Origin of the sequence: Actinomadura meridiana (assembly GCF_039537545.1) — a bacterium.
Lineage (GTDB): Bacteria > Actinomycetota > Actinomycetes > Streptosporangiales > Streptosporangiaceae > Spirillospora > Spirillospora meridiana.
This window is the reverse complement of the sequence record NZ_BAABAS010000011.1, coordinates 1-107729: the sequence shown is the minus strand read 5'-3', so window position 1 is coordinate 107729 and position 107729 is coordinate 1. Positions and strand designations below refer to the sequence as shown.

The window sequence follows — 107729 nt, the reverse complement described above, 5'->3', positions numbered from 1 at the left end:
GGGTGAGGCGATCGCGGCCGCCGCCCGTCCGCCCGGGGTCTGGTTGCAGATGAGCACCGCGACGATCTACGCGCACCGGTTCGACGCGCCCAACGACGAGGCGACCGGCGTGATCGGCGGCGACGAGACCGGCGTCCCGCGCTACTGGTCCTACAGCGTGGAGATCGCCAAGGCGTGGGAAAGGGCGCAACGGCGGGCCGAGACCCCGTCCACCCGAAAGGTCGCCCTGCGTTCCGCCATGGTGATGAGCCCCGATCGCGGCGGCGTCTTCGACGTCATGCTGTGGCTGGCGCGACTCGGCCTCGGCGGCCCGGTCGCGGGCGGTGCGCAATACGTCTCGTGGATCCACGACCACGATTTCGTCCGCGCCGTCGAATTCCTGATAGGTCGCGACGACCTCGACGGCCCGGTCAATCTCGCCGCACCCGGCCCGCTGCCGCAACGTGAATTCATGCGCGCGCTGCGTTCCGCGTGGGGTGTCCCGGTGGGGCTCCCCGCGACGAAATGGATGGCTGAAATAGGAGCCCTGGCCCTGCGCACGGACACCGAACTCCTTCTCAAAAGCCGCCGCGTCGTCCCCGGCCGTTTGCTGGACGCCGGATTCTCCTTCGACCACGCCCAATGGCCGGAGGCCGTGAACGACCTCGTCCACCGTGTCCGTCAGGCGCGCCCGAAGCGAGCCGCCCATTCCTGAACATAGGCGCGCAGCTCGGGCGGTTTCACGATGTGGAAGTCGGCGCCGACCATGCCCAGCGCCGATGTCGGCCATTCCAGACCGTCGGCCGTCATGTGCACGCGGCAGTGGTCGGCGTCGATCTCCTCGATCGTGCTCCACCGGCCGATCCGTTTCCTGGCGACCCCGGCGGGCGCGTCCACGATCACCTCCACCTGGCAGGAGCGGGTTCCCCGTTCGTCCACGTTGACGCGGACGAACTCCGCCGCGTCCACCGCCGGCAACTCGCGTGGACGGAACCGCGCCCCGGTCGTCTCCGGCCCGGAAAGCCGGTCGACGCGGAAACTGCGCCAGTCCTGCCGGACGAGGTCGTACGCCGCCAGATACCAGCGCCGCCCCAGCCGGACGAGCCGGTGCGGCTCGACCTCGCGTTCCGTCCGGTCGCCGCCCGCCGAGGTGTAGCCGAAGCGGATGCGCTCACTGTCCCGGCAGGCCAGCGCGATCGTGGTGAGGACGGACGCGTCGACGCTCGTCCCGGACGCCGCGCCCCACCCGGTCGGCACGGTCATCGCCCGCAGCGCCTCGACCCGGCGCCGCAGCCGCACCGGCATCACCTGCACGACCTTGGCCAGCACCCGCACCGACGACTCGGCGATGCCCTCCACCGCGCCCTGCGCCGCTGTCTGGAGGCCCACGGCCAGCGCGACGGCCTCCTCGTCGTCGATCACCAGCGGGGGCAGCACCGCGCCCGCCGCCAGCTGGTATCCGCCGTCCGCGCCGCGCCGTGCCTCGACCGGATAGCCCAGCTCCCGCAGCCGTTCGACGTCGCGGCGCAGGGTGCGGACGGACACGTCGAGCCGCTCGGCCAGCTCCGTCCCCGGCCAGAACCGGTGGGTCTGGAGCAGGGACAGCAGCCGCAACGTTCGGGTGCTGGTGTTCGCCATACCGCTAAGTCTGTCCGCTTTTAGGACAAAAAGTGGCCGCTATGGCTCCTAGCGTGGTGGTTGTTGGAGCGAAACGGACAAGACCGAAGGCGGAGACATGACCATGACGATCAACGAGCCGACCACCCAGGAGCGCGCCGACCTGCTGGTGATGCTGGCCAAGCACCGCCACTTCCTGCGCTTCACGACCCGTGACCTCACCGACGAGCAGGCCGGGCAGCGGACGACGGCCAGCGAGCTGTGCCTGGGCGGCCTCATCAAGCACGTCACCGCGGTCGAGCGGAACTGGGTGAACACCATCGTGGACGGCCCGTCCGCCATGCCCGACTTCACCGAGCTGACCGAGGAGGACTACGCCCGGCGCGCCGACGAGTTCCGGATGCTGCCCGGCGAGACCCTCGAAGGGGTGCTGGCCGCCTACGACGAGGTCGCCCGCCGGACCGACGGACTGGTCGACACCCTGCCCGACCTGGACGCCCTCCTGCCCCTCCCGAAGGCCCCGTGGTTCCAGGAGACGCACTGGTCGGTCCGCCGGGTCTTCCTGCACATCATCGCCGAGACGTCCCAGCACGCCGGGCACGCCGACATCATCCGCGAGGCCCTGGACGGCTCCAAGACCATGGGCTGACCGGCGATCCCGCCGCTAGCGGTTGGCGTTGAGGCCGTATCGTTCCTGGTCGGAGGGACGGGGGCCCTCCGGACCGTCCCGCCCCAGCCGCATGAACCGCGACACGCGAACCGTGCGGAACCGTCGTCCCAACGCACTGAACTCGGGGCCGGGGGACGACTCGATCTGCTCCGCCGCCTCGCCCCACTCGGCGAGTTCCTCCTTGGAGGCCGGGTCACCTTGGTACTTGCGCAGCAGCGGCAGGATCTCGGTGAAGTACGCCGCCAGGTTGTGCCGCGCGGAGTGGGGCCCGTCCCCGCCGGAGAACGGCTGCCAGGAGTCGCCGTCGATCTCCACCACCGTGAACGTCGGCGGGAGCAGAACGACCCCCGGATGGGTCTGGATGGCGTGCCGGGCCTCGGCCTCGACCTGCTCCGGGGCGGTCCCGGGGATCGGCAGATATCCGGCCAGATTCAGCTTCAGCTGGGTCTGCCACTGCCCGGTCGGCGCGAGCGGGTCGATCGGATGACCGGCCAGCAGCCGGGACTCGTCCGGCGGGTCGGTGTCGGTGGCCCTCGGCGGCTCCATCACGCCCCCGCCGATCAGCGTGTACTTCTCGATCCGGATCACCCGGTAGCGGCAGTCGCCGATCTCCCACTCGTCCTTGACGAGCTGCTCGCCCTCCGGCGGGTCGAGCCGGTCGGCGGCGGCCAGCATCGCGCGTCGCGGCGCCTCGTCGGGTTCCTTGCGGGACGTCAGCCGGAAATGGACCGCCATCGAGCGCCGCGACCCCTCCGGGTCGGACCCGCCGCTCGACCCGATGCGCCAGCCCCGGCCGTCCTGGATCGCGAAACCGAAGTCGGGCGAGCCGGCGGGGAACAGCTTGGGATGAGCCCGCATCCGCTCGCCCAGCTCGGCGTCACGCGCCGCCGGGGCCGGGTCCAGGTCGGCCACCACGTTGATCCGGTCATAGTTGCGCATCAGCGGGAACGACATGGCGACATCTTCACCCACCGGCAATGATCACGCAGGGGAATCACTCGGTTTCGCATGGTCCCGTTCCGATATGCCCGAAAGAATGGCGAAGTGGCTCGGGCCCGATGCGCGCTGGGCCACCGGGCAGAACATCCGGGCGACCGGCGGCCCGATCCTCTAGCGGCGGGACGAGGTCTCCTCCTCGCGGGGCCGCTTCTCGCGCGGCGTGCGGATGGAGCCCGCCTGCGCCCTCTCCTCCGGATGGTGGTGGACGCGGACCAGGCTCGCCGCCGTGGTGAACAGCAGGATCACCAGAATCACGCCGAGCGACAAAGGCGTCGGGATCTCGGGCACCGACTCCGTCACGTCCTCATGCAGGAACTGCAAGATGAGCTTCACCCCGATGAACCCGAGGATGGTCGACAACCCGATCGACAGGTACACGAGCCGTTCCAGCAGCCCCTCGATAAGGAAGTACAAGGCGCGCAGCCCGAGGAGCGCGAAGGCGTTGGCGCAGAAGACGAGGTAGGCGTCCTTCGTCACGCCGAACACGGCGGGGATGGAGTCGAGCGCGAACAGAACGTCCGTGCTGCCGATCGCGATGAACACGAGGACCAGCGGTGTCACCACGCGGTGGCCGTCCTCGTGCGCGAGCATCCGTCCGCCATGGAAACCGGTGCCCACGGGGAAGAACCGGCGCGCGCTGCGGACGATGAACGTGTCCTCCACGTCCGGCTGTTCGTTGCGGTGCCGGACGAGCTGCACCGCCGTCCAGATCAGGATCAACCCGAAGATCAGGAACGTGAACGAGAACAGATTGATCGCGGCGGCGCCGATCGCGATGAGCACGGCCCGCAGGATGAGCGCCGCCGCGATCCCGAACAGCAGCGTCTTCTGCTGGTACTCCTCGGGGACGGCGAACCGCGCCATGATGATCACGAAGACGAACAGGTTGTCGACCGACAGGCTCTTCTCGACCACCCAGCCGGAGAAGTACTCGGTGCCCGCGGTCGGCCCGACGGCGGCCCACACGACGAAGCCGAACACGATCGCGACGGTGATGTAGAACGCCGACCAGAACGCGGCCTCCCGCAGCCCGACCCGATGCGGCCGCCGGACGGCGACGAGCAGGTCGAACACGAACAGCGCGATGATCACGGCGATCGTCGCGCCCCAGGCCCAGGCGGGGATGTCGACCATGCGGCTCCACTCGGTCGGGCGTCGGCTGTTCCGGATGATCTATAACCGTTCTACGCCACTTGTACCTTCCGCGTCGCACCCGGGTTGTCCTGAGTACCTGTGACCGAAATCTGAGTATCCGCGCCCATGCGGAAGCGCCCGGCGGACCGTCACGCTGCGGTCATGAGCAATCCCCGATGGCGTCCCCCCGCCCTCCTCGCCAAGGCGTCCCTCGCCGCACTCCTGGCCCTCGCCGTCGCCTTCCCCGAATGGGACCGGTTCGCCGACAAGGCCATGGGCGCCCGCGCGGTCGCCTACCCCGCCGCCGCCCTCCTCGTCACCCTGGTCTGGGCCCTGCGCGGACGCGGAAAACCCTTCCCGTGGGACATCGACCTCCTGGTGACCGCACCGTTCCTCATCGACGTCGCGGGCAACGCGGCCGACCTCTACGACACCGTCGGATGGTTCGACGACGCCTGCCACTTCGGCAACTGGGCGCTCCTCTGCGCCGCCGCCGGAATCGCGCTGCGCCGCTGGGGCGGCCTCAACTCCTGGACGCTCGCCCTCTGCTGTGCAGGGATCGGCGCGGTCGCGGCCATCTGCTGGGAGGTCGCCGAGTACGGACTGTTCATCCTCGACACGCCCGAGGCCACCACCGCCTACCGCGACACCATCGGTGACCTGGTCCTCGGCCTCACGGGCGCCGTCACGGCGGGCGTGGTCATCGCGCTCACGGCCCGCCGAAGGTCAGTAGATGAGCGCCTGGACGTCGTCCCGGGTGACCTCTTCGACGAACGTCGGCGCCCCCGCGATGCGGATGCCGGGCACGACGTCGTCCGGCCCGATGTCCCGGCGGGCCGCGCACTGCGTGCAGAGGGTGACGCCTCCCGTGGTGAGGATCACGGTCAGCAGGTCGTCCAGGGGAGTGGCGTGCGGCAGTGAGAACTCCGCCGCCTTCCCCGGCAGCGCGAACCACGCGGACTCGCCGGTGAGCCACAGCGACACCGGCACCCCGCTCGCGGCGGCCGCGGCGGCCACCGTGAACGCCTGATTGCAGCGCTCGGGGGCGTCCGCGCCCGCCGTCACCTTGATCACCAGCGGTCTGGCCATGGGACGCACTCTAGTCGGCGTACGCGCGCCGACCGCGGGACGCGCGTAGCATCGTCCGGTATGGGTGGGGTTGTGAACGCGGCGATCCTGATCGCCGTCCTCGGGGTCGCGGCGGTGTCGGCCGTCCTGCTGGTGGTCCGGCTCGGACGTCTCAGATAGGACGCGGCACTACTACCCTCGATGCTCATGGATCCTGAGCTGCACGCGGACCTTGAGCCGCTGAAGTTCCTCCTCGGCACCTGGGAGGGCGCCGGTGTCGGCGGCTATCCCACGATCGAGTCGTTCAACTTCGGGCAGGAGCTGTCCTTCACCCATATCGGCAAGCCCTTCCTGGTCTACGCCAGCCGCACCTGGCTGATCGAGGAGGACGGCACGCTCGGGCGCCCGCTCGCGGTGGAGACGGGCTACTGGCGGCCGCGTCCGAACAACGAGGTCGAGGTCACGCTGGCTCACCCGACGGGCATCGTGGAGCTCTACGTCGGCAACGTCGCGTTCAGCCGCGTCGAGCTGCGCACGGACGTCGTCGCCCGCACCGAGTCGGCCAAGGAGGTCACCGGCGGGCACCGCCTGTACGGCATGATCGGCGAGGACCTCGGCTGGGCCTACGACATGGCCGCCATGGGCCAGGACCTCCAGTCCCACCTGTCCGCCCAGCTCAAGAGGGTCGCCTGACGAGGGCCGCTGGAAATGAACGATCCCCGGACCTCCCCGCCATGGGGGCGGGCGATGGACAGGACTGGTCCATCGGTCCGGGGACCGGGTAACTGCCTGGGATTCGCCGGTCACCGTCGCGACCGGTTGCCTCCGCCCGGGGGGCGGCGGCGCCGAGGCGGAACGGCGACTAGCGGACAGCCACCTCGCGAGTCCTGAAATCAACCATTTCTTGGACCACCTCCTTTCGCGCGTACCTCGCACGTTATGTGAGCCGCGCGCGGTGAGGCAAGCAAGTTTTCCGCCGAGCGGACGCCGGGCGGTTCGGGTCCTTCGACCTGGATCTAGACTCGTTACATGGTCGAATCGTGGCAGGAGGAGCTGCGGGCGAAGGGGTACCGGGTCACCCCCCAACGCCAGCTGGTCCTTGAGGCTGTCACCAATCTGGAGCACGCGACCCCCGAGGAGATCTGCGCGGAGGTACAGCGCACCGCCCAGGGCGTGAACATCTCCACCGTGTACCGGACGCTTGAGCTGCTCGAAGAACTCGGGCTCGTCAAGCACGCCCATCTCGGACATGGCCCACCGAACTACCACTTGGCGGCCGAGGCGGAGCACATCCACCTCGTGTGCCGGGGGTGCCACATCGTCCAGGACGTCGATCCGGCCACGGCGGGCGGGCTCGCGGACGTCCTCGAACGCGACTTCGGTTTCCAGACGGACGTGCATCACCTCACTGTCTACGGGCGGTGCAAGGACTGCCGCGCGACATAACCTGGTTCCATGGAGAGCCCGTTGCTGGAGTCGCCCGGAGCCGTCGCCGCCGATGCGCCCGACCAGGAGGTCGCCGCGCACTACGGAGAACCCGCCCAGGAGCAACGCGCCCTGGAAGAAGGGGCGGCCTACGTCGACCGCGGCAACCGGGGCGTCATCAAGGTTTCCGGTCAGGACAGGTTGAGCTGGCTGCACAGCCTTCTCAGCCAGCACCTGGACGGGTTGAAGCCGTTCGAGCCGACCGAGGCGCTGCTGCTCAGCCCGAACGGGCACATCGAGAACCATCTGTTCCTGATCGACGACGGCGAGGCCGTCTGGGTGCACGTCGAGCCCGGCGCCGGGGCCGCGCTGGTGGACTTCCTTGACCGGATGCGGTTCATGCTCCGCGTGGAGGTCGCCGACGTGTCGGACGAGTACGCCGTGATCACCGTCCCCGGCCCCGCCGAACAGGGCGACCTGGCCTGGCCGGACGTCGCCGGGACCGTCACCAAGATCGTCCCGCGCGGCGCGTTTCCCGACCTGCGTCCGGCGGGCATCTGGGCGTACGAGGCGCTCCGCATCGCCGAGCACCGCCCCCGCTTCAACCTCGACACCGACCACCGGACGATCCCGCACGAGGCGGGATATGTGGAGACGGCCGTCCACCTCACCAAGGGCTGCTACCGGGGGCAGGAGACGGTCGCCCGCGTCCACAACCTCGGACGCCCCCCGCGCCGCCTCGTCTTCCTGCACCTGGACGGCAGCGTCGACCGGCTGCCCGCGCGCGGCGCCCCCGTCGAGATCCCGGGCGGCCGCGCGGTCGGTGTCGTCGGCTCGTCGGCCCGCCACCACGAGCTGGGCCCGATCGCGTTGGCGCTGGTCAAACGGAACGTCCCGGTCGACGCCGAGCTTCTCGCGGACGGCGTCGCCGCCGCGCAGGAGGTCGTCGTGTCACCGGAGACCGGCGCGAACGCGCAGATCAATCTCCGGCGACGACCCGCGTAATACGGGTAGATCATCCGCTCCCTGGGCAATATCGTGAAATAGACGATTTCTCACCGGCCGAGGCCCGGGGAAGGTGGATTCCTACCAATGGTCGCGAACCTGGGGCAAGAGGAGCCGCCCGCGTCACGGAAGGGCTCCCGGCGCCTCCCCCGCAGGGAGCCCCCGGCGGCCTGGTGGGCCCTGTTCGCCGCCGTCGGCCTGGTCGCCCTGTGGGCGGGGTCGTGGCGCGTCGCGCTGCTCGGACTCCTGATGTGGTGCCTGTACGAGTTCATCCTGGTCCCGGGCCAGTGCCGGGTGGTGTCGCATCAGGGCCACCCCTGCGCGGAGCGCGTCCGGGGCCGCCTGTTCGCCTGTGGCCCGGATCACCAGCAGTTGAAGAACGACTCCCTGTGGCGGCTGGTCGGGTTGCGCAACCCGTTCCAGAAGGACGACCCGGATTCCGGCGCCGTCGTCCACTCCCCATACGCGCGCGGACGCCTTCCACAGACCGACCGCGCCCTCATCGCCCTCGCCGCCCTGGGCACCGTCGCCACCCTGATCGGCATGGTCTACGGCTTCCGCTGATCAAACGTCGATGACCAGCGTGATCGGCCCATCGTTGACCAGCGCGACCTTCATGTCCGCACCGAACACCCCGGTCTCGACCGTCGCCCCAAGCTTCCGCAGCTCATCGACGACGGCGTCCACCAGAGGCTCAGCCACGGGCCCAGGCGCAGCGGCCGTCCAAGTAGGCCGACGTCCCTTCCGCGTATCGCCGTACAAGGTGAACTGGCTGACGACCAGCAGAGGCGCGCCGACATCCGAGCACGACTTCTCGCCGTCCAGGATGCGCAACCCCCACAACTTCGCCGCCAACCTGCGGGCCTTCCCGGCGTCGTCGTCATGGGTCACACCCACGAGGACGAGCAGCCCCGGCCCGTCGATCGCCCCGACGACCCGCCCGTCAACCGACACGCTGGACTGACTCACTCTCTGGACTACCGCACGCATGAGCATGCATTCTGCCGCCATGGGAGCAACAACGCTCATCACGGTGGCGCCCACGGGCGCGGAGTCCGCGAAGTCGGACGTTCCGGCCCTGCCCGTCACCCTCGATGAACTGGTTCAGACGGCCAAGGAGTGCGAGGCGGCCGGGGCGGCGGTCATCCACGTCCACATCCGCGACGCCGACGCGCGGCCCACGCTCGACCCGTCCCGCCTCCGAGACACGGTGCAGGCCCTGCGGGAGAGCACGAACCTGATAATCCAGCTCTCCACAGGCGGCGCGGTCACCGACCCATACAAGGATCGCCTAGCCGTCTTGGACGCCCAACCCGACATGTGCTCGCTCACCTGCGGGACGGTCAACTTCGGCGCCGACGTCTTCATGAACCCCTGGCCGTTCATGGTGGAGCTTTACGAGCGCACCCAGGCGATGGAGATCGTCCCGGAGTTCGAACTGTTCGACCTGGGCCACATAGCCGCCCTACACCGCCTCCTGGACAAATACGGACTGCCCTCCGGCGGCCACGTCCACTGCGACCTGGTGATGGGCGTCCCGGGCGGAATGCCAGGCGACACCCGAACCCTGACGACAGCCGTGGAGGTCCTCCCACCAGACTCAACCTGGTCAGCCACCGGCATTGGTCGCACATCCGTCCCCGTCCTGTTCGCGGCCCTCTCAGCAGGCGGCCACCTGAGAGTCGGCATGGAGGACACGATCACCTTCGCCAAGGGCCAACCGGCGACCTCGAACGCCCAACTTGTGGAACGTGCCACCCAGGCCGCCACCTTGGCTCAACGTCCACCTATGTCTTCCACCGACGCACGTCTCCTTCTCGGCATCGCGGGCTAGACGGGGCCAGCATCAGATACTCGACCTGCTGAAGGCTGTACCGGCGCCGCCCACCAGGCGTGCGGACGAAGACGAGCTTCCCTTCGTCCGCCCACCTGGTCACCGTGACCACGCTGACGCCGAACATCCGGGCCACCTCGGTGCCGATCAGAAGCTGGTCGGGCCCGAAGTCCCACCCATGCACAACCGTCGTGGTCACTTGGGCGCATCCCTCTCGCTGAACTCGACATGGCGGATCGTGAGGATGAGCCGGGCATGCCCAACACGCCCGGACGCACGCACACGCTCGTCACCCGGCACCAGATCGTCCTTGCGCAGCCACGGCCCATACACGCGGATGACGGCAAGCTGATACCAGTTGTCGACCGCCACCTCGTCGCAGGTCACGGGATCACCCACCCCGCGTAGACGACCTTCCCGCCCGTCTCGACGTGCCGCGCCCCCCACCCACACGCGATCGAGGCGACCATCAGTAGCCCACGCCCACCGTCCCTACTGCCCGAACAGCCCGGCGTGGGCAAAGTGTCATCGGCGTCCCACACTTCCACGAGATACAGACCCACAGGCCCCACTCGCGAGTAAGCGTCCGCCCGAAACGTCTCACTCTTGGCGTACCGAATCGCATTCGTCGCCAACTCCGAAACGATCAAGCGAACATCATCATTGTCGACCGGCCACCCTTCAGTGATCTCGCCGACATGATCACGGGCCCTCTTCGCGCTGGCCCGCACGCAAGGCAGAGTGATCATTAACCACACCCCCTCCCACCCACCTGCGGATTCGAGTTCCAAGCGTGGACGCATGGAGTTACGCTTGACGAGACGAAGCACGGCCACAGCAGAATGACAAGGCCTCAGCCCCCGGCGTATCGAGGTGTATCCCCGCATGGCCAACAACCGCATGACGCCGCGCACATTCCTTGCTAAGCAGATCCGGCGCCTGCGCGGCATGTCGGTTGATCCTGAAACCGGCAGGGAGATGACCCCGGCGGACCTGGCCAAACTGGTCTATAGGAGCGAATCCCTGGTCAAAGCGTGGGAGAGTGGACGCCGCGTCCCCCAACACGATGACCTGAGGCGCCTGGACGAAATCTTCGACACGAAAGGCCTGCTGGAGGAGATCGGGAAGGAGCTCGTCAAGAACGAGCGAGCCCCAGAGTGGATGGATCGGTGGCTGGAAATCGAGGAGAAATCCGATCAACTCCTTACCTATCAGCCGTTGCTTATCCCCGGATTGCTTCAGACCCCCGAGTATGCGTGCGCCGTCATCACCAAGTCGGGAAGGAAGGTTGATGACGTAGAAAAGCAGGTCGAACGACGAATTGATCGGCAAGAGGTGTTGTCCCCATACAATGACCTGATGCTCGTGGCCATCATAGACGAAGGGGCGCTCTACCGGCCTGTCGGTGATCAGACGACGATGCATGATCAGCTTGTCAAACTGCTGGAAATAGCCGAGTGTCCCGGTGTGAATGTACAGGTCGTCCCGCAAAATGTCGGAGCATACGCGGGGCTGGCCGGAGGGTTCGTCATCGCAAGCATGGAAGGCCATGACTTCGCTTATGTGGACGATGTCTTTAGTGGCGATGTCTTGGAGCACCCAGAGGAGGTTGCCATCATTAAGCGAATATGGGAAGATCTTCGCCTCGAAGCCTTGCCGGGAAAGCAATCGATCGAGCTAATCAGAAAGGCGCTGGACCAATGGAAAACCTGACGTGGCGGAAGTCGTCGCACAGTGGCAACGGTGGGGACACGTGCGTCGAAATGGCGCGCACCCCACATTCGGTTGCAGTGCGTGATTCGGAAGATCCTGATGGCCCGCGCCACTCCTACGCGCTGCCCGCAATAAAGTCGCTCTTTGCTGACATTCGGCATGGTCGTTATGACCTAATCTAACCAACTCCGGTGTTCGTGGGGGCGCCTTGAATATGGTGCCCCCGCGAACACCGGAAGCCGCGTCCTCTTGCAAGGTGGTGAGCAGTGGAGCAAGCGAATTGGCGTAAGAGCCGCAGATCGGGCGCCAACGGGGAGAACTGCGTCGAGGTCGCCAGCCTCTCGCGCGTGATTGGCGTGCGCGACAGTAAGGACCCGACCGGCGAGCAGCACGTGTTCAGCGTCGACGCGATGGCGGCGCTGTTCGAGGAGATCCGGCGCGGCCGTTACGACCTGCCCTGAGATCGACGCTTGCCTCGGGCATAGACCCGCACATTCCTCCCCGTCTTGTTCGCGGCCACCCTGGCCCAACGCGCCCTAATGCCCTCCACCTCCTCGGCATCGCACGCTGAAAGCAGGTGTTGACCAAGGACGGGGCCACCCAACCTGTGTAGACGACCTTCCCTCCGGTCGCGACGCGCCGTGCTCCCCACTGGCGGGCGAGAGCGCTGACCAGCAGAAGCCCTCGCCGACCGTCCCCAGCGCCTGCCCCGCCAGCTCGATGATCGGAGTCTCCCCGGGGCAGCCGCATCGAGAAGCGGGCCGGACCCGATGCTCCTGTTCGCCCCGCGTAGTGAACGGACGGACCGTCGACGTAATGGCGTCCGAGAACTGCCTGCCTGGGGGAAGGTGTCGCCAGGACGGACGGCTCCGGCGAGCACTTGCGCATTGGCCTCGACCGCCGCACCGCCAGTCCAATGTCGTAGACGCTTGAACATCACGGACCCGCCACGGTCACGCCGTTCCTTCCAGTCCGGGCCAGTGTGCGGTGCCGTGCACCTGCCGGACGTCCATGACGCGGCAACCCATGGCGCCGATCGCGGGCAGTAGCGCATCGCGCACTCGCGTGTCCTGCCCGGGTGGGTAGGCGACCCGGATCTGGTGGCCGTAGGCCGTCTCGTACATCAACCTCCACTCGTCGTCCGTCGCGGCGAAATGGTCCTGCCGGTCGCCGCCCGCGCCATTGAAACCGCCACGGGCGCTGGTCGGCGCCAGCCTCTGCCGCAGAATGCGGAGCCGCTCCTCATAGGGCGGCGCGCCTTCCACCTCCGTCAGCCGTAAGGATCAGTCGTAGGTCTTCCAATCGCCCGGGATTCTCCCCGGTCATCTCGTCCGGAGGGAGGCAGAAGAACTCGTCGCAGAACGTGCCGCGTCCGTAGCGGCGGGCGATCTCAATGAACTCGCGGGGAAAGGGTCAGCCCAAGGGCGTCCTCCACCCGCCTCCAGTCGGCGTGGGGCTCCACCGGCGCCACAGGCGGCGGCACGAGGGCCAACAGCCTTCCGATTTCTGTCATGGTCTCAGACCCTAACCACGGCATCGACGCTCGTCCGATCCCAGGGCCCAGGTGCGCGACGGGGCGTCGTGGGTCTGGAAAGGCGCCGGACACCACATCCGTAAAACGGCTAGTGGCGGACAGTGATGGTGGGACCCCTCCCGGCCAGCCGGGCCTAGCGTTCCGGGAATGAACGGCAGACGTCGATTTTCGTTCGATCAATGGGTGGCCTGGGTGATCAACCCGCTCGGGTTCGTGGCCGTCGTGTTCGCTTTCCTGATTCTCCCGTGTGCCTCGGTCACGGTCAAAGATTGGTCGCCCCTTACGACGAGCGACTTGTCTCCCTTCAAAGCCGCCACGGAAGGTTCCGCGACGGGTGCGAACATTCCGTTCGACCATGCGTTCTACCAGAACGACTTCAGTTGGCCGTGGGCGCTGCGCCTCGGGACGGCCGTAACGGTCCTCGTCATCGCGGCGGGTGCGGGAACCGGTCTGTTTCGTTCTGCCGAGAGGCGTCTACTACGTGCTGCCCAGGTGGCGGCGGTCGCCGAGGTTTTCCTGGTGCTGGCGGTGCTGTCGGTCGCGTCACGGATGGAGGAGACCACCTATGTCGTCCTCGCCAACCTGGTCCAGTTGGACGATGTTTCGCATTTCCAGATCACCGCGGGCCCCGAAGGCGGGTTCTGGCTCTCACTCATCGGCCTGGCACTGATTTTCGCGATCAATCTTCTCGCGCTGCGCATCATACGCCGACGCGACTGACGCCTGGAGGCGGCCGGTGAATGGCCCACCGGCCACCTTTCCGCCGGGCCGCGCCGCCGTCCTGGCGGCGCGCATGCCACCGTGTGTGGTGGTCGTGTTACGAGGATTGTTCGGGCTCTTGGGCTGGAGCGGTGGGGCTGAACACGGAGTGGCATCTTTGTTGGATGTAGTCGCTGTGGGTGGCGATGATCACGGCGCAGCCGTCGTCGCTCATTGTGCGTAGGGTGTCGACGACCATGGTGGCGTTGGCCTTGTCCAGGGCGCCTGTAGGTTCGTCGGCGAGGATCAGGGACGGTTGCTTGACCAGCAGGCGGGCGAGAGCGACCCGTTGCTGCTCGCCGCCACTGAGCTGGTGGATCCTGTCCTTTTCGCGCCCTGCCAGGCCCACCCGTTCGAGTGCGTCGTGGTGATTGCGGCGACTTGTGAGAACGACGCGGAGATTGTCGGCCACGGTCGCGTTCTCGATGAGTGCGTAACCCTCCATGGGTACTGGGCGAGCGCGGTGGCCTCCCGCTCGGACCACGACCGTGTCCGGGACGCGGCCACTGCCCGGGAGGCCCACGAGATCGGCGGCCGGTGTGCATTGCGGCCGGACTGGGCCGTGGTCCGGACTGCCGTGATGGCTGATCTGCTGCGCGCCAAGTTCACCCAGAACCCGGAAATGGCTGAGATCCTGCTGTCCACCGCAGACGCACGGATCAGCTACACCGGCATCTCCGAGTCCCCGTTCTGGATTGACCGGAGTTCTCGCGAAGGACGCAACTGGGTCGGACGCCTGCTGGAACTCGTCCGAGCTGAACTCCTCCAGTCAGCCAGTGGTTGAGGGCCGTCGCGGGGATGACGTCATGCCCATGAACCTCCGGGGCCGACGCATGGTCTGCGGAGGGAAGGGCGGCGTCAGTCCAGACCGGCGTAGATCCACTGGACAGTGGAGCGGCAGTTCAAGGTGTCAGTGCGCCGCGCTGTGAACTGAACAAAACGGGTCTCGCGTGGGGGAGTGCCGGTGACGCGCTGCTCGTCGCTCCCCGCTTTGACCGTGCCGTGCGCGAGGGGCTTGCCATCGGCAAGCAACGACCAGTCGACTACGGCTGCGCAATCCCGAACCTCGTCCTCGACCAACTTCGCCGCATCCAAGCGGAACGAGCCTCGAAACTTCGCCCCGTCCTGGATGTTCTCCCGCTTGAACTGGGTCTGTATGACGCCTGACGCAGGGATGCGCCACTTGAAGCCGGACGGCGGACAGGGACCGTAGTTATTGAAGCAGGCCGAGTTCTTCATTTCCTCGGGCTTGTCGCCGGATGCGTAGTCCAGTCCGTTCGTCGAATCCGAGTGGGCGTAGTTGTAGGCAAGGAAGGCGGCTGCCGCTATGACGACGACCACACACCCCGTCGCGGCCGTGCCCTCAGGCAGGCCAAAGGAGAGATATGAATCGCTACGCCCGGACACGCACCCTCCCAAGCCCGTGGACACCCTCTCACTCTGGGTAGCACAAGTTGACCACACGAAGTAGGCCTAACCAGCGTTCGTCCTGTAGCGCCGCGCCATTTGGAGGACGTGGTGAGGTCTTCGCTTTCTGGGTGGCTTAGCGGGCTCTCGCAGGGGCGCGGAGCTGTTCGGTCAGCCGCTCAAATTCGGCGGCCGTGGCGGGCGAGGGATGGTTGAGTCCGCTGTGGACGGCCGTCGGGCTCTTCAGAAAACGCCGGAGCATGGGCACGAGCAGACCTTGCGGCAGAGTCCGCAACGCGCCGAACGCGCGAGGTGCCGGTGGCGTCGCCATGGCGGCGAGGTTCTGCCGCATGAGGTGGAGCATGCCGCGGACCGCATCGGGATCGGCGGCCAGCTTTACCGGGCCGCCCGCCAGGTGCACCGCCTGCCCGAGCGGGACCTCGAACGCGGCGTGCGTCTTGAGCCAGGCGTCCATGCGCGGTTCGGCCTTGGCGTTGATCCCGGCGGCACGAAACGTCTCCACGATCCGTTCCAGCCGCGGAGTCGTGCGGCCGTCGGGCTCGCCGATCGGCATCGCGACCCGGCGTGTGATGAGTGTGGTCCTGCGGTAGCGGACCACGTCGCCGTCCATCGTCCCGGCGGACGTGGGGAAGCCGAGCAGCACCCGCTCGTGGCCGATCGCCGCGCCCAGCGGCTGCGCGCCCGCCGCCCAGTTGTGGAGGAACAGCACATCACCGTCGAGACCGGCGAGTGACTCCAGCACCGCGTCCACCTGATGGGTGCGGACGAAGACGGTGACCAGGCCGTACTCGCCGTCCGGACGCTCGACCACCGGTACCGGCACCCGCCTGACATCTGGGCTGTCTCCTTCGGCGAGCCGCACGCCGTCCCGGCGCAGAACGGCCAGGCGCCCACCCCGGGCGAGGAGCGAGACGTCGTGGCCTGCCTCATACATACGGGCGGCGAACAGGCTGCCGAGCACTCCGGCGCCGTACACGAGCAGCTTCATGTCAGACCTCTTTCAAACGACCGTTTCAATAATACGTTCGTTTGATTCGTATAATCGCTCATGTGGCGACCCCAGACACCCGCACCCAGATCCTCGACGCGGCCGAGCACCTCTTCGCCGAACACGGATACCGCGGCACCTCGGTACGGGCGATCACATTCCTGACGGCAGCGATGAACGCCCCACCAACCCGCCCCTAACAACCCAAGCCAACCCCCGGCGAACGCCGGTCGACGACGGCACTTTTGGAGCAGGAAACACAGATGAGTGACAGCGACGGCATCATCGAACAGCTGTCCAGCGAGATCGTCTACGAGAATCGCTGGATGAGCGTAACGGAAGACCAGGTCGAACGCCCGGACGGATCACGGGGAGTCTACGGTGTCGTCCACAAACCAGACTTCGCCCTGATCATTCCCGCCGAAGCCGATGGCTTCCACATGGTGGAGGAATACCGATACCCAATCAAGAAGCGCACATGGAGCTTCCCCCAAGGAACATTGCCCGATCGACAGCAAGCAGACCCCGAGGAGCTGGCACGCCTGGAACTAGCTCAGGAGACGGGCCTCCGCGCCCACACCCTCCGCCACCTCGGCTACCTGAATTGCTCACACGGAACAAGCAGCCAAGGCTTCAACATCTTTCACGCGACCGACCTGGAGCAAGGCGAACACGACAGGGAGGCAGAAGAGCAGGACATGCGGCAGAAGTGGGTCTCCCGTACCGACTTCGTAGCCATGGTGGGCGACGGCCGCATCACAGACGACTCCACCCTCGCCGCCTACGCCCTCCTCCTCATGAACCGCCTATAACTGCTACGGCCTGTCCAACCAAACATATTCGCCTTCGCCGGTGACGGTGAGCCCGAAGCGATCCCGGCCGGGGCTTCCTTGGCTGACCCACCCGAAATACGCCCCGACGGCCTCGTCCCACAGAGCGCGCTCTCCGGCCTGCCGAACGTCGAATGCCACACGGCCCGGCTCGTAAGTCGCCGTCGCCCAGGCGTCAGAAGCCCACAAGCGCAGGGTGTAATTGTCACCATCGCGGCGCCCACGCGCGACAACACCAGGCAATGCGGCCCCCATCGCCAGATCGGCCCCAGCAGGGGCGTAACCCAAGGTCCGAGGATCGACATCACTCGTGGACTCGCGGACATCGAGCGCCGCAGGATCCCATTCGGGATGACGCTGATTACGCATCAGCATGTAAGAGGCGTACCCAGTGAAGCGACCCACGGCAGTCCCGTCAGGCAAGACGACTAGCCGCAACTCATGGCTGGAAGCGAACCCCGGGGCATAGGGCGTAACGATCACCCCACCCGACCGCGTCTGCTCAACCCACGCATATGGCACCCGCGCCACTGCACACGTCGCATGGACGCGGTCGTACGGCGCGTTCTGAGCCCACCCTTTCGAGCCGTCTCCAACAACCACCGCAGGCTCGAACCGAACACCTGCCAGATTGGCCGACGCCCGCTCGGCGATCTGCGGGTCGACTTCGACACTGGTGACGTTGCCCGAGCCGACAATGCAAGCCAGCAACCCGGCCGTCCACCCGGTCCCGGTGCCAACGTCCAGGACGCGATGCCCGTCCTCAAGGTCGAGAAGTTCCAGCAACGACACAACCGTGCTCGGCGCCGACAACGAAGAGGTGTATCGCCCATCACCTATGGCCACGTCGGTGTCACCGTCGTCCAACTGGGTGATGATCGCCTCGTCGGAATACGCCACGTCAAGCCACGCTTGCGGGTCGCGAGCCTCACTGACGCGATCACCCTCGCCCATCCAGGCCAGCGCGGGTACGAAGCAGTGCCGAGGAACGTCATACAGCGCGCCCCGGACGGCGTCACTAGTAAGCCACCCGGCGGCGGTCAGCCGATCGACCATCGCCTCTAGACGCCGCATGACGTTCTCGGTCATGAGGTCATTTTCCTCGCTTGCCGTCGCCTTTGTTGCCCTTGTCGGGGGGCGGCGGAATCGGCTTGCCGGGCTTGTGTCCATTCATCTCGGCCGGGTCTTCGTGCCTGCCCACTGTGCGCTCCTTCCGCCAGGCGCAGCGATGTGCCGCGCTCACGGAGCCCCGTCCCACCGCGCCAGCATCGTGGCCAGGACAGGGCCGCCGACTTCGCACGCGCACGCACCCGAACGTGGCCGATACGTCGGCCACATGCGTGTTGGTCGGTGTGGTCGCGCCCGCAAACTATCACGACAAATAGTGATCGCCAGTGGACAATTAGTAATCGTCGCCGCGATGAACTCGTGTCGGTAGGGTCGGGCGGTGACCGGCAGGAAGGGCCGTTGGCCGAAGACTGGGCAGGACAGCGGCATCGAGTACGTGGCGCTGCTCATCCTGGAGTGGCTCGCCGATCGGGGCGTGAACGCGATGCTCAGGGTCGATGCCGAGCGGCGGGCGGAAGGCCGCCCCGCCTGGACTTTCGCCGAGAGCGGCGGGCCGTTGAAAGAGGCCATGCGTGCTGATGCCGCCACCGCAGGCGCTTGTCTTTCCCTCGCAGTGGCAAGGTTGCGCGAGCTCGGGCTGGACGTCCCGTTCTGATGCCGGGGTGCGGGTGGGGCTTGGTTGGTTGAGGTTGGCTGGTTTGGGGGCGACCCTGGGGTGGCGGGTCCATCTCGGGTGGGCGTGTTTTCGGTGCGGAACGATGAGTTGGGGGGGCTTGTGGGGGTTAATCCTGTTGTTGTTGAGGTGGAGCGGTCCGGGTTTGTTGAGTCGCGGCATCGGGGGGCCGCGGTCGGGCTTGGGGCCGATGGGGCTGTTGTCGTGCGGGTTGGCGAGCCTGGGGTGCCGATTTTTCCTCGGTCGGCCAACAAGCCGTTGCAGGCGGTTGCGATGGTGCGGGCTGGGCTTGAGGTGGACGGGGAGCTGCTAGCGCTGGCCGCTGGGAGTCATTCGGGGGAGGGGTTCCATGTTGAGGGGGTTGAGAAGATCCTTGCCGGGGTGGGGATGGGGGCCGGGGATTTGCGGTGTCCGGAGAGTTGGCCGCTTGAGCCGGTGGTGCAGCAGGAGCTTGCCCGGGGTGGGGGTGGGGCCTCGCGGGTGCGGATGAACTGTTCGGGGAAGCATGCGGCGATGCTCGCCACGTGTGTCGTGGCTGGGTGGCCTACGGCTTCTTATCTTGACGTGGGTCATCCGTTGCAGGTTGTTGTGCGGGAGACCGTGGAGGAGTTGGCCGGCGAGGCTGTGGCGGCGGTTGGGGTTGATGGGTGTGGGGCGCCGTTGTTCGCGCTGAGTGCTGTTGGGGTTGCTCGGGCGTTTCGGGCGCTTGTGTTGGCTGAGGAAGGGACGCCGGAGCGGCGGGTTGCGGACGCCATGCGCGCCTATCCCCAGTGGACATCTGGGACGCGGCGTGAGGAGCGGCTGCTGATGGACGCCGTCCCAGGGCTGGTCGTCAAGTGTGGGGCCGAGGGGGTGGACGCCTTCGCGCTCGACGATGGGCGCGCGGGGGTCGTCAAGATCGACGATGGGGCCATGCGGGCTCGGACGCCCGTCACCGTGGCTTTGTTGCGTGCCCTTGGTGTTGGCGAGGATCTCGAAGAGCTCGCCGTCGTTGAGGTTCGGGGCGGCGATGGTGTTGTGGGGGCCGTGCGGGTGGTGCCGGGGGTTTTTACGAGGTCGGGTGCTCCTCCGGGTCCATGAGCTCCTCGAACTCCTCCTTGAAGATCGTCTGCTCGTAGAGGACGCCGTCGGGCCACGGTTTCTTCGGCTCCCGGCCGGGCTGCGGGTTGTCCTTCCGGAACTCCGCCCACTGCGACTCGCGGTTCGGCGGGTAGCTGTGGGAGAACATGCCGGGCCGGTACGTGTACGTCCCGCCCTGTTCCATTCCGCGATGGTTGTTCTGGTCGTTCCGTCGTTCTGGATGGATCTTCCGGGACGACGCCAGCACCGTCATCGAGAGCCGGGCGACGAGGGCCGCCACGGCGACGACCGGGATGATCCACGCCCACCAGAACGAACCGGTCGTCGTGTTCTTGGCCACCACCGGGTCGGTCAGGATCGTGGAGAGCATGTGGTCCACCTCCCGGTGGAGAATCGGCCGGTCACAGGGGTTATTTAGTGATGTGTCCGCTAATCGCCGTGTTAACCCCTTGGGTGGCAGGTTCGGCGGTCGGGTCCGCTGGTTCGCCGATCGTTCGGTTGCGTCCAGCAGCAAGGCCGGGCAGCACGAGCAGGGCGGAGACCAGCACGACCCCGGCCATCGGAACGCTCCAGCCGCCGGTGGCGTCGTGCAGCGCGCCCACCCCGAGCGGGCCCAGCGCCGCGATGACATAGCCGACGCCCTGCGCCATTCCGGACAGTTGTGCCGCGACCTGCGTGTCGTGGGCGCGGAGTCCGATGAACGACAGCGCGGTCGCGAAGCCGAGGCCCTGACCGATGCCGAGGACGACGGCCCAGCCCCACGCCCATCCGATCGGCGTCCACGCCAGCCCGGCGAACCCCGTCAGGGTCAGCACCACGGTGCCGACGACGAGGGGGCGCTGGTCGCGCGTCCGCCGCGCCAGGACCGGGACGGCCAGCGACCCGACCGCCTGCACCCCGGCCGTGAGGGCCAGCGCGTACCCGGCCGCTGTTTCGCCCATCCCGCGGTCCTGGCAGAGCGTCGGGAGCCAGCTGATCGCCACGTACGCAAGCAGGGACTGGACGCCCATGAAACCCGTGACCTGCCACGCCAGCCTGGACCGCCACACCTGCGCCGCCATGCCTCGGTGCGTCGCGGGGGGCGGGGCCGAACGCGCCGCGTGGGCGGCTCGCCGGGCGCTCGGTAGCCAGAACAGGCCCGCGATCGCGGCCGGAATGACCAGGAGGCCCATCGGGAGCCGCCAGGACGCGTCGAAGACGTCCTCGATCGGGACGGCGACCCCGGACGCGATCGACGCGCCGCCCGACACGGCGAGGGTGTACACGGCCGTGACCGTGGTGATCCGGTCCGGGTGGTCGCGCTTGATGATGGCGGGCATCGCGATGTTTCCGATGCTGATCGCGATTCCCGCGACCAACGACCCGGCGAACAGTGGGAACGGGGCGTCCAGGAGCCGCAGCAGGAGCCCGGCGACGAGCAGCGCCATGGTCATGACCAGGAGCGTCTCGCTGCGCGGGGCGCGGCGCAGGAACGGCGCGACGAGCCCGTAGGAGCCGAAGAACACCAGCGGCAACGTGGTCAGCGCCCCGGCCGCCGTCCCGGACAGGCCGAAGGCGTCGCTGATCTCGGTGAGCAGCGGGCCGACCGCCGCGATCGCGGGACGGAGGTTGACCGCCACCAGGGCGATCATGAGGACCGCGCCGACCGTCCCGGCCCGCCGCGTCACCGGCCCACCGTCCCGCCGTCGCGTTCGAGGAGGGTGTCCAGGACGGCGATGGTCGGTTCGACCACCGCCGCGGCGGCCGTCGCCGCTGCCGCCGCGTCGCCCGCGACGATCGCGTCCAGCACCGTGCGGTGGGGGCCGGGGCCCGCCTCGGGGATCTCGTGGTCGAGCCTGATGGCGCGCAGCGACTCGTGCAACCGGTCGATGAACAGGCGCATCGCCTCGATCAGCACGGCGTTGCCGGACGCCTCCGCGACGCCGAGATGGAAGGCCGCGTCGGCGGCGCCGAAGTCGTCCGCGGCGGTGGCCTCGTCGCGGGCGCGCAGCAGCCGCTCCAGCCGCACGAGGTCGGCGTCGGTGCGGCGGCGCGCCGCGAGCCGGGCCGCCTGGACGTCGTAGGCGAGCTGCACCTCGAAACAGTCCCGCAGGGACGCGCGGGCCAGCCGGTTCAGCAGCGGGCGCGGATCGACGGTCGTGCGGACGTACGTCCCGGCGCCGCGCCGCACCTCCAGAACTCCGACATGCGCCAGCGCCCGGATCGCCTCCCGGACGGCCGGACGGCTCACGCCGAGCAGCGCCGCCAGCTCCGTCTCGGCCGGAATGCGGGCGCCGACCGGCCAGGAACCGTCGCTGACCTGGGCCTGGAGCTGCTCCAACACGGCGTCGACGGTCGATCCGCCCGCGATGGGACTCAATCCCACGGACCCTCCTCAAGTAAGACGTCAGACATCTTAGCCAAGGAATCCGGACATATCGCGCTTCGGGACCCGCGGTGACCGCCGGGAGGGGTCTCGACGGTCACCGCGGGCTCGAACAACGCCCGCCGGTCGGGGGTGTGGGGCGAGGGAATCCGATCCGGCGGGCGTCGCGTCTTTTGTGGGCCGATCAGCGGGGTCTGGTGACGTGTCGTCGCTTGAGGCGTTTGCCCGCCCGGCGTTTCGTGTGTTTCTCCGCCTCCCGGGCCTGCTCTTCCTCCGCGCGGGCGCGTTCGATCCGGGTCATGAGGTCGCGGTGGGTCACGGACGGGGCGGGGTCGCGGCGCGTCCGCTGGGACGGGCTGCCCACGATGATCCCGCCCTGAACCGGGCCCCGACCCGGCAGCCCGCTCGGGTGTCGGCCGCGATGCGGGGGCTTGCGTGAAGTCAGCAATGTCACCGCCACCCAGGCGATCACAGCAATGAAGATCACGGCCGGTCCGATCGCCATGAAGTAGGCGTCCCCGAGCCGGTTGGTGGCGGCGAGGACGGAGCCCGCGGGGGCGGAACTGGCGAGCATGAGGAACACCTCCTCGCCCGAAGCCCTACCCGGTGTCAGATCCTTAACCGTCCCGGTGGTCGTCTGCGTGCGGGGAGGGTTCAGAAACCCCGCGACTGGGAGATGGAACCCGAGGTCGCGAGGGTGAAGGTGCGCATCGACTCGGCGAACTTCGACAGATCCCATTCGGCGGGACCCTCGTACCAGTAGAGGTTGTCGGCGCCCTCGGCGCGTTCGCCCGCGTCCTTCACCGTCTCCGCCCACTTCGGGACGGCGTCGAACACCACCGCGTACGGCAGGAAACGTGAGAACAACGCGATCCGCTGCCGGGACGCGCCCGCGTCGCCGTCCGGGATGGCGCCGCGCTCCAGGAACGCGCGGAAACCGATGGTGTGCGCGAGCACCGTGGCGCCGCGCGCCGTCTTCGCGGGCATGTACTGGCCGCCGTACGCCAGCGCCGCGCCCGCGATGATCACGGCGAGCCCGGCGAGGGCCCACTCGGTGGTGAGGGCGAGCGCGACGGTCCCGGCGATGCCGAGCATGGTGATCGCGATGCCCGCGACCGTCCACCGGGACCGGACGGTGTCGGGCCGCCGCGCGAACCACCCCTGCTTCACCACGTCGTCGTACATCGCCGACCTGACCTGGGCGAGCTTCGTCGCGAACGTCCCGCCGAGCTCCGACAGCCTCACCGCGTCGCGGCCGCCGCCGTCGGGGGCGGTGAGCAGCGCGTCCAGCAGGATCCGCTCGTAGGGGAGCAGGTCGACCTGCGGACGGTCCAGGCGGCGCAGCGTCCAGTCGAGACGGCCCGAGCGGGCCCGGTCCTCCTCCTCGATCAGCAGGTAGCCGCGGACGGCGAGGTCGACGATCGTCGCGGTCACGTCGATCACGTCGGCCTGCTCGTCGATCAGCGTGCCGATCTGGCCCGGACGCACCCCGTGCGGCGGCTCGAACTCCGTCCCCGCGACCGGCGCCTGATCGCCCTCGGCCGCCTTCTTCCCGACGACCCGCGCGTCCCGTCCCCGCAGCAGGTAGAGCACCGCCACACCCCCGCCGAGCAGCACCAACAGCCCGATCAGCGCGCCGCCGGTGACCGCGTTCACGGAGAACGCCGTCGCGACCGTGTGCCGCCGCTCGTGAAGGGCGCGGCCACCGGTCGTCCCCGGCGGCAGGCCCGCGACGACCGTCAGGTACTCGCCGGGCAACATCCCCTGCTGCGCGTAGATGCCCTGCGTGTGCGTGTGGTTCGTGTAGTACTGCGTGCAGCCGATCGTGCTTCCGACCGGGCCCGTGAAACAGTTGACGTTGCGGATGACGGCACCGGCGTCGACGGTCACGCGCGCGTCGTCCAGCGCGACCTTCCACCCACCGATCACCGGCCAGCGCAGCTCCTCCGCCGACCCCATCGGCGTGATCGCGCCCCGCAGGTCGTACTCCAGGACGACCGTGCGATTCCCGGTCAACTCCGCCCCGCCGCTCACCTCGACGGTCGTGCTGATGTCGTTGCTGGACGACCCGACCTTCGTGGGCCCACCGTCCGGGCTGCTCGCCCGCAGATTCTCGATCTTGTAGACCCGATCCTCGCTGAGGCTCTCGTGGCTGCGAGTCGGGAACGTCCGCTTGAAGCCCTTCTGCCCCGCGAACCGGTAGACGATCGTCTCCTTCACGTGCGCCACACCGCCCTGGCGTGTGGTGACGACGGCCTCGTCCTTCAGAACGCGCTCGTCGGCGGCGAACCGTCCCCGCGCGGGCTCGGCCCCCGACGCGGACGCGCAGGTCAGACCGGACAGCAGCGCCGTCGCGAACAACGTCGCCGACACCTTCAGCACCACCGGCCGCATCCGGAACTTCGCCGCAAGAGCAGACATGGCCGCAAATGGTATCGGCAATGCATGCGATGATTCCCTGCTATGGCTGGTCAGTACCCTCCGCCGCCTCCCCCGTCGCGGCCCCCGGCGCCTCCTTACGGGCATCCCGGCTATGGGCAACCCGGTTATGGGCCTGGTTATGGGCAGCCCGGATACGGTCCGTCCTACCCTCCTGTTGCGCATGGTGGGTCGCCGTATAGCTATGGGCGGATGCGTCCGCCGCCGCGGCGGTCCGCCGGGGGGACGATCGCGGGGATCTTTGGTGGCATCACCGCGCTTGTCGTTCTTGGGATTCTTGGGCTCACGCTCGCTGCGGGGCAGGACGGTGTTTCCGGGACCAACCCCACGACGTCGTCCGGGGGTGGGCAGAGTGCCGTGCAGAAGGCCACCGACAACAAGCTTTACGCGACCGGCGCGTTGACGCCGGTGAGCTGCCAGTTGCCGCGCATCCAGCCGAACTCCACGTCCATGCGTCAGTTCATGAACGTGCTGAGCGACTGCCTGGACGCCTCGTGGTCGAAACAGTTCGAGAAGGCCGGGATCCAGTTCGTCAAGCCCCATCGCGTGTTCTGGCTGGAGCCGGGGCGCAGCCCGTGCGGCACGTACCCGGCGCCGGGGTCGTCCGCGTTCTACTGCCCGGCCAACAACACGATGTACGTGGGCCTCCGGCACGTTGTGGAGACCTCGGGCGGCGCGCCGCTGTCCCACTACGCCGTCTACGCGCGGGTCATCGCGCACGAGTACGGACACCACGTCCAGGACCGCGCCGGGATCCTGCTCTACGCCGACCGGCAGATGGAGACCGGCGACACCGGCACCCGCAACGAGGCGAGCCGCCGCATCGAACTCCAGGCCCAGTGTTTCGCCGGGGCCTTCCTCGGCGCGGAGAAGCGCACGCTGCCGATGACGCGGGAGCAGTACACCGCCATGATCATCGACCTGCGCGGCCGGGGCGAGGACCAGCAGCCCCCGGACGAACGAGACCACGGCTCCGGACGCCACTACGCGGGCTGGGTCATCGCGGGCTTCGACGGAAACCGCCTCACCATCTGCAACACCTGGACCGCGCCGCCCTCCAAGGTCAGCTGATCGGCGGGGCGTGGGCGCGGTTTCGCTGGACGTGATGAGCGGTCTGCGCGGCGGTGCGTCCGTTACCCTGGGGGCATGAACACGTCCGCACGTCAGGTGATGATGCCCCGTTCGCGGGGCCGCTGACGCAGCACGGACGACTGTTTCCGAGGCCCTGTCACGGGGCCTCGATTTGGTTTCGACCGCGATCCGCGTCACCCGGCAGTGCACGTCCCACGCCGCGCGCCTGCCCGACACCACACCCATCTTCCAGAGGTTGGTCATCCCCTCAACCGCCGGATGACACGGAGTCTGCGCGAGCCGAACGCGGAGATCCTGCGGCAACTCGCCGGGGAGTTGCCGCAGGATCGCCCCCGGTCGGCGGTGCCGTCCTCCTCACGGAACGGCCGAAACAGGAGCTGCTCGACGCCTACGCGCGCGTCAGGGACGTTGGCCCGGACGGTCCACGACCCCCGCGACCAAGCGGATGGACGAGCTCTCCACGGCGCCCTTCAGGTAGCGCCCGCCGGTCGGCGTCGTGTGCTCCTGGATGACGGTCGTACGGTGTCCCTTGTAGGCGTAGGTCGACGGAGCCAGCAGGATCTCCTCCCTCGCCCACCCGTCGATGACGGCCGAGACCGAGATCGCGTCGTGCCCCGCTCCGTCCTTGGACGTCCGGTCCACGGTGACGCCGGGGACCTTCGCCATCGCGCGGTAGATGGCGGCGGTCTGCGCCGGTGGCAGGGCACCGTTGTTCAGCAGGAGCGACCCGAGCAATCCGAACGGGCTCCCGTTCCAGTCGCGCCGCCCCTTCAGCTTGCGGGCCCAGGCCAGCATTCCGTCCGCGTCCGTCGGCAGCTTGGACACGGTGGCGTAGTCGGTCGGTGGCAGCCCCCCGCCCGTGGGGGACGTGACGAGTTTGCCGTTCTCGTACATCGCCACAAGGGCCCCGTCCTCGCGGACCCAGTCCCGGTCGACCTGTGCTTTCAGCGGCGTCCCCGGCTTGATGACCTGGCCCTGGCCCGGTTGGCCGCTGCGCAGGTAGCGGGTCTCGGTGTAGACCCACTGGCCGGGACGCGGCGCGGTGAACGGCTGCTTCAACACGGACGTCGCGGCGACGTTCAGCACGTACTGCGTGTCCGTCATCTGGGTGCCCGCTGGACGGGGCGACCCGTCGCCGCCCGTCACGACGACGGTGCCGAGGACGAGCGCCCCGGCGACACCACCCGCCGCGACGAGCCGGAACGCCGTCCGGCGGGTCCCTCGCGACGGGCCGGTGCGGCGGGCCGTGGACGCCGTGATCCGCTCGAAGGCGGCGCGTCCGGCCGGATCGCGGGCCGCGCCGTCGAACGCGCCGGGCGGGCACGGGTCGGCCGGGCCCATGACATCGCGGACTTCGTGAAGATCGTTCATACCTGGGGGCTCCTTCGCAGTGGGGTGGCGGGTGCGGGACGGTCCGCGGCGTCGACCTCGATGAGGGCGCCGGTCAGACGACGCCGGGCGCGGTGCAGGCGCACGGAGAACGTCTTGACCGAGCAGCCCAGCACCGTCGCCGCCGACCGCGCGTCGAGTCCGTCCCAGCCGACGAGCTGGAGGACCTCGCGGTCGCGGGCGGACAGGCGGCCGAGCGCGGCGGCTATCCGTGCGTCCGCGGCCAGGGCGGACGCCGGGTCGGCGGTGGGGGCGCGCGGGCTGTCGCCGCGCAGCCGGTCCCACAGCCGGACGCGCCGTCGGCGGCTCCGCGTCTCGTTGGCGAGGACGTTGCGGGCGACGTTCAGCAGCCACGGGAACGGACGGTCGGGTGGGATGTCGCCGCGCCGCCGCCAGGCGACCAGGAACGTCTCCGCGGCGACGTCCCGGGCCGTCTCGTGGTCGATCCGGCGCGCGGCGTAGCGGAGCACGTCGTCGTAGTGCGCGTCCCACAGTTCGGTGAATCTCCCGTCTGGATCCGGCACGCTGCTCCCTTCTCTCGGGTCGGTGTCGCCCAGAGATGTCCGGCAAGGCCGCCATGACTACACTTTCGCCGGATTTTCGTGGGACGGCGCGCACCGGGGGCCCGGCCGGGCGGAACCCACCGCTGTGAGCCGACTCACCTGACCTGCGCTAGCTGCCCGCTTGCAATTGCAAGCGCTTTGCCGCAGGGTGGAGACATGGCAGGTTCGAAGGTCGGTTCGATCGGGGAGTACATCCGGGAACAGCGGACGCGGGCGAAGATCTCGCTGCGTCAGCTCGCGGACGTCTCCGGGATATCCAACCCGTACCTGAGCCAGATCGAGCGCGGCCTGCGCAAGCCCAGCGCCGAGATCCTGCAACAGATCGCCAAGGGTCTGCGGATCTCCGCCGAGGTGCTGTACGTGCAGGCCGGGTTCCTTGAGGAGCGCGAGGACGACACCGACGTCCAGGCCGCCGTCCGCGGAGACGTCCTCCTCACCGAACGGCAGAAACAGGTGCTGCTCGACATCTACGCGTCGTTCCTCAAGGAGAACGACGCCGAGGGTGCGCCACCGGCGGAGGACGCCGCGACGACCCAGGACGAACGAAACGACGGAAACGGAAAGGAAGAGGTCGGATGACGCTGGCCGGCAATCTACGAGAGAACCGGGCCGTGTACGCCATGGCCGGCGCGGGCGACCTCGCGGTGCAGAAGCTCCGTGAGGTCCCCGAGCAGATGACCAGGTACCAGGGCGAGGTCCGCGAGACCGTCGACCGCTACCGCGTGCAGGTCCGCGACACCGTGGGCCGCTACCGGGGCGAGGTCTCCAGGTACCAGGATCGCGTCGACGCCAGGGAGCTGCCCGGCGCCGCCGTCGCCTACGCCACGTACGTCGGCACCCGGGCCGTCGGGTTCATCGACGAGCTCGCCGAGCGCGGCAAGAAGGTCGTGAACCGCCAGGCCGCCGAGATCACCATCGTGGCGCCGAAGGCGGCGTCCAGGCCCGCGCCGACGTCCAGGCCCGCGCCGAGGTCGCGGGCCGCGCAGCCGAAGCGGACCACGCGGACCCGGTCCACGACCAGGAAGACCGGCGCCTGAGCGCACGGTCCGTCAGAGCCCGGCCCCGGAACGCGCGGCCGGGCTCTTTCGTCCTCTCAGGGACGGCTACGGGCCCACGGGTGGACGGCGCGCATAGGGTTGAGTAGTGAGGCCCGTGCGCGCGACGCCGAGTCGCCGTCCGAGACGAGCAGGAGCGTTGATCGCTGATGTCGGATTTCAATGTGCTGGACTACTTCTTCTGGCTGCTGTTGATCATCGCGTTCGTGATGGAGGCATGGGCGCTGATCGACTCGCTGACGGTGCCCGAGAGCGCTTTCAGCGCGGCGGGGAAGTGGCGCAAGAAGATGTGGACGATCGTCCTGATCGTCACGGTCGTGGTCGGCGGCGCCTACGCCGTCGCGCCCGCGGCCCTCGGTGCCAGCCCCATCGCCCTCCTGCTGGGCATCCTCCCGGTCGCCGCGTTCATCGCCGCCGCCGTCTACCTGGCGGACGTCCGTCCCGCGGTCGCCCCCTTCAAGAAGCGCAACGGCGGCAGCTCCCACTCGGGCCCCTACGGCCCCTGGTAACCACAACACGACCCCGATCTCGTAACGCCGACCGAGACTTCGGCGGACTCAACGACGCCTGCCCCGCCGCATGACGAGGATCGCGATCATCAAGACGCTCGCGCGGGGCGCAAGACCGCCCTGGGCCTTGGCCGCCGGGCATTGACCCGGCGTGCCCGAAGGCGCGGCCACGTGGCTTGGGCCTGGACGGGTTGATCATCTTTCGTTAGCTTGCGCTCATGAAGCCGATGCGGGCGCTGGCCCGGAAGATGTCGTTCGCGGGAGCGTGCGCCGCGCTGGTCACGGCGTCCCTCGCGGTACCGGCCACCGCCCACGCCGAGACCACCAAGGACGGCCTGGCGTGGCGGCTCACCCCCACCGGGACGGACGCGCGGTTCCGGGGCCTCGCCGCGGTCAGCCGCAACACCGCCTGGCTCGCGGGCAGCGGCGGCACCGTCCTGCGGACGACCGACGCCGGTCGCACCTGGCAGGACGTCGCCCCGCCCGACACGGCCGGCCTGGAGTTCCGCGACATCGAGGCGTTCGACGCGAGGCGCGCCGTCGTGCTGGCCATCGGCGAGGGCGACGCGTCCCGCCTCTACAGCACGTCCAACGGTGGCCACACCTGGACGCTCGGCTTCAAGAACGACGACCCGAAGGCGTTCTACGACTGCGTGACCTTCTTCGACTCCCGCCACGGCCTCGCCATGAGCGACCCGGTGGACGGCAAGTTCCGCGTCATCTCCACCAGCAACGCGGGACGCACCTGGCGGGTGCTGCCGTCCAAGGGCATGCCCGCCGCCCTTGAGGGCGAGATCGCGTTCGCCGCCAGCGGCCAGTGCCTGGTCAGCCACGGAAGCCGGGACGTGTGGCTCGCGACCGGCGGGGCGTCCACGTCCCGGGTCTTCCACTCCCGTGACCGGGGCCGCACCTGGACGGTCGCCGACACGCCGCTGCCGTCCAGCGCGTCCCAGGGCGTGTTCTCGGTGGCGTTCCGCGACTCCCGCCACGGCCTCGCGGTCGGCGGCGACTACCGTCCCGGCGAACCGTCCCCAAAGGCCGCCGCCACCACGAACGACGGCGGCCGCACCTGGCACCCCGCGGACCACCCCCCGGCCGAATACCGCTCCGGCGCCACACCCTTGGCCCCCCGACTCCCCATCTCCCTGGCGGTCGGCCCAACGGGCAGCGACGTGACCTTCAACGGTGGCAGTACCTGGACCCAGTTCGACGGTGGCAGCTTCGACACCGTCGACTGCGCCCCGGGCGCCTGCTGGGCCGCAGGCGAAAAGGGCCGCGCCGCCCGCCTCACCACCTTCTGAACAGGCAACTCCCCTGGTCATGCTCCTGCCTTCCCAGCTAGCGCGGTCGTGTCGTAACTTACGGTGCTTCATCCGTGCGAAACTGTGACGCGGTCGCATCAAGGTGGGGGAGGGCGATGGTCGGGAAGGAAGCGAAGCCCTCTGACCACAAGAACAAGAACATCCGTGAGGTCCTCAAGAAGCTCTGTGACTTGGGTTGGACGTTACGGCGAGAGGGGCATGGCTATCGCCTGTACTGCCCTTGTTCGACCAAGTGCACCACCATCCCCGTTGGTGGGACGCCTGCCAACCCCAGCAACGCTGCCATGCGCATCACCCGGGCCGCCCAACGTTGCCCCAAGGATCCGGATGACCCCCGCCGAAGCTTGACCGGCATGGACCGGGAAGAATGAGGTAACCCTGTTGACGAACGTCAACAGAGTTGCGAAGCTTCATCTAGCGAGGAGGTGCGACATGGAGTATGAGTTCCGTTTTGTGGTGAAGGGTGCAACCGTGGACGATGCGGACATAGTCGATCTGCTGGCGGACACCTTTGACGCGATGCTCTTTCGCGGGGCGGGCGTTGACCTACTCGATGTTTCCGGCGAGGGAAGGGACGCTCTTGACGCCGCTGTTTCTGCTGTGCGAGCGATCAGAAGCACTGTTCCACAACTACAGTTGCTCTATCTGGACAGAGACCTGGTCGGCATTCCCGAAATAGCGGAGCGAACCAACGCTACACGCCAGGCGGTCAGTCTCTGGGCTAATGGTTCACGCCGCAACGAAGCTCAACCATTTCCGGCACCCGAAGGTGTCGCCGGTCGAGCCAAGGTGTGGCTATGGGCGGAAGTCGACGCATGGCTTGCGTTCCATGGCCTTGACGACGGAATTAACAGGCCAACTCGTGAGGAAATTGCGGACATAGATTCCGCGTTGCACTGTGGTATTCACCTAAAGAGTTCGATATCGGTGGAACGCTGGCGGCGTACGCGGAGAATGGGTACTGCTAGCTATGTTTACTCCACCTCAATAGTGACCTCTTTTCAGGAAGAAACGACGGTCGACTCCCCGCAGGGATGGAGTGCGCCGCAGACGCTGGACGAGCTGGCAGGTGCTCGATGAGTGGTACTCCCGAGGAGGATGCGATCTCCATTGAGCGGCTTGTGGAGGAAATCGAACTAAAGAGGATCACATTCTTTGAGATCTCTGCCCGCAGGTGGAATTCTGATCCAGGAATAAGTGAGGAGCCTCACGAGGAGGCGCAGACCTCTCTAAATGTCATGCACAGGGTGGACGCTCATTCGATTTCGATCCGCTGTCGCTTGACCTTGAGCTACAAAGAAGGCGTCGTCGTGGCGGACGGCGCGGCGATTTTTGAAACGCGCGACCGGAGTTCGGATCCACGAGAAGTGGAGATCGCCGAAGATGTTCTCGTCGAATTCAGTAGGCGAGTCGGCATTCCCGCGCTGTATCCATATCTTCGTGAGGCGATCCAGGAGTCTGCGCGTAAGGTGCGAATGAAGGCGCCGGTCCTCGGTCTGTTGCGTCCTGGGTCCTTGAAGCTCGAGCAGCGAGAAGACGAAGACGCTTAATCGGTCTGACCCGCTCCACGGCCAATCCAGTGCTTCGCGCGGTCCGGCGCCAGCGATGCGAGCGCACACGGGCTCCGCTCAGGCCACCGGTACTGCCGCCGTGAACTCCTCGATCAAGCGTGCCGAGTCGAACTCTTGCTTGCGGACGCCGTCCAGGAACGCGTCCCACTCGGCGACCGTGAACACTTGCGGCTCCCGCTCGGGGTTCTTGCTGTCCCGAACCAGGACGACGAACTCCTCGTCCACCTTGTTCGCGACCTCACAGTCAAGTCCACGGATCACAGCGACCTCAACGCAGACACCGCCGTTGTTGCCGCTTCGGGAGCTCTTGCGCCAGTGGGTAGCAGTCAAGTCCATGCGGAACTCCTCGGCCAACGCTCACCTAAGTCAACTCTGCGGCCACCGCGCGGAACATCTCAATCGTCTGGCGGGGGCTGAGCGCTCGCGCGCGCAGGTGGTCGTACATAAGCGTATACCGGTCGACCTCGTCTGGCTTCTGGGTATAGATGCCGCCGATCTGCTGCTCCAGGTACACCTTGTCGGGATCATCGTGTTCCGGGAACCTCAGCAGGTAAAACATTCCGTGCATCGCACAGTGTTCTCCCGCTTCGAACGGCAGTACTTGGAGAGTCACATTGCGGAGTTGCGCCACCTTGATCAGATGCTCGATCTGTCGGCGCATGACCTCAGGGCCACCCACCACACGCCGGATCGCGGCCTCGTTGAGGACGAACCAAACTTCAAGGGTTGGTTCCTCGTGGAGCCGCGCCTGCCGAGTCGCCCGCACGGCGATCATGCCGTCGACGTCGTCCTCGGTGTCAGGGTAGGGAGCGGTGGACATGATCGCCCGGGCGTATTCATCCGTCTGTATGATCCCAGGCACGAACTCCGACTCATAGCCGAAGACATGCGATGCGGATGCTTCGAGGACCACATAGACCTGGAGCCACTTCGGGATCGCTCCGGAGTACTGATGCCACCAGTCGGGCTGGCGGGCGAGGCGGGCAAGTTCGACGAGGGCGTCGGCCTCCTCGCCGTCGACGCCGTACATCTTGAGGAGCCGCTTCACGTCCCGCTGTAGGACGCGGCTCTTGTCGTTCTCGATCCGGTAGAGCTTGCTCTCGGCCCAGCCCATCTCCTCGGCCACGATCTCCTGGTTGAAGCCGGTCCGCTCGCGCTGGGCGCGTAGTTCTCGTGCCAGCCGCGCGCTCGCGACGGTCGGGATATGCCTACCTTTAGCCACGATTCGACCCCAATCGGTCACCGAATTTTGATGGGTTTCAAGTAAGTGCTTGCGCCAAGTCCCTGCGAGATAGATGCTAACCGTTATCGGACGGGCGCGCAGGGTAATCAGAAGATCGCTGACGAGGGAGTATGCGGCGATGACGGGGCGCGAGGTGCAGGTGCTTCACCTGGTGATGCTCGCCGTCGAACTGGACGTCCTCGGGCGGTCCAGCACGCTCGCGCTGCGTCCGTACGACGTGCCGGTCCTGTTCGTGTCGAGGGCCACCGCGAAACTCAAGATCAAAGCAGAACTGCGAGGCGACCAATGGTTCTACGCATGGGGGCGCAGCCCTTCGAACCGGATCCCTGTGGACATCCGGGCGGCACGCGGGATCGCCGCGATGGTGACGGCGCCGTAACGGAACGTTTTCTCGGCCTCATCGTCTTCCCCGGGGCCGTCGACGAGGTGCCGGACGTGCGGCACTACGTCCGGAGCCTGCTGACCCGGGCGAGTGACCGCGCCGTCGCCGGTGACGCGGAGCTGCTGGCCTGCGAGTGCGTGAGCAACGCGATCAAGTTCACGCTCAGCGGCGGCAATGGTGGCCGGGTGGCCGTCAAGCTCTTCGGCCTGGCCGACGTGCTCCGCGTCGAGATCCTGGACCAGGGCGGTGCGGTGTCCGTCCCGGCCCCGCGCGGCACGCCGCATTCCGCCGTCGCCGAGAACGGCCGGGGCCTCCACCTGATCGAAGCCCTCGCCAAGGAATGGGGCACCCTCCCTTACGGCCCCGGCACCCTCACCTGGTTCACCGTCCCCCGCTCCTGACAGCCGGGCTTGGCCACCTCTTGGTGGGGCGCGCTCAGGCCAGGACGGAGCCGTGCGGGTCTCGTTCGGTTCCCCCACGCACTTGGAACATCCCGTCACCGATCTGCTCGGAATGCTGTTCGACCAGTTCACGCAGATTCACCGGCCATGTGGTGGCTCGGTTCCACACCGTGCCTGCGAGCGCTTCAAGATCCATGATCGGTAGGTGGGAAGCGTCCACTCCCGACAGGTTCACCGGCACCGACGCGAGTGCGGACGCTACCGCTCGCACCAGGATATCGGCGACCTCCATGGTGAGGCCGTGGTCGAGGTCATGGTCGAGGCCGCGGGTGCGAGTGCGGGTGAGGACACGGGCGAGGTCACGGGTGAGGTCGCGAGGGAGGTCGAGGTCGCTTGCCATGGCGAGGGCGCCGTCGAGGGCGCGGTCGAGGGTGAGGACGTGGTTCAGAACGCGGTCGCGCGCGAGGTCGAGGGCGAGGTCGAGATCGTGGGCAAGGGTGAGCGCGAGGTCGCGGAAGAGGTCGCGCGCGAGGGTGAGGGCGTGGTTCAGAACGCGGTCACGGGTGCGGACGTGCGGACGGGTGAGGTTGCGACCGAGCGCCAGCTTGAGGTCGCGCGCGAGGTCGCGGGTGAGGCCCAGGGCGAGGTCGCGGGCGAGATCGCGGTCGCGGGCGAGTTCATGGCTGATGTCGCTGACCGTGATGATGGCCTGCGTGAGAGTCATGAGGAAGGCCAGATACGCGCTGTTGGGATGGGGAAGGTTCGCGCGGACCAGGGCGTGGTGGAGTTCGGCGATACCCTCAGGCAGTCGCCTCCGAGTGTGCCGCGTGAGGGCGCGGAGTTCGAGGATCACCAGGTCATGGCTGTCGTGCGTCGGTTCCGGCTGCGGCGGAGTGGTGTCGTCCTCCATCAAGACCAGCAGGCCGGTCAGAGGATCGGTGTGCTCCCGGGCATACCGCAGCAGGTCGGTGTGCGCGTCGAGCAACAGGCGGTCGAGTTCGCCGTCGGAGAGAACATCGGGATCGTGGACGTGGTCGGTCATCGGCCCGTTCCTCCTTCCTGCGTGCCGCTGGAGCCGAGGTATCGGCGCAACAGCTTGCGGGCCTTGGCGCGATGGTTGCGAACTCGCTGGGTGTCGGTGCCCGTCTGAGCGGCGATGACGCTGTCGGGGTACCCGTCCAGGGTGAACGCCATCACCGCGCGCGTCAGGTCGTCGTCGATCGCGTCCAGGGCTTGCAGCACCCGCGCCGTCCCGGACGCCAGGTCGGACGGATCGGGCTGAGGGGCGGGGTGGTCGGTGAGGAGCTCTTCCACTCCCGAGATCGTGGGGGGCTCTCGGCGGCGCGTACCGCCGGGGCGATCGTGCCGGCGAAGCGCGATAGTGCGAATCCACGCCTTGGGGTCGCGGATCTGATCCCAGGCGCCTGGCCGGTCCGTGGTGCGCCATGCCTCGATGAACGCTTCCTGGGCGGCGTCCTCGGCAGCGTGAAATGTCGCGTGACGTGCGAACATCACGAACCGCACCACCTGTGGATGTTGCTCGGTGAAGAAGTCCAGGAACTGCACGCGCGCCGCGCCGACGATGCCATCGGGGCGTTGGACCGCTCCATGTGACTGCTGGGTCCGGCCTGGATCGACCTGACGGGGCGGCGGGTCGTCACGGGTCTCATCGGCCGTCATCGCCGTCCCGCCCGTCCCGGACACGGTGGTAACGGGCTGCGATGGGCAATAAGGCGCTGATCAGTCCCAGCGCCGCCGTCAAGAGGCTGATCACCGAAGCGGCATTCATGGGGTTCCCTCCACGGGTACGTCTTATCGACGTAGTGGGCGGGGACCGCCATGATCGGTAATGCCGGGACTACTTCTTGCGGGACTTCTTCTCGGGGGGCTTGGGGAGGGGCGGGGGCTTGGTGGCGCCCTGGTTCCGGACGGCCTCGATCGCGGCCTTGGCGGCGGCCGGGTCGAGGTACTCGCCGCCGCGCTTGAGGGGGGCGAAGTCGTCGTCGAGTTCGTAGACGAGGGGGATGCCGGTCGGGATGTTGAGGCCGACGATCTGTTCGTCGGAGACGTCGTCCAGGTGCTTGACCAGCGCGCGGAGGGAGTTGCCGTGCGCGGCGACCAGGACGGTCTTGCCCACCGCGAGGTCGGGGACGATCGCGTCGTACCAGTAGGGGAGAAGGCGGTCGACGACGTCGGCCAGGCATTCCGTGCGCGGAATCAGCTCGGACGGCAGTTCGGCGTACCGCAGGTCGTTGACCTGGGAGAGGGGGTCGTTGTCCTTGATGGGGGGCGGTGGGGTGTCGTAGGAGCGACGCCACACCATGAACTGCTTCTCGCCGAACTCCTCGCGCGTCTGCGCCTTGTTCTTGCCCTGGAGCGCGCCGTAGTGGCGTTCGTTCAGGCGCCAGGAGCGCTTGACCGGGATCCAGAGCAGGTCGGCTACGTCCAGGGCGATGTTGGCGGTGCGGATGGCGCGCTTCAGCAAGGACGTGTGCACCACGTCGGGGGTGATGTCGGCGTCCAGCAGCAGGTCGCCGCCCTTGGTCGCCTCACCCTCGCCCTTCGCGGACAGGTCGACGTCCACCCAGCCGGTGAACAGCCCCTCCGCGTTCCAGACGCTTTCGCCATGCCGCAGCAGTACCAGGGTCGCCATGGCACCAGAGCCTAGCGGCATGACGGGCGTCACTCGCGGTTGGCCGGGTCCGCGAACGACGCGAAGGCCCGGAGGTTGGCGAGGCTCTCGCCGCGCTTGACCCGCCAGTCCCATTCGCGCTGGATGGACGACTTGAACCCGCGTTCCAGAGCCTTGTCGAAATTCTCGTCCGAGTAGGTGAGGACGCAGCCGAGCAGCCGGTCGATCTCGTCCGGGGACACCGAGGCAAGGGGAACCCTGCCGACGAGGTGGACGTCGCCTACGTCGTCCAAGGCGAACGCGACCCCATACATGCGCCCGTTCTTCTCCAGAAGGAAACGGTAGAAGTCGGCGTGGTTCTCGTCGGGACGGCGGCAGAAGAACGCCTCTACGTGCAGGCTGTGCTCACCGACGATCAGCCAGGTCATGGTCGCGAGCTTGTGCTGCCCAGGGAGTTTGACGAAGAAAGCGTTCTCGCGCGGCTCGTCGAACTCCAACTCGGCGGCCAGCAGGGCTGTTCTGATGGTCGCGACGGGGTCGGTCGGCCCTGTTGCTTCGCCCTGGGGAGCTTCGCTCATGCGGTGACCTCCGCTGGGACGGCGTTCTCGTCGGGCAACACGGCACCGGTATACACGGCGCCGGAATACACGTCGAGCAGGTTGTCCACCGTGGCGTCCCAGCCGAAACGGTGCGCGTGGCGTACGGCGCCCCGGGCGAGACGGGCGTGCAGACCCTGTTCCGCATGCACGCGATGCAGGACGGCGGCGTAGTCGGTTGGGTCGTGGCCGGAAATCAGCACGCCGGACTCGCCGTCCGCGACGGCCGTGCACAGGCCGCCGACACGGGACGCGACGACCGGCGTCCCACACGCCTGGGACTCGACGGCGACGAGCCCGAACGACTCGCTGTAGGACGGGACGACGGTCACGTCGGCGGCCCGGTACCAGTCGGCGAGTTCGGCCTGCGGGGCCGGGGGTTCGAAGCGCATCACGTCGGAGATGCCGAGTTCGGCGGCGAGGTTCTGGAGGCCCTCCGGACGGCAGCGTCCCGAACCGCTGGGCCCGCCGACGATGGCGACAACGAGCTGGCTACGTAGAGACGGGTCGTGCACGAGCATTCGCGCGACGGCCCGGAGCAGGACGTCGGGCGCTTTCAGAGGCTGGATGCGGCCGACGAACAGAAGCACGTACGCGTCGCGGGGCAGGCGCAGGCGGCGTCGGGCCGGGCCGGTACGGTGCGGAAGCAGACCGCGGGCGAGCAGCGGCGACTCGGGGCGGAACATCGACAGGTCCACGCCGGGGCTGACGGTCGTGACGCGGGCGGGATCGGCGCCGTACAGGTCGATGAGTTCGCGGGCCTCCTTGCCGGTGTTGGCGACGAGCCGGTCCGCAGACGCGACGATTTGTTCCTCGCCCAGGACCCGTTCGGCTGGTTCGGGTTTGTCCCCGTTCGCGAGGGCGGCGTTCTTGACCTTCGCCATGGTGTGCATGGAGTGGACGAGCGGGACGCCCCACCGCCTCTTCGCCGTCCAACCAGCCTGGCCGGACAGCCAGTAGTGCGTATGGAGCAGGTCATAGTGGCCGGGGTCGTGGGCCGCCTCGGCGCGCAGCACGCCAGAGGTGAGGCCGCACAGATGGCGGGGGAGTTCGTCCTTGTCGAGCTCCTCGAACGGCCCGGCGATGACGTTGCGGACGAGGACGCCCGGCGCCAGCTCGACCACGGGCGGCATCTCGCGGCTGGTGGCGCGGGTGAAGATGTCGACCTCGACGCCCCGGGCGGCGAGACGTTTGGCAACCTCGACGATGTAGACGTTCATGCCGCCCGCATCGCCGGTCCCGGGTTGATCCAAAGGGGAAGTATGAGCACTGACCGTCGCAACGCGGCTGATACGACGCGACACCGGACACCACCTCCGGTAGCGCAACAACGCCGATCGCGTTGGCTGTTCCCCTGATCCTGGGACCAATCGTGACATCTCGCCATAGTGGCCGATCTGGTCGGGGGTCCCCGGCACCGGGGTTGGGGCGGGACGCGGGCACCTGGAAGGCTGGTCCCCATGCGCAAGACCGCGGTAGTGACCGGAGCGAGCAGTGGGATCGGGGCGGCGACGGCCGCGCGCCTGGCGGCGGAGGGCTTCAACGTCGTGCTCGCCGCGCGGCGCCGGGACCGGCTGGACGCCCTCGTCAAGGAGATCGTCGACGGCGTGCCGGGCGCCGGGAAGATCGCGTCCGTCACCCTGGACGTGACGTCGCAGGAGTCGGTGGACGCGCTCGCGGCGGCCGTCGGCGGCTGCCACGTGCTCGTCAACAACGCGGGCGGCGCCCTCGGTCTCGACACCGTCGCGCACGCCGACCTGGACGAGTGGCAGGCCATGTACGCCAGCAACGTCCTCGGGCTGGTGCGCGTCACGAAGGCGCTGCTGCCCAAGCTGATCGAGAGCGGCGACGGCCATGTCGTCAACATCACCTCGCTGGCCGGGCACGTCGCCTACGAGGGAGGCGGCGGCTACAACGCCGCCAAGTACGCCGCCTACGCGGTGAACGAGGTGCTGCGCCTCGAACTGGTCGCCGAGCCCGTCCGCGTCACGGAGATCGCGCCGGGGATGGTGAGGACGGACGAGTTCTCGCTGGTCCGGTTCCACGGAGACGAGGAGAGGGCCGCCAAGCCGTACGAGGGCGTGCCCGAACCGCTGGTCGCCAGCGATGTCGCCGACTGCGTGGCCTGGGCCGTGACCCGTCCCTCGCATGTGAACATCGACCGCATCGACGTCCAGCCGCGCGTCCAGGCCGCGCCGCACAAACTCCACCGCCAGTAGCGAGCACCGCCAGTAGCGAGCACTGTCACCAAGGGGCTACGGACGTCCAGGGAAGTGTGATCTCACCTAGGCGCCACCGGTTCCTGCCCCCGTAGGGAGGGTGGGTCAGGACGGGGTGCGTCCGCGCGAGGAGCCTCACCGCCTCGATCCAGCGGGCGCGCGGCCCGAACGCGGAGTGCGGCGCGGCGGTCGCCCAGCAGCGGTCGAACGCGGACAGCAGGGCATGGACGGGTTCGCCCGGCACGTTCCGGTGGATCAACGTCTTCGGCAGCCGTTCGGCCAGCGCGGACGGCCGCTCAAGCGTGGGTAGATGGGCCGCGAACGTGATCGTCCGAGGGCCGTCCGGCGTGAGGGTCACCCAGACGGCGCGGCGGCCGATCTCGTCGCATGTCCCCTCGACGAGCACGCCGGACGGGGCGAGGCGCGCGGTCAGTTCGTCCCACGCGCGCCAGGCGTCCGGCTCGCCGTACTGCCGCAGCACGTTGAACGCCCTGACCAGGACGGGCGGCCTCGGGACCGGAAGCTCGAAGCCGCCGCGCCGGAACGACAGGCCCTCGACGGGACCCGTCCGGGCGAGCAGGTCCCGGCCCGCCGCGACCCGCCCCGGCTCGATCTCGATGCCGACGACCTCCAGGCGCGGCGAGACGGCGCGCAGCCGGGCATGCAGCTCCAGTGTCGTGACGGGGGACGCGCCGTAGCCGAGGTCGACGGCCAGCGGGCGCGGACCCGAGCGCAGCGCGGCGGCCTGTGTGGCGGCGATCCAGCGGTCCACACGGCGCAGCCGGTTGGGGGCGGTGGTGCCGCGGGTCACCTCCCCCCGCGGCTTCTGAATGGGGGGCACCGAGTAATTGTTCCGTCTTGTGACGGATGCCTCGTCCGGATGTGTCCGGACACACTCCCCGCCACAGTTCGATCAGCTCGAATTCGGATATGTCTCCGTTATGACAGTGTTGATCGCTTATGACGGGTCGGACGACGCACGGACCGCGATCGAGTACACGGCCCGACATGTCACCCCAGAACCGACCGTGATCATGACGGTGTGGGAACCGCTGCTGACCCAGATCACCTTCGCGCCGCTGACGGCGGCGACGCCGATCGCCACCGAGCCCCAACCCGGCGACAAATGGGAGGAGGAGAAGCAGGCCGAGCAACTCGCGCGGCAGGGCGCCGAACTCGCCGCCGCGAACGGGATGAAGGACGTGACGACCCGCGCCGAACGCGGCGTCGGACCGATCTGGGCCGCCATCGTCGACGTCGCCGACGAGCTGGACGCCTCGCTCGTCGTCACCGGTTCACGCGGCCTCGCCGGGGCCCGCTCGCTGATCCTCGGCAGCGTCTCGACGCGCGTCCTGCACCATGTCCGGCGGCCGACCCTCATCGTCCCCCCGCCCCGCGAGGACGACTGACCCGCCCCGCGAGGACGACTGACCAGTCCCGCGAGGACGATCGACCGGACCTGGCCGGACTCCGATCAGTGCAGGTCAGGGCATGCCGACGGCGCGTTCGAAGGCGGCGTAGGCGTCCGGGTCGAACAGGATGAAACGGGCGTCGCCGACCTTGGTCGGCGTGCTGCGGACGGTGCCGACCGCGATGCGGGCGGCATCGTCGATCGGCCAGCCGTAGATGCCCGCGGACACGGCGGGGAACGCGATCGACTCGACGCCCAGCTCGTCGGCGACGCGCAGCGACTCCCGGTAGCAGGACGCGAGCTGGTCGGACCGGTCGTCGGCTTCCGAGTACACGGGACCGACCGTGTGGATCACCCATTCCGCGGGCAGCCGCCCCGCCGTCGTCGCGACGGCCTGCCCGACCGGGAGACCGCCGCCGTACTGGGCCGCGCGCAGTTTGCGGCAGCCGTCCAGAATATCCGGACCGCCTTTGCGGTGGATCGCGCCGTCCACGCCACCGCCGCCGAGGAGCGAGGAGTTGGCCGCGTTCACGACCGCGTCGACGTCCTGTTCGGTGATGTCGCCCCGGACGAGAGTGATCTTCATGTCGGTCGTTCCTCCGCTGTGGCCGAATCCCGTCAGAAGAGAAGAATTCTCCCTCGCTCGGGGCGCGAAACGCGCTCACTCGCCACTCGGCGGTAGGCTCGGACGGACGAGGCGACGGGGGCGGGTGCCCCTTGTCCGATTTCGTCCGGCCGAAGCCGTGGGGGCGTCCATGCGGCGGGCCGGGCGTGACCTTTCAAAGAGTGACTGCCCATCCTGCCGTCGAGACGACCACGAAGGCGTGCAAGTCGTGGAGGTACCCCCTTGAAGATTCTCCTCGCCGGAGCGACCGGAGTCGTCGGTCGCCGGCTGATCCCGCTGCTCGTCCAGGCGGGCCACGAGGTCGCAGGGACGACACGCCGAACCGACCGCGCCGACCTGCTTCGCGACCTCGGTGCCGCGCCGGTCGTGCTGGACGCGCTCGACGCCGACGCCGTGCGCGAGGCCCTGGCGGCCGAACGCCCGGACGCGGTGATCCACCAGCTCACCGACCTGAGCGCCGAGAACTTCACGGCCAACTCGCATCTGCGGATCGAGGGCACCCGCAACCTGGTCGACGCCGCGCTGGCCGTGGGCGTCGAGACGATGATCGCGCAGAGCATCGCCTGGCTGTACGTCCCCGGCGACACTCCCGCCGTCGAGACGGACGCGCTCGACCCCAAGCCCCAGCCCTACGAGGGCGTCGCGGCGCTGGAGAGCGCGGTCGGCGAGATGCCGCGCGGCGTGGTCCTGCGGTACGGCGCGCTGTACGGGCCCGGGACGTGGTACGCGCCGGACGGCGCGATCGCCGAGCGGGCACGCGCGGGCACCCTGCGCCTGACCCCGGCGTGGACGTCGTTCGTGCACGCCGACGACGCGGCGTCGGCCGCCCTCGCGGCGCTCGACTGGCCCGCGGGAGCCGTCAACGTCGTCGACGACGAGCCCGCGACCACGGCCGACTGGCTGCCGGTCTACAGTGCGGCCATCGGCGCGCCGACCCCGGGCAACGCCGGGAAGCACGCCGCCGCGACGGGCCGTCCCGTGTCGAACGCCACGGCGCTCAGCCTCGGCTGGAAGCCGCAGGTCGCGTCCTGGCGCACCGGGTTCTCCCAGATGAACGCCGCCTCCGGCACGCCCGCCGCGCGGGTGAACGGCACCAGGGCCCGCTGATCCGGGGCCGCCGCATGCTCCCTGACGGAACGTGACAAGCCGTCAACCGAACTGGAACGAGCGTTTCGCGAGCCCGAACCAGTAGCCGTCGATGACGGACCGCCGTCCCGCCGGATCGCCGGTTTGGCCTTCCGCGTCCGCGCCGAGCGCCATGAACAGCGGCGCGAAATGCTCCGTCCGAGGGTGGGCGATCCGGGCCGCCGGGGCCTTGGCGCGGAAGTCGAGCAGGGCGTCGACGTCGCCGCCGAGCACGGCGCGGTCCGTCCACTCGTCGAACTCCGCCGACCAGGCGGGCGGCGCCGAACCGGCGTCCGGCCCCAGTTCGCGAAGGTTGTGCGTGGTGAAACCGCTCCCGATGATGAGGACGCCCTGGTCGCGCAGCGGCGCGAGGCTCCGCCCCACCTCGAAGAGCCGCGCGGGGTCCAGCGTCGGCATGGACAGTTGAAGTACGGGGATGTCGGCGTCCGGATACATCTCCACGAGCGGCACGTAGGCGCCGTGGTCCAGGCCACGGGTCTCGTCAGTCCGGACGCCCGGGACGAGTTTGCGCACGTCATCGGCCAGTTCGGGCGCGCCGGGGGAGTCGTACCTGACGCGGTAGAACCGGTCGGGGAACCCCCAGAAGTCGTACACCAGCGGTGTGCGGCGGGTCGCGCTGATGGTCAGCGGCGCCTCCTCCCAGTGCGCCGAGACGATCAGGATCGCGGTCGGCCGCGGCAGCTCCGCCGCCCAGCGGGCCAGCTCGTCGGTCCACACGGGATCGTCGGCCAGCGGCGGAGCCCCATGGCTGAGGTACAGAACGGGCATCCGGTTCATGTCGCCCCCCTTTAGTTCACATTTGAACTCTATCTCTCCCTATTATAGTTGAACCTTCAAGTCTTGAGGGTTCAATCTTTTGGGTACAGTGGACGGCATGACGGACACGCGATGGCTCGACGCCGACGAACAGGAGACCTGGCGCGCCTTCCTGTGGACGTCGCGCCTGCTCACCGAGGCCCTCGACCGCCAGCTCCAGCGCGACTCCGGCCTGCCGCACACCTACTACATGATCTTGGCGATGCTGTCGGAGTCACCCGGCCGCGCCCGCACCATGTCGGAGCTGGCCGAGATCGTCTACTCGTCCCCGAGCCGCCTGTCGCACGCCGTCAACCGGCTGGAGGAGGCGGGCTGGGTGCGCCGCAGCAAGGCGGGCACGGACCGCCGGACCACCGTCGCCGAACTCACCGACGAGGGCTTCGCCGTCCTCGCCGAGGCCGCGCCCGGCCATGTCGCCGAGGTGCGGCGGCACCTGTTCGACCCGCTCAGCCGCGAGCAGATGCTGGAGTTCCGCGCGACGCTCCACTCCCTCCTGACCTCCCTCGACCCGGACAAGGAAGCCCCCTGCGCCCGCGGCGAGGGCTAGCCACGCCCTAGTCGGGGGGGCTGGGGGCTGGCCACGCCCTAGTCGGAAGCGAACTCGACCCGGTGCGTCTTCGCGTCCGGATGTGCGGCGGCGAGCAGGCGCATGCCCTCCTCCTCCAGCGCGGAACGCTCCCGCGCCGGGACGGGGCTGAACGGATCAACGCGCAGCGTGGCCTCTCCGCGCCTCTTCTCGATCTTCCACATCCCGTGGACGAACCCGTCCACGAGGAACGTGGCCCGGATGATGCCGTTGACCGTGAAGATCCGCTTGCGGTACTCGTCGGTGACGATCCGGGTCCGATCGGCATGCGAGAGCAGCAGGTTGTCGAAGTCCGGGACGAACCTGACCGGCGCGGGCGCGTCCGGGCCGGGACGCGGCGCCTCCGGCACGTCGTACAGGGCCCGGCCGTTCTCGTCCCGGAACGCGAGCAGCCCGGGGGAGAGCCGCTCGACCACCTCGCCCAGCCGGGTCAGCCCCGACCACTGCTGGACGTCCTGGACGCTCGCCGGACCGAACGCCGCCAGGTAACGAAGCACCAGCTCATCGACGGACAGTCCCGACGCCGCGTCTCCGTCCAGCCAGGCGTCGAGCGTCGTGTGCCGGGCCATGCCCGAGGCGCCCCAGATGCCGCGCGGCGGGACCTGCACCAGCGGCAGGCGGCATCGGGCGGCCCAGCCGAGCAGCGCCGGGTCGTCGTCCGGCCACCGTTCGGCCAGCAGCGCACGCAGCTCCTTGTCGGTGCGCGGCTCGTCCTCCAACAACCGCCGCGCCTCGGCGGCGACCGCGTCGACGTCGATGCCGTCCAGTTCGGCCGCCCTGGTCTTCACGTAGTTGTCCAGGAGCGGCTGGGTGAGCGGACGCAGCGCGCGGGCGTCCCGGGCGCTGACCAGGTGCAGCGTCCCGCGCATCAGCACGATCCGGAGCGCGCGGCGGGACGTCATCAGCGCGCCGACCTCGTCGAAGTCGAAGTCCGCGAGACGGGTCCACAGCCCGATGTACGGAGGGTTCGGCGCCTGCGCCTGCATGCCGACGAGATGTTCGATCGCGTCCAGCGCGGGCATCTCGCGCCGCTCCAAGAGCATCTGCCGCGCCAGCAACGCCCGATTCAGCTCCCGCCGCCCCAACGCGGGGGGATCAGCCGTCATAGCGTCCCCGCAGCTCAGGCCAGGTGGGGGCGGGGCCGGGGAGGTCAGGCGCGTCGGTCAGGCGAAGGGCGTCGAGCATGAGGGCCAGGTACCGGTGCTGCAAGCGGTTCATGCGCTCGTCGTCGCCGATCCGGATGGAGTGCAGGTACTCCAGCATCACCGAGATGTCGCCGACCTCGATCTCGGGACGCAGCGCGCCCGCCTCCTTGGTGCGGGCCAGCAGTCGCTCCGTCGCGAGGTGCAGCTCCCGCCCCTTGCGGCTCATCTCCTCGGTGACCTCGAATCCGCCCGCGAGCCGCATCGTGAGGGACCCGGCGCCGATGTCCAGGCAGCGGCGCATGAACCCGGCGAACGACTCCCAGGCGTCGCCGTCGTCGGCGAGCGAGGTCTCCACCTCGGCGAGGTAGCGGTCCATCCCGTCGTCGGCGAGCTTCTGGAGCAGGTCCTCCTTGCTCTTGTAGCGGCGGTACAGCGCGCTGATCCCCACCCCGGCGTGCTCGGCGACCGCCGAGATCGGCGCGCCCGGATCGGCGGTGAACACCGCCCGCGCCGCCTCCCGGATCAGCTCGTCGTTACGCGCGGCCTGGGCCTTGCGCCCACTCATCGGCACCCGTGCGGTGGTCTCCATGCCTTCATCATAAGGGAACGAACAATTCCGTTCTATCTTTGTTCCCTCTTGACCGTCGTCCGACTCTCGACGCATTATGAACAAGCGTTCATGAATGAGTGTTCATAATGGAGGCGAGAAGATGGCGCAGATCGTCAACGTGCATCAGTCCGAGGCGTGGAACGGATACGAGGGCCAGCACTGGGCGGATCATCACGACCGGTACGACGCCGTGAACAACGGATACAACGAGAGTCTGCTGGACGCCGCCGCGATCGGGCCGCGCGACCGTGTCCTCGACATCGGCTGCGGGAACGGGCGGGTCACCCGGCTCGCGGCGCGCCGGGCCCGACTCGGGACCGTGACCGGCGTGGACCTGTCCGGGCCGATGCTGGCCCGCGCCCGGGACCTCGCCGCACAGGAGGACATCCCGAACGTGACGTTCGAGCAGGGCGACGCGCAGGTGTACCCGTTCGCGGACGGCTCGTTCGACGCGGCGATCAGCCGGTTCGGGGTCATGTTCTTCGCCGACCCCGTGGCCGCGTTCGCGAACATCCGGCGTGCGCTGCGCGAGGGCGGGCGCCTCGCGTTCCTGCCGATGGCGCCGCTCGGCGCGACCGACCTCGGGACGGTCCTCGCCACGCTCCCGCCGCGCGACGAACCCGCGATCGGGACGCACGAACAGGGGCCGCTGTCGCTGTCCGATCCCGCGCGCGTCCGCGAGGTGCTGGAAGGAGCCGGGTTCGCGGACGTGTCCTGCGCCGGGGTGGAGGTCGAGCAGATCTGGGGACGGGACGCGCCCGACGCCGCGCGGTTCGTCGCCGACTGGGGGCCGATCCGCTACAACTACGGCGGGAGCGACGAGATCGTGGACACACTGACCCGGGCCATGCGGCCGTTCGAGCGGGACGGCGCCGTCCGGCTGCGCGGCTCGAACTGGCTGGTCTCCGCGCGGCGTTGAGACGGAGACGGACGAACCGATGTCACCCCGACGAGCCGCCGCGCTGGGCACCGGAGACGGCACGCTGCGCCAGCACCTGATCGACACCGCCGCGCGGATGATCGCCGAGCGGGCGTCGGCGGCGCTGACCGTGCGGGCCATCGCCCGCGAGGCCGGGGTCGCCGACGGCGTCCTGTACAACCATTTCGCCGACAAGGAGGAGTTGCTGGCGCACGCGCTGCGGGCCCGCGCCGAGTCGATCGGCGCCGGGCTCGGCCCGCTGCCCGAGCCCGGCACGGCGACCGTCGAGGAGAACCTGCGCGTCTACGTCGGGCACGGGCTGACCATGCACAACGCGCTGCTGCCCGCGCTGGCGGCGCTGATCGCCCAGCCGGACGTCCTCGCCCGGTTCGCCGAGCTGAGCGGCGGCGCCGACGACTGGAACCGGCGGCTGACCGCCTACCTGCGGGCCGAGCGCGACCTCGGCCGCCTCGCCCGCGACGCCCGCGTCGACGCGGCCACGTCCCTGATCGTCGGCGCCTGCCACGAGTCGGTGCTGTCGGTGCTGTTCCAGGGCCGGGGCATCGCCCGCGAGGCCTCGGTGGACGTCGTGGACGACCTGGTCGCCGCCGTCCTCAACGGCCTGGCTCCGCGCTAGGACCGCCATCCCCGCGCTAGGACGCCATCTCGCGCTAGGAAGCCATGGCCGCCCGCACCTCCTCCAGGGTGCGGTCGGCGACGGTGTTGGCCCGTTCGTTGCCCTCGGCCAGGACGCCGCCCAGATACGTCCGGTCGGCGGCGAGTTCGGCGCGGCGGGCGCGGATCGGGCGGAGGAAGTCGTTGACGGAGTCGGTCACGACCTTCTTGAGCGCGGCGGCGCCGCCGTCACCGATCTCGGCGGCGACATCGTGCGGGTCGCGGCCCTGGCACAGCGCGGCGATCAGCACCAGGTTCGACACCTCGGGTCGCGTGTCGGGCGCGTAGGTGATGTGCCGGTCGTCGTCGGTCACCGCGCGCCTGATCAGCCGCGCGGTCTCGTCCGGTCCGGCCGACAGCGCGATGGCGTTGCCCCGGCTCTTGCTCATCTTGCGGCCGTCCGTCCCGAGGAGGCCCGGCGCGGCGGACAGCAACGCATCCGGCACCGGGAAGACCGGCGCGTAGCGCTCGTTGAAGCGGCGCGCGATCGTGCGGGTGATCTCCTGGTGGGGGAGCTGGTCCCGGCCGACCGGGACGAGGTTCGCCTTGCAGAACAGGATGTCGGCGGCCTGATGAACCGGATACGTGAACATCAGCCCGCTGACCGACGTCTGCCGCGCCGCCGCGATCTCGTCCTTCACGGTCGGGTTGCGGTTCAGCTCGGCGATCGAGACCAGCGACAGGAACGGCAGCATGAGCTGGTTCAACGCCGGGACGGCGCTGTGCCGGAAGATCGTCGCCGTGGACGGGTCGATCCCGGCGGCCAGATAGTCGGCGACCAGCCCCTCCACATGCTCGCGCAGATGATCGGCGACGTCCCGGTCGGTGAGCACCTGGTAGTCGGCGACCAGCACGAACAGCTCGACGCCCGCGCGCTGGAGCCGCACCCGGTTGGCGAGGGTGCCGAAGTAGTGCCCGAGGTGCAACGGTCCGGTGGGACGGTCCCCGGTCAGGATCCGGAACGCATCGGGCTCGACGGCGATGCGTTCCTCAAGCTCACGGCTGCGGTCTTCGGCGACGGCGGCGGTTTCCATGGTCTCTCCTCAGTCGGTTCGGGTGTTCGGCCGTTCGGCCGTCCCGCCGGACCGCCCGGTCACCGAGAAGAGAAAGGGCCGTCCGGTTGGACGGCCCGATGGCGTGCGTGGGTCTCGGCCGTCCTAGGACGGCCACCAGCCCTGACACGCGGTGCGACGCACGCGCCCAGGATAGCCCACGAGATGCGGCTGCTCGCAGATTATCCAGAACGAAACCATTGGGTAGGCTGGCCGTATGACGTCGATGGCCCCCGCCCGCACGAGCCCCGACCTGTCGTTCCTGCTCGACCACACGAGCCTGGTGCTGCGCAGCCGGATGACGGCGGCGCTCGCCGAGATCGGGCTGACGCCGCGCATGCACTGCGTCCTCGTCCACGCACTGGAACAGGAACGCACCCAGATCCAGCTCGCCGAGATCGGCGACATGGACAAGACGACGATGGTCGTCACCGTCGACGCCCTGGAGAAGGCGGGTCTCGCCGAACGCCGTCCGTCGTCGAAGGACCGCCGGGCACGGATCATCGCGGTCACCGACAAGGGCGCCGAGGTCGCCGCGCGCAGCCAGGAGATCGCGGACGGCGTGCACGAGGCGGCCCTCGGCTCCCTTCCGGCCGACGACCGCGAGGTGCTGCTGCGCGCGTTGAACGCCCTGGTCGGCGGGCATCTGGCCACCCCGGAGGAGGGGACGCAGCCGGTGCGGCGGGCCCGTGAGCGCACAAAGTAGGTCCGACAAGGATCGTCTGTAACAGAACTATCTGCTACGGTCGCTCTTATGACCGTGCCCGCAGTGCTCCGATCCCGCTGGACGGCGCTTGTCGTCCTGTCCACCGCGATGCTCATGACGATCCTGGACGGCTCCATCGTCACCGTGGCGATGCCCGCCATCCGGGACGACCTCGGCTTCTCGCCCGCCGGGCTCAGCTGGACGATGAACGCCTACCTGATCCCGCTCGGCGGCCTGCTGCTCCTCGCCGGACGGCTCGGCGACCTCGTCGGCAGGCGCCGCCTCTTCCTCACCGGCACCGCCGTGTTCACGGCCGCGTCCATGCTCGCGGGCGCCGCCACGACCTCCGGACTGCTGATCGCCGCCCGGTTCCTCCAGGGAGTGGGGAGCGCGCTCGCGTCCGCCGTCGTCCTCGGCATCCTCGTCACGCTGTTCACCGACACCCGCGAACGCGGCGTCGCGATCGGCGTCTTCAGCTTCACCGGCGCCGCCGGGGCGTCCCTCGGGCAGGTGCTCGGCGGGGTGCTCACCGACGCGCTGAGCTGGCACTGGATCTTCTTCATCAACCTGCCGATCGGGCTCGCCGCGATCCTGCTGGCCCTCCCGGCGCTGCCGCGTGACCGCGGCCTCGGCCTCGCCTCGGGCGCCGACCTCGCCGGGGCGCTGCTCGTCACGTCGGGGCTCACCCTCGGCGTCTACACGATCGTCAAGGTCGAGCGGTACGGGTGGATCTCCGCGCACACCCTCGGCCTGGGCGCGGTGTCCGTCGTGCTCCTCGCCGGGTTCGTCGTCCGGCAGGCCCGCGCCGCGACGCCGCTGATGCCGCTGCGGATCCTGCGATCCCGCAACGTGTCGGGCGCCTACCTGGTCCAGTTGCTGACGCTGTCGGCGATGTTCGCGTTCCAGGTGCTCGTCGCCCTCTACATGCAGGAGGTCCTCGGCTACGGCGCGCTCGGCACGGGCCTGGCGATGCTTCCGGCGGCCGTCGCGATCGGCGTGACGTCGCTGCTGGTGTCCGCACGACTGGCGAACCGGTTCGGCGAACGGTTCGTGCTGATCGCCGGGCTCGGGCTGCTGGTGATCGCCATGGCGTGGCTCACGTCCGTCCCGGTGCACGCCGAGTACGTCACCGATCTGCTGCCCGCGTTCGTGCTGATCGCCGGGGGCGGGCTGGTGCTGCCGTCGCTGACCGGGCTCGGCATGTCCAGTGCGCGGCCGGACGACGCGGGCGTCGCGTCCGGGCTGTTCACCACCGTCCAGCAGGTCGGGATGGCGCTCGGCGTCGCGGTGCTGACCACGCTCGCCGCGTCGCGCACGGCGGATCTGCGGGCGGACGGGCAGGACGCCGCCGCCGCGCTCACCGGCGGCTACCGGCTCGCGTTCGGTGTCTCCACCGGGTTGCTGGTCGGCGCGCTCGCCGTCGCACTGCTCGTGCTGCGGCGGCCACGGCCCGCGTCGACCGACGCCGCCACGGAGCCCGCCGCGACGACGGTCAAGGCATGAGGTCAGTGCGGCATGAGGTCAGTGCGGCATGAGGTCAGTGCGGCATGAGGTCAGTGCGGCATGAGGTCAGTGCGGCATGAGGTCAGTGCGGCATGAGGTCAGTGCGGCATGAGGTCAGTGCGGCATGAGGAGGAGCAGCAGCGGCAGGCCCGCGATGACGGGGATGGCGACGGCGGCGGCGAACCGGGTGCCGCGCGGCATCGGTTGCGGTTCCATGAGCCGGTTCACCCGGGCCATCACCGTCCCGTGGGAGGCGACGCCGAGCGTGCCGGACGGCGCGGCGGCGGGACGGGCGGCCGCGAACCGCAGCAGCGCCGTCGCCAGCTCGCGCGGCGGACGGCCGTGCCTGGCCCGATCGTCGGCGGCCATCTCGATCAGCAGCTCGACCGCGTCCAGACAGCGCCGGACCAGCCCGAACTGCGGAAACACCTGCCGCAGCGACGCGAACGGGAGCAGCACGAGGTCGTGCCGTTCCCGCGCGTGCGCGCGTTCGTGCGCGAGCACGGCGGCCAGCTCGGCGCGGTCGAGCAGCTCCATCGTTCCGGCGCTGACGACGACCTTCGACGAGCGGACGCCCGGCACGCAGTACGCGGCGGCGGCCGGATGGTCGAGGACGAGCGTGCCGGGGACGGCCGAGTCGCTGCGCGACACCAGCGCGAGCAGCGCGCGGTGCCGCCGCCGCGCCCGGAAGACCTGGACGACCGCGTACATCAGCATGACCAGCAGCACGCAGGTGAGGCTGACAGCGGCGAGCAGCGCGGCCGCCTGCACCGCGTTCAGCCGGGCGGCCTGGTCGTCGTACAGGCCGGGCAGCCCGTGCAGGACGCCCCGGTCGTAGGGGCGCAGCGCGAGCCCGAGGAGCGCGCCGATCGTGGCGACGCCCCAGCACAGCCCGAGGGCCTGCCAGAGCGCGATGCCGAGGCGCGGGGTGCGCCACGTCCACCGGGCCTTGGAGAGCAGGTGCGCCCCGCCGACGGTCCCCAGTGAGATCAATGCGAGCAGGGCGGCGCCGGTCATGCCGGAGGTTCCTTGGTCGTGAGCTCGGCCGCCGTACGGCCGGTCTTCGCGCGATCGGTCGTCATGAGGTCGGCGAGGGCCTGCCGGATCACGCCGATCTCGTTCTTCGACACGGACCGGACGAAGTGGGCGAGCGCCGCGTCACGGTCGCCCGTCTCGTTCAGGGCGCCCAGCATCAGCTCGGTGACGTAGCCCTCGCGGCTGGCCACCGGCCGGTAGCGCCAGGCGCGGCCGTCGCGTTCGCGTTCGAGGAAGCCCTTCTTGGCGAGCCGGTCGAGCACGGTCATGACCGTGGTGTGCGCGAGGTCGCGGTCACCGGCCAGCGCACGGCTCACGTCCCGGGCGGTCGCCGCGATCTGACCGGCGTCCTCCCGTGCCCACAGGACCTCCATGACCGTGCGTTCAAGCTCTCCCAGACCCTTCACGCCAGCCAGGCTATCCGACGCCTCCGACACTGACCACGTCAGGTAGTACTACCGCCGGTAGACGGCGTGACCAGGCCCAGCTCGTAGGCGATGATCACGAGCTGCACGCGGTCCCTGGCGTCCAGCTTGGCGAGGAGCCGCGCCACGTGCGCCTTGGCGGTCGCGACGCTGATGAACAGCTCCCCGGCGATCTCCTGGTTCGACATGCCCCGGCCGACCAGCGTCAGCACCTCCCGCTCGCGCTCGGTGACACCGTGGGCTGGACGCGGCTGCGCGGCCTTGGTTCGCGGGCCGGGGCCGGGACCGGCGGCGAACTCCTCGATCAGCCGTTTCGTCACGCTCGGCGCGATCAGCGCGTCCCCTCCGGCCACCACGCGGATGGCCGAGAGGATCTCCTCCAGCGCCATGTCCTTGAGGAGGAACCCGCTGGCACCCGCCCGCAGCGACCCGTACACGTACTCGTCGTCGTCGAACGTCGTCAGCATCAGCACGCGGGCGGTACCGGCCTCGGTTATTCGCCGGGTCGCCTCGATGCCGTCCATGTCGGGCATGCGGATGTCCATGACGACGACGTCCGGGCGGACCTCGCCGACGAGGTCGACCGCCTCGGCGCCCGTCCCCGCGTCCCCGACGATCTCCAGGTCGGACGTGTCGGCGACCAGTACCCGCAGGCCCGCCCTGATCAGCGGCTGGTCGTCCGCCAGGACGACGCGGACGCTCACGCCGCCGCCGCGGTCGCCGGGGCGGGGATCCGCGCCGCCACCCGGAACCCGCCGCCCGGACGGGGCCCGGCCGTGAACTCGCCGCGCAGCAGCCCGACCCGTTCGCGCATGCCGACGATGCCGTACCCGGTGCCGACGACCCCGCCGTTCCCGTCATCGTCGACCTCGACGGACAGTTCCGCGTCCCCGTACTCGACGGTCACCCGGCATTCGCTCGTGCCCGCGTGCCGGACCACGTTCGTGACCGCCTCCTGGACGATCCGGTAGGCGGACAGATCGACGTCGGGTGGCAGCGGCCTCCGCTCGCCCTTCCACCGGACGTCCACGCGCATGCCCGCGTCCTTCGCCGCCTCGGCCAGCCGGTCGAGATCGTCCAGGCCGGGGGACGGCCCGAGCGGCGCGGCCCCGGGATCGTCCCGGCGCAGCGCGGTCAGCATCCGCCGCAGGCCCGACAGGACGTCGCGGCTGGTGGCCTCGATGGCGTCCAGCGCGTTGCGGGCCTCCGCCGGTTGCGTGTCGATCACCCGGTTGCCGACGCCCGCCTGGATGGCGATGATGCCGATGCTGTGCGCCACCATGTCGTGCAGTTCGCGCGCGATCCGCAGCCGTTCGGCGGCGACGGCCTGCGCCGTGGCCTGTTCGCGCATCCGCTCGGCGTTCGCCTGCCGCTCCCGCACCGAGTCGCCCGCCATCCAGCAGACGGCCGCCGCCAGCAGCACCGTCACAAGCAGGACACCGCTCGACGACAGGAAACTGATGACGGACAGGTACTGGACGGCGGCCGTCCCGGCGGCCACCGGCACCGAGATCCGGCGCCTCCGGACCGCCGCGACGTAGCCGACGCTGAGGTCGGTGAGCAGCAGTTGCAGGATGGCGATACCGGCGATGGACATCTGGGGGAACGCGGCGGTCCACGCGAGCAGCAGGATTCCGTGAGCGGGCAGCGGATTGCGCAGCAGCAGATAACCCACCAGCACCGTCAACGCCGCGCACACGACGACTTCCAAGTCGACGAAGCCCTGTCTCGCGTTGTTGAGCGTGATGTACAGGGCGGGCGGATACAGGGCGGCGCCGCACCAGGCCACGACCGTCCACCCGGGACGGGGCACTCGGTTCGGCGACAGGGCGGACATGCGCCGATCGTAACCGCCGCGCCTTTTCGGCACATTGGCCTGCGGGCGTAGTCCTCCAGGCCATAGCGGCCTTCGGTGAATGTGTCCGGTGGCCCGATGCCCGTGGGGCATCGGCACGGCCACGGTTGTCCGCATGAAGCGCTGGCTGGCCGTGGCCCTGGCAATCGAAGTTCTCGTTCTGGTGGTCTTCTCGTCCACCTATGACTCGCTGGATTTCCGCATCTACTGGCTGGGCGGGCACGCCGTAACAGACGAGGCACGCCTCTACCAGGAGCAGTTGGCCGCGCACTGGTACACCAACACGCCCTTCATGGCCACGCTGTTCACGCCCTTGGCCTTGTTGCCGCTCATCGTCGCCCGGCTCCTGTGGCAGTTCGCGTCACTGGCGGCATTCATTTGGGCCTGTGCCACGACGCTGAAACTGAGCGGGCACCACGCATCGCTGAAAGTGGTGGTGGCCGGTGGTCTTGTCTTGGCGCCGGTCTGGCACACCTTCTTCCAGGGACAGGTCAACCTGTTCCTTCTCGCGCTCGTGCTCGCCGACATGCACCGCGTCGCCCAGGGGCGTTCCGCCGGAATCGGCATCGGCATCGCGACCGCGATCAAACTGACCCCGGCCATCTTCGTCGTCCTGCTTCTGGTGACGCGACGGACGAGGGACGCCGTCACGGCCACCGGAACCTTCGCCGTCTGCACTCTCCTCGCGTACGCCATCGCGCCGGACGCCTCCCGACTCTACTGGCTGCACACCTTCTACGACACGTCGCGCGTTGGCGTCCCCTACATCAGTAACCAGTCGCCGTACGGAATGCTCACCCGTGTTTTGAGAGGGACCGCCGAAGTGGGCGACTGGTACACCGCCGTCCCGCTGACCATCGGCGCGGTGGGTATTACGGTCGCGGCCCTGTGGGCGAGGCGCGGCGACTGGCTGTCCGCGACAGCGGTGACGGGTGTGACGGGCCTTCTTGTCTCTCCCATCTCCTGGGGGCACCACTGGGTGTGGGTCGTCCCGGCTCTGGCGGTGCTCATCCGTAACGGCAGCCGCGTCATCGCCGCCTGCGGCTATGTTCTGTTCGTCCTGGCCCCGATGTGGTGGACGCCCCACAACGGCCACCCGCTTGAGTACGGGTTCCATCCGCTCCTGACGCCCATCGCCAACTGTTACCTGCTGGCTGGACTCTTCTTCCTGGCCTACTCGACAGTTCGGCTCCGGTCCGAGGCGTCGGACGACCAGGGCGGGCAGCCGTCGGAGCGTCCCATCACCCGGGAGCGGGAGGGTCGTGACCCAACTGCTCCTGGATCCCCTGCATGTCCCAGTGGAACCAGCTCTCGGCGATCTTCATGTGCCACCTCCTCCGGACCAGATACGGCCTGTCTTGCCTAACGAAGCCGGATGAAACGGGACGCTCGTGATGCTTCACCTCAAACATCCGTCCCAGGAATACACACTGAAGGCCGTCCGAGTGTGTATGGTGTGGCGCATGGCGAGAATCAACATCACGCTCCCGGACGAGCTCGCCGCCACCCTCCAGGGGCTCGCCGAGGAGAAGAAGATCGCCTCGGTGTCGGGGTTCCTCGCGGACGGGGCGCGGCTCAAGCTGGCGTTCCTGCGGGACGCCTCCACCATCGACGACCTGTTCGGCCCGCCGACTCCCGACGAGCAGGCCATGGTGGACCGGCTCGTCGAGAACGGAGCGCCGAACCGCCGGGACGTCGCATGATCACCGGTCACGTCTTCGACGCGACCGCACTCCTGGACCTGGCCACCGGCAAGACGATCTACGTCCGCGCCCGGCTGCGCGCCTCGATCGCCCAGCACGCCACGATCGTCATCCCGGCCACCGCGCTCGCCCGCGCCTGGCAGATCGTCCCCGACCACGCCCGCACGGTGCTGGAGCGCCTGCCCGCGATGCAGGTCGTCCACGTCGACGACCTGGACGACGTGATCGCCCAGCAGACCGGGCTGCTGGTCACCGCCATCCCGAACCTCGGCATGGACGCCGCCCAGGCCGCCTGGTCGGCCCGCTGGCGCCGATGGCCGCTGATCACCGCCGAGCCCAAGATCTACGAGGACGTCCCCGGCCTGCGCGTCGAACAGATCCCCTAACACGCCACGGCGGGCGGCCGGATCAGGTCTGCGCCTCGAAGGGATTCGGTAACGGGCCACGGCGGGCGGCCGGATCAGGTCTGCGCGTCGAACAGACCCGTAGAGGGCCATGGCGGGCGGCTGGATCAGGCCAGCTCGCCGATCTCCTCCGCGCGCTGGCCCGTGACCAGGTAAACGACGTTCTCCGCCACGTGGACGGCGTGGTCCGCGAAACGCTCGAAGTAGCGGCCCGCGAGCGAGATGTCGACGGCCGGTTCCACCCCGTGTTTCCACTTGGGCGACAGCATGACGTCGAAGAGGCGCCGGTGCAGGCGGTCCATCTGGTCGTCGTCGGCGTCCAGTTCGAGGCCCATCTCGACGTCCTGCGACGCGATGACGCTGCCCGTCTTGGCGATCATCCGCTCGGCGATCTGCCCCATCTCCAGCACGGTGGCCTGCAACTCCGGCGGCACGGCCGACTCGGGGTGCCTGCGGCGCGCGGTCTTGGCGATGTGGACGGCGAGGTCGCCCATGCGCTCGAGGTCCCCGCTCATGCGCAGCGCCGTGATGAGGGTGCGCAGGTCACCGGCGACGGGCTGCTGGCGGGCCATCAGGTCGAACACGGTCTCCTCGATGTCCGCGTCGATCTTGTTGACGTGCTCGTCGCCGCTGATGACCTCCTCGGACAGGCGCAGGTCGGCGTCCAGCAGCGCCGTGACCGCGCGGGCCATGGCGGAGCGGACGAGGCGGGTCATCTCCACCAGCCTGTCGGAGAGGGAGTCGAGTTCCTCGTGGTAGGCGTCGCGCAATTCGGGGTTCCTTCTGTGCAGGGGCACCGGGTGGGGAGGTGGACCGCCCCCAGGGAGTGGTGCAAAACGGGGTGAAACGGGCGATGTTCGCGGTGTGGGGGCGTACTCGCCCACGCCACAGCCTGCCGTGCGGGCGTGAACACGTCCGGGAAACAAGGTGAACTTTCAGGGAACGAGATCGCCATGACCAGGGCTCTCGGGTGGACTCACGCCGAAGGCCGCTTACGATCCGTGGTGTGGAGGTCGAGATTGTCGCGGTCCTGACCGGGCTCGCCGGGCTGGCGATCGGGCTCGCGACTGGATTGGCGGTGCAGGTGAGCGAGCGTGCCCGGCAGGCGCCGGTTCCGGCTACGCCCGTGGGCGGGCTGCCGCCAGGCGTCGCGTCCGTGCTGAGCGTCCTGCGGTCGTCGGCCGTCGTGGTGGACGCCGAGGACCGGGTGCTGCGCGCCAGCTCGGCCGCCCGGGCGTTCGGCATAGTCAGCGGCGACCGGCTCGTCGTGGACGAGGTGCTCGCGATGGCCCGGCTCGTCCGGCGCGACGGCGAGATCAGGGAGACCGAGATCCAGGTTGGGCCGACCAGCGCGCGCAGCCGCGCGGACGGGCGCTGGTTCGCCGTCCGGGTCGCCCCGCTCGGGTCACACGGGCTCGTCCTCGTCCTCGCCGAGGACCTCACCGACATGCACCGAACGGAGGCGATCCGACGCGACTTCGTCGCGAACGTCAGTCATGAGCTGAAGACCCCCGTCGGCGCGCTGTCGCTGCTCGCCGAGACGGTCGAGGTCGCCGCCGACGACCCCGACGCCGTCCGCCGGTTCGCGGGACGCATGCAGTACGAGTCGGTGCGGCTGACCAACCTCGTCCAGGACCTGATGACCCTGTCGCGCGTCCAGGGCGACGAGCCGCTGCCCGCCCTGCACCCCGTCACCCTCGACGAGGTGACCGCCGAGGCGCTCGAACGCTGCCAGACCAAGGCGTCCGCCAAGGACATCGAACTCGCCACCGGCGGCGAGGACGGCCTGTGCGTGCGCGGCGACCAGGAACTGCTCGTCACCGCGCTGCGCAACCTCGTAGACAACGCCGTCGCCTACAGCCCCGAGAACACCCGCGTCGTCGTCGCGACCAAGCGCAGCGACGACCGGCACGTCGAGGTCAACGTGACCGACCAGGGCATCGGCATCCCCGACGGAGAGGTGGAACGGATCTTCGAGCGCTTCTACCGGGTCGACCCGGCCCGGTCCCGGCAGACCGGCGGCACCGGCCTCGGCCTCGCCATCGTCAAACACGTCACCAGCAAGCACGGCGGCGACGTGACCGTGTGGAGCAAGGAGGGCCACGGGTCGACGTTCACGATCCGGCTGCCGCTGCTCGACGCCGCCCCGTCCCGTCCCGCCGACGCGAACGCGCACGCCGCCGCCGACGATCCGAGGGACGCGGTCACAAAAGACGCGGTCACAAGAGACGCGGCCACAGGAAATGCCGCGGACGCGGGAAACGACGCGGACGCGGGGAAGAACACAGAGAACATCGCCCGGGAGGCAACACCGTGACCCGCGTACTCGTCGTAGAAGACGAGGAGTCGTTCAGCGACGCACTGTCGTACAACCTGCGCAAGGAGGGCTTCGAGGTGGCGGTCGCCGCCACCGGCCCCGACGCGCTGGACATCTTCGAGCGCAACGGTGCCGACCTCGTGCTCCTCGACCTCATGCTCCCCGGACTGCCCGGCACGGAGGTGTGCCGGGAACTGCGCGCCAAGTCCAGCGTCCCCGTCATCATGCTGACCGCCAAGGACAGCGAGGTCGACAAGGTCGTCGGGCTGGAGCTCGGCGCCGACGACTACGTGACCAAGCCGTTCTCCACCCGCGAGCTGATCGCCCGGATGCGGGCCGTCCTGCGCCGTCAGGGCGAGGTCGAGGAGCTGGCCCCCGCGACGCTGGAGGCGGGCCCGGTGCGGATGGACGTGGAACGGCACGTCGTCAGCGTCGCCGGGGCGGCCGTCCAGCTTCCCCTCAAGGAGTTCGAGCTGCTGGAGGTGCTGCTGCGCAACGCGGGCCGCGTCCTGACCCGCATGCAGCTGATCGACCGCGTGTGGGGCGCCGACTACGTCGGGGACACCAAGACGCTGGACGTCCACATCAAGCGCCTTCGCGCCAAGGTCGAGGAAGTGCCGTCCTCGCCGCGGTACATCGTCACCGTCCGCGGCCTCGGCTACAAGTTCGAGCCCTGATCGAACGCGAAACGGCCCGTCCGGGTGGACGGGCCGCTTTCGCGTGTCATGAACCAGGCGTCAGTTCCCGGCGCCGCCGGAAGGCTCCGTGCCGTTCGGCGTCCCGGGCGACTCAGGCTGCTCAGGCGCACCGGACCCCTGCGGCGTACCGGGCTGTGACGGCGTAGCGCCCGTGGACGGCTGCGTCCCACCGGCCGGGTTCGGCGACTGCTGCGCCGGGCCCACGGGGTTCGGCAGGGGGTAGCTGGTGTACTCGCCCTGCTGCGCGACGAGCGGCACCAGGAAATCGACCGTCCCGGCCTTCTCGAACTGCATCCGCACGGGAACCCGGGCGCTGGCGTGCAACTCCTGCTGGAGCCCCGTCAGCACCACGAGAGGCTGGTCGCCATTCGGAGCGGTGGCCTGGGGACCGGTCGCGGGGGCGCCGGTCGGCTCCTGCGAAGGCGTCCCCGAGGGCTCCTGAGACGGCGTGCCAGTCGGCTCCTGCGACGGCGTACCTGATGCCTCCTGCGACGGCGTTCCGGACGGTGCTTGCGAAGGCGTACCAGCCGGCGCCTGAGACGGCGTGCCGGTCGGCTTCTGCCCGCGCGGAGGCGTGGCCGGGGCGGTGGCGATCGGGGCGGACGGCTTGCCCAGCAGCTTGACCGCGCTGCCCGTGCCGTCCGGCGCCGCGGGCGGCAGCACCAGCCCGTTGCCGTCGACGCTCACCGAGCCGAACAGCGGGGAGCTGACCGCGACCAGACGGTCCTGCCTGCCCTTCACCTGGTTGATCATCACGCCGTAGAGCGGCAGCGACGACCCGACGGCGATCGGCTGGCCCGGCTTCGAGGCCAGCAGGAACATGTTGCGCAGGGCGATCTGGGTCGGCTTCGCGTGGTCCTTCGGAACCGAGACGTTGACGCCGTCGGTCAGCTGCGTGGGGGCGGCGGACTGAGGTTCGGCACCGGCGCCGCAGCCGGAGATCACCGGCGCGATGGCGACGGCGCCCGCGACGGCGAGCACGACCATTCGACGGCTGGGTCCAATCACGGCGTCGATCTCCTCGTGAAGTATTGGTAAGAAGACGGTACGGAAGTTGCGAAAGCGGCGTCGGAGACGCCAGGGGGAAGCGTAGCGAGGCCTGACCGCGAACCCCGCCCCGGGGTACCCGACACGCGGGGACGATCAACCGGTCCGCAGCGACTCGATCTTGCCGGTGAGCGACGGCCCGGGCCGCGGCGCCTGGACGATCTCGTTCACCACGCCGTCGTTCTGCACGAACACCGCGGTGAGGCTAGTGGCGCTCGACCCGGGTGTGCCGGGCGGCGGCGTGTACGTCCTGGCCAGCAGCCCCGCCGGGTCGTCGACGACCTGCGGCGGGCCGCTGTGGGTGGTCCCGGCGCACGCCCTCAGTTCCTTCACCGACATGCCCTTCGTGCCGCCGACGGGACGGGGGTCGGCGACCATGTAGAAGTCGAGCTCGCTCTGCTGCGTCCGGATCGCGAGTTCGGCCACCAGGCTCTCGCACCGGTACGTGGGCGGAAGGATCGCCACGACCGCCGGGCGCATGTCGCGCACCTGCTTGGGCGTGCGCTCGCCCGTGACGAGGTCGATGTTCCCCGCGGGCAGCAGCCCGCCGATCTTGCCGGGGCTCGCCGAGGGACGCGGCGCGAGCTGGGCCCCGGTCGGACGCGGCGCGGGCCGCGGCCCGAACGCGGTCATCAGGACGCCGCTGAGCATCGCGACCAGCAGCGCGCCCGCGATGATCGGGATGGCGACGCCGAACCTGGTCAGCGGGCGGCCGACCCGGCGGAACCGCTCCCGGCGCCGCCTGCGGCGCTCCTCCCGGCGGTAGGCGACCACGTCGTGCTCGAGTTCGCGGGCGTCGTCGGGCACGACGACGTCGACGCGGGGGAGCCCGTAGTCGTCGGGCTCGGCGCCGTCGCCGTCCGGCCTCACGCCGCACCTCCGTCCTGGCTCGCCGAGGCGGGTCCACGGCCTGACCGGCGGGCCGTGCTTCGGCTGGGCCGTCGTCCAGATCGGACCCCTTCCGGGCGCTTCGTACCCGGACCGCCCGGCGGGCTCACCTCCAGTATGGAACGCATCTCCGCGACTGGCAGGAGGGATACTTGTAACCAGGGAGCCCTTACCGGTAATGACGACCGGACGGGGCTCCCGTGGCCGATGCGCTACGCTGGGTGCGGGGAACAAGTCGAAGATGCACCATTAAAGGGCTTTGTCAATCCCCCAATATGCGGCTTGACCTGCGCATTTGTCTGGAAGGTCGGTTCAGCCACGCTCGTTTCCGTGGTACCCTGGTTCTAGCGGAAGGGGTACTTGTCACATGACTTTCCAGGTCGGCGACACCGTCGTCTACCCCCACCATGGGGCTGCTCGGATCGAGGCCATCGAGACTCGCACCATCAAGGGTGAGGACAGAACCTATCTGGTTCTGAAGGTTGACAAGGGCGACCTTACAGTGCGAGTCCCGGTCGAGAACGTTGAGGACGTGGGTGTCCGCGACGTCGTCGGCCAGGAGGGCCTGGAGAAGGTGTTCGAGGTGCTGCGCGCACCCTACACCGAGGAACCCACCAACTGGTCCCGCCGGTACAAGGCGAACCTCGAGAAGCTCGCGTCCGGCGACGTGAACAAGGTCGCCGAGGTCGTCCGCGACCTGTGGCGCCGCGACAAGGAGCGCGGGCTGTCGGCGGGCGAGAAGCGCATGCTCGCCAAGGCGCGCCAGATACTGGTCAGCGAGCTCGCGCTGGCCGAGAAGACCAACGAGGACAAGGCGGAGGCCCTGCTCGACGAGGTCCTGGCCAGCTGACCGGTCGGCCGCGTTGAGCACACTGCTTCCACGGGTGGGCGTCGGTACCGACGTTCACCCGTTCTCGTCGGAGCCGCGTCCACTGTGGGTGGCCGGTCTGCGATGGCCGGGCGAGGGTCACGGCCTGGCCGGGCACTCCGACGGCGACGTCGCCGCCCACGCCGCCTGCGACGCTCTCCTGTCGGCCTGTGGCCTGGGCGATCTCGGCGCCGTCTTCGGCACCGCCGACCCTCGCTGGTCCGGCGCCTCCGGCGTCACCCTTCTCCGTGAGGCGGCCCGCCTCGTCACCGAGGCGGGCTTCACCATCGGCAACGTGGCGATCCAGATCATCGGCAACCGTCCCAAGATCGGCAAGCGCCGCGCCGAGGCGGAGAAGACCCTGACCGAGGCCCTGTCCGGCGCCCCGGTCACCATCTCCGCCACCACCACCGACGGCCTGGGCCTAACCGGCCGAGGCGAGGGCCTGGCCGCCATAGCCACCGCCCTCGTCCTCCCACCCCCCTGACCCAGCCAAGCCACTGGTCCTTGCGGCCAATAGTGGCGGGTGCCGAGGGCGGCTCTCGCGCCCTTCAGCAGGAATGTGTAACCGCGGTGGTCCGTTGCGGAGATGGCGTAGGTGAACGCGCGCGGGGCCTGCACCTCCAAGGAGACCATGCAGGTCTTGCGGCGGTCGGTAGGCGTCCACGCCGATCTTCAACTCCACCTCAGGGGAATCGGCTGATCGTCGAGCGTTCCAATCAACCAGAGAAATTGAACGTGCTCGTTGTGTCGAAGTCGCGGCGTGCGGGCGCGCGTGGTCGACGGTGTCTCGCAGTGGGGCGTCAGGGCTGAGAGGCGGGGTGGATCGTGCCGGTTACCTCGCTGAGGGTTATGGGGGAGCCGGACGCGCCCGGTGCCTGGGCGCGGACCGTCACCGTGTCGCCGTCCTCCAGGAAGGTGCGTTTGGTGCCGTCGGGGAGGTCCAGGGGCTCGCGGCCGTCCCAGCTGAGTTCGAGCATGCAGCCGCGCTGGTCGCGGGTGGGGCCCGAGACCGTCCCGCTGCCGAACAGGTCGCCGGTGCGCAGGGTGGCGCCGTTGACCGTGGCGTGCGCGAGTTGCTGCGGCGACGTCCAGTACATCGACGCGAAGCGGGGACGGCTGACGACCTGGTCGTTGATCAGGACCTCCAGCCGCAGGTCGAGGCCCCATCGCTCGTCGCACCGGAGGTAGGGGAGCGGGGCCGGGTCCTGGACGGGCGGCGACACCCGCGCGGGCTCCAGCGCCGCGACCGGCACGACCCACGAGGAGATCGACGTCGCGAACGACTTGCCGAGGAACGGGCCCAGCGGCCGCGACTCCCACGCCTGGAGGTCGCGGGCGCTCCAGTCGTTCAGCAGCACGAAGCCGAACACGTGGTCGCGGAAGGAGCCGGTCGGGACGCCGCGTCCGGCGGCGGACGGGACGCCCACCACGAACCCCACTTCGGCCTCGAAGTCGAGCCGCAGCGACGGCCCGAACGTCGGCTCGGGTTCGCCCGGCGTCCTGCGCTGTCCGGACGGCCGGATGATCGGCGTCCCGGACGGAAACACGGTCCCGGCGCGCCCGTGGTAGGCGACGGGCAGCCGTTTCCAGTTGGACGGCAGGGTCTCGTCCCGGGGGCGAAAGATCCGACCCGTGTTCCGGGCGTGGTGCTCGGAGGAGTAGAAGTCGACGTAGTCGGCGACCTCGAAGGGGCGCCGCAGTTCCACGTCCGAGACGGGGATGAGGTGCGGTTCGACCCGGTCGCGGTACGTCTCGTCGGTGAGGAGTTCGACGAGGCGGGCGCGGTTGGCGTCCCAGGCGGGGCGTCCCGCCACCATGAAGGCGTTGAGGGAGCCGGACGCGAAGCAGCGGCGGTCCTCCACCAGGCCCGCCTCGGACATCGCGGCGAGGTCGAGGACGCGCCCGCCGATGGCCGCGCCGACCCGGGGCAGCTCGCCCGGACGGGAGAAGATCCCGTACGGCAGGTTGTCGATGCCGAAGCCGCCACCCGTGTCGGCCCACGAATCGGTCGTCATGCCGCAATTTCTTCCCCAGCGAACCCTTTTCATCCGGTCAGGTTTGCCGGAAGTGTCGCCAGGGCGACGTCGATGTCGTGGGTGCTGACCGCACGCAGCAGGCGGCGTGTCGCCACGGTCTCGGCCTCGCTCAGGGCGAGCAGCTCGGCGGTCAGGCCGGACACGTCGGTGCGTTCGAGGTCCTGCCGGACGTCGCGTCCACCCGCCGCCGCACGAGACGCGGCGAGCAGGACGTTTCAGAACGTTGTCCGGGTTCGCGGAACACGGCGGCCGCCCTGGCCTGATCGGCGTCCCAGGGCAGCGTGATCCGCACCGCCGACGGCCGGACCCGGGGTTCGGCGCGGACGGCGTCCAGCGCCACCGCCGACGACGTCACGCCGGTCAGCCCGCGGGCGGCGTGGGCCCGCTGCGGAAGTTGCTGGACGGCGGCGGGTTCAGATCACCGGCGTCGGGATCCTCGGCGCGGTCGGTGGGCTCGGCGTCGTCGTCCTCCTCCTGATCGGCGACCGCCACATGGTTGGGCATCACGATGTCAGGACGGGTCGTCGACGAGGCGGGCCGCGCGTCCGAGCCGTCCCGCTCCCGGGTCCTGACCAGCTCGACGTCGGTCGGCAGGAGCGTGGGCGCCACCGGAGGCTCGACGGGCGCCGCCGGAGGCTCGGTGGGCGCAGGCGGGGGCTCGACGGGCGGCGCGGGGTCCGGAATGGTGTCCAGCGGCGGCGGCTCAGGCTCGGACGACAGGCTCGGCGGTTCGAGATCGTCGTCGGGCTCCTCCCGGGGGAACGGGATGATCGGCTCCCGCTTCGGCTCGGGCGCGGGTTCCGCCGGGGCCTCCAGGGCCAGCGGCTCGGGCACGGCGGGCCCGAGCACCTTGACGTGACCGCGCTGCGGCTCGACGTTCTCGGGCTCGGCGGTCGCGGGACGCGCCACCCGGATCTGCTTGAACATCGTCAGCCACAGCCAGACCCCGAGCACCAGCATGATCTGCGGCGCCACCGCCACGCCCGCGCGGACCCCGTCGTGGGGCAGTTCGGACATGCCCCAGACCGAGTCCTGGACGGAGATCGCGGCGCCCCCGGCGAGCAGGAGCAGCAGCAGCGTCCAGCGCAGCAGCCGCGTCCACCAGTGGGCGTTCCGAGTGATCACCAGGGACAGGATCGTCATCGCGGTGAGCGTGTCGGCGATCGCCGGGTAGAGCGGCGCCCAGCGGTCGCCGACGCCGCCGTGGCGGGCGAGGTCGCGGAGCACGTCGTAGGTCAGCGCGAACGCGGCGCCCGCCAGCACGGCGACGATGAGGCCCGCGAGGGCGGTGAGCAGCCGTCGCTGCACGGGGGTGAAGGCGGGCCTGGTCGGGTCAGATGGCATGTTTCTCGTTCCGGGAGGGGCACCTGGGGTCCTGAGGCGAGATTAGCCAGCCCGGCCGGTGGTGGCCCGTCAATAGGAATGATCACTTTCGCGCTGCGAGCGATATGAGCTGAGACGTACGGTATGGACGACGACATCCCGAGGGGAGGCTGCGATTCCGGGGGATCGCCTCGGCGAGCGCGTCCGGACCTTCGACGGCCGGGCCGCCGACCACCGCGCCTGGACCTGGCTCGCGCTGCTGGGTCTGGCCTCGCTCGCGCTGATACTGGTGGCCGTCGTCTACCTGCACGATCGGGACTGGTGGGCGGGCCTCTTCGCGCTCGCGCTGTCCATGGGCTGCGCGGCGGCGATCGGCTGGGTCGCGGGACACGACCGCCTGCGCGGCCGGTCCGTGACGCTCCACACCGGCGGCCTGTCGATCACCGGGCCCGGCGGACCGGCGCGCTACGGCTGGGACGAACTGGAGTCCGTCACCGTGTCGGGCGTCCGGAACGCTCCGCGCGACCGCACCCGCTGGACCTTCACGGTCGTCGCGGACGACGGGACCGTGCTGCGCCTCGGCGACGACATCCGTGACGTGCGCGAACTCGGCGAGGCGGTGGCCCTGGAGGTGACGTCCCGCGTCGTCCCGCGCCATCTCGCGGCGGTGAAGGCCGGTGAATCGGTCCGGATGGGTCCGTTCACCATCGACCTGGACTGCGTCGAGAAGGACGGCGAACGAATCCCGTGGCCCGGCGTCAGCGCCGTCGACATGGACAACGGCCTCGTCACCGTGCACACCCGTGGCGCCCGCGCGAATCTCGTCGCCGTGGCAGGGCAGATGCCGGACGCGTTAGCGTTCACGGCACTGTGCGACCTGGTCAGGGAGCTGACCGAACCTTCCTGAGATTTTTGCCCTGCGGATGTCGAGAACGTTTCCGCGGTTCCGATCCCGTTGTGAGGGCGGCCCGAACCGGGCCCGTCCACTCATCGACGAGGAGACACGACCATGAAGTACATGCTGCTGATCTTCAACCGTCCCGGCTTCGTGGAGGAGCTGTCCGAGCAGGAGCGCCAGGACCTGTTCGGCGACGTCGACAGGATCATGCGGGAGCTGGACGAGTCCGGCGAATGGGTCACGGGCGAGGCGCTGGCGGACCCGTCCACGACGAAGACCGTCCACGCGAAGGACGGGCAGCCCGCCGTGACCGACGGACCGTTCCTGGAGGCCAAGGAGCACTTCGCGGGCTTCCTCACCGTCGACTGCGAGTCCGAGGAACGGGCCGTGGAGATCGCCAAGAGCTGGCCGGACGTCCGCTACGGCGGCCGCTTGGAGGTCCGGGCGATCATGGTCGAGGGCGGCGCGGAGATGTGACGGGGACACCCGCCGTCGAGGACCTGCTGCGCACGCTCGCGCCGCGGGTCCTCGGCACGCTCGTCCGGCGGCACGGGGCCTTCGACGCCTGCGAGGACGCCGTCCAGGAGGCGCTGCTGGCCGCCGCCGTCCAGTGGCCGGAGGACGGCGTCCCCGAGCATCCGCGCGGCTGGCTGCTGACCGTCGCGACGCGGCGGCTCACCGACCGGTGGCGCAGCGAGCGGGCCCGCCGCGACCGCGAGGCCGCCGTGTTCACGCGGGAACGCGCCGACGAACCGGACCCGGGCCCGGACGAGGACAGACCGGCCGACCACGACGACACGCTGACGCTGCTGTTCCTCTGCTGCCATCCGGCGCTGACCCCATCGTCGCAGGTGGCACTGACACTGCGGGCTGTCGGCGGGCTCGGCACGGCGCAGATCGCGCGGGCGTTCCTCGTCCCGGAGACGACGATGGCGCAGCGCGTCAGCCGGGCCAAACAGAAGATCAGGGCGAGCGGGGCGCGGTTCGTCCTGCCGCCGCCTCAGGAGCGGGACGAGCGGCTGCGCGCCGTCCTCCAGGTCCTGTATCTGATCTTCAACGAGGGGTACACGGCGTCCAGCGGCCCCGACCTGCAACGCGCGGACCTCACCGCGGAGGCGATCCGGCTGGCCCGCGCGCTGCACCGGCTGCTGCCCGACGACGGCGAGGTCGCCGGACTGCTCGCGCTCATGCTGCTCACCGACGCCCGCCGCGCCGCCCGCGTCGGCGACGGCGGCCTGCTGATCCCCCTCACCGAGCAGGACCGGACGCGCTGGAACCGCGACGCCGTCGCCGAGGGCGCCGCGCTGATCACGGCGGCGCTCACGTGGTCGCCGCCCGGCCCGTACCAGGTGCAGGCCGCGATCGCCGCCGTCCACGCGGAGGCGGCGCGGCCTGAGGACACCGACTGGCCGCAGATCCTCGCCCTCTACCGGCTCCTGTCGCATCTGGCGCCGAACCCGATGGTCACGCTGAACGAGGCGGTCGCGCTGGCGATGGCGGACGGCCCGTCCGCCGGGCTCGACCTGCTGCGCCCCCTCGATGACGACGCCCGCATGTCGGGACATCACCGGCTTTTCGCCGTCCGGGCGCATCTGCTGGAGATGTCGGGTGATGTCGAGGCCGCGATGGCGGAGTACCAGCGGGCCGCTCGGGCGACGACGAGCCTCCCGGAACGCCGCTACCTGGAATCACGCGCCCGCGGGGTCAGAGGCGCGACGGGGGACGCGCGATTCCAATAAACTGGGGCTTGTGAGTCTGCGTTTCTACGACACCGGCACCCGCGACGTCCGCGCGTTCGAGCCCCTGGAAGAGGGCCGCGTGAGGATGTACGTGTGCGGTGCCACTCCGCAGGCGGCTCCCCACATCGGTCATCTCCGCTCTGGCGTGATCTACGACGTGCTGCTGCGGTGGCTACGGGCGTCCGGCTACGACGTGCTGTTCGCCCGCAACATCACCGACATCGACGACAAGATCATCGCGGTGTCGGCGGCCGAGGACGTGCCCTGGTTCGCGGTGGCCGAGGGCAACCAGCGGGTCTTCACGCAGGGTTACGACCTGCTCGGCTGCCTGCCCCCCACGATCGAGCCGCGCGCCACCGGCCACATCCCCGAGATGGTCGGCCTGATGCGGCGGCTGATCGACAAGGGCCACGCCTACCCGGTCGGCGGCGACGTGTACTTCGACGTCAAGTCGTGGGCCGACGAGTACGGCTCGCTGTCGAACCAGCGGCTGGAGAACATGCGGTCCGCGGGCGACACTCCCAACGAGTCGCTCAAACGCGACCCGCGCGACTTCGCGTTGTGGAAGGGCGCCAAGCCCGGCGAACCCTCCTGGGAGACGCCGTGGGGTCCCGGACGGCCCGGCTGGCACCTCGAATGCTCCGCGATGGCGACCAAGTACCTGGGCCCGGTCTTCGACATCCATGGCGGCGGCGTCGACCTGATCTTCCCGCACCACGAGAACGAGATCGCCCAGTCCCGCGCGGCTGGTGACGGGTTCGCCCGCTACTGGCTGCACAACGGGTTGCTGACCGTGCATGGCGAGAAGATGAGCAAGTCCGTCGGCAACGTGGTGTTGCTGCCCGACCTGCTGGGCAAGGCCCGTCCCGTCGAGGTGCGGTACTACCTGGCGTCCGCGCACTACCGCTCCCTCATGGACTACACCGACGCCTCCCTGGCCGAGGCCGTCTCCGCCTACCAGCGCATCGAGGGCTTCGTGACCCGCGCCGCGGAACTCGTCGGCGCCGCGCCGCCCTCGCCCGCAGTGCCCGCCGCTTTTGCCTCCGCGTTGGACGACGACCTGGGCGTCCCGCACGGGCTCGCTGTGCTGCACGAGACCGTCCGAGAGGGGAACGGCGCCCTGGCGTCGGGCGACCACGACGCGGTACGCCGCCACCTCGCGAACGTCCGCGCCATGGCGGCCGTACTCGGCATAGACCCCCTGTCCGTCCAGTGGAACCGCACCGGCGAAGGCGACCTACGCCCCGTCGTGGACGCACTCGTCGCGGTAGCGCTGGAACAACGCCAGGCGGCCCGAGCCCGCAAGGACTACCCGGCCGCCGACGCCATCCGCGACAGCTTGGCCGAGGCCGGAATCCTCGTCGAAGACACCCCCCACGGCGCCCGCTGGGAACTCAAACGCGGCTAACGCCCGCCGCACGGCGTCCTGTGTCACGCGCTTGTGCCCTGCCGGGTTCGCTGTGTCATGCGCGTTGCATTATGTGCGTTTGCATTATGTGAGTGGCAGATAGACTTAGGCGTTCGCGGGGGTTCGCACCGTCCCGCTGAGACTTGAGCCGCCCCGAGGGCGGGCGAACCGCAACCGTCGCGAGGGACGTACCTGATCATGGCCAAGCGCAAGGGCAAGGGACCGACCCCCAAGGCCGAGGACCGGCACTGGCACGGAAAGCGCCAGAAGGCCCGCGCCGTCAAGAGCTCCAGGCGGACCGGCACCCAGACGCTCGGCCCCGGCGGACGCCCGAAGCCCGCCGAGACCGGCGGAGACCGCACCTCCGGCCGTCCGGGCCCTGGACGCCCGGCGGGCGCACGACGCGCGACCGGCGAGGTCCCCGAACTGGTCACGGGCCGCAACCCGGTCGTCGAGGCCCTCCGCGCCGGAGTCCCCGGGACGGCCCTGTACGTGACGGGCGGCACCGACGAGCGGATCCGCGAGTCGATGCAGCTGGCCGCCGACCGCCGGATCCCGCTCCTGGAGACCGGCAAGAACGAACTCGACCGGCTGACGGACAACGCCGTCCACCAGGGCATCGCCCTCCAGGTCAAGCCGTACCGGTACGCGCACCCCGACGACCTCCTCACCGGACGGGCCCCGCTGATCGTCGCGGTGGACGGCATCACCGACCCGCGCAACCTCGGCGCCATCGTCCGCTCCGCGGCGGCGTTCGGCGCCGCCGGGGTCGTCATCCCGGAACGCCGCGCCGCCGGAGTGACCGCCGGAACCTGGAAGTCGTCCGCAGGCACCCTCGCCACGGTCCCCGTCGCCCAGGCGACCAACCTGACCCGCCAGCTCAAGGCGTACCAGAAGGCAGGCTGCTTCGTCGCCGGACTAGACGCCCGCGGCGAAACCGCTGTAGCCGACATGGACATCGCGTCCGGCCCCTTCGTGCTCGTCGTCGGCTCCGAAGGCAAAGGCATGGGACGCCTCGTAGCCGACACCTGCGACCTGCTCGTCACGATCCCGATGCCGGGAACCGCCGAGTCGCTCAACGCGGGCGTAGCCGCCGGAATCGCCCTGTACGAGGTCAGCCGACTCCGCTCAACCGCTCCCTGAGAAAGGCCAACTCGGCCTCATTCGTGGTCCGCTCAATGGCCTCTTCGTAAGCCGCCCCGGCCTCCGCATCCCTCCCCAGCCTCCGCAACAGATCAGCGCGGACCGCATGGAACAGGTAGTAACGGCCGAGATCAAGCCCGTCCACAACCCCCAACGCGTCTTCAACCCCCACGACCTCAGCCAAGGCCACAGCCCGGTTAAGCGCCACCACCGGACCAGGCGCCACAACCATCAACTGGTCGTACAACTCCAGAATCTGCCCCCACTGCGTATCCTCGGCCCGCACCGCATCACTGTGCACCGCGTTGATAGCCGCCTGGATCTGATAGGGCCCCGGCCGACCCCTCCTCAAACACTCCCGCACAAGGGATTGCCCCTCCCTAACCAGCTCCCAATCCCAAGCGCCCCGATCCTGATCGGCAAGCAGCACCAACCGTCCACCCCGCGTCCGAGCACCCCTCCGCGACTCAACCAACAACATCAACCCAAGCAACCCCAGAACCTCAGACTCCCCAGGCATCAACTCCCTGAGCACCCGCCCCAACCTGATCGCCTCAGCTCCCAACTCCTCCCGCCCGCCATACCCCTGGTTGAACACCAGATAGATGACAGCCAGCACCCCCGACAACCGCTCCGGCAGATCAGCCTCGTCCGGCACCCGGTACGGGATCCCCGCGTCCCGGATCTTCCCCTTGGCCCGCACCAGCCGCTGCGCCATCGTCGCCTCCGGCACCAGAAACGCCCGCGCGATCTCCGCCGTCGTCAACCCGCCCAACAGCCGCAACGTCAAAGCGACCCGCGCCTGCAACCCCAACGCCGGATGACAACACGTAAAAACAAGCCGCAACCGCTCGTCGGGCACGCCCCCCACCTCAACGGGCTCCACCGCACCCACCACCAACGCCTCAGCCTGCTTCGCTCCCCGAGCAGCCTCCCGCCGCAACCGATCAATCGCCTTGTTCCGCGCCGTAGTGATGACCCACCCCACCGGAGCGGACGGCGCCCCGGAAACAGCCCACCTACGAACCGCCTCAGCAAACGCCTCCTGCACGGCCTCCTCAGCCAGATCGAAATCACCAAAGTCCCGGACCAGGACGGCCACAACCCGCCCATGCTCCTCCCGAAAGACCCGCTCGATCAGGCTTCGCCCTGAAACGGCCGCACCTCCATCGGCAACCCCGTCACCCGCGCGTACCGCGCCGCGATCTCCAACGCCGCGTCCAGATCCTCGACCTCGACGATGATGACCCCCCCAACATGCTCCTTGCTCTCCGCCCAGGGCCCATCGGTAGCGATCACCTCGTCCCCCCTGAGCCGCACCACAGTGCTCGCCTCAGGCCCATGCAACGGCCTCCCGAACACCCAGGCCTCCTGCGACTCCAGCTCCCGCCGCACCTCCGCGAGCTCAGCCATCACAGACTCCAACACCTCCGGCGGCGGCACCACCCCCACCGGCTGAATCATGTTGAGCGCATACAGCTTCATACCTCCCCCTCTCCCCTCACACGAGCCCCTCTCACCCGTCCCCCAAAACTCTCCCAACCCCACACTCGCACGAGCCCCCACCAAGTCGACTACGATGCGGAACGAACAAGCCGGCGTAGCTCAATTGGCAGAGCATCTGTCTTGTAAACAGAAGGTTAGGGGTTCAAGTCCCCTCGCCGGCTCCACGATCCACCAGGCACTTCACCCGCTCCGGGTGGATGATTACTCCATCGCCTGTAGCAGTTCCGTAGCAGTCTTCGTTCCGAAGAGCGTCCTCCCGAGCCGGGCCGCGCCCTCGTCCATCAGCAGCGTCGCCGCAGTGTCCCGGGCCGCGAGCACCTTGTGCTGCTCGACGCCGGCCTCGACGAGCAGATCCCGCCGCTCCCCCCAGTCCCTGTGCGGGTCGATCGGCCGCCCACTCCACTATGTGAAAACCACGCCGTGGCCTCCCACTGGTCCCCGGCCGACGCCTGTCCGCACGCTGCCGCTCCACTGGACCTTCAGCAGCGCGACCAGCTCCGGGGCGACACTAACGATCTTCTGCCGCCTCTCCTTGATCTCCGGGAACACCAGCCCGCCGCCCTTGCCCGGTCGCGTCGCCGATGGCTCATCCTGGCCAACCTCACTGAGAACCGCCGAACTGCCCCGATCAGAGAGGATGGCGAGTGGAATGTGGTCGGAAGCACCGTCTCTGGCCAAGAATCAGAGGTTGTCGGAACTCCCGATCGAGCTGCGTGCCCATGAGGGGATGCTCCTGGGCCGGAGGAGCTGATGCGCTGGTGACCCATGAGAAGGAAGCCGGTCTGCCTACGGCCGGGACGACACGGGACGGGCGCTCCAAACTGCTGGCGGGCATCGCGCTGTCCCAACTGCTTGTCGCCCTCGACTTCTCCATCGTCTACGTTGCCCTGCCAACGATCGGCGAGGAGCTGAGCTTCAGCGCGGTCACCTTGCAGTGGGTGGTCAGCGCATACGGCATCTTCTTCGCGGGTTTCCTGCTGCTGGGCGGGCGGCTGGTGGACGTGTTCGGCGCCGGACGGGTGTTCGCCCTCGCCCACGTTCTGTTCACGGTCGCTTCGCTGGGCGCGGGCTTGGCCCCGGCCGCCGCTGTGCTCATCGTCTGTCGTGCTGTCCAAGGCGCGGGTGCGGCCCTTCTCAGTCCCGCCACCCTCGCGTTGCTGCACGGGCACTACCCGGCGGGTCGCGAACGTGACCGGGCGCTGGCCGTGTGGGGCACGACCGGCGCCGCCGGTCTCGCCCTTGGCGTCGTGACCGGGGGCCTGATCCTCGCCGTCTCCTCCTGGCCGTGGATCTTCTGGATCAACCTTCCGGTCAGTCTCACCTGCCTCGGCGCGGTGGGCGCCCGAGTGCTCCGCGATAGGCCCGTACGGATCGCCAGGACCGTCGGCCTCCCGGGCGCGGTGATGGTCACCGCCGCGGTCAGCGCGCTCTGCCTGGTGTTCACCGAGCTCGCCCTGCCGCAGCCACGCGGACCGGTTGTACTCGGCGCCCTCGGCGGTGTGGCCGTGGTCGTCGCGCTGTTCGTGCGCACCCAGGCGCGCCGCGTGGACTCCCTCGTCCCGCTCGCCTTGCTGCGGACACCCGGCCTGCGTGGGGCATGCGTTGTCGCAGCCCTCTACATGGCCAGCCTGGGAGCGGAATTTTACCTGGTCACGCTCTTCCTGCAGCGTGTGCGCTCCCTGGATACCTTCGCCGCGGGTGTCGGGTTCCTCCCGCTGGCGCTCACGATCACCGTCGGCAACACGCTCGCGGGTCGACTCGCCGGGTCGTGGGGGCCGCGCCGTCTGCTCGCGGCGGCGTTCGGGATCGGCGCGGCAGGCCTGGGCCTGCTCGCGCTGGGCACCGGGGCGGATGCCTACTGGCTGGGCGTGCTCCCCGGCCTCCTGGTCAGCGGGCTCGGCCAGGGGATGGCGTTCACCGGCATGTTCATCGCGGGCACCCGCGACCTGCGGCCGGAGGCGAACGGCACCGGCAGCGCGATGATCACCGCGGCGCAGTACACGGGCGGGGCCATCGGCCTCGCGTTGCTGGTGTGGCTGCACGGCCCGGAGCCGGACGCCGGCGGACTCGGTCTCGCCTACGTCGCGACAGTCGTGATCGCGCTGCTGGCGCTGCCAGTGATCGCGACACTGCGGGACGGGGCCGAACCCCGGACCAGGGATGAACAATAACGCTGGGGCCGCCCGCGCAATAATGCTCGCTCGACTTGATGGGTCTTCGAACCCTTCGCGGTCGCACCGGGCGTGGAGATCAACGCCATGGTGGTCTTCTCCCTCATCGGCTCCTACGGTCTCGCCTGACGCGAGGCGCTCGGCCTGGTCTTCTGTCCGGCGTGCTCATGGTCGCCGTCACGCTGCTCGGCTGGCGCGGACGGGTGATCGACGCGATCCCGCCGGAGGTCAGATCGGGCCTGGTGCTCTCGGTGGCCGTCTTCATCGGGATGGCGGGTCTGAAGCTGGCCGGGGTGGCGGGCGACGGCGCCAGTTATCCGCACTCCTTGGTCGCCCGTGAGGCGGCCGCGCTTTACCTCGGGTTCGGTCTGGCGTGGTCGCTGAGCCGGCGGGCTCCACGCCGGCGTGCCGGTCGCGATCGTCGCCGGGGGCGTGTACTGCCGGTTGGCAGGCGTTCCAGCGCAGGCCACAGCACCGGGTGACTGGTCGGCCGCCCTTCTGGCCTTGGATGTCACCGCCATCTTCAACCCCATGGCCATCGGAATGGTGCTTGTGCTGTTCGCGCTGGACTTCTTCGGCAGCGTCGCCAAGCTGGTAGGGCTGTCGGCGAACACCTCGATTCAGCGGGTCGGCCAGGTCCCACGGATCCGGCAAGCGCTCTACGTCGACGGACTGGCTACTGTCGGCGGCTCCCTCGTCGGGTCGACCAGCTTCGTCACGTTCGTCGAGAGCGGGGTCGGCATTCGCGTCGGAGCGCGTACCGGGATCGCTTCGGTAGTGACCGGTATGCTGCTGGCCGGATGCGCTCTGTTCAGCCCTGTCGCGGGCTGGATACCGGCGGACGCGGCCGCGGGCGCCCTGCTGTTCGTCGCTCTGGGCCTGTTACCTGGTCACGCCGTGCTGTCCAAGATTGGTCCCGTGGCCCTGGCGATCGCGGCGACGATGGCTGCGGTCACCGCCACCACCGAGGCCCTCGACCAAGCGTTGCTGGCCGGGCTTGTGATCTTCCTGATCAGCGAACTCGCCCGCGGACGCAAGCCCGGCCTGGTTCTGTCCTTGATCACAGTTCTGCTCGCCGGGGGCGTGAGCCTGCAGTACGGCCTCGGCTGACCGCACACTCTGGAAGGCACGACATGACGGACGATCGCCAAGCCCCCCTTCTCGACCTCGTCGGGCAGCCGCGGGGCGTTCCGCCCCGACTCGCCGGACAGATCCGCTTCATCGTCGAGGTGGACAGGCTCAAAACCGTGCTCCGGCGAAGCCCGCTGATCGCCGCCAACCGCAGGGAGAATGACGCCGAGCACTCCTGGCACCTGGCGCTGATGGTCATGGTTCTTGCCGAGTACGCCGACGGGCAGATCGACGTGGAGCGGACGCTGCAATTGGTCCTGCTGCATGACCTTGTGGAAATCTACGCGGGCGACACCTTTCTATACGACGAGGTCGGGGCGCGAGACCAGGCGGAACGTGAGCAGGCGGCGGGCGACCGGCTGTTCGCCCTCCTGCCCGACGACCAGTGCGCGGAGTTCCGCGCACTGTGGGACGAGTTCGAGGCACGGAGCACACCTGAGGCACGATTCGCCAAGGCGATGGACCGGCTCCAGCCGCTCCTGCTCAACTTCAACAACCGCGGTGGCACCTGGCGCACCCCCGGCGTCACCGACACGGACGTCCGCCACCGCAAGTCCGTGATCAAGGATGCCTCGGAGGAACTCTGGAACTATGCCCAAATGCTGATCGACCTCGGCGCCGAGCGTGGCTGGGTGCCCCGCTCCGGCCGCTGACCCCGGGAGAAACCAGGACGCTTCCGGTCCCGTCTCGCTGCCCGGGCGCGGCCGCCCCCGCCGACAAAGCAGCGTCCAAGAAGGCAGCGCGATGAGTTTTGGGGGGACCGGCGGTCTGAGTGTGTGACTGATCCACCACCGAGCACGTGCTGATCGAGTGGTGCCGCTGGGACCGTCCCGACGCGGGCAGAAAACACACGGAGGCACCGGATGCGGAAGCTGATTCTGGGATTTTACGTCTCGCTTGACGGCAAGAGCGCCGACGCGGACAACGGAATCCGGGACGTCATGATGAGCATCGACGACCCCGAGCAGGAGAAGTACTTCGTTGGTCGGCTGTGGGAGGCCGGGGCCTTCCTCATGGGCCGCAACACATACGAGATCATGGCCGGATACTGGCCTGGCTCCGACCACCCTTCCGCCAAGGCAATGAACGAGGTCCCCAAGGTCGTGTTCTCCCGCACCCTCACAACGGCCGACAACTGGCCCGAGACCCGGATCGCCAGCGGTGACACGGCGGAGGAGATCGCCAAGCTCAAGGGCGAGCCGGGCAAGGACCTCGTCGCCGCCGGCGGCACCGAGTTCATGCACTCCCTGATCAGGCTCGGCGTGGTCGATGAGTACCGGCTGTGGGTGCTGCCCGCCGTCACTGGCAGGGGCGCCCCTCTGTTTCCCGAGCTGGATCAGGCCGTGAGCCTGCGCCTGGTGAAAAGCACTGCCTTCCCGTCCGGAGTCCTCGAATTGGTGTACGTGCCAGCCGACAAGTAAGACTCGGCAAGCGACGCATTATCAAGATGGCCCCGGGGGGGGCTGGTTGCGCCTGTAGTGAGCACACCGATGGGACGCGCCCGAAGCGGCGGCTTCGAGCCTCCCAGCCCCGGCAAGCTGGAGCACACTGTCGCGCCAGACTGTCTGTCACGCCGTCTCCCTGTCCGAGCGAACGAGCGCTCTGGATCGTGATGAAGGAAGGGGGAGGAGCGCTGAAGCGAGCATTGACGACGGTCTTGGACGACCCAGGACAAGGGCAGGATCGGAGGCCGAGGCCGCGACAGCGGACCATGGGGCGGATCTGTACAGCTGCGGAAAACGGCCGAACAGGACGACGAGTGCGGTAAAGCCGCCCTGGGGCAAAGGCGCGGTTCGACACGAATATTGCGCGCGGTTAGAGACGGCGTCCTTGGCCGGATGGTCGCGAGCACATTGGCATGACGTTCGCAGAGGCATCAAGTTTGGTGTGCGGAGCCTGCGGTTTGGGCGGTTCGCCTAGTAGCCTTGCCCAGGCATTCACCCGACCCGAACTGTTCGTGTCGGCCATATGCTCACCGAGGTCGACGAGGAGTTGGCGGCCGTCGTCGAAGCTCTGTGGCGTAATGGGTTCGAGACGCTGACGAGTTGTCAGAACGCGGGGGGAAAGCAACGCTGACTGGGTAGATCTGCTGCCGCACATGGCCGCGTACCTTGAATCGTGCCGGGGCTGGGCGTTCATTGACTTTCCAATCGACAGTGGGCTCTTTCGCAAAGGCCGGCCCGCGCGATGCTTTCTACGTGCGGAGGACTCATTAGGGCCGCGCCTGACTCCTGGGACGTGTTGATCAGGCCGTTCGATGCCGCGCTACTGGACGAGATCCGCGAGTCGGATTTCGGCCTGCGATTGCTGCAGGTGTGCTTCCCGCTGTATGACAAGGCCGAGATCCTCCGGCGACTCGAACGCTACGAAGCTGGAGAGCTTGTCGAACCTGCCCCTGCGGACTGGACGACCGTGGGGCGCTGACGCCGGAGCGAGCGGGTGTCGCGCTCGTCTGGGGCCCCAGCGCCATGCGGCTAGGTCACCGCGGGCTGTTATCGACGGAAGCTGGGAGCTTGTTGCGGGCCTTTTCTCGGCGAGGCATAGGGACTATGCCGCGACCGTAATGGGACACGAAGGCTAGCGGCTGCGTCCACCTCGACGGCTTTTCGTTGCAAACGACCGAACACGGCCAACGGCGCCGTTTGTCGGGCTGGCGCATGCATAATCTGGGGATGGAGATTCGCGCCGATCGGGCCTTGGAGCTTCAACTCAGGCAAATTGACGAACACGCGGTTGAGCAGCGGGTGAAGGAATGGATTTACCGTGCGCTCGCGCACATGGCTGGAGGGACCGGTGGGCATCGCCACGGCGGTGCGGAGTTGGTGGCTCTCCTGGCTGAAGCGCGGCAGAGGGCGGCGGACTACGACGAGTGGAACGTGGTAAGGCTGTTGCAGGACTCGATTGACTACGCTGAAGGGCGGATACTGAAGCCCGTTATGGAGGAACAGTATCGGCTGTTCCAGGACGGTCTGCGGAGTGAGACGTATCGCCAGTTCCTTGCGAGAACTTTGGAAGCGAACTTGAAGCTCTTCGTCGATGTTGGCGAAAAGGTCTTGGCGGAGCATCCGGGTGTCACGTTGCCTGACTCTTCTGTGGGCAGGCGAGTTTCAGCGGCGAGCGGCTGGACTTGCTGAGGTGCGGGCGGTGGTTGAAGACCCCGGGGGCGGCCGAACACCAACTCCAGAAGGCTCTCAGCGGACAGTACTGGATCTTCGGCGGGCGCTATGTCGATGACGAGAAGGCATACCGAAGGCTGGTGCCGGGCGATGAATATGACATTCCGCTGGTCCGTGCCGACGGAGCGCTCCAGATCGTGGAACTCAAACTGGCAATGGGCCTGCGTAGTCCATTGGTGAAGAAGCACCGCGGCTCGTGGGTGGCGGCATCCGCGGTCAACGACGTCGTGAGCCAGGCGATCGCGTATCTCGTCGGGCTGGACGAGCATCGGCTGAGAATCCGCGATGAGATCGGTATCGAGACGCGGCGGGCGAGCGCGACTGTTCTGATCGGCCATCCCGCGGCGCAGCCGAGCGCGCCTGAGGCCGCGATCCATGAAGCGTTCCGGACGCTGAACACGCACCTTGGCCGCGTCGAGGTTCTTACCTACAAGGAGCTGATCGACAACGTGGAGCGCTCGATCGGCGGCGCGGCCAGAAGCTGATCAAACAGCGTGTCTTGCCCTCAGGGAGTCAGCCGGGCCGGGGCCGACTACTTGGGTGATTGTGGTGGTTGGCTATGGGCGCAGGCGCTCGGTTTGGGGGTCGTAGCAGACGAGGTCGTGCTGCTGGGCGGCGAACGCGGAGGCTTCGTCGGCCATGCTGAAGCTCATGTTGATGTAGGCCAGCGCACCGCTGGTTTGATCCATCAGTGGACTCATCGCCCAGGGGGCATCATCGGCTTCACCGAGGGGTTGGGAAGTGGGGCGTCAGACTATGTTGTGGCGGGTGTAGGTCGGGGGGCGCCAGCCCAGGATGCTTTCGGTCATGTTTACTGTTTGTCTTGCTTCGTTTATGTCGTGGACGCGGACTATGCGGGCGCCGCCTAGGATTGAGACTACCAGGGTGGCTAGGGTGCCTTCTATTCTGTTTTCTTGGGGTTGGTTCAGGGTTTCGCCTATGAAGTCTTTGTTGGAGACTGCTACTAGGAGGGGGTAGCCGATTTCTGCTATTTCTGGGAGGCGGCGGGTTAGGTCTAGGGAGTGGTGGGTGTTTTTGTTCAGGTCGTGGCCTGGGTCGATTATTATGCGGTTGGGGGGGACGCCTCGGTTTTCGGCCAAGGTGATTCTTTGGCGGAGGAAGTCGGCTACCTCGGTTACGACGTCGGTGTATTCGGGGCGGGGGTAGGAGGTTCGGGGGTCGGCCAGGCTGTGGGTGATTATTAGGCTGGTGTTTGTTTCTGCTACTACGTCGGCCAGGGCTGGGTCGTGTAGGCCGCTGGTGTTGTTCAGGACGTCGGCGCCGGCGGCGAAAGCGGCTCGGGCTACCTCGGGGCGGTAGGTTTCTACGGAGATTACTGCGTCTGTGCGGGCGCGGGCGCCTTCGATTACCGGGACTACGCGGTTTATTTCTTCGTCGATTGTTACCGGGGGGCCTGGGGCGAAGGGGACGCCGCCTATGTCCAGCCAGTCGGCGTTGTTGTGGAGGGCCTCTTCTACGGCGATCAGGGCCTTGTCCAGAGCGAACGTGCGGCCCTGGTCGTGGAAGGAGTCCGGAGTGCGATTGATTATCGCCATTACGGCTACTTGCCGGGAAAAATCGAACGTGCGCTGGCCGATGGTGCGCTGAGGCTCGATTATCTCAGGGAAGTAGGCCGCGATGTTTTCTGGCACGTAAACCACCTAGATTGGACCGGAAGGCAAGCATAGCAAGGTGCGGGTCGTTCTAGCCTTCTGTGCGCGGGCGGCGGCGTCCCACGGTTGTTGCGGCGCGGAGCAGGCCGAAGAAGGTCAGGGATCCGATGACCACGAGGACCGTGGACAGGGCGTGCTCGCCGAAGCCGTCCGACTTGATGACGACCGCGCCGGAGCTTAGGACGAAGCCGACTTGAGCGACAAATAGTCCCGAGATTTCCACAATCTTGAGGAGGCCTGACGACGCCATCTCCTGGGCCACGTCGACTCGTTGGGGGGCTTCGTTCAGGCGATCTTCCAGGTCTGTTGACGCTGCGGTTAGTCTTTCATCCAGGCGCGTGGCGATGGTTGTGCCTATTGACTCGGTGCTGTGTTCGATTAAGATTTGCAGGTTGCGGGCCAGGATGATTGCGCGGCGTTCTTGTGAGAACTGTTCGTGGAGGAGGATGTCGTCGGGGTTCAGGTCGTTGATAGCCCTGTCTATTTCGTAGAGTGTGTCGTCGAACTGGCCGAGTTTCCGGTACGCGGTCGCACGGCGGTAGTAGACGATCTCGCCTTCTTGGCCGTGCGTCAGGCTGTTCGCGTGCGCTCCGCTGGCTGGTCGTTCTCGCGGTTCTGCCGTTGCGGCGGAACGCCCTGATCCATCAAACCCCTGCCGTCTGTCGCGTCCCCGATCCAGTCCAGCAGTCTAGGCCGCCGCCTCTCGCGTCGTCCGGCCCAGGCAGGACGTTGACGTCAGGATGTCCGCGCGCTGGTTGTCTGTGGACGCGGGGTCGGTGGGGCGTCTGTCTTGGACAGAAGGTTCGGCTCGGTGTTGCGGTGTGGGCTTGGTGGTTGCTTGGACGATGACGAAAGGGGGCCGGGTCTGTAGGAGAACAGTGCCGAAGATGACCTTGGTTGGGGCTGGGTGGGCCACGATGTCGTGACGGCATTGGCCCGCGATGCCCGGACGTGATGGGACGAGCCTGTGGAACTGCGTGACGAAGTCGAGAACGTTCTCCGAGCATGGGACGCCTACGAGATCGGACATGGTGGGGCGCCGGTCATCGACTTCGACTGTGCGCCCGGAGGGGGCGCGCCCGAGGCCGCTCCGGATCGGCTCGCGGTGTACCGGCGGCTCGTCGAGCTTCGGGAAAGGGCGACGGGTGTTGTGGCGGTGAGGTTGGACGCTGACCTGGCCTATCTCGGGGCGCTTCTCGGGGAGCGGCTGCCTCTCGACGACTATGTGCGTGCCACGCAGGGGTGTGGGGTGGCCGGGTGGTCGGACGCCTATGTCGCGGAGCAGGCCGAGGAAGTGCGGAAAGCGCTTGGTGATCTTGGGATCGGGTGGGGGGCGCGGGCGAATGCCGAGCTGAGGGAGGTCGAAGGGCTCCTTGATGTCAAGGAGGCGCCGGACGCCATTCGTCAGGCCGCTGAGGAGCTGGAGCCTGTTGTCCGGGCGGCGACGGAATGTAGCGCGCCTTATCGGCTGACGGTCGAGACCGTTGATCTGGATGTGTATTGGGCGTTCTGGCTCGACGGCGTCGGGGATCATGTGCGGCTGCGTCTCAATCTCGCCAATGTTGAGTTCACCGAGGTTGGCGCCCGGCAGTTCGCCCTGCATGAGGTGCTCGGGCATGGCTTGCAGAGTGCCGCGTTGACCAAGCAGGCCGCTGACGGGGACGTCCCGTGGGTGCGGCTGCTCAGCATTCACGCGCCGCAGTCGGTCATGTCCGAGGGGATCGCCCAGGCGTGGCCGTTGTTCCTGATGCCCGAGGACAAGGTGCTCACCACACGGGTACGGCTCGGGCATTACATGCAGCTCGTCCTTGCCCAGGTGCATCTGGCGATCAACGAGGGCACCTCGATTAGTGTTTGTGCTGATCGGGTGCGGGACGCTCTGCCGTGGTGGAGCGACAAGGCCATCGCCCGTTGTCTCACCGATCGGGGCGCCGACCCGCAGCACCGCAGCTACATGTGGTCCTATCCGGCCGGGATCGAGTGGTTCGCGGCTCTCGCCGAGGCGGACCAGGCCACGCGGGCCCTCGTGCTCAAGGACGCTTACCGGCTGCCGCTGGCGCCGGACGACCTGGCGGCCCGTTGGCCTGCGGGACCTCCCGTCGGCGGGCCCGGCGTCTAATGATCGTTTCGGGCTGTGGTGGATGGGGCTCCGCGATGCGCTGGAACTGAGCGGACGTCCTTCTCGTCTACACCGGTAGAGCGCGCGTCCGTGTCGTCTCACCGGTATAGGGAGAGCCATGGCGAAGGTCCGGGTCTACGAACTCGCCAAGGTATTCGGTGTCGAGAGTTCAGCCGTCATGGAGAAGCTCCAGGAGATGGGTGAGTTCGTCCACACGGCTTCAAGTCCTCTTGAACCGTCGGTGGTGAGAAGACTTACGGAGTCTTTCGCGCCCCAACTGTCACCGCGGTCGCTCGTCCCGAACCCGTCATGGCTTTCCGCGCAGCGCGGGCCCCAGAAGGACCCCGGGCCCACGGCGTCCGCGCCTCCGAGACCTGGCCCGAGACCGGACCCCAAACCGGTCCCTCCACCGCCTCGTGAGCCGTCCAGGCCCGCCGAGTCGCGGGGCGACGCGGCGAACCTGCAACAGGAAATCGAGGCGTCCCGGATCAAGCAGGATATTCTCAAGTCATGGGAGCGTCTGACCGGCTATATTCCGGAGTCCTATAACAATAGGGATTGGCTTTCCGGGAAGAGTCGGGTCAGTCGGGCCCGCGTGTCCTTCGCGCAGAGTGTGCGCAACTGGGTCGCGCATCCCGATGGAAATGAGCCTCAACTCGGCACTCTGCAGGACGCCCTGCGCGTCATGCATGAGATCGAACGCAAGCTTCCCGCGCGCCACCGGAATCACTCGACGTTCTGAGGAGGACGGCCCGTCCGGCACATGTCCCTGCCGTCTGGGGGAGGTGAACGTATCCGCTCCGGCCGACCCGGTGGTCACCTGTGGCGGGGGAGGAGCAGGGCGGGGACGACCGCCAGCGCGCCGATGACCAGGGCGATCCAGAAGGCGTGGCCGAAGGCGTCGGCCAGGAGGGGCGCGATGTGGATGCGCGCCTCGTCCGGCAGTGGGGCCAGCGCCGATCCGGCCAGGTCGGGTGAGCGGTCGGTGATCTCGCGTTGCAGGATCACGGCCAGCGCGGTGGTGCCGACGGACGCGCCCATCCGCTGGAGGGTGTTGATGGCGCTGGTCGCGCGCGGGATCAGCGGGCCGGGTAGCGCCTGGTAGGCCGCCGCCATGGACGGCATGATCGTCGCGCCCAGGCCGAGGCCGATCACGAACAGCGCGGCGGCCAGCAGGACGGGTGAGGTGTCCGCGTGGATCTGGGTGTAAGCGGCCGTCCCGAGCAGGCCGAGCATGATCCCGGTGGGGACGACGATCCCGGCGCCGAGCCGGTCGGTGAGCCGTCCGGCCAGGGGCATCGCGACCGCGGCGCCGACCGCCTGCGGGACGAGCAGCAGACCGGTGGCCAGCGGGCCGTGGCCCCGGACGACCTGCCAGTACAGCGGCAGCAGCACCAGGACGCCGAACAGCGCGACGGCCACGACGACGTTGGTCACGGCGGCGGCGGCGAAGGCGCGGCTCCGGAACAGCGAGATGTCGATCAGCGCCTGCCGGGTGCGGGCGTGCAGGACGTAGAGGCCGATCAGCACCGCCGCCGTGCCGAGGATGATCCAGGTGCGGGGCGCGTCCAGGGCGCCGGGACGTCCCGCCTCGGTGGTGCCGTAGACGAACGCGGTCACACCGCCGCAGAGCAGGACGAGACCCCGGACGTCCAGCCGCGCCGGGCGTGACGGGGAGCGCGGCAGGAGCCGCAGCGCGGCCACGACGGCGACCACGCCGAGCGGAAGGTTGGCGAAGAAGATCCACCGCCAGCCCGCCGTCGAGATGATCAGCCCGCCGACGATGGGGCCCGCGACGGATCCGAGCAGCATCGGCGTGCCGATGAAGCCCATCACGCGGCCCATCCGCTGGGGCCCGGCGGCCTGCGCGAGGATCGTCTGCGCCACCGGGATGATCATTCCGCCGCCGAGACCTTGCAGGACGCGGAACGTGATCAGGCTGGGCATCGACCAGGCGAAACCGCACAGCGCGGACCCGGCGAGGAACAGCAGCAGCGCGCTGACCCAGACGCGGCGGGCCCCGAACCGTTCGGTGGCCCAGCCGGTGATCGGGATGACGCCCGCCAGGCCCAGCATGTAGCCGGTCAGGACCCATTGGACGCTGGTGATGGACGCGCCGAAGTCCTCGGCGAGCGTGCGGGTGGCGACGTTGACGGCCGTCGCGTCGATGATCGACATGATGGCGCCGAGCACCACCACGACGCCGATCGCGACGATCTTCCGGTCGAGTGCGGGGACGGGCCCCTTGGCGGCCACTGTGGCGGTCATTTCGGTTGCCTCCCACTTCAGGCGGGCTGGATGTTGTGGTTGCGGTGGAACACGTTCCGCGGGTCGTACGCCCGCTTGACCTCGCGTAGCCGCCGGTGGTCCGCAGGGGTGTAGGCGCTGGCCGTCCTGGACGTGTCGTGCAGGAAGTTCATGAACGACCCGCCGGTCGCGTACGCGGCCAGTGGCGCGGCGTCCTCGGCGGAGCCGTCGATGGTGACCGAGAACGGGACGTCGCGGTGCCCGACCGGCCCGGCGTCAGCGCCCGGCCGCGCCATCGCGCCACCCCAGTGCCTGACCTCGATGCCGGACGCGCCGCTGCCCGCGATGGCCGCGATCAGCGGGTCGGGCAGGTCGGCGAACAGGTCGAAATGAAGCGGCGCGGTGCCGCCGAGGGATTCGGTCTCGGCGTACGGCATCGTCCGGAAGTCGTCGTGCAGTGGCGGGCCGCCCGCGTTCCACAGTGATCGCAATGCGTGCGCGCCCTCGTCCGCCCCGCCCGCGTACACGCCGCGCACGATGACGACCCGGCCGTGCTCGGCGTGGTCCGTCAGGGCGATGGACACGGTCAGCTCGTCGGGACGGGACGCGGCCTCGTCCCGGAAGCGGGTGAGCACGTCGCCCGCACGCTCGGCGGGGAAGACGGCGGCGCCGCCGAACACCGTGGTCACGGGGTGCAGCCGGAACTCCAGCGACGTGACGACACCGAAGTTTCCGCCGCCGCCGCGCAGCGCCCAGAACAGGTCGGCGTGGTGGTCGGCGTCGGCGGTCAGCGTCCGGCCGTCGGCGGTGACGACTCCGGCGCGCAGCAGGTGGTCGGCCGCGAACCCGTGGCGGCGCGACAGCCAGCCGACGCCGCCGCCGAGCGTGTAGCCGGTGACGCCGACGGAGGCGTGCGAGCCGGACAGCGGCGCGAGCCCGAACGGGGCGGCGGCCGCGATGACGTCGCTCCAGCGGGCGCCGGGGCCGACGCGGGCGGTGCGGCGGGACGGGTCGACCAGCACGCCCGCCATCCGGGACGTCTTCAGCAGCAGCCCCTCGTCCGGCGCGACGACGGTGCCGTGCCCGGTGGCCTCGATGGTGAGCGGCAGCCCGCGGTCACGCGCCGTGAGGATCGCGGCGCGGATGTCCGCCGTCCCGGTCGCCTCGACGACCTGAAGTTCGAGGTCGCGGGTCGCGATCGAAGCATTCATGATCTTCCTTTCTTCTGGAGGTTTCCCCTCCACTTAATCGCACCGTAACACCAGCCGGAGGATTTGTCTCCACTTAATCCAAGATCCCCCTCCTGCTCGCTGCGGACGACCATATGGTCACGAAGATTGATAATCAAGAATCGTGACTAAAATTAATCGGAGAGGATGCCTCCACATACTTGCTACGCTGCTCCCATGGCGCAGCAGCCCGACACCGCCGGACGCCCCCTCCGGGCGGACGCGCGCGACAACCGCAACCGGATCCTCGCCGCCGCCGCCGAGGTGTTCGTCGAGCAGGGCCCGGGCGCTCCGCTGGAGGACATCTCCAAGCGCGCCGGCACCGGAATCGCGACTCTGTACCGGCGTTTTCCTGACCGTGAGTCGCTGACAAGGGCGGTCGCGCTGGACGCGCTGCAACGCACGGCCGACGAGGCCCGGCGCGCCCGCGACGAGGAGCCGACGGCGTTCGCCGCGCTGGTCCGCTACCTCCACCGGGTTCTGGACATCCGGATCGGCGCGGTGTTCCCCGTCCTGCTGAACGAGATCCCGTTCGACGACGCGGAGATCGCGTCCGTCCGGGACGGCGGCGTCGCCGTCATGCAGGGCCTGGTCGCCACCGCCCAGGACGACGGCGACCTGCGTCCGGACGTCACGCACGCCGACATCGGGATGCTGCTCGTGCGGCTGTCCCGTCCGCTCCCCGGGTCCATTCCCCGGGACGTGGCCGAGCAGGTGGCGCACCGCCATCTCGACCTGATCGTCGACGGCCTGCGCGCCGCCGCCGGACGGACCGCGACGCTCGGCGGCCCGGCCCTCACCTTCGGCGACCTCCAGTCCATGGGGGACGACCCGGACCCCGCCCCCTGACACCCGGGCCCTGCTACCTGACGCCCGGACCCAGCCCCCAGGGCCCCGTCGACCAGCGCCGATGGACTACGCGCGGCGTGAACGGGCACAGGGACGCCATGAACATCTCAGGCATCATCAGCGCGATCGTCGTCGGCGCGATCATCGGGGCGCTGGGGCGGCTGATCCTGCCCGGCCGCCAGCCCATCGGCATCCTCATGACCCTGCTCGTCGGCATCGTGGCCGCGATCGCCGGGACGGCGATCGCGCAGTCCGTCGGCGTCTCCACCACCAACGGGGTCGACTGGATCGAGTTGGTGTTCCAGATCGGCCTCGCGGTGATCGGCGTCGCGCTCGTCGCCGCCTTCAAGACGCGCGGCAGACAACGCCGCCGCTCCCCACGCTGATCCGGTAGCGCGGCGCCGCTGTCCGCAAAGCTTTACGTTCCGTGGCCGGAGTCCGCCAATTCGGTGGCCGTGGGGTGTCTTGGAGCCATCGCGGTGCCATGCTCGGTGATGGCCGGGCTCCCGGCCGTGATCGCGTGATCATGGCGGCCGATTCATGCCTGTCAGCGGCGTGTGTTCGGTGGAACGGAGCGGTACGTGCAGCAGATGCGCAAAGGGGCCAATGTCGGGCTGGCGAATCTGACCGAGGCGACGGGCCCGGTCACGGTGGCGCTGCGGTGGTCCGACCCTTCCGGAAATGGTGATGCGGACGTCGCGGCCCTGCTGGTCGGCTCGTCCGGCAAGGTGCGCGACGACAAGGACTTCGTCTTCTACAACCAGCCGTCCACCCAGGACGGTTCCGTGCAGTTATTGGGGAAGTCGCCCACGGCGGCCGGCAGCGAAGATCGCATCCTCGTCGATCTCGACGCCCTGCCACCCGACGTCGAACGGGTCGTCCTCACGGCGAGCCGGTACGGAGGGCCGACCTTCGGTGATCTGGACGATCTCGGCCTGACCCTTCTCGACAGTTCCGGTGCCGCGCTACTCGGTTTCGACATCGACGACGCGGGCTCCGAGACCGCCTTCGTCTTCGGCGAGCTGTACCGCAGGGACGGCGACTGGAAGGTCCGGGCGGTCGGCCAGGGCTACGAGTCGGGGCTCGGCGGGCTGGCAGGTGACTTCGGCATCACCGTCGGGGAAGACGATGATGTCGAACGCGACGAAGCGCCCGCCGACGACGAGAAAGAGCCCGTCCCGCCGGATGCGGTCGAGGCTCCGCCCAGCGAGACCGAGAGCAAGACCCGTCCCGCTGCCGCGGATGAGCCTCGGGCCGGTCGGGTTCGGACGGCGAAGAAGCGGCGCAGCACGCTCCCCAAGGCGGTCAAGGTCGATCTCGCCGACCATCCGTCCTGGCAGGGCGCGCGGCTGTTCTCCGTGGCGGGGCTCCGCAACGACCACGAACGGGAGGCCCGGGCCACGTCCACGCTGCTGGCGGTCATGGCGCAGGTCCCGGAGTTCGGTCGGCGGCTCACGGCCAGGTTCAACGCCCCGGCCGGGACCGTGCAGACGTTCGTCGAGACACCGTTCAAGTCCGGCGAGACGAAGGTCCGGCCGGACGGGGTGATCCGCGTCGCCCGCGCCGGACGGATCTGGACGGCCCTCGTCGAAACGAAGACGGGCGGCAGCCCCCTCAAGAAGGAGCAGGTCGAGGCGTATCTGGAGGTCGCCTCGCGCAACGGCTACGAGACTGTCATCACCCTGTCGAACGACCTGGCGCTGGACGGCGAGCACCCCCTGACGGTCGACAGGCGACGGCTGCGCAAGGTGGCGTTGCGGCATCTGTCGTGGGCCGAGGTCGCGCACGAGGCGCACATGCTGTGCCATCACCACGGGCTCGCCAGTCCCGTCCACACGTGGATGCTCGGGGAACTGCTGCACTACCTGCGGCACGACGGCGCGGGATGTCAGGGATTCCAGGACATGGGGCCGTCGTGGGTGCCGCTTCGCAACGCGATCACGGCGGGGACGTTGCGTCCCGGCGACCGGCACGCGGAGCTTGTGGCCGAGAGCTGGGAGAAGCTCGTCCGGCAACTCTGCCTGCGGCTCAGCGGCGAGACGGGGCTGAACGTCGCGCCGGTGATGCGCCGCAGGCGGGGCGGCGCGGCCCCGCGCCGGGCCGACGTCGTGGCGTCGCTGATCGAGTCCGGGCGGATGGGCGCCGACATGCGCCTCCCGATCGCGGCGGGGCCGGTGCGCCTCGTCGCCGACCTGCGGACGGGTCAGATCGAGACGACGGTCGAGATCCCGGCCGCCGTCCGGGCTCGGTCGCTGTCGCGCGTCCAGTGGCTGCTGCGACGGCTCGCCGACGCGCCCCAGGAACTACGGCTGGAGGCCCTGCCGGACGGGCACGCCGAGGGCCCGTGCGATCTGCTGAAGAACCTGCGGAGCGAGCCGGGGCTGCTCGTCCCGGCGGACGGCGGCGAGATCACCTCGTTCCGGTTGACGCTGCCGTCCGGCATGGGCGCCAAGCGCGGAACGGACGAGACGGGCTTCGTCCGCAGCGTCGACGTCGCCGTGGACCGCTTCCACCAGCAGGTCCTCCAGGCGGTCAAGGTGGACGCCGGATAACCCCGTCACGGAGTGTGTCCTGAATGTGACGAGTGCCCGAGCGGGGGAGGCTTCGCGTGGCAGAATGTCAACCCGTTGTGGAGCGCGGCACAGGGGCGGGAGGAGGTGCGGCGGCGTGTCCCAAGCCGGTCATCGCCGTCCGGCGCGTCCTCGACCGGCCCTGTCACCGCACCGGCACCGCACGCGGGCGTTCGCGGCCCTGTCCGCGCTGGCGTTCGGCGCCGCCGGGGCCCTCCCCGTCGCGGCCGGGTTCGGCGGGACGCCCGCGAGGGTCCACGACGCGTCGTCGAGAGTCCACGGCGAGTCCGCGAAGGTCCATGGGGAGTCCGCGAGGGTCCACGGCGCGTTCGCGACGGTTCAGGGCGCGTCCGCGACGGTTCATGGATCGACCGCGACGGTTCGGGGCGCGTCCGTCAGGGCGGCCGACCAGATCCGTGCCCGCGAGTGGCACCTGGGCGTCCTGCGCGTAGAAAAGGCCTGGCGGTACTCCCGGGGGCGCGGCGTCACCGTCGCAGTCCTCGACACCGGCGTCGACGGGCGACATCCCGACCTCACCGGACAGGTCCTGACCGGGCCCGACCTCACCGGCGGCGTCCGGCGTCCCGGCACCCGCTACTGGGGGCTGCACGGGACGTCGATGGCGAGCATCATCGCAGGTCACGGCCATGGGCCGGGGGCGTCGCGGGGCATGTTGGGCGTCGCGCCGCAGAGCCGCGTCCTGTCCGTCCGCGTCACGCTGGAGAACGACGACCCGCTGCGGCGCGACAACGGACAGCAGACGGGCGGTGACCGCGACGCCATCGCGCAGGGCATCCGGTACGCCGTCGACCACGGCGCCGACATCGTCAACATGTCGCTCGGCGGCGGACGCCAGTTCTACAACGGCACCGCGTCGCAGGAGGCGGCGATCAAGTACGCGCTGCGCAAGGGCGTCGTGCTGATCGCGTCGGCGGGCAACGACGGGTCGGGCGCCAACCGCAAGAACTTCCCCGCCGCCTACGCGGGTGTGATCGCCGTCGGCGCGCTCGACCGCCAGCTGCGCCTGTGGAAGGACAGCAACCGGCACTCCCACGCGGCCGTCTGCGCCCCGGGCGTCGACATCGTCAGCGCCGACGCCAGCGACGGCTACGTCGTCGGGACGGGCACCAGCGCCTCGTCGGCCATGGTCGCGGGGGTCGCGGCGCTCGTCCGGTCCCGGTACCCGGAGCTGCGGCCCGAGCAGGTGCGGCAGGCGCTGATCGCGGGGTCGCCGCCGCGTCCCGGGCACCCGACCGGCTCGCCGACGTGCGGCGGGACGGTCGACGCCGTCCGCGCGCTCGTCGCCGCGCAGGGGATCAGCAAGACGGTCGGTGGGCCGGTGGAGTCGCCGCCGCCCCCGCCCCCGGTACCCGCCGCGCGGGCGTCCGGCGGAGGGTCGAGCCTGCTGCTGCCCCTCGTGATCGGCGGTGTGCTGCTGGTCGTCGCCGGGATCGTGCTCGCGCTGCGGCAGCGCGGGCGCACGGAGGAGGACGCGGCCGACACCGACACCGACGCCGTCGCCGATTACGGCCTGCCGTCCGCGCCGCCCATGCCACGCGAACCCGAGCCTTTCGAAACGGCCGGACCCTTCGAAGCCGCCGCACCCTTCGAGGTCGCCGCACCTTTCGAGTCGGCCGAGCCCTTTGAGACGGTCGAGTCCGTCGCGCCGGTCAACGTGCCGCTCTGGCAGGGCGCGGAGACGCTCCCGCGGCCGCCCCTGCCGGACGTCCCCCCGGCCGACCCCTCGCCGGTGGACGCGCCGCCGATCGACCCCGTCGACGGCTCCTGGGGCGCCCCGTTCCCAGCCGAGTCCGCGCCGGAGCCGTCCCCGGAGCAGCCGCTGTTCGGGTCGAGCGAGCTTCGGCCGTTCGTCCCCGACGAGTACGTCGACGACGGCTGGAACAGGCGCCACGACGACCACCTGAACGGCCTCAACGGCTCGGTCTGGGAGGACGACGCCGAACCCCGGGCACCGTCCGATCCCCAGGCACCGTCCGACATCCCGGAACCGGACGACGAGCCCAAGGGATGGAACCCGCAGGGCTTCGACGACGAGGAGCACTGGTGGTGAACGCCCGCGGGCGCCCGGTACTCCGCCGGGCGTAGCGCGGGAGTCTCCGGCGGGACGATGCGGCCCCCCGAACCCGTCGCCGAGCATCGACTCATCCGAACACCACAGGAAGAGGCGATGAACCATGATGGCGACCTTGGCGGCCCAGGCGACGGCACTGCACCCGGAGGCATGGCACGACGGCGGCGACGCCCCCGCCTTCTGGCCGGTGTTCCCGATCACGTTCGGCCTGTTCTGGCTGGCCGTGCTCGGGACGGTGTTCTACCTGATCCGCCGCCGGATGAACGACAACGCCGCGGCGAGCGCGGCGGCCGCCGACCCGATGGCGAAGGCGCAGGCGGTCCTCGCCGAGCGGTTCGCGCGCGGCGAGATCGACGAGGACGAGTACCTCATGCGCGTCTCCACGCTCCGCAACGGCGGCTGACGCAGGGGCGTCCGGACGCGCGCCTCGGGGGCCGGTGCCGTGACCTAGTCGGCGGCGTCGGCCTCCTTGAAGATCTCGTCGATGTCGTCGCCGTTCCGGGGCGACAGGGCGGCGGCGTCCGCGAAACGGGTGAGCAGCCGGGCGAACTCGGCGCGCTCGTCCACCGACCAGCCGGTCATGAGCGCGTCGAGATGGGCGCGGCGGAACCGGTCGGAGACCCGTTTGACGCGCCGACCCGCGTCGGTCAGCGCGAGGTTGGCGCGGCGCCCGTCGACGGGCGAGCAGCGCCGCGACACCAGCCCGGCGTCGATGGCGTGCCCGACCAGGCGGCTTGCCGTGGACGGGTCGATCTCCAGCCGTTCCGCGACGGCCCCGACCGTGATCTCGTGGACCGGCCCGTCGCTCTGGTCGGTCTCGGCCTGGGTGGTGAGGGCGGCGACGGCGTTCACCACCATCAGGTTGGAGATCTGGAGCGGACGCTCACTGGTGCCGTCGGACGTCTGCGCGCGGATCCGCTTCATGAGGTCGGGCGTCGTCCAGGCGCGGCGCAGGAGGAACAGAGCCATCCCGATGTTGGCGAGGACGGGGTCGTCGAGCCGCTCGCCGGGCGGCTCCGTCGCGGAGTTCGTCGCCATCGGATCTCCGTTTCGTACCTTTCCTGGCGGACACCGTTCGCTGTCCTTCCCACCCTAACGCATGTAGTCTGCACATGTTGTGCGACTGCTGTGACGGGCGATCGGTCGCGTGACACACGGCACTGAGGATCCCCAGGTGAACGGGGATGTGGTGCACTGAATCAGCGAGCCGCCGTTCCCCGGGAACCGACGGAACTTGTCGGCTCGGGCGCGTAGCATGGCTCCCGCCCGAACCCGGACGACCCGGGATCAGTAACCACAGAGGGGACCTGATGCGAGCGGCGAACGCCCCCGGCGACCCCCGCGGTGACGTCCCCCCACAGGACGGAAGCATGGACGACGGCCCTGCCGCACGACCCGTGACCGAAGCGGAAGAAGGCGGGCCGGACGACGCCGCCTTCCCCGCCGAGATGCTCTCCGAACGCGACCGCCACATCCTCGCCTTCGAACGGCAGTGGTGGAAGTACGCCGGAGCCAAGGAGCAGGCCATCCGCGAGATGTTCGACATGTCGGCGACGCGGTACTACCAGCTCCTGAACATCCTGATCGACCGACCCGAAGCGCTCGAGTGCGACCCCATGCTCGTCAAGCGCCTGCGCCGGATGCGAACACAGCGCCAGCGCAACCGCGCCGCCCGACGCCTCGGCATCCGCCCCTGACCCCGTCCGCCCCTGACCCCGTCCCCCCGACCCGCCCGACCCCCGTCTGAGCGGCACCGATCTGGGCGCCGGTCTGGGCGGCCCCAAGCTGGACGGCCCTGGCCTGAGCGGTGCCGATCTGGACGGCGCCGGTCTGAGCGATCCCAGTCTGGGCGGCGCTGATGTAGGCGGTGCCGGCCTCCGTGTCGAGATTCGGGACGGGGCGCTGGCGGCGCGCCGAACGAAGCGGGTTCACTGGTCGGGTGACGTTTCCCCGCTCCCTGACGGCCGCCGGTACCGGCGGTCTCGACGCCATCCGCACGGCCCCGGCCGGGGCCGTGCTCGGCCTCGACTTCGACGGCACGCTCGCGCCGATCGTCGCCGACCCGGCCGCGGCCAGGGCCCATCCGGGGGCCGCACCCGCGCTGGCGCGGCTCGCCCCGAAGGTGGGCGCCCTGGTGGTCATCACGGGCCGTCCCGCCGCCGTCGCCGTCGAGTACGGCGGTTTCGCGGGCGTGGACGGTCTCGTCGTGCTCGGACAGTACGGGCTCGAACGGTGGGAGTCGGGCGTGCTGACCGAGCCCGACCCGCCGCCCGGCGTCGCCGAGGCCCGCGCCAAGCTGCCCGAGATCCTGGCGGCCGCGAAGGCCCCGCCCGAGACGTTCGTCGAGGACAAGGGTCAGGCGCTCGCCGTGCACACCCGCCGCTGCGCCGAACCGGAGGTCGCGCTCGAACGGCTGCGGAGCATTCTGGCCGCGCTCGCCGAACGCACCGGGCTGGCCTTGGAGCCGGGACGTCTCGTCCTCGAACTGCGGCCGCCCGGCATGGACAAGGGGAGGGCGCTGCGCGCGTTCGTCGCCGACCGGGGGGAGCGCCCGTCCGGTGTCCTGTTCGCGGGGGACGACCTCGGCGACCTGGCCGCGTTCGACGCCGTCGAGGCGCTGCGCGCGGACGGCGTGCCCGGCGTGCTGGTCTGTAGCGGATCCGCCGAGGTCACGGCCCTCGCGAAGCGGGCGGACCTGGTGGTCGACGGCCCGGCCGGGGTCGTCGACCTCCTGGAGAGCCTGGTTGACACCCTCTGACCCCCGCCGAACCCCCGGCCGGACGTGACGACGTGAAAGCGCCGCGACCGTGGTGGCCGCGGCGCTTCCTGTCGTCGCCGGTCGACGGTCGACGGCCGTCGACCGGCCGTCGTCGGTGTTCACTCGGCTTCGGGGTCGTCGGCGAGGATGCCGTAGAGGCGGCGGCGGGCGTCGTTGACGACGTCCAGGGCGCGCGCCTTCTGCGCCTCGCTGCCGACCGCCATCACCTGCTGGAGGGCGACCAGCAGCTGGCCGACCACCTCACGTCCGCGCAGGACGTTCTCCCCGGCGGCCTCGGTGACCTCGTCCCAGGGGGCGGTGGTCTGCGCCGACGCCTCCTCGCGGCCCGTGTCGGTGAGGGAGAACAGCCGCTTTCCGGACTGCTCCTCGCTGTTGACCAGGCCCTCGTCCTCCAGCATCTGGAGGGTCGGGTAGACCGAACCGGGGCTCGGCCGCCAGACGCCGCCGGTGCGCTCGTCCAGCTCCTGGATCATCTCGTAGCCGTGCATGGGGCGTTCGGCGAGCAGGGCGAGCAGCGCCGCCCGGACGTTTCCGCGCCGGGTCCGCCGTCCGCGTCCGCCGCGCCCACCGCGTCCGCGATGGCCGGGACCACCCGGACCGCCCGGGCCGAACCGGGGGCCGCCTGGCCCCCACGGGCCGAACGGGTCGCCGCGTCGTTCGCGGTCCTGCGGGCCTCGGAAGCCGCCGCGCCTTCGCATCGTGTTGTCATGCATCGCAGTCTCCTTCGTTAGTGATCGGTTGCGATGCATTAACGATATATCGGAAACCGGTCGCGATGCAACACCCTCGGATGGGCGACATGACGAGGGCGGACGGCGCAGCGCGCCGTCCGCCCTCAGTGGGGGAGTGAACCCCGAGGTCAGGGGCCGGTGACCGTCAGGCTGTCGAGGATGTCCTTCGTGGCGCCCCGGTCGTCGGTCTCCTTGACGCGGATCCACAGCCCGAACTTGCCCGACTTGTCGCGCAGTCCGACCTCGGTGACGGACGGCGTGCCGACCTTGCACGCGGTGAAGCGCGTGATCGTCCCGCTGAGCGCCTTGTCGGGGGTGGTGTAGTTCTCCGGCTCGGCCCTCGTGCACTGCGAGTGGACGGACGCGCCCCGCGGCGGCAGTTCGCCGGGCCGCACGTCCGTGGTCACGCCGATGAAGACGCCGGGACCCTTGCCGTCGCCCAGGAACGCGGCCTTGTCCGGGGTCGCGCGCAGCACCGGACGCTGCTGGGAGTCGTTGAGGCTGACGGTGGACGGCTGCCACGTCGACGTCTCCGTCGCCTTCGGCCAGGCCTTCGGCACCGCCGCCTTGATCTTGCCCGCGGTGTGGGACACCACGACGAAGTCCTTCGGGATCTCGGGTGTCGTGTCGCCGCCCTTGCCGCCCCCGCCGTCGTCGTCCCCGGCGAACAGCACGCCGAGGACCAGCCCGCCGCCGAGCGCGACGGCCAGCACGACCGCGGTGATGATCAGCGGCGTCGCGAACTTCTTGGGCGCGCGGCCGCCGTTGCCGCGCGGCCCCTGGCCCGGTCCTGGCGCCTGGAATCCGGTGGGCGGGGGCGGCTGCCCGCCCACATACGGCTGCGGGCCCGGACCGCCGGGCCCCATCGGCTGCACGGGCGGCGGCCCCTGCGGGGTCCCGTTCGGCGGAGGCTGCGTCGGGAACACGGCGGTGCTGCCGTCACTGACACCGCCTCCAGGACCGCCGGGCGGACGGGGCGGCGTCGGATACGGCGTCGGCACCGGCGGCGCGGCGCGGCCCCTGTCGGAGTCGGGGCTGGTCGGCGCCTCCGGCTGGCCGAACGGCGTGGCGCGCCTGTCGGGGGAGTCCACGATCGTCCGCTCGCTGTCGGCCACGGGCCCTGGCGGGACGCGCATCTCGGACGTGTGGACGTCGTCGTCCACGGGCTGGTCGAGCCGCGTCCGCATCTCCCGCGGCCCATCCTGCTCAGCCGGACCGCCCGCTCCCGCTGGGCTGGCCGTCCCCGCTGGGCTGGCCGTTCCGGCGGCGGGTGGGCGGACGCGGGTGCCGTCGCGGTAGATGTCCTGGACGGTCGCGTCCGCGTCGATGCGCGGCATCGACGACACCGGAGCCGCCGCCCCACCGGCGGCGCCGGGCGCGGCGGGCACGGACGTCGGACGCAGCGTCGACAGCGCCTCCGCGAACGCCTCGGCGGTCGGCCACCGCTTCTCCCGCTCGACCTCCAGCGCCCGGAGGATCACCTGGTCGACGGCCGCGCTCACGCCCTCGCGCCGCTCGCTCGGCGGCGTCTTGACGGGCGCCGGGCCCGGTGCCCGTCCGGTGATCATGTGGTAGGTCAGCGCGCCCAGCCCGTACACGTCGGCGCGGACGTCGAGCCCGCCGCCGAACCGCGCCTGCTCAGGCGACATGTACCCGGGCGTCCCGACCGGCAGCGTGAACGCCCCGGAGGCGTGCGCGAGCGCCTTGGCCAGCCCCAGGTCGGCGATCAGCAGCTTCTCGCCGCCGTCCGGCGTCGACTGGAACAGCACGTTGGACGGCTTCAGATCGCGGTGGATCACGCCCAGCGTGTTGATCACCTCGACGCCGTAGGCGATCTCCTCGGCGAGCACGATGGCCTCGCTGACCGGAAGTGGCCGCTCACGCATCCGGTCGCCGAGCGTCCCCCGGTCCGCGTACGGCATGACGAAGTAGGGGCGCCCGTCAGGCAACTCCCCGATATCGTGCACCCGGACGAGCCGTTCGGAGTCGGCGCGCCGCAGAATCCGGGCCTCCTCCAGGAAACGGTTGCGCACATCGAGATCGTCGATCAGGCTTCCGGACAGGACCTTTATGGCCACCTGGGAATCCAGGGCGTCGTCATGCCCCAGCCACACAGAGGCGAACGCCCCCGAACCCAGGACGCGTTCGATCCGGTAACGGCCTACTGATGGTGGGAAAGACACACCCGTATCATCCCAACAACGGGGTGAGTGTGCGAACAAGCATTGAGGCGGCATGGCATTCGACGAGAGGACCGAGGAGCTGGCGGTCAAGGCCGCGCAGGGTGACCAGGGCGCCCTCAACGAGCTCCTCCGCAAGATCGAGCCTGACGTGCTGCGGCACGCCTCCCGTTTCCTGCCCTGCCGGCAGGACGCTGAGGAGGCCTGCCAGGACGCGTTGCTCCAGGTCGCGCGGAACATCCACCGGTTCGAGGGCCGGTCGAGGTTCAGCACGTGGCTGCACGTCGTCGTCGCCAACTCGGCCCGCTCCACCTACCGTTCGCTGAAGCGCCGCTCGGTGGAGCAGGCGGGCGAACTGCCGCAGCAGCGCCCCGACCCGCGCCGCACCAGCGTCATCGCGGGCTCCCGCGTCGACATCCTGGACGCCATGGAGGACCTGGAGGCACGCAAGCCCGACCTCATCCAGGCCCTCGTCCTGCGGGACGTGTCCCAGCTGGAGTACGCGGAGATCGCCGAGCAGCTCGGGCTGCCGCTCGGCACGGTGAAGTCCCGCATCCACGAGGCGCGCAAGCAGGTGCGGCAGACGCTCGGCGACTCCTACAGCTGACGCCCGGCAGGCGGACGCCGGGTGTCGCGCGCCCGCGCCCGGCGGTTTGTCCCCGATGGGCGTCCGACCTCGTCAAACGTCGGTAATCGCGCGGCAACGGTGCGTTCATCGGGCGGGCGCGGGCCCCGGCGGCTCGGCCAGCATGCCGTGCATGTCAACAGGCCCGGACCCCCACGACCGTCCGATCTTCATTCTCGGGTGCCCCCGTTCGGGGACGACGCTGCTCCAGCTGATGCTGCACTCGCATCCCCGCATCGCGATCCCGGCGGAGACGAGATTCGTCCTCCCGGCCTACGCGGGAAGGTGCGAGTTCGGTGACCTCCAGGTCAGAGCGAACAGACTCGGGCTCGCCGAGTGGATCACGGCGGACCGGTCGACCAAGTTCTCCTCGCTCGGCCTGGACGCCGCCGAGGTCGCGGACGAGATCGTCGACGCGCCGCCGACGCTGGGTTCGGCGCTCGGCACCGTGTTCCACGCCTACGCCCGGCACTGCGGCAAGCCGCGCTGGGGCGACAAGCGGCCGAGCTACTTCCGGCATGTCGGCGCGCTGTTGCGGATGTTTCCGGACGCGCAGTTCGTCCACCTCATCCGGGACGGCCGCGACTGCGTCGCCTCCCTCAAGGAGATGCCCTGGTACGTCCAGGAGGTCGACCACGCGATCTCCGTGTGGCGGGAGGCCATCGACGGCGGCCGCCGCCTCATCCAGCGGCTCGGGCCCGACACCTACTACGAGTTGCAGTACGAGCGGCTCGTCGCCGACCCCGCCGACGAGCTGACCAGGCTCTGCGGGTTCCTTGGCGAGGACTTCGAGCCGGAGATGACCCGTCCGGACGGCCTCGCCAGGAAGATCGTCCCGCCGCGCCGCAGCTGGCACGGCCGGACGAAGGACGCCGTCACAACCAGCCGCGTCGGCTCGTGGGCGCAGCGGCTGGACGCCTGGGAGATCAGCCTGGCGGAGGCCGCGTTCGGCGAACGGCTCACCGAGTACGGCTACGAGCCGAGCGGACTGCCGAAGCCGCCCGCGTCCCGGCTCGCCCGCTTCACCAAGGTCAGCACGCACCGTCGGATGGCGCAGAGCAAGACCGCGCTGCGGGAACGCTGGAAACAACGCCACGAGCCGAACCCGGTCGAATGCCTCCTGACCCCACAGCCCACCGCGTCCCTCGCCCACTGACCCAGCCCAGCTCGAACCAGCCGAGCGCGGCGGACTTGCCGAGCGCGGCGGGGCTAGTCCAGTGCGGCGGGTCTGCCGAGTTCGGCGAGTTAGTCGAGCGCGGCGGCGTTAGTCGAGCGCGGCAGGGGTTAGTCGAGCGCGGCGGGGGTTAGTCGAGGGCGGCGAGTTGGTCGGCGAACCAGGTTCGCGGGGGTAGGGCGGTCGCGGCGGTGGTGAGGCGGGCGCAGCGTTCGGACCGTTCGCGGCGTGTCATCAACAGGGCGCGGTGCAGGGTCTCGGCGGTCTGGGACACGTCGTAGGGGTTGACCACCAGGGCGTCGCCGGACAGTTCCGCCGCCGCGCCCGCCTCCCTGGACAGCACCAGCGCGCAGCCGCGTTCCGACAGGACGGGCCCCTCCTTCGCGACCAGGTTCATCCCGTCCCGGATCGGGTTGACCAGCAGCACGTCGGCGAGGCGGAGGGCGGCCAGCGAACGCGGATAGTCGTCGTTCACCTGCAAGATCAGCGGATCCCAGGCGGCGGTGCCGAACTCGTCGGTGATCTGCTTCGCCATCCGCTGGACGGACGCGGTGTATTCGCGGTATTCGGTCAGGTCGTACCGGGACGGGTAGGCGAACGCGAGATGGACCACCCGGCCACGCCACTCGGGATGGTTGACGAGCAACTCCCGGTAGGCGGCGAGCCCGCGCACGATGTTCTTCGACAGCTCCGTCCGGTCGACCCGCACGATGAGCTGACGTTCGCCCACCTGTTCACGCAGCCCGCGAGCCCGTTCCACGACATCCTGCTCAGCGGCGCGTTCACGCAACGCCGTCCCGTCGACCCCGAGACCATGCACGCCCACCTGGGTGACGTGCCCCGAGCAGGCGACGGTACGGGCGGCACGGTCAACACGTGCTCCCGGCAGCAGCTCGCAACAGTCGAGGAACGCGGACGCCCACCGCTCGGTGAGAAACCCCGCGTGATCAGCGCCAAGGATGCCCAGCAGGATCTCCGCGCCCATGTCGTCCGGCAGCAGACCGAAGTACTCAGGCGGAGCCCACGGAGTGTGCGAAAAATGCACGATCCTCAAGTCAGGACGCCGTTCGCGCAGCATTCGCGGTGCCAGCGACAGGTGGTAGTCCTGGATCGCGGCCTTGGCACCCGGTGCCGCGTCGCGTGCCAGAGCGTCCGCGAACGCCGCGTTGTACGCCTCGTAGGACTGCCAGTCGCGGCGGGCACGAGCGTCGAAATGTGGGCTGCGCGGAGTGTCGTACAAGAGATGGTGGACGAACCACAGCGTCGAGTTGGCCACGGCGTTGTACGCGCGGTGGAACGTCCCCGGCGGGATGTCGAGCATCCGCACGGCCGCGCCGCCGGTCTCGTGCCCGGCGAGGTCGATGCGGCCGTCCGGTGCTCGGCGCGCGGCCTCCCGGTCGGCCTCGCCCAGGGCCGCGCACACCCACAGCACGTCCGGCCCCTCCCCGGACGTTCCACGCGCCGCGCCGGTGACGGCGGCCAGGCCGGACACCAGCCCGCCGCCGCCGCGCCGCATGGTCAGCCCGCCGTCGTCCGACAGCGAGAACGAGACCGGTCCGCGGTTCGATGCCACCAGCACTTGGCTCATAACGGCAGGGTCTCAGTTGCCGCCGAGCCGCCACACGGCGCCCCGCGCGGTCGTCGCCGACCCGCGTGCGTGATCAAGAACGCACCCGGGTAACGTCCCGAGCGATGGACCCGGTCTGTCTGGCATCCGGTCAGATCAGGTAAAGTCACCCATGGGCGTTCAAAGCGCCACAACAACTGAATATTGCTCATCCAGAGGGGTGGAGGGACCGGCCCTGCGAAGCCCCGGCAACCACTCGGCTGACGCGCGCTCGCGATCCTGCGAGGCCGGCCGGGAGATGGTGCCAACTCCGGCCTGCGACCAGGGTGGCGCAGGAAAGATGGGGGAAAGGCCTCGCCCGCATGGCAATCACGCCTGCCACCGACCTCGGAACAGCCACCGCTCTCGTCTGCCGCGAATGCGGCTCGACGCGCGACCTCGGGCCCTACTACGCCTGCGAAGAGTGTTTCGGCCCACTGGAGATCAAGTACGACTTCGGTGACCTGACCCGCGCCGACATCGAGTCGGGGCCGCGGAACATCTGGCGGTACCGGCGGCTGCTGCCCGTCCCGTCCACCGTTGTGAACTCGCCCAACACCGAACCCGGCTTCACCCGGCTCGTCCGCGCCGACAACCTCGCCGAGAGCCTCGGCCTCCAGAGCCTGTGGGTGAAGGACGACAGCGGCAACCCGACCCACTCGTTCAAGGACCGCGTCGTCGCCGTGGCGCTCGCCGCCGCCCGCGAACTCGGCTTCAAGGTGCTGGCCTGCCCGTCCACCGGCAACCTCGCCAACGCCGTCGCCGCCGCCGCGGCCCGCGCCGGGATCCGCAGCGCCGTGTTCGTGCCGTCCAACCTCGAAGCGCAGAAGATCATCACGACGGCCGTGTACGGCGGGACGTTCGTCACCGTCGACGGCAACTACGACGACGTCAACCGGCTCGCCTCGGAGATCGCCGGTGAGCAGGACGACTGGGCGTTCGTCAACGTCAACGTCCGGCCCTACTACGCCGAGGGCTCCAAGACCCTCGGCTACGAGATCGCCGAACAGCTCGGCTGGCGGCTGCCCGACCAGATCGTCGTCCCGGTCGCGTCCGGCTCCCAGCTCACCAAGATCGACAAGGCGTTCCAGGAGCTGATCAAGCTCGGTCTCGTCGAGGACAGGCCGTACCGCGTCTTCGGCGCCCAGGCCACCGGCTGCGCCCCCGTCGCCGCCGCCTTCAAGGCCGGCCACGACGTCATCCGTCCGGTGAAGCCCGACACGATCGCCAAGTCGCTCGCGATCGGCAACCCGGCCGACGGCCCCTACGTCCTGGACGTCACCCGCCGCACCAACGGCGCCGTCGAGGACGTCAGCGACGCCGAGGTCGTCGAGGGGATCCGGTTGCTCGCCCGCACCGAGGGCATCTTCGGCGAGACCGCGGGCGGCGTCACCGTCGCGTCCCTCCGCAAGCTGATCGAGTCCGGGACGCTGGACCCGTCCGCCGAAACCGTCATCATCAACTCGGGGGACGGGCTGAAGACCCTGGACGCCGTCGCGCCGGTCGTCGCGCCGTCCGCGAACATCGCACCGTCCCTCGAAGCGTTCCGCGCCGCGGGCCTCGCCTGAAAAGGAGCATCATGAGCAGCGTGTCCGTCCGTATCCCGACCATCCTGCGGACCTACACCGGCGGCGAATCCGAGGTGAAGGCGGAGGGCGACACCCTCCGCGCCGTCGTCGCCGACCTGGAGGCCAGCCACTCCGGCATCTCCGCCCGCATCCTGGACGACGCGGGCAAGATCCGCCGGTTCGTCAACGTCTACGTCGGCGACGAGGACGTCCGCTTCGCCGACGGCCTGGACACCCCCACCCCCGAGGGCGCCCAGATCTCGATCATCCCCGCCGTCGCGGGCGGCTGACGGTTCGACCCTTTTGACCCGGTCCCGGCCCACCCGGGACCGGGTTCGCCCTACGATGGCGCGGTGGCAGAGCACGAGTTGATCCACCTCGCCGACGACCTCGGAAACAGCGTCGTCCTGCGGGTGACGGGCCAGGAGCCCGGCGGTCTCACCGGCATGATCGAGGTCGGCAGCTATTTCGTCAGCGGCGGCATCAGGACCTCCCTGGACGCCGAGGACCTGACCGCCTGGGAGAAGACCCTCGACTCCCTGGCCCAGGGCGCCGACAGCGCGGCCTGGCGCGAAGGCCAACGCGCGACCGAAATCCACCTGGAAATCGACGACCACGACCGCGTACACGTCGCCGTGGTCGACTCCCAGTCCTTCCTGGTAACGGTCGAACTGACGATCGAGGTCGCCAAGGATTGGCTGGACGACCACCGCCAACGCCTGACCGACCTCCGCGCGAACTTCCCCGCCTAAGACTCACCAGGCCCGATGAACGCCCGCCTTGGCCCCCGTCACCAGGGTCGACGGCGGGACGTCATCGGCCACGACCGCCCCGGCCGCGACCACGGAATCACGGCCGATGCTGACACCGGGCAGGATCGTGGCACCGGCCCCGATCCACACGTTCTCCGAAACGTCGATGGGCCCACCGGTCAGCCATTCCCGCCGCTCCCCGGGGTCGACCGGATGTCCCATGGTGATGAACGTGACCTTCGGCCCGACCAGCACCCGCTCGGCGAGCCGGATACCGGCGTAATCAAGGAACGTGCAGTTCTGGTTGACGAACACACGCTCCCCGAGTTCCAGCCGAAGCCCGTGGTCGGTGTAGAAGGGCGGGTAGATCGTCACTCTCTCTGGCAGCGGCTTGCCAAGGATCTGTTCGAACAGATCAGCCTTACCCGCCTCGTCCTCGAAAGGCAGGACGTTCAGCCGGGAGGTGAGCTCGGTGGCCCGCAGCACCCTCTCCGCCATGGCCTGGAACTCGGCACCGTGAATCCGCATGAGATGACCACTGGACATACTGTGATCCTTCCACAGGTGTGTGTGAACTGACCGCGCATGAGTGGCAGTCGTTCGCGCGGCTCCAGGAAACGACTCGCGCCGGCGTCGCTATCGCCAGAGATAGTCATAGCGGGCCGGTGCCTGAGTGACCAGGACCTGCCCGTCTCTGACCTGCCATTCGGTCTGGTGTCCCTCATCGTGGGAGACGAGGAAGAGACCACGGACACGGTCGCCGTCCTCATCGGTGGCGGGAATGGAGGCGATTTCTCGAACTTGGTCGAGGACCTCATCGGAGTTGTACTCGCGAACGGCTCGGGCATAACACGCCGCGTCGAGCCAACCGCCTTCCGGAAAGGGACTCCGTCCCACGCTCAAGTAGACGACCACGGCACGGCTCCGGGTCTGATCCATGAGGACCAGCATCCGCGGCGGCCTGGCCGACCGGAGGAGTGCGAACCCACGGACGTGGTGGGACGTCGCGAAGCCAGCGGGCTCCAGGCGCTCTCGAACGAGGCTTCGACGCAGGTGGGGGTGGGTTGGGGCAGGTTGGTGACGGTCGTGGGGGCGAGGATGTGTGGCGCTTGCACTCGACGGGGTAGAGTGCTAAACAAACGGTTGGCACTCTGCTGTGGAGAGTGACAACTTCACAGTCTGGGATCGGGGCGATGAGGCCTCAGCTCGGCGACGGAATGGCAGTCGTCGGCGGGGGCCGTCCGTCGCGGGCGTCGGCTCGGTCCAGCTAAGCCACCTTGTTCCGGGAGGACTGGAGCCTATGGCTGCAAAGATGATCGCGTTCGACGAGGAGGCCCGTCGCGGTCTCGAGCGCGGCATGAACCAGCTCGCCGACGCCGTCAAGGTGACCCTTGGTCCCAAGGGCCGCAACGTCGTGCTGGAGAAGAAGTGGGGCGCCCCCACGATCACGAACGACGGTGTGTCGATCGCCAAGGAGATCGAGCTCGAGGACCCGTGGGAGAAGATCGGCGCGGAGCTCGTCAAGGAGGTCGCCAAGAAGACCGACGACGTCGCGGGTGACGGCACCACCACCGCCACCGTGCTCGCCCAGGCGCTGGTGCGCGAGGGCCTGCGCAACGTGGCCGCCGGTGCGAACCCGATGTCGCTGAAGCGCGGCATCGAGTCCGCGGTCGAGCGGGTCAGCGAGGAGCTGTCCAAGCTGGCCAAGGACGTGGAGACCAAGGAGCAGATCGCCTCCACGGCGTCCATCTCCGCGGGTGACCCGCAGATCGGCGAGATGATCGCCGAGGCGATGGACAAGGTCGGCAAGGAAGGCGTCATCACGGTCGAGGAGAGCCAGACCTTCGGTCTGGAGCTCGAGCTCACCGAGGGGATGCGCTTCGACAAGGGCTACATCTCGCACTACTTCGTGACCGACCCGGAGCGGATGGAAGCGGTCCTCGAGGACCCGTACATCCTGATCGTTCAGGGCAAGGTGTCGGCCAACAAGGACCTGCTGCCCGTGCTTGAGGGCGTCATGCAGTCCGGCAAGCCGCTGCTGATCATCGCGGAGGACGTCGAGGGCGAGGCGCTGGCCACCCTGGTCGTCAACAAGATCCGCGGGATCTTCAAGTCCGTGGCCGTGAAGGCCCCGGGCTTCGGCGACCGCCGCAAGGCCATGCTGGGCGACATCGCCACCCTGACCGGTGGCCAGGTCATCAGCGAGGACGTCGGCCTCAAGCTGGAGAACACCTCGGTCGACATGCTCGGCCGGGCGCGCAAGATCGTCATCGCCAAGGACGAGACCACCATCGTGGACGGCGCCGGTGACGCCAACGAGATCGCGGGCCGGGTCAACCAGATCCGCACCGAGATCGACAACACCGACTCCGACTACGACCGCGAGAAGCTCCAGGAGCGCCTGGCCAAGCTCGCGGGCGGTGTCGCGGTCATCAAGGCCGGCGCCGCGACGGAGGTCGAGCTCAAGGAGCGCAAGCACCGCATCGAGGACGCCGTCCGCAACGCCAAGGCCGCGGTCGAGGAGGGCATCGTCCCCGGTGGCGGCGTGGCGCTGCTCCAGGCGGGCGCCAAGGCGTTCGACAAGCTGGAGCTCGCGGGCGACGAGGCCACCGGCGCGAACATCGTCAAGCGCGCTCTCGAGGAGCCGCTGAAGCAGATCGCCGTCAACGCCGGCCTTGAGGGCGGCGTCGTGGTGGAGAAGGTTCGCAACCTGACCCCGGGTGAGGGCCTCAACGCCGCGACCGGCGACTACGTCAACATGTTCGACTCGGGGATCATCGACCCCGCCAAGGTGACCAGGTCCGCGCTGCAGAACGCCTCGTCGATCGCCGCGCTGTTCCTGACCACCGAGGCCGTCATCGCCGAGAAGCCCGAGAAGAACCCGGCTCCGGCGGGCGGCGGCATGCCCGACGCCGGCGGCATGGACTTCTGACCCGAGTCAGGTCCTCGCCGTACGACCGTGTACGCATGCGAAGGGACGGCCCCGTGGGGCCGTCCCTTCTCTTTCTCTGACGCCGTCCGCCCCCCGCGCGCCCGTCCTCGTCCCCGGCCCCGACCAGCCGTCCCTCCTCCGTGCCGCGACGTCATTCCCGTTCTGGTCCGACCGGACGAGGGTCTTCGACCGACACAAGTCGGTTTCCCGGACGTGACATCCGGTGCCCCCCGCGCACGTCAACCGGGTTAACCGGCCCGGGAGTACGTTCTGGACATCTCGGGGTGCTTCCGCTGAGAGAGCGGACTTGGCAGGATCGCGCCTTGGCGGTGCCGCGCGCCGAACGCCGTGGCCCCGCCCGCAAGTCACGTTGGAGGCCCGATGCGGCCGATGAGGCAGGAGAACACGTGGACGAAGTGTTCGGCTCCCCGGTACTCAAGGTCGAACAGCCTCGCCGGGGCCCGTTCGCCAAATCGCGGTACAAGATCCTCGACGGCGACGGCACCGTCCTCGCCGTGGCGGCGCCCGCCGACGCGCACGGCCGCGCGCAGATGCGGGGCGTCGTCCCCGGCAAGTCGAACCTCGACGCCCGGGCCGTCCTGCTGACCACGCCGGACGGGGACCCGCTGCTGGTCGTCGACAAGCAGCAGGGGCGGGAGTACACGGAGATCCTCACGCCCCAGGAAGAGGCCATCGGCTCCTTCGTCACCGAAAGGGTGGGACGCCGCTATGTCGTCTACGACGGCGACGGCAGCCTGATCGGTGCGGTCACGGTGGACGTTCCGCGCAACAACTTCGAGCTGTTCGACACCGACGAGAACAAGGTCGCGCACGTCCGCAAGAAGTGGGCCGGCCTCGCCACCCACCTGCTGACCACCGCGGACAAGTACGCGGTGGAGATCTTCGACCCGGTGCCGGAGCCACTGCGGACGATGGCCGTCACGATGGCCATCGTGATGGACATGAACCTGCACGAGTCCAAGGAGATCACCTGATCGCGCCGCGATTCGCGAACCGGGGGTTCCCGGCGGCGGTATCGGGAGGTACGTTCCGTTCGTGCAGGCCATGCCCGGGCGTACGAACGGCTGGTGGATCTCGCCCGCCATCCCGACGATCGCCAACGTCGTGCTGGCCGTCCTGTGGACCTTCTCCGCACTCGGCGGATGGGGCGACGCCGCCTTCTGTGGTGAGGGCGATCAACACGACGCGGCGTGCGGCACGGGTTTCGTCCACGCCGTGCAGGTCTCCGCACCGTTGGCCGCACTCGCGGCGATCGTCGCCGTGACCGCCTGGTCGATGCCGAGTGTGCGACGCAGGCCCGACCGGTTGGACGCCCTTCTCACCATGGCGGCGTTCGTGTGGATCCTGGCCGAGGGCATCCTGTTCATCGGCGGATACCTGGCCAAGTCGTAGCCATCCGAGCGCCGTTGCCAAAACGAGATATTCGCGGTGTGAAGCGCGATGGTGAAGTGGGCAGGGCGGTTGAAACCGGACAAAACTCAAGGTAGAAGAGGTGCGCCCACCGGAGCTCGCGGACGGCCCGTCCGATCCGGTGCGGTTCTGACGTGCGAGCCGGTTTGACGTTCGCACCTCGGGGGCATACTGTTCACTTCGCCCCACAGGGATGCAGGACGCCGGAAGGCGGCCGACCCGAGGGGAACCCACCACTGATCAACCGTGACGCGGCTTAGCCGCGTCCGTGGCGTCGTGGCCGGGATCGGAAAAGGCTCGGTTTTGACAATCGCGCCAAATCTGATGAAATAGCTTCACCGCCCGGAAGGCGCCGCGAAAGCGGAATCATCCGGGCACCGGAAAAAGCCGGAAATTGACACTTCGACCGAATCCAGTAAGCTTAAAGCGAGTCACCCCGAAGCGGGAAACGCGAAAGCGAGTCCAGCACGGTGGGTGTCCGTTTCTTGAGAACTCAACAGCGTGTTAAAAGCCAGTGCCTTTATACGGCCCGGTCTTCTCATTCGGGAAAGCTGGGTCGTCCCCGTGGCCATCCTGTTCAGGGTGGTCAGGGATTTCTTTGAGGCATAGCAGCCCGGTTCCT

At 69.2% G+C, this 107729-nt stretch carries 127 protein-coding genes, 1 tRNA gene, 2 pseudogenes and 1 riboswitch (1 of these 131 running past the window's edge); of the genes and pseudogenes, 72 read left to right on the top strand and 58 right to left on the bottom strand.

What is annotated here, in order from left to right:
• Nucleotides 1-694: the 3' portion of a TIGR01777 family oxidoreductase gene (locus ABD808_RS20145; protein ID WP_344898887.1), read on the top strand. It extends 272 nt beyond the left edge of the window; the window shows 694 of its 966 coding nt (coding positions 273-966); the start codon falls outside the window, past its left edge; the stop codon is at nucleotides 692-694.
• Here the strand turns inward: ABD808_RS20145 and ABD808_RS20140 are convergent.
• Entirely contained in the window at nucleotides 661-1617 is a 957-nt protein-coding gene (locus ABD808_RS20140) for a helix-turn-helix transcriptional regulator (protein WP_344898885.1), read from the bottom strand. The two genes, ABD808_RS20145 and ABD808_RS20140, sit on opposite strands and share 34 nt — an antisense overlap.
• A gap of 103 nt (nucleotides 1618-1720) precedes the next feature.
• Here ABD808_RS20140 and ABD808_RS20135 point away from each other — a divergent pair, with 103 nt between their 5' ends.
• Nucleotides 1721-2245: a DinB family protein gene (locus ABD808_RS20135; RefSeq protein ID WP_344898883.1), complete on the top strand. Its 525-nt coding sequence runs from the start codon at nucleotides 1721-1723 to the stop codon at nucleotides 2243-2245.
• 15 nt (nucleotides 2246-2260) lie between these two features.
• On the opposite strand, the gene ABD808_RS20130 is transcribed toward ABD808_RS20135, so the two are convergent.
• Both ABD808_RS20130 and ABD808_RS20125 read right to left on the bottom strand, forming a co-directional pair.
• Nucleotides 2261-3220 carry a DUF5954 family protein gene (locus tag ABD808_RS20130; RefSeq protein WP_344898881.1) on the bottom strand — a complete coding sequence of 320 codons (960 nt, stop codon included), beginning with the start codon at nucleotides 3218-3220 and terminating at the stop codon, nucleotides 2261-2263.
• Between the two features lie 156 nt (nucleotides 3221-3376).
• Entirely contained in the window at nucleotides 3377-4399 is a 1023-nt protein-coding gene (locus ABD808_RS20125) for a TerC family protein (RefSeq protein WP_344898879.1), read from the bottom strand.
• A gap of 126 nt (nucleotides 4400-4525) precedes the next feature.
• On the opposite strand from ABD808_RS20125, the pseudogene ABD808_RS38770 reads away from it, so the two are divergent.
• Nucleotides 4526-5101 (top strand): annotated as a pseudogene (locus ABD808_RS38770) (DUF2238 domain-containing protein); the annotation flags it as partial.
• Between the two features lie 24 nt (nucleotides 5102-5125).
• Here the strand turns inward: ABD808_RS38770 and ABD808_RS20120 are convergent.
• Entirely contained in the window at nucleotides 5126-5488 is a 363-nt protein-coding gene (locus ABD808_RS20120) for a DsrE family protein (RefSeq protein ID WP_344898877.1), read from the bottom strand.
• A gap of 186 nt (nucleotides 5489-5674) precedes the next feature.
• Between ABD808_RS20120 and ABD808_RS20115 the strand changes: the two genes are divergently transcribed.
• The 4 genes from ABD808_RS20115 (at nucleotide 5675) to ABD808_RS20100 (ending at nucleotide 8461) form a co-directional block, all read left to right on the top strand.
• Complete coding sequence (locus ABD808_RS20115; protein ID WP_344898875.1) at nucleotides 5675-6160, top strand: heme-binding beta-barrel domain-containing protein; 486 nt, start codon at nucleotides 5675-5677, stop codon at nucleotides 6158-6160.
• Between the two features lie 336 nt (nucleotides 6161-6496).
• Nucleotides 6497-6913, top strand: coding sequence for a Fur family transcriptional regulator (locus tag ABD808_RS20110; RefSeq protein ID WP_344898873.1), 417 nt, complete (start codon nucleotides 6497-6499; stop codon nucleotides 6911-6913).
• Between the two features lie 9 nt (nucleotides 6914-6922).
• Nucleotides 6923-7897, top strand: a complete 975-nt coding sequence (gene ygfZ / locus ABD808_RS20105; RefSeq protein WP_344898871.1) for a CAF17-like 4Fe-4S cluster assembly/insertion protein YgfZ — start codon at nucleotides 6923-6925, stop codon at nucleotides 7895-7897.
• An 87-nt stretch (nucleotides 7898-7984) separates the two neighbouring features.
• Nucleotides 7985-8461, top strand: a complete 477-nt coding sequence (locus ABD808_RS20100; protein WP_344898869.1) for a hypothetical protein — start codon at nucleotides 7985-7987, stop codon at nucleotides 8459-8461.
• On the opposite strand, the gene dtd is transcribed toward ABD808_RS20100, so the two are convergent.
• Nucleotides 8462-8887, bottom strand: coding sequence for a D-aminoacyl-tRNA deacylase (gene dtd, locus ABD808_RS20095; RefSeq protein ID WP_344899005.1), 426 nt, complete (start codon nucleotides 8885-8887; stop codon nucleotides 8462-8464).
• On the opposite strand from dtd, the gene ABD808_RS20090 reads away from it, so the two are divergent.
• Complete coding sequence (locus tag ABD808_RS20090) at nucleotides 8886-9731, top strand: beta-keto acid cleavage family enzyme (protein ID WP_344898867.1); 846 nt, start codon at nucleotides 8886-8888, stop codon at nucleotides 9729-9731. The two genes, dtd and ABD808_RS20090, sit on opposite strands and share 2 nt — an antisense overlap.
• On the opposite strand, the gene ABD808_RS20085 is transcribed toward ABD808_RS20090, so the two are convergent.
• The gene (locus tag ABD808_RS20085; RefSeq protein ID WP_425548952.1) at nucleotides 9685-9867 is read right to left on the bottom strand and encodes a helix-turn-helix domain-containing protein; all 183 of its coding nucleotides are present in this window, start codon (nucleotides 9865-9867) and stop codon (nucleotides 9685-9687) included. The genes ABD808_RS20090 and ABD808_RS20085 overlap by 47 nt on opposite strands.
• A 59-nt stretch (nucleotides 9868-9926) precedes the next feature.
• Complete coding sequence (locus ABD808_RS20080) at nucleotides 9927-10118, bottom strand: hypothetical protein (protein WP_344898865.1); 192 nt, start codon at nucleotides 10116-10118, stop codon at nucleotides 9927-9929.
• 498 nt (nucleotides 10119-10616) lie between these two features.
• Between ABD808_RS20080 and ABD808_RS20075 the strand changes: the two genes are divergently transcribed.
• From ABD808_RS20075 to ABD808_RS20065, 3 genes are all read left to right on the top strand, one after another.
• On the top strand, nucleotides 10617-11444 hold the full coding sequence (locus ABD808_RS20075) for a helix-turn-helix domain-containing protein (RefSeq protein WP_344898863.1): 828 nt from the start codon (nucleotides 10617-10619) through the stop codon (nucleotides 11442-11444).
• Nucleotides 11360-11626 (top strand): DUF397 domain-containing protein, encoded by a 267-nt coding sequence (locus ABD808_RS20070; RefSeq protein ID WP_344898861.1) that lies wholly within the window; start codon nucleotides 11360-11362, stop codon nucleotides 11624-11626. The genes ABD808_RS20075 and ABD808_RS20070 overlap by 85 nt, the downstream gene beginning before the upstream one ends.
• Before the next feature lie 84 nt (nucleotides 11627-11710).
• Nucleotides 11711-11905 carry a DUF397 domain-containing protein gene (locus ABD808_RS20065; protein ID WP_344898859.1) on the top strand — a complete coding sequence of 65 codons (195 nt, stop codon included), beginning with the start codon at nucleotides 11711-11713 and terminating at the stop codon, nucleotides 11903-11905.
• A gap of 492 nt (nucleotides 11906-12397) precedes the next feature.
• Here ABD808_RS20065 and ABD808_RS20060 read toward each other — a convergent pair whose 3' ends face one another.
• On the bottom strand, nucleotides 12398-12709 hold the full coding sequence (locus ABD808_RS20060; RefSeq protein ID WP_344898857.1) for a hypothetical protein: 312 nt from the start codon (nucleotides 12707-12709) through the stop codon (nucleotides 12398-12400).
• A gap of 416 nt (nucleotides 12710-13125) precedes the next feature.
• Between ABD808_RS20060 and ABD808_RS20055 the strand changes: the two genes are divergently transcribed.
• The gene (locus ABD808_RS20055) at nucleotides 13126-13698 is read left to right on the top strand and encodes a hypothetical protein (RefSeq protein ID WP_344898855.1); all 573 of its coding nucleotides are present in this window, start codon (nucleotides 13126-13128) and stop codon (nucleotides 13696-13698) included.
• Nucleotides 13699-13795: 97 nt separating this feature from the next.
• On the opposite strand, the gene ABD808_RS20050 is transcribed toward ABD808_RS20055, so the two are convergent.
• On the bottom strand, nucleotides 13796-14182 hold the full coding sequence (locus tag ABD808_RS20050; protein ID WP_425548950.1) for an ATP-binding cassette domain-containing protein: 387 nt from the start codon (nucleotides 14180-14182) through the stop codon (nucleotides 13796-13798).
• On the opposite strand from ABD808_RS20050, the gene ABD808_RS20045 reads away from it, so the two are divergent.
• Nucleotides 14102-14521: an NADAR domain-containing protein gene (locus tag ABD808_RS20045; protein WP_344898853.1), complete on the top strand. Its 420-nt coding sequence runs from the start codon at nucleotides 14102-14104 to the stop codon at nucleotides 14519-14521. The genes ABD808_RS20050 and ABD808_RS20045 overlap by 81 nt on opposite strands.
• Before the next feature lie 74 nt (nucleotides 14522-14595).
• Here the strand turns inward: ABD808_RS20045 and ABD808_RS20040 are convergent, their stop codons facing one another.
• Both ABD808_RS20040 and ABD808_RS20035 read right to left on the bottom strand, forming a co-directional pair.
• Entirely contained in the window at nucleotides 14596-15144 is a 549-nt protein-coding gene (locus tag ABD808_RS20040; RefSeq protein WP_344898851.1) for a hypothetical protein, read from the bottom strand.
• A gap of 136 nt (nucleotides 15145-15280) precedes the next feature.
• Nucleotides 15281-16153: a ketopantoate reductase family protein gene (locus tag ABD808_RS20035; RefSeq protein ID WP_344898849.1), complete on the bottom strand. Its 873-nt coding sequence runs from the start codon at nucleotides 16151-16153 to the stop codon at nucleotides 15281-15283.
• 62 nt (nucleotides 16154-16215) lie between these two features.
• Here ABD808_RS20035 and ABD808_RS20030 point away from each other — a divergent pair, with 62 nt between their 5' ends.
• Both ABD808_RS20030 and ABD808_RS20025 read left to right on the top strand, forming a co-directional pair.
• The gene (locus ABD808_RS20030) at nucleotides 16216-16353 is read left to right on the top strand and encodes a TetR/AcrR family transcriptional regulator (protein ID WP_344898847.1); all 138 of its coding nucleotides are present in this window, start codon (nucleotides 16216-16218) and stop codon (nucleotides 16351-16353) included.
• Nucleotides 16354-16416: 63 nt separating this feature from the next.
• Nucleotides 16417-16965, top strand: a complete 549-nt coding sequence (locus ABD808_RS20025; protein WP_344898845.1) for an NUDIX domain-containing protein — start codon at nucleotides 16417-16419, stop codon at nucleotides 16963-16965.
• Between the two features lie 3 nt (nucleotides 16966-16968).
• Here ABD808_RS20025 and ABD808_RS20020 read toward each other — a convergent pair whose 3' ends face one another.
• Nucleotides 16969-18072 carry a methyltransferase domain-containing protein gene (locus ABD808_RS20020; RefSeq protein WP_344898843.1) on the bottom strand — a complete coding sequence of 368 codons (1104 nt, stop codon included), beginning with the start codon at nucleotides 18070-18072 and terminating at the stop codon, nucleotides 16969-16971.
• 358 nt (nucleotides 18073-18430) lie between these two features.
• On the opposite strand from ABD808_RS20020, the gene ABD808_RS20015 reads away from it, so the two are divergent.
• A complete protein-coding gene (locus ABD808_RS20015) occupies nucleotides 18431-18706 on the top strand; it encodes a hypothetical protein (RefSeq protein WP_344898841.1) in 276 nt (91 codons plus the stop codon).
• Between the two features lie 93 nt (nucleotides 18707-18799).
• Entirely contained in the window at nucleotides 18800-19804 is a 1005-nt protein-coding gene (locus tag ABD808_RS20010; protein WP_344898839.1) for an asparaginase, read from the top strand.
• Here the strand turns inward: ABD808_RS20010 and ABD808_RS20005 are convergent.
• The 5 genes from ABD808_RS20005 to ABD808_RS19985 form a co-directional block, all read right to left on the bottom strand.
• Nucleotides 19773-20174: a hypothetical protein gene (locus tag ABD808_RS20005; protein ID WP_344898837.1), complete on the bottom strand. Its 402-nt coding sequence runs from the start codon at nucleotides 20172-20174 to the stop codon at nucleotides 19773-19775. The genes ABD808_RS20010 and ABD808_RS20005 overlap by 32 nt on opposite strands.
• 40 nt (nucleotides 20175-20214) lie before the next feature.
• Nucleotides 20215-21471 (bottom strand): CynX/NimT family MFS transporter, encoded by a 1257-nt coding sequence (locus ABD808_RS20000; RefSeq protein WP_344898835.1) that lies wholly within the window; start codon nucleotides 21469-21471, stop codon nucleotides 20215-20217.
• Nucleotides 21468-22169 carry a FadR/GntR family transcriptional regulator gene (locus ABD808_RS19995; protein ID WP_344898833.1) on the bottom strand — a complete coding sequence of 234 codons (702 nt, stop codon included), beginning with the start codon at nucleotides 22167-22169 and terminating at the stop codon, nucleotides 21468-21470. Before ABD808_RS19995 ends, ABD808_RS20000 begins: the two co-directional genes overlap by 4 nt.
• 184 nt (nucleotides 22170-22353) lie before the next feature.
• Nucleotides 22354-22743 (bottom strand): hypothetical protein, encoded by a 390-nt coding sequence (locus ABD808_RS19990; protein ID WP_344898831.1) that lies wholly within the window; start codon nucleotides 22741-22743, stop codon nucleotides 22354-22356.
• Between the two features lie 80 nt (nucleotides 22744-22823).
• Nucleotides 22824-24590: a DUF2207 domain-containing protein gene (locus ABD808_RS19985; protein ID WP_344898829.1), complete on the bottom strand. Its 1767-nt coding sequence runs from the start codon at nucleotides 24588-24590 to the stop codon at nucleotides 22824-22826.
• Nucleotides 24591-24800: 210 nt separating this feature from the next.
• Here ABD808_RS19985 and ABD808_RS19980 point away from each other — a divergent pair, with 210 nt between their 5' ends.
• Nucleotides 24801-25679, top strand: a complete 879-nt coding sequence (locus ABD808_RS19980; protein ID WP_344898827.1) for a neutral zinc metallopeptidase — start codon at nucleotides 24801-24803, stop codon at nucleotides 25677-25679.
• Nucleotides 25680-26099: 420 nt separating this feature from the next.
• On the opposite strand, the gene ABD808_RS19975 is transcribed toward ABD808_RS19980, so the two are convergent.
• Both ABD808_RS19975 and ABD808_RS19970 read right to left on the bottom strand, forming a co-directional pair.
• On the bottom strand, nucleotides 26100-27071 hold the full coding sequence (locus tag ABD808_RS19975) for a CU044_5270 family protein (protein ID WP_344898825.1): 972 nt from the start codon (nucleotides 27069-27071) through the stop codon (nucleotides 26100-26102).
• On the bottom strand, nucleotides 27068-27613 hold the full coding sequence (locus ABD808_RS19970) for an RNA polymerase sigma factor (RefSeq protein ID WP_344898823.1): 546 nt from the start codon (nucleotides 27611-27613) through the stop codon (nucleotides 27068-27070). Before ABD808_RS19970 ends, ABD808_RS19975 begins: the two co-directional genes overlap by 4 nt.
• Before the next feature lie 195 nt (nucleotides 27614-27808).
• Between ABD808_RS19970 and ABD808_RS19965 the strand changes: the two genes are divergently transcribed.
• From ABD808_RS19965 to ABD808_RS19940, 6 genes are all read left to right on the top strand, one after another.
• Nucleotides 27809-28231 (top strand): helix-turn-helix domain-containing protein, encoded by a 423-nt coding sequence (locus tag ABD808_RS19965; protein ID WP_344898821.1) that lies wholly within the window; start codon nucleotides 27809-27811, stop codon nucleotides 28229-28231.
• Nucleotides 28228-28689, top strand: a complete 462-nt coding sequence (locus ABD808_RS19960; protein ID WP_344898819.1) for a hypothetical protein — start codon at nucleotides 28228-28230, stop codon at nucleotides 28687-28689. The genes ABD808_RS19965 and ABD808_RS19960 overlap by 4 nt, the downstream gene beginning before the upstream one ends.
• Before the next feature lie 167 nt (nucleotides 28690-28856).
• Nucleotides 28857-29216 (top strand): DUF2516 family protein, encoded by a 360-nt coding sequence (locus ABD808_RS19955; protein WP_344898817.1) that lies wholly within the window; start codon nucleotides 28857-28859, stop codon nucleotides 29214-29216.
• Between the two features lie 218 nt (nucleotides 29217-29434).
• Entirely contained in the window at nucleotides 29435-30517 is a 1083-nt protein-coding gene (locus ABD808_RS19950) for a WD40/YVTN/BNR-like repeat-containing protein (protein WP_344898815.1), read from the top strand.
• A gap of 453 nt (nucleotides 30518-30970) precedes the next feature.
• Entirely contained in the window at nucleotides 30971-31618 is a 648-nt protein-coding gene (locus ABD808_RS19945; protein ID WP_344898813.1) for a helix-turn-helix transcriptional regulator, read from the top strand.
• Nucleotides 31615-32088 carry a hypothetical protein gene (locus tag ABD808_RS19940; protein ID WP_344898811.1) on the top strand — a complete coding sequence of 158 codons (474 nt, stop codon included), beginning with the start codon at nucleotides 31615-31617 and terminating at the stop codon, nucleotides 32086-32088. Before ABD808_RS19945 ends, ABD808_RS19940 begins: the two co-directional genes overlap by 4 nt.
• 78 nt (nucleotides 32089-32166) lie before the next feature.
• Here ABD808_RS19940 and ABD808_RS19935 read toward each other — a convergent pair whose 3' ends face one another.
• Both ABD808_RS19935 and ABD808_RS19930 read right to left on the bottom strand, forming a co-directional pair.
• Nucleotides 32167-32445: a DUF397 domain-containing protein gene (locus ABD808_RS19935; RefSeq protein WP_344898809.1), complete on the bottom strand. Its 279-nt coding sequence runs from the start codon at nucleotides 32443-32445 to the stop codon at nucleotides 32167-32169.
• A 25-nt stretch (nucleotides 32446-32470) separates the two neighbouring features.
• On the bottom strand, nucleotides 32471-33352 hold the full coding sequence (locus ABD808_RS19930; RefSeq protein ID WP_344898807.1) for a helix-turn-helix domain-containing protein: 882 nt from the start codon (nucleotides 33350-33352) through the stop codon (nucleotides 32471-32473).
• 118 nt (nucleotides 33353-33470) lie between these two features.
• Here ABD808_RS19930 and ABD808_RS19925 point away from each other — a divergent pair, with 118 nt between their 5' ends.
• The gene (locus ABD808_RS19925; protein ID WP_344898805.1) at nucleotides 33471-33731 is read left to right on the top strand and encodes a hypothetical protein; all 261 of its coding nucleotides are present in this window, start codon (nucleotides 33471-33473) and stop codon (nucleotides 33729-33731) included.
• Entirely contained in the window at nucleotides 33638-34135 is a 498-nt protein-coding gene (locus ABD808_RS19920; protein WP_344898803.1) for an ATP-binding protein, read from the top strand. The genes ABD808_RS19925 and ABD808_RS19920 overlap by 94 nt, the downstream gene beginning before the upstream one ends.
• Before the next feature lie 34 nt (nucleotides 34136-34169).
• On the opposite strand, the gene ABD808_RS19915 is transcribed toward ABD808_RS19920, so the two are convergent.
• The 5 genes from ABD808_RS19915 to mshA all read right to left on the bottom strand — a co-directional run bounded on the left by ABD808_RS19915 (nucleotide 34170) and on the right by mshA (nucleotide 38667).
• The gene (locus tag ABD808_RS19915) at nucleotides 34170-35177 is read right to left on the bottom strand and encodes a hypothetical protein (protein ID WP_344898801.1); all 1008 of its coding nucleotides are present in this window, start codon (nucleotides 35175-35177) and stop codon (nucleotides 34170-34172) included.
• Nucleotides 35174-35815, bottom strand: coding sequence for an RNA polymerase sigma factor (locus ABD808_RS19910; protein WP_344898799.1), 642 nt, complete (start codon nucleotides 35813-35815; stop codon nucleotides 35174-35176). The genes ABD808_RS19915 and ABD808_RS19910 overlap by 4 nt, the downstream gene beginning before the upstream one ends.
• Before the next feature lie 178 nt (nucleotides 35816-35993).
• Complete coding sequence (locus tag ABD808_RS19905; protein ID WP_344898797.1) at nucleotides 35994-36788, bottom strand: phosphoglyceromutase; 795 nt, start codon at nucleotides 36786-36788, stop codon at nucleotides 35994-35996.
• 29 nt (nucleotides 36789-36817) lie between these two features.
• Nucleotides 36818-37345, bottom strand: coding sequence for a type III secretion system chaperone family protein (locus tag ABD808_RS19900; protein WP_344898795.1), 528 nt, complete (start codon nucleotides 37343-37345; stop codon nucleotides 36818-36820).
• Nucleotides 37342-38667 (bottom strand): D-inositol-3-phosphate glycosyltransferase, encoded by a 1326-nt coding sequence (mshA, locus tag ABD808_RS19895; RefSeq protein ID WP_344898793.1) that lies wholly within the window; start codon nucleotides 38665-38667, stop codon nucleotides 37342-37344. The genes ABD808_RS19900 and mshA overlap by 4 nt, the downstream gene beginning before the upstream one ends.
• Nucleotides 38668-38823: 156 nt before the next feature.
• Between mshA and ABD808_RS19890 the strand changes: the two genes are divergently transcribed.
• Nucleotides 38824-39582, top strand: coding sequence for an SDR family NAD(P)-dependent oxidoreductase (locus tag ABD808_RS19890; protein WP_344898791.1), 759 nt, complete (start codon nucleotides 38824-38826; stop codon nucleotides 39580-39582).
• Between the two features lie 25 nt (nucleotides 39583-39607).
• Here ABD808_RS19890 and ABD808_RS19885 read toward each other — a convergent pair whose 3' ends face one another.
• The gene (locus tag ABD808_RS19885; protein ID WP_344898789.1) at nucleotides 39608-40423 is read right to left on the bottom strand and encodes a class I SAM-dependent methyltransferase; all 816 of its coding nucleotides are present in this window, start codon (nucleotides 40421-40423) and stop codon (nucleotides 39608-39610) included.
• 100 nt (nucleotides 40424-40523) lie between these two features.
• Here ABD808_RS19885 and ABD808_RS19880 point away from each other — a divergent pair, with 100 nt between their 5' ends.
• Nucleotides 40524-40991 carry a universal stress protein gene (locus tag ABD808_RS19880; protein WP_344898787.1) on the top strand — a complete coding sequence of 156 codons (468 nt, stop codon included), beginning with the start codon at nucleotides 40524-40526 and terminating at the stop codon, nucleotides 40989-40991.
• Between the two features lie 75 nt (nucleotides 40992-41066).
• Here ABD808_RS19880 and ABD808_RS19875 read toward each other — a convergent pair whose 3' ends face one another.
• Complete coding sequence (locus ABD808_RS19875; protein WP_344898785.1) at nucleotides 41067-41579, bottom strand: O-acetyl-ADP-ribose deacetylase; 513 nt, start codon at nucleotides 41577-41579, stop codon at nucleotides 41067-41069.
• A gap of 261 nt (nucleotides 41580-41840) precedes the next feature.
• Between ABD808_RS19875 and ABD808_RS19870 the strand changes: the two genes are divergently transcribed.
• Nucleotides 41841-42725: an NAD-dependent epimerase/dehydratase family protein gene (locus ABD808_RS19870; protein WP_344898783.1), complete on the top strand. Its 885-nt coding sequence runs from the start codon at nucleotides 41841-41843 to the stop codon at nucleotides 42723-42725.
• A gap of 42 nt (nucleotides 42726-42767) precedes the next feature.
• Here the strand turns inward: ABD808_RS19870 and ABD808_RS19865 are convergent, their stop codons facing one another.
• Entirely contained in the window at nucleotides 42768-43541 is a 774-nt protein-coding gene (locus tag ABD808_RS19865) for a dioxygenase family protein (RefSeq protein ID WP_344898781.1), read from the bottom strand.
• A 97-nt stretch (nucleotides 43542-43638) separates the two neighbouring features.
• On the opposite strand from ABD808_RS19865, the gene ABD808_RS19860 reads away from it, so the two are divergent.
• Nucleotides 43639-44127, top strand: a complete 489-nt coding sequence (locus tag ABD808_RS19860) for a MarR family winged helix-turn-helix transcriptional regulator (RefSeq protein ID WP_344898779.1) — start codon at nucleotides 43639-43641, stop codon at nucleotides 44125-44127.
• 38 nt (nucleotides 44128-44165) lie between these two features.
• On the opposite strand, the gene ABD808_RS19855 is transcribed toward ABD808_RS19860, so the two are convergent.
• Together ABD808_RS19855 and ABD808_RS19850 are read right to left on the bottom strand one after the other, a co-directional pair.
• The gene (locus tag ABD808_RS19855) at nucleotides 44166-45272 is read right to left on the bottom strand and encodes a winged helix DNA-binding domain-containing protein (protein ID WP_344898777.1); all 1107 of its coding nucleotides are present in this window, start codon (nucleotides 45270-45272) and stop codon (nucleotides 44166-44168) included.
• The gene (locus ABD808_RS19850) at nucleotides 45262-45900 is read right to left on the bottom strand and encodes a TetR/AcrR family transcriptional regulator (RefSeq protein ID WP_344898775.1); all 639 of its coding nucleotides are present in this window, start codon (nucleotides 45898-45900) and stop codon (nucleotides 45262-45264) included. The genes ABD808_RS19855 and ABD808_RS19850 overlap by 11 nt, the downstream gene beginning before the upstream one ends.
• A 121-nt stretch (nucleotides 45901-46021) precedes the next feature.
• Between ABD808_RS19850 and ABD808_RS19845 the strand changes: the two genes are divergently transcribed.
• Nucleotides 46022-46840, top strand: coding sequence for a class I SAM-dependent methyltransferase (locus ABD808_RS19845; protein ID WP_344898773.1), 819 nt, complete (start codon nucleotides 46022-46024; stop codon nucleotides 46838-46840).
• Nucleotides 46841-46859: 19 nt separating this feature from the next.
• Nucleotides 46860-47477: a TetR/AcrR family transcriptional regulator gene (locus ABD808_RS19840; protein ID WP_344898771.1), complete on the top strand. Its 618-nt coding sequence runs from the start codon at nucleotides 46860-46862 to the stop codon at nucleotides 47475-47477.
• A gap of 34 nt (nucleotides 47478-47511) precedes the next feature.
• Here ABD808_RS19840 and trpS read toward each other — a convergent pair whose 3' ends face one another.
• Nucleotides 47512-48549, bottom strand: coding sequence for a tryptophan--tRNA ligase (gene trpS / locus ABD808_RS19835; protein ID WP_344898769.1), 1038 nt, complete (start codon nucleotides 48547-48549; stop codon nucleotides 47512-47514).
• 235 nt (nucleotides 48550-48784) lie between these two features.
• Here trpS and ABD808_RS19830 point away from each other — a divergent pair, with 235 nt between their 5' ends.
• Both ABD808_RS19830 and ABD808_RS19825 read left to right on the top strand, forming a co-directional pair.
• Nucleotides 48785-49273, top strand: a complete 489-nt coding sequence (locus tag ABD808_RS19830; protein ID WP_344898767.1) for a MarR family winged helix-turn-helix transcriptional regulator — start codon at nucleotides 48785-48787, stop codon at nucleotides 49271-49273.
• Nucleotides 49274-49321: 48 nt separating this feature from the next.
• A complete protein-coding gene (locus ABD808_RS19825) occupies nucleotides 49322-50776 on the top strand; it encodes a DHA2 family efflux MFS transporter permease subunit (protein WP_344898765.1) in 1455 nt (484 codons plus the stop codon).
• A gap of 114 nt (nucleotides 50777-50890) precedes the next feature.
• On the opposite strand, the gene ABD808_RS19820 is transcribed toward ABD808_RS19825, so the two are convergent.
• The 4 genes from ABD808_RS19820 to ABD808_RS19805 are packed head-to-tail and all read right to left on the bottom strand — an operon-like array spanning nucleotide 50891 to nucleotide 54073.
• Nucleotides 50891-51793, bottom strand: coding sequence for a M56 family metallopeptidase (locus ABD808_RS19820; RefSeq protein ID WP_344898763.1), 903 nt, complete (start codon nucleotides 51791-51793; stop codon nucleotides 50891-50893).
• Complete coding sequence (locus tag ABD808_RS19815) at nucleotides 51790-52218, bottom strand: BlaI/MecI/CopY family transcriptional regulator (RefSeq protein ID WP_344898761.1); 429 nt, start codon at nucleotides 52216-52218, stop codon at nucleotides 51790-51792. The genes ABD808_RS19820 and ABD808_RS19815 overlap by 4 nt, the downstream gene beginning before the upstream one ends.
• A 38-nt stretch (nucleotides 52219-52256) precedes the next feature.
• Nucleotides 52257-52940, bottom strand: coding sequence for a response regulator (locus ABD808_RS19810; protein WP_344898759.1), 684 nt, complete (start codon nucleotides 52938-52940; stop codon nucleotides 52257-52259).
• The gene (locus ABD808_RS19805; protein ID WP_344898757.1) at nucleotides 52937-54073 is read right to left on the bottom strand and encodes a sensor histidine kinase; all 1137 of its coding nucleotides are present in this window, start codon (nucleotides 54071-54073) and stop codon (nucleotides 52937-52939) included. The genes ABD808_RS19810 and ABD808_RS19805 overlap by 4 nt, the downstream gene beginning before the upstream one ends.
• Nucleotides 54074-54206: 133 nt before the next feature.
• Here ABD808_RS19805 and ABD808_RS19800 point away from each other — a divergent pair, with 133 nt between their 5' ends.
• The 3 genes from ABD808_RS19800 to ABD808_RS19790 all read left to right on the top strand — a co-directional run bounded on the left by ABD808_RS19800 (nucleotide 54207) and on the right by ABD808_RS19790 (nucleotide 56180).
• The gene (locus ABD808_RS19800) at nucleotides 54207-55457 is read left to right on the top strand and encodes a glycosyltransferase 87 family protein (RefSeq protein ID WP_344898755.1); all 1251 of its coding nucleotides are present in this window, start codon (nucleotides 54207-54209) and stop codon (nucleotides 55455-55457) included.
• Nucleotides 55458-55554: 97 nt separating this feature from the next.
• Complete coding sequence (locus ABD808_RS19795) at nucleotides 55555-55794, top strand: ribbon-helix-helix domain-containing protein (protein ID WP_344898753.1); 240 nt, start codon at nucleotides 55555-55557, stop codon at nucleotides 55792-55794.
• Nucleotides 55791-56180: a hypothetical protein gene (locus ABD808_RS19790; protein ID WP_344898751.1), complete on the top strand. Its 390-nt coding sequence runs from the start codon at nucleotides 55791-55793 to the stop codon at nucleotides 56178-56180. The genes ABD808_RS19795 and ABD808_RS19790 overlap by 4 nt, the downstream gene beginning before the upstream one ends.
• A gap of 125 nt (nucleotides 56181-56305) precedes the next feature.
• Here ABD808_RS19790 and phoU read toward each other — a convergent pair whose 3' ends face one another.
• The gene (phoU, locus tag ABD808_RS19785) at nucleotides 56306-56968 is read right to left on the bottom strand and encodes a phosphate signaling complex protein PhoU (RefSeq protein WP_344898749.1); all 663 of its coding nucleotides are present in this window, start codon (nucleotides 56966-56968) and stop codon (nucleotides 56306-56308) included.
• A gap of 236 nt (nucleotides 56969-57204) precedes the next feature.
• On the opposite strand from phoU, the gene ABD808_RS19780 reads away from it, so the two are divergent.
• Complete coding sequence (locus tag ABD808_RS19780) at nucleotides 57205-58515, top strand: sensor histidine kinase (protein WP_344898747.1); 1311 nt, start codon at nucleotides 57205-57207, stop codon at nucleotides 58513-58515.
• The gene (locus ABD808_RS19775; RefSeq protein ID WP_344898745.1) at nucleotides 58512-59192 is read left to right on the top strand and encodes a response regulator; all 681 of its coding nucleotides are present in this window, start codon (nucleotides 58512-58514) and stop codon (nucleotides 59190-59192) included. Before ABD808_RS19780 ends, ABD808_RS19775 begins: the two co-directional genes overlap by 4 nt.
• Nucleotides 59193-59252: 60 nt before the next feature.
• Here ABD808_RS19775 and ABD808_RS19770 read toward each other — a convergent pair whose 3' ends face one another.
• Nucleotides 59253-60221 carry a hypothetical protein gene (locus tag ABD808_RS19770; RefSeq protein WP_344898743.1) on the bottom strand — a complete coding sequence of 323 codons (969 nt, stop codon included), beginning with the start codon at nucleotides 60219-60221 and terminating at the stop codon, nucleotides 59253-59255.
• 135 nt (nucleotides 60222-60356) lie between these two features.
• Entirely contained in the window at nucleotides 60357-61130 is a 774-nt protein-coding gene (locus tag ABD808_RS19765; protein ID WP_344898741.1) for a hypothetical protein, read from the bottom strand.
• A gap of 385 nt (nucleotides 61131-61515) precedes the next feature.
• Here ABD808_RS19765 and ABD808_RS19760 point away from each other — a divergent pair, with 385 nt between their 5' ends.
• Both ABD808_RS19760 and ispF read left to right on the top strand, forming a co-directional pair.
• Nucleotides 61516-61998: a CarD family transcriptional regulator gene (locus ABD808_RS19760; RefSeq protein WP_089328581.1), complete on the top strand. Its 483-nt coding sequence runs from the start codon at nucleotides 61516-61518 to the stop codon at nucleotides 61996-61998.
• Nucleotides 61999-62032: 34 nt separating this feature from the next.
• Entirely contained in the window at nucleotides 62033-62503 is a 471-nt protein-coding gene (gene ispF, locus ABD808_RS19755; RefSeq protein WP_344898739.1) for a 2-C-methyl-D-erythritol 2,4-cyclodiphosphate synthase, read from the top strand.
• Nucleotides 62504-62535: 32 nt separating this feature from the next.
• Here ispF and ABD808_RS38530 read toward each other — a convergent pair.
• From ABD808_RS38530 to ABD808_RS19735, 5 genes and pseudogenes are all read right to left on the bottom strand, one after another.
• Nucleotides 62536-62667: pseudogene (locus ABD808_RS38530) on the bottom strand (DUF4360 domain-containing protein); the annotation flags it as partial.
• A 152-nt stretch (nucleotides 62668-62819) separates the two neighbouring features.
• A complete protein-coding gene (fahA, locus tag ABD808_RS19750) occupies nucleotides 62820-64034 on the bottom strand; it encodes a fumarylacetoacetase (protein ID WP_344898737.1) in 1215 nt (404 codons plus the stop codon).
• 29 nt (nucleotides 64035-64063) lie between these two features.
• Complete coding sequence (locus ABD808_RS19745; protein ID WP_344898735.1) at nucleotides 64064-64198, bottom strand: hypothetical protein; 135 nt, start codon at nucleotides 64196-64198, stop codon at nucleotides 64064-64066.
• Entirely contained in the window at nucleotides 64186-64410 is a 225-nt protein-coding gene (locus ABD808_RS19740; protein WP_344898733.1) for a hypothetical protein, read from the bottom strand. Before ABD808_RS19740 ends, ABD808_RS19745 begins: the two co-directional genes overlap by 13 nt.
• Before the next feature lie 5 nt (nucleotides 64411-64415).
• Nucleotides 64416-65399 carry a DUF2637 domain-containing protein gene (locus tag ABD808_RS19735; protein WP_344898731.1) on the bottom strand — a complete coding sequence of 328 codons (984 nt, stop codon included), beginning with the start codon at nucleotides 65397-65399 and terminating at the stop codon, nucleotides 64416-64418.
• Between the two features lie 109 nt (nucleotides 65400-65508).
• On the opposite strand from ABD808_RS19735, the gene ABD808_RS19730 reads away from it, so the two are divergent.
• From ABD808_RS19730 to rlmB, 5 genes are all read left to right on the top strand, one after another.
• Entirely contained in the window at nucleotides 65509-66285 is a 777-nt protein-coding gene (locus tag ABD808_RS19730) for a DUF6585 family protein (RefSeq protein WP_344899001.1), read from the top strand.
• A gap of 102 nt (nucleotides 66286-66387) precedes the next feature.
• On the top strand, nucleotides 66388-66753 hold the full coding sequence (locus tag ABD808_RS19725) for a YciI family protein (protein WP_344898729.1): 366 nt from the start codon (nucleotides 66388-66390) through the stop codon (nucleotides 66751-66753).
• Entirely contained in the window at nucleotides 66750-68015 is a 1266-nt protein-coding gene (locus ABD808_RS19720; RefSeq protein ID WP_344898727.1) for an RNA polymerase sigma factor, read from the top strand. Before ABD808_RS19725 ends, ABD808_RS19720 begins: the two co-directional genes overlap by 4 nt.
• A 10-nt stretch (nucleotides 68016-68025) precedes the next feature.
• Complete coding sequence (cysS, locus tag ABD808_RS19715; protein ID WP_344898725.1) at nucleotides 68026-69423, top strand: cysteine--tRNA ligase; 1398 nt, start codon at nucleotides 68026-68028, stop codon at nucleotides 69421-69423.
• Between the two features lie 198 nt (nucleotides 69424-69621).
• Nucleotides 69622-70566, top strand: coding sequence for a 23S rRNA (guanosine(2251)-2'-O)-methyltransferase RlmB (gene rlmB / locus ABD808_RS19710; protein WP_344898723.1), 945 nt, complete (start codon nucleotides 69622-69624; stop codon nucleotides 70564-70566).
• Here the strand turns inward: rlmB and ABD808_RS19705 are convergent.
• Both ABD808_RS19705 and ABD808_RS19700 read right to left on the bottom strand, forming a co-directional pair.
• Nucleotides 70538-71704 carry an RNA polymerase sigma factor gene (locus ABD808_RS19705; RefSeq protein WP_344898999.1) on the bottom strand — a complete coding sequence of 389 codons (1167 nt, stop codon included), beginning with the start codon at nucleotides 71702-71704 and terminating at the stop codon, nucleotides 70538-70540. The genes rlmB and ABD808_RS19705 overlap by 29 nt on opposite strands.
• Nucleotides 71704-72030 (bottom strand): YciI family protein, encoded by a 327-nt coding sequence (locus tag ABD808_RS19700; protein ID WP_344898997.1) that lies wholly within the window; start codon nucleotides 72028-72030, stop codon nucleotides 71704-71706. The genes ABD808_RS19705 and ABD808_RS19700 overlap by 1 nt, the downstream gene beginning before the upstream one ends.
• Nucleotides 72031-72160: 130 nt before the next feature.
• Here ABD808_RS19700 and ABD808_RS19695 point away from each other — a divergent pair.
• The 9 genes from ABD808_RS19695 (at nucleotide 72161) to ABD808_RS19655 (ending at nucleotide 79035) form a co-directional block, all read left to right on the top strand.
• Nucleotides 72161-72236 (top strand) — tRNA-Thr (locus ABD808_RS19695).
• Between the two features lie 594 nt (nucleotides 72237-72830).
• The gene (locus ABD808_RS19690) at nucleotides 72831-74243 is read left to right on the top strand and encodes an MFS transporter (protein WP_344898721.1); all 1413 of its coding nucleotides are present in this window, start codon (nucleotides 72831-72833) and stop codon (nucleotides 74241-74243) included.
• Between the two features lie 161 nt (nucleotides 74244-74404).
• Nucleotides 74405-74725, top strand: a complete 321-nt coding sequence (locus ABD808_RS19685) for a hypothetical protein (RefSeq protein ID WP_344898719.1) — start codon at nucleotides 74405-74407, stop codon at nucleotides 74723-74725.
• Nucleotides 74726-74774: 49 nt separating this feature from the next.
• Nucleotides 74775-75353: a hypothetical protein gene (locus ABD808_RS19680; protein WP_344898717.1), complete on the top strand. Its 579-nt coding sequence runs from the start codon at nucleotides 74775-74777 to the stop codon at nucleotides 75351-75353.
• A gap of 23 nt (nucleotides 75354-75376) precedes the next feature.
• Nucleotides 75377-76027: an HD domain-containing protein gene (locus ABD808_RS19675; RefSeq protein ID WP_344898715.1), complete on the top strand. Its 651-nt coding sequence runs from the start codon at nucleotides 75377-75379 to the stop codon at nucleotides 76025-76027.
• Nucleotides 76028-76237: 210 nt separating this feature from the next.
• Nucleotides 76238-76795 (top strand): dihydrofolate reductase family protein, encoded by a 558-nt coding sequence (locus ABD808_RS19670; RefSeq protein ID WP_344898713.1) that lies wholly within the window; start codon nucleotides 76238-76240, stop codon nucleotides 76793-76795.
• An 817-nt stretch (nucleotides 76796-77612) separates the two neighbouring features.
• Nucleotides 77613-77798 carry a hypothetical protein gene (locus ABD808_RS19665; protein ID WP_344898711.1) on the top strand — a complete coding sequence of 62 codons (186 nt, stop codon included), beginning with the start codon at nucleotides 77613-77615 and terminating at the stop codon, nucleotides 77796-77798.
• 248 nt (nucleotides 77799-78046) lie between these two features.
• Complete coding sequence (locus tag ABD808_RS19660; RefSeq protein WP_344898709.1) at nucleotides 78047-78508, top strand: hypothetical protein; 462 nt, start codon at nucleotides 78047-78049, stop codon at nucleotides 78506-78508.
• A 14-nt stretch (nucleotides 78509-78522) separates the two neighbouring features.
• Entirely contained in the window at nucleotides 78523-79035 is a 513-nt protein-coding gene (locus ABD808_RS19655; RefSeq protein ID WP_344898707.1) for a Shedu anti-phage system protein SduA domain-containing protein, read from the top strand.
• A gap of 72 nt (nucleotides 79036-79107) precedes the next feature.
• Here ABD808_RS19655 and ABD808_RS19650 read toward each other — a convergent pair whose 3' ends face one another.
• The 3 genes from ABD808_RS19650 to ABD808_RS19640 are packed head-to-tail and all read right to left on the bottom strand — an operon-like array spanning nucleotide 79108 to nucleotide 80485.
• Nucleotides 79108-79239: a hypothetical protein gene (locus tag ABD808_RS19650; protein ID WP_344898705.1), complete on the bottom strand. Its 132-nt coding sequence runs from the start codon at nucleotides 79237-79239 to the stop codon at nucleotides 79108-79110.
• Nucleotides 79240-79299: 60 nt separating this feature from the next.
• Nucleotides 79300-80202, bottom strand: coding sequence for a dihydropteroate synthase (folP, locus tag ABD808_RS19645; protein ID WP_344898703.1), 903 nt, complete (start codon nucleotides 80200-80202; stop codon nucleotides 79300-79302).
• A gap of 52 nt (nucleotides 80203-80254) precedes the next feature.
• Nucleotides 80255-80485, bottom strand: coding sequence for a hypothetical protein (locus tag ABD808_RS19640; protein ID WP_344898701.1), 231 nt, complete (start codon nucleotides 80483-80485; stop codon nucleotides 80255-80257).
• A gap of 705 nt (nucleotides 80486-81190) precedes the next feature.
• Between ABD808_RS19640 and ABD808_RS19635 the strand changes: the two genes are divergently transcribed.
• Both ABD808_RS19635 and ABD808_RS19630 read left to right on the top strand, forming a co-directional pair.
• Entirely contained in the window at nucleotides 81191-82342 is a 1152-nt protein-coding gene (locus tag ABD808_RS19635) for a hypothetical protein (protein ID WP_344898699.1), read from the top strand.
• A gap of 118 nt (nucleotides 82343-82460) precedes the next feature.
• Entirely contained in the window at nucleotides 82461-83084 is a 624-nt protein-coding gene (locus ABD808_RS19630; protein ID WP_344898697.1) for a translation initiation factor IF-2 N-terminal domain-containing protein, read from the top strand.
• 74 nt (nucleotides 83085-83158) lie between these two features.
• On the opposite strand, the gene ABD808_RS19625 is transcribed toward ABD808_RS19630, so the two are convergent.
• Nucleotides 83159-84610, bottom strand: a complete 1452-nt coding sequence (locus ABD808_RS19625) for a DHA2 family efflux MFS transporter permease subunit (protein WP_344898695.1) — start codon at nucleotides 84608-84610, stop codon at nucleotides 83159-83161.
• 17 nt (nucleotides 84611-84627) lie between these two features.
• The gene (locus tag ABD808_RS19620; RefSeq protein ID WP_344898693.1) at nucleotides 84628-85800 is read right to left on the bottom strand and encodes an FAD-binding oxidoreductase; all 1173 of its coding nucleotides are present in this window, start codon (nucleotides 85798-85800) and stop codon (nucleotides 84628-84630) included.
• A gap of 195 nt (nucleotides 85801-85995) precedes the next feature.
• On the opposite strand from ABD808_RS19620, the gene ABD808_RS19615 reads away from it, so the two are divergent.
• The 5 genes from ABD808_RS19615 to ABD808_RS19595 all read left to right on the top strand — a co-directional run bounded on the left by ABD808_RS19615 (nucleotide 85996) and on the right by ABD808_RS19595 (nucleotide 91732).
• The gene (locus ABD808_RS19615) at nucleotides 85996-86667 is read left to right on the top strand and encodes a TetR family transcriptional regulator (protein WP_344898691.1); all 672 of its coding nucleotides are present in this window, start codon (nucleotides 85996-85998) and stop codon (nucleotides 86665-86667) included.
• Nucleotides 86668-86765: 98 nt separating this feature from the next.
• Nucleotides 86766-87053 (top strand): GlsB/YeaQ/YmgE family stress response membrane protein, encoded by a 288-nt coding sequence (locus ABD808_RS19610; protein ID WP_344898689.1) that lies wholly within the window; start codon nucleotides 86766-86768, stop codon nucleotides 87051-87053.
• A gap of 204 nt (nucleotides 87054-87257) precedes the next feature.
• Entirely contained in the window at nucleotides 87258-89219 is a 1962-nt protein-coding gene (locus ABD808_RS19605; RefSeq protein ID WP_344898995.1) for a TerD family protein, read from the top strand.
• A 115-nt stretch (nucleotides 89220-89334) separates the two neighbouring features.
• Entirely contained in the window at nucleotides 89335-91308 is a 1974-nt protein-coding gene (locus ABD808_RS19600; protein WP_344898687.1) for a S8 family peptidase, read from the top strand.
• A 124-nt stretch (nucleotides 91309-91432) separates the two neighbouring features.
• Nucleotides 91433-91732 carry an SHOCT domain-containing protein gene (locus ABD808_RS19595; RefSeq protein WP_344898685.1) on the top strand — a complete coding sequence of 100 codons (300 nt, stop codon included), beginning with the start codon at nucleotides 91433-91435 and terminating at the stop codon, nucleotides 91730-91732.
• Nucleotides 91733-91776: 44 nt separating this feature from the next.
• Here ABD808_RS19595 and ABD808_RS19590 read toward each other — a convergent pair whose 3' ends face one another.
• Complete coding sequence (locus ABD808_RS19590; protein ID WP_344898683.1) at nucleotides 91777-92367, bottom strand: MarR family winged helix-turn-helix transcriptional regulator; 591 nt, start codon at nucleotides 92365-92367, stop codon at nucleotides 91777-91779.
• A 332-nt stretch (nucleotides 92368-92699) separates the two neighbouring features.
• On the opposite strand from ABD808_RS19590, the gene ABD808_RS19585 reads away from it, so the two are divergent.
• Nucleotides 92700-93026, top strand: coding sequence for a DUF3263 domain-containing protein (locus tag ABD808_RS19585; RefSeq protein ID WP_344898681.1), 327 nt, complete (start codon nucleotides 92700-92702; stop codon nucleotides 93024-93026).
• Nucleotides 93027-93268: 242 nt separating this feature from the next.
• Entirely contained in the window at nucleotides 93269-94087 is an 819-nt protein-coding gene (otsB, locus tag ABD808_RS19580) for a trehalose-phosphatase (protein ID WP_344898679.1), read from the top strand.
• Between the two features lie 119 nt (nucleotides 94088-94206).
• On the opposite strand, the gene ABD808_RS19575 is transcribed toward otsB, so the two are convergent.
• Together ABD808_RS19575 and ABD808_RS19570 are read right to left on the bottom strand one after the other, a co-directional pair.
• Entirely contained in the window at nucleotides 94207-94821 is a 615-nt protein-coding gene (locus ABD808_RS19575; protein ID WP_344898676.1) for a PadR family transcriptional regulator, read from the bottom strand.
• 146 nt (nucleotides 94822-94967) lie between these two features.
• On the bottom strand, nucleotides 94968-97076 hold the full coding sequence (locus ABD808_RS19570) for a serine/threonine-protein kinase (protein WP_344898674.1): 2109 nt from the start codon (nucleotides 97074-97076) through the stop codon (nucleotides 94968-94970).
• Here ABD808_RS19570 and ABD808_RS19565 point away from each other — a divergent pair.
• Nucleotides 97075-97626: an RNA polymerase sigma factor gene (locus ABD808_RS19565; RefSeq protein ID WP_344898672.1), complete on the top strand. Its 552-nt coding sequence runs from the start codon at nucleotides 97075-97077 to the stop codon at nucleotides 97624-97626. The two genes, ABD808_RS19570 and ABD808_RS19565, sit on opposite strands and share 2 nt — an antisense overlap.
• A gap of 151 nt (nucleotides 97627-97777) precedes the next feature.
• Nucleotides 97778-98800 (top strand): sulfotransferase family protein, encoded by a 1023-nt coding sequence (locus ABD808_RS19560; protein WP_344898670.1) that lies wholly within the window; start codon nucleotides 97778-97780, stop codon nucleotides 98798-98800.
• A gap of 148 nt (nucleotides 98801-98948) precedes the next feature.
• Here ABD808_RS19560 and ABD808_RS19555 read toward each other — a convergent pair whose 3' ends face one another.
• A complete protein-coding gene (locus ABD808_RS19555; protein ID WP_344898668.1) occupies nucleotides 98949-100406 on the bottom strand; it encodes an alpha,alpha-trehalose-phosphate synthase (UDP-forming) in 1458 nt (485 codons plus the stop codon).
• 184 nt (nucleotides 100407-100590) lie between these two features.
• A riboswitch (SAM riboswitch) is annotated at nucleotides 100591-100732 on the top strand.
• A gap of 15 nt (nucleotides 100733-100747) precedes the next feature.
• Between ABD808_RS19555 and thrC the strand changes: the two genes are divergently transcribed.
• The 3 genes from thrC (at nucleotide 100748) to ABD808_RS19540 (ending at nucleotide 102744) form a co-directional block, all read left to right on the top strand.
• On the top strand, nucleotides 100748-101992 hold the full coding sequence (thrC, locus tag ABD808_RS19550; protein WP_344898666.1) for a threonine synthase: 1245 nt from the start codon (nucleotides 100748-100750) through the stop codon (nucleotides 101990-101992).
• 11 nt (nucleotides 101993-102003) lie between these two features.
• Nucleotides 102004-102282, top strand: a complete 279-nt coding sequence (locus tag ABD808_RS19545; protein ID WP_344898664.1) for a MoaD/ThiS family protein — start codon at nucleotides 102004-102006, stop codon at nucleotides 102280-102282.
• 63 nt (nucleotides 102283-102345) lie between these two features.
• Nucleotides 102346-102744, top strand: a complete 399-nt coding sequence (locus ABD808_RS19540; RefSeq protein WP_344898662.1) for a DUF5959 family protein — start codon at nucleotides 102346-102348, stop codon at nucleotides 102742-102744.
• A 3-nt stretch (nucleotides 102745-102747) separates the two neighbouring features.
• Here ABD808_RS19540 and ABD808_RS19535 read toward each other — a convergent pair whose 3' ends face one another.
• Entirely contained in the window at nucleotides 102748-103272 is a 525-nt protein-coding gene (locus ABD808_RS19535) for a DapH/DapD/GlmU-related protein (RefSeq protein WP_344898660.1), read from the bottom strand.
• Between the two features lie 108 nt (nucleotides 103273-103380).
• Nucleotides 103381-103683, bottom strand: a complete 303-nt coding sequence (locus tag ABD808_RS19530; RefSeq protein WP_344898658.1) for a hypothetical protein — start codon at nucleotides 103681-103683, stop codon at nucleotides 103381-103383.
• 361 nt (nucleotides 103684-104044) lie between these two features.
• On the opposite strand from ABD808_RS19530, the gene groL reads away from it, so the two are divergent.
• The 3 genes from groL to ABD808_RS19515 all read left to right on the top strand — a co-directional run bounded on the left by groL (nucleotide 104045) and on the right by ABD808_RS19515 (nucleotide 107089).
• Complete coding sequence (gene groL, locus ABD808_RS19525; protein ID WP_344898656.1) at nucleotides 104045-105676, top strand: chaperonin GroEL; 1632 nt, start codon at nucleotides 104045-104047, stop codon at nucleotides 105674-105676.
• 407 nt (nucleotides 105677-106083) lie between these two features.
• The gene (locus ABD808_RS19520; protein ID WP_344898654.1) at nucleotides 106084-106671 is read left to right on the top strand and encodes a phospholipid scramblase-related protein; all 588 of its coding nucleotides are present in this window, start codon (nucleotides 106084-106086) and stop codon (nucleotides 106669-106671) included.
• Nucleotides 106672-106741: 70 nt separating this feature from the next.
• Nucleotides 106742-107089 (top strand): hypothetical protein, encoded by a 348-nt coding sequence (locus ABD808_RS19515; protein ID WP_344898652.1) that lies wholly within the window; start codon nucleotides 106742-106744, stop codon nucleotides 107087-107089.
• Nucleotides 107090-107538: 449 nt separating this feature from the next.
• Here ABD808_RS19515 and ABD808_RS19510 read toward each other — a convergent pair.
• Nucleotides 107539-107729, bottom strand: a 191-nt coding sequence (locus ABD808_RS19510; protein WP_344898650.1) for a hypothetical protein, incomplete at its 5' end; no start/stop codon positions are given.

Bases quoted from the DNA above. Each gene is read 5' to 3' on its own strand.
- ABD808_RS19990 (WP_344898831.1), bottom strand. From the start codon at position 22,743: ATGCTCGCCAGTTCCGCCCCCGCGGGCTCCGTCCTCGCCGCCACCAAC.
- ABD808_RS20090 (WP_344898867.1), top strand. From the start codon at position 8,886: ATGAGCATGCATTCTGCCGCCATGGGAGCAACAACGCTCATCACGGTG.
- ABD808_RS20140 (WP_344898885.1), bottom strand. From the start codon at position 1,617: ATGGCGAACACCAGCACCCGAACGTTGCGGCTGCTGTCCCTGCTCCAG.
- thrC (WP_344898666.1), top strand. From the start codon at position 100,748: ATGGCAATCACGCCTGCCACCGACCTCGGAACAGCCACCGCTCTCGTC.
- ABD808_RS20025 (WP_344898845.1), top strand. From the start codon at position 16,417: ATGAGTGACAGCGACGGCATCATCGAACAGCTGTCCAGCGAGATCGTC.
- ABD808_RS19790 (WP_344898751.1), top strand. From the start codon at position 55,791: ATGATCACCGGTCACGTCTTCGACGCGACCGCACTCCTGGACCTGGCC.
- ABD808_RS19935 (WP_344898809.1), bottom strand. From the start codon at position 32,445: ATGGACTTGACTGCTACCCACTGGCGCAAGAGCTCCCGAAGCGGCAAC.
- ABD808_RS19515 (WP_344898652.1), top strand. From the start codon at position 106,742: ATGCCCGGGCGTACGAACGGCTGGTGGATCTCGCCCGCCATCCCGACG.
- trpS (WP_344898769.1), bottom strand. From the start codon at position 48,549: ATGGAAACCGCCGCCGTCGCCGAAGACCGCAGCCGTGAGCTTGAGGAA.
- ABD808_RS19950 (WP_344898815.1), top strand. From the start codon at position 29,435: ATGAAGCCGATGCGGGCGCTGGCCCGGAAGATGTCGTTCGCGGGAGCG.
- ABD808_RS19605 (WP_344898995.1), top strand. From the start codon at position 87,258: ATGCGCAAAGGGGCCAATGTCGGGCTGGCGAATCTGACCGAGGCGACG.
- ABD808_RS19825 (WP_344898765.1), top strand. From the start codon at position 49,322: ATGACCGTGCCCGCAGTGCTCCGATCCCGCTGGACGGCGCTTGTCGTC.
- ABD808_RS20075 (WP_344898863.1), top strand. From the start codon at position 10,617: ATGGCCAACAACCGCATGACGCCGCGCACATTCCTTGCTAAGCAGATC.
- ABD808_RS20070 (WP_344898861.1), top strand. From the start codon at position 11,360: ATGGGAAGATCTTCGCCTCGAAGCCTTGCCGGGAAAGCAATCGATCGA.
- ABD808_RS19760 (WP_089328581.1), top strand. From the start codon at position 61,516: ATGACTTTCCAGGTCGGCGACACCGTCGTCTACCCCCACCATGGGGCT.
- dtd (WP_344899005.1), bottom strand. From the start codon at position 8,887: ATGCGTGCGGTAGTCCAGAGAGTGAGTCAGTCCAGCGTGTCGGTTGAC.
- ABD808_RS19905 (WP_344898797.1), bottom strand. From the start codon at position 36,788: ATGGCGACCCTGGTACTGCTGCGGCATGGCGAAAGCGTCTGGAACGCG.
- ABD808_RS19855 (WP_344898777.1), bottom strand. From the start codon at position 45,272: ATGACGGCTGATCCCCCCGCGTTGGGGCGGCGGGAGCTGAATCGGGCG.
- ABD808_RS19670 (WP_344898713.1), top strand. From the start codon at position 76,238: ATGCGGAAGCTGATTCTGGGATTTTACGTCTCGCTTGACGGCAAGAGC.
- ABD808_RS19650 (WP_344898705.1), bottom strand. From the start codon at position 79,239: ATGGATCAAACCAGCGGTGCGCTGGCCTACATCAACATGAGCTTCAGC.
- ABD808_RS19800 (WP_344898755.1), top strand. From the start codon at position 54,207: ATGAAGCGCTGGCTGGCCGTGGCCCTGGCAATCGAAGTTCTCGTTCTG.
- ABD808_RS19575 (WP_344898676.1), bottom strand. From the start codon at position 94,821: ATGCATGACAACACGATGCGAAGGCGCGGCGGCTTCCGAGGCCCGCAG.
- ABD808_RS19925 (WP_344898805.1), top strand. From the start codon at position 33,471: ATGACGGGGCGCGAGGTGCAGGTGCTTCACCTGGTGATGCTCGCCGTC.
- ABD808_RS19620 (WP_344898693.1), bottom strand. From the start codon at position 85,800: ATGAATGCTTCGATCGCGACCCGCGACCTCGAACTTCAGGTCGTCGAG.
- ABD808_RS19975 (WP_344898825.1), bottom strand. From the start codon at position 27,071: ATGAACGATCTTCACGAAGTCCGCGATGTCATGGGCCCGGCCGACCCG.
- rlmB (WP_344898723.1), top strand. From the start codon at position 69,622: ATGGCCAAGCGCAAGGGCAAGGGACCGACCCCCAAGGCCGAGGACCGG.
- ABD808_RS19735 (WP_344898731.1), bottom strand. From the start codon at position 65,399: ATGCCATCTGACCCGACCAGGCCCGCCTTCACCCCCGTGCAGCGACGG.
- ABD808_RS20110 (WP_344898873.1), top strand. From the start codon at position 6,497: ATGGTCGAATCGTGGCAGGAGGAGCTGCGGGCGAAGGGGTACCGGGTC.
- ABD808_RS20130 (WP_344898881.1), bottom strand. From the start codon at position 3,220: ATGTCGTTCCCGCTGATGCGCAACTATGACCGGATCAACGTGGTGGCC.
- ABD808_RS19615 (WP_344898691.1), top strand. From the start codon at position 85,996: ATGGCGCAGCAGCCCGACACCGCCGGACGCCCCCTCCGGGCGGACGCG.
- ABD808_RS19860 (WP_344898779.1), top strand. From the start codon at position 43,639: ATGACGGACACGCGATGGCTCGACGCCGACGAACAGGAGACCTGGCGC.
- ABD808_RS19805 (WP_344898757.1), bottom strand. From the start codon at position 54,073: ATGTCCGCCCTGTCGCCGAACCGAGTGCCCCGTCCCGGGTGGACGGTC.
- ABD808_RS19820 (WP_344898763.1), bottom strand. From the start codon at position 51,793: ATGACCGGCGCCGCCCTGCTCGCATTGATCTCACTGGGGACCGTCGGC.
- ABD808_RS19940 (WP_344898811.1), top strand. From the start codon at position 31,615: ATGAGTGGTACTCCCGAGGAGGATGCGATCTCCATTGAGCGGCTTGTG.
- ABD808_RS19850 (WP_344898775.1), bottom strand. From the start codon at position 45,900: ATGGAGACCACCGCACGGGTGCCGATGAGTGGGCGCAAGGCCCAGGCC.
- ABD808_RS19900 (WP_344898795.1), bottom strand. From the start codon at position 37,345: ATGAGCGAAGCTCCCCAGGGCGAAGCAACAGGGCCGACCGACCCCGTC.
- ABD808_RS19880 (WP_344898787.1), top strand. From the start codon at position 40,524: ATGACAGTGTTGATCGCTTATGACGGGTCGGACGACGCACGGACCGCG.
- ABD808_RS19840 (WP_344898771.1), top strand. From the start codon at position 46,860: ATGTCACCCCGACGAGCCGCCGCGCTGGGCACCGGAGACGGCACGCTG.
- ABD808_RS20035 (WP_344898849.1), bottom strand. From the start codon at position 16,153: ATGAAGCTGCTCGTGTACGGCGCCGGAGTGCTCGGCAGCCTGTTCGCC.
- fahA (WP_344898737.1), bottom strand. From the start codon at position 64,034: ATGACGACCGATTCGTGGGCCGACACGGGTGGCGGCTTCGGCATCGAC.
- ABD808_RS19910 (WP_344898799.1), bottom strand. From the start codon at position 35,815: ATGACGGCCGATGAGACCCGTGACGACCCGCCGCCCCGTCAGGTCGAT.
- groL (WP_344898656.1), top strand. From the start codon at position 104,045: ATGGCTGCAAAGATGATCGCGTTCGACGAGGAGGCCCGTCGCGGTCTC.
- ABD808_RS19570 (WP_344898674.1), bottom strand. From the start codon at position 97,076: ATGCCGCCTCAATGCTTGTTCGCACACTCACCCCGTTGTTGGGATGAT.
- ABD808_RS20050 (WP_425548950.1), bottom strand. From the start codon at position 14,182: ATGGAGGGTTACGCACTCATCGAGAACGCGACCGTGGCCGACAATCTC.
- ABD808_RS20125 (WP_344898879.1), bottom strand. From the start codon at position 4,399: ATGGTCGACATCCCCGCCTGGGCCTGGGGCGCGACGATCGCCGTGATC.
- ABD808_RS20120 (WP_344898877.1), bottom strand. From the start codon at position 5,488: ATGGCCAGACCGCTGGTGATCAAGGTGACGGCGGGCGCGGACGCCCCC.
- ABD808_RS19830 (WP_344898767.1), top strand. From the start codon at position 48,785: ATGACGTCGATGGCCCCCGCCCGCACGAGCCCCGACCTGTCGTTCCTG.
- ABD808_RS19945 (WP_344898813.1), top strand. From the start codon at position 30,971: ATGGAGTATGAGTTCCGTTTTGTGGTGAAGGGTGCAACCGTGGACGAT.
- ygfZ (WP_344898871.1), top strand. From the start codon at position 6,923: ATGGAGAGCCCGTTGCTGGAGTCGCCCGGAGCCGTCGCCGCCGATGCG.
- ABD808_RS19610 (WP_344898689.1), top strand. From the start codon at position 86,766: ATGAACATCTCAGGCATCATCAGCGCGATCGTCGTCGGCGCGATCATC.
- ABD808_RS19565 (WP_344898672.1), top strand. From the start codon at position 97,075: ATGGCATTCGACGAGAGGACCGAGGAGCTGGCGGTCAAGGCCGCGCAG.
- ABD808_RS19590 (WP_344898683.1), bottom strand. From the start codon at position 92,367: ATGGCGACGAACTCCGCGACGGAGCCGCCCGGCGAGCGGCTCGACGAC.
- ABD808_RS19920 (WP_344898803.1), top strand. From the start codon at position 33,638: ATGGTTCTACGCATGGGGGCGCAGCCCTTCGAACCGGATCCCTGTGGA.
- ABD808_RS19675 (WP_344898715.1), top strand. From the start codon at position 75,377: ATGACGGACGATCGCCAAGCCCCCCTTCTCGACCTCGTCGGGCAGCCG.
- ABD808_RS19530 (WP_344898658.1), bottom strand. From the start codon at position 103,683: ATGGATCAGACCCGGAGCCGTGCCGTGGTCGTCTACTTGAGCGTGGGA.
- ABD808_RS19545 (WP_344898664.1), top strand. From the start codon at position 102,004: ATGAGCAGCGTGTCCGTCCGTATCCCGACCATCCTGCGGACCTACACC.
- ABD808_RS19560 (WP_344898670.1), top strand. From the start codon at position 97,778: ATGTCAACAGGCCCGGACCCCCACGACCGTCCGATCTTCATTCTCGGG.
- ABD808_RS19595 (WP_344898685.1), top strand. From the start codon at position 91,433: ATGATGGCGACCTTGGCGGCCCAGGCGACGGCACTGCACCCGGAGGCA.
- ABD808_RS19845 (WP_344898773.1), top strand. From the start codon at position 46,022: ATGGCGCAGATCGTCAACGTGCATCAGTCCGAGGCGTGGAACGGATAC.
- ABD808_RS19585 (WP_344898681.1), top strand. From the start codon at position 92,700: ATGGACGACGGCCCTGCCGCACGACCCGTGACCGAAGCGGAAGAAGGC.
- ABD808_RS19915 (WP_344898801.1), bottom strand. From the start codon at position 35,177: ATGACCGACCACGTCCACGATCCCGATGTTCTCTCCGACGGCGAACTC.
- ABD808_RS20115 (WP_344898875.1), top strand. From the start codon at position 5,675: ATGGATCCTGAGCTGCACGCGGACCTTGAGCCGCTGAAGTTCCTCCTC.
- ABD808_RS19555 (WP_344898668.1), bottom strand. From the start codon at position 100,406: ATGAGCCAAGTGCTGGTGGCATCGAACCGCGGACCGGTCTCGTTCTCG.
- ABD808_RS19875 (WP_344898785.1), bottom strand. From the start codon at position 41,579: ATGAAGATCACTCTCGTCCGGGGCGACATCACCGAACAGGACGTCGAC.
- ABD808_RS19700 (WP_344898997.1), bottom strand. From the start codon at position 72,030: ATGATTCAGCCGGTGGGGGTGGTGCCGCCGCCGGAGGTGTTGGAGTCT.
- ABD808_RS19960 (WP_344898819.1), top strand. From the start codon at position 28,228: ATGACGCTGGCCGGCAATCTACGAGAGAACCGGGCCGTGTACGCCATG.
- ABD808_RS19630 (WP_344898697.1), top strand. From the start codon at position 82,461: ATGGCGAAGGTCCGGGTCTACGAACTCGCCAAGGTATTCGGTGTCGAG.
- ABD808_RS19980 (WP_344898827.1), top strand. From the start codon at position 24,801: ATGCGTCCGCCGCCGCGGCGGTCCGCCGGGGGGACGATCGCGGGGATC.
- ABD808_RS19965 (WP_344898821.1), top strand. From the start codon at position 27,809: ATGGCAGGTTCGAAGGTCGGTTCGATCGGGGAGTACATCCGGGAACAG.
- ABD808_RS19865 (WP_344898781.1), bottom strand. From the start codon at position 43,541: ATGAACCGGATGCCCGTTCTGTACCTCAGCCATGGGGCTCCGCCGCTG.
- ABD808_RS20135 (WP_344898883.1), top strand. From the start codon at position 1,721: ATGACGATCAACGAGCCGACCACCCAGGAGCGCGCCGACCTGCTGGTG.
- ABD808_RS19795 (WP_344898753.1), top strand. From the start codon at position 55,555: ATGGCGAGAATCAACATCACGCTCCCGGACGAGCTCGCCGCCACCCTC.
- ABD808_RS20100 (WP_344898869.1), top strand. From the start codon at position 7,985: ATGGTCGCGAACCTGGGGCAAGAGGAGCCGCCCGCGTCACGGAAGGGC.
- ABD808_RS19955 (WP_344898817.1), top strand. From the start codon at position 28,857: ATGTCGGATTTCAATGTGCTGGACTACTTCTTCTGGCTGCTGTTGATC.
- ABD808_RS19535 (WP_344898660.1), bottom strand. From the start codon at position 103,272: ATGCGGATTCACGGTGCCGAGTTCCAGGCCATGGCGGAGAGGGTGCTG.
- ABD808_RS20020 (WP_344898843.1), bottom strand. From the start codon at position 18,072: ATGACCGAGAACGTCATGCGGCGTCTAGAGGCGATGGTCGATCGGCTG.
- ABD808_RS19890 (WP_344898791.1), top strand. From the start codon at position 38,824: ATGCGCAAGACCGCGGTAGTGACCGGAGCGAGCAGTGGGATCGGGGCG.
- ABD808_RS19625 (WP_344898695.1), bottom strand. From the start codon at position 84,610: ATGACCGCCACAGTGGCCGCCAAGGGGCCCGTCCCCGCACTCGACCGG.
- ABD808_RS19680 (WP_344898717.1), top strand. From the start codon at position 74,775: ATGGCCATCGGAATGGTGCTTGTGCTGTTCGCGCTGGACTTCTTCGGC.
- ABD808_RS19985 (WP_344898829.1), bottom strand. From the start codon at position 24,590: ATGTCTGCTCTTGCGGCGAAGTTCCGGATGCGGCCGGTGGTGCTGAAG.
- ABD808_RS20005 (WP_344898837.1), bottom strand. From the start codon at position 20,174: ATGCTCTCCACGATCCTGACCGACCCGGTGGTGGCCAAGAACACGACG.
- ABD808_RS19660 (WP_344898709.1), top strand. From the start codon at position 78,047: ATGGAGATTCGCGCCGATCGGGCCTTGGAGCTTCAACTCAGGCAAATT.
- ABD808_RS19725 (WP_344898729.1), top strand. From the start codon at position 66,388: ATGAAGTACATGCTGCTGATCTTCAACCGTCCCGGCTTCGTGGAGGAG.
- ABD808_RS20055 (WP_344898855.1), top strand. From the start codon at position 13,126: ATGAACGGCAGACGTCGATTTTCGTTCGATCAATGGGTGGCCTGGGTG.